The 111,177-nt window shown below is 60.4% G+C and carries 115 protein-coding genes, 4 tRNA genes, 1 rRNA gene, 1 pseudogene and 2 riboswitches (1 of these 123 only partly in view); of the genes and pseudogenes, 84 read left to right on the forward strand and 37 right to left on the reverse strand.

Translation table 11 applies throughout. The annotated features are described in order from the left end of the window. From rrf to bfr, 50 genes are all read left to right on the forward strand, one after another. A 5S ribosomal RNA gene (gene rrf / locus AACY25_RS21025) occupies nt 1-76 on the forward strand; the annotation flags it as partial. Nucleotides 77-219: 143 nt separating this feature from the next. Continuing rightward, nucleotides 220-1,185 (forward strand): bifunctional biotin--[acetyl-CoA-carboxylase] ligase/biotin operon repressor BirA, encoded by a 966-nt coding sequence (birA, locus tag AACY25_RS15405; RefSeq protein ID WP_339525722.1) that lies wholly within the window; start codon nt 220-222, stop codon nt 1,183-1,185. Beyond that, on the forward strand, nt 1,175-1,921 hold the full coding sequence (locus AACY25_RS15410; protein ID WP_339525724.1) for a pantothenate kinase: 747 nt from the start codon (nt 1,175-1,177) through the stop codon (nt 1,919-1,921). Before birA ends, AACY25_RS15410 begins: the two co-directional genes overlap by 11 nt. 8 nt (nt 1,922-1,929) lie before the next feature. Next, the gene (locus AACY25_RS15415; RefSeq protein WP_339525725.1) at nt 1,930-2,601 is read left to right on the forward strand and encodes an SPOR domain-containing protein; all 672 of its coding nucleotides are present in this window, start codon (nt 1,930-1,932) and stop codon (nt 2,599-2,601) included. 141 nt (nt 2,602-2,742) lie between these two features. Then, nucleotides 2,743-2,827, forward strand: a tRNA-Tyr gene (locus tag AACY25_RS15420). A 24-nt stretch (nt 2,828-2,851) separates the two neighbouring features. Further along, nucleotides 2,852-2,925 (forward strand) — tRNA-Gly (locus tag AACY25_RS15425). Between the two features lie 26 nt (nt 2,926-2,951). Further along, nucleotides 2,952-3,027, forward strand: a tRNA-Thr gene (locus AACY25_RS15430). Nucleotides 3,028-3,110: 83 nt separating this feature from the next. Further along, nucleotides 3,111-4,304, forward strand: coding sequence for an elongation factor Tu (tuf, locus tag AACY25_RS15435; RefSeq protein WP_160089368.1), 1,194 nt, complete (start codon nt 3,111-3,113; stop codon nt 4,302-4,304). Between the two features lie 54 nt (nt 4,305-4,358). Beyond that, a tRNA-Trp gene (locus AACY25_RS15440) sits at nt 4,359-4,434 on the forward strand. Nucleotides 4,435-4,477: 43 nt separating this feature from the next. Next, entirely contained in the window at nt 4,478-4,846 is a 369-nt protein-coding gene (gene secE / locus AACY25_RS15445; RefSeq protein ID WP_090256277.1) for a preprotein translocase subunit SecE, read from the forward strand. 9 nt (nt 4,847-4,855) lie between these two features. Further along, complete coding sequence (gene nusG / locus AACY25_RS15450) at nt 4,856-5,389, forward strand: transcription termination/antitermination protein NusG (protein WP_090256278.1); 534 nt, start codon at nt 4,856-4,858, stop codon at nt 5,387-5,389. A 116-nt stretch (nt 5,390-5,505) separates the two neighbouring features. Then, nucleotides 5,506-5,937, forward strand: coding sequence for a 50S ribosomal protein L11 (rplK, locus tag AACY25_RS15455; RefSeq protein WP_069522401.1), 432 nt, complete (start codon nt 5,506-5,508; stop codon nt 5,935-5,937). Further along, complete coding sequence (gene rplA / locus AACY25_RS15460; RefSeq protein WP_274087698.1) at nt 5,937-6,632, forward strand: 50S ribosomal protein L1; 696 nt, start codon at nt 5,937-5,939, stop codon at nt 6,630-6,632. Before rplK ends, rplA begins: the two co-directional genes overlap by 1 nt. Before the next feature lie 200 nt (nt 6,633-6,832). Further along, complete coding sequence (rplJ, locus tag AACY25_RS15465; RefSeq protein WP_339414504.1) at nt 6,833-7,333, forward strand: 50S ribosomal protein L10; 501 nt, start codon at nt 6,833-6,835, stop codon at nt 7,331-7,333. A 79-nt stretch (nt 7,334-7,412) separates the two neighbouring features. Continuing rightward, entirely contained in the window at nt 7,413-7,778 is a 366-nt protein-coding gene (gene rplL / locus AACY25_RS15470) for a 50S ribosomal protein L7/L12 (RefSeq protein ID WP_018925654.1), read from the forward strand. Nucleotides 7,779-7,997: 219 nt separating this feature from the next. Further along, nucleotides 7,998-12,071 carry a DNA-directed RNA polymerase subunit beta gene (gene rpoB / locus AACY25_RS15475; protein ID WP_339525728.1) on the forward strand — a complete coding sequence of 1,358 codons (4,074 nt, stop codon included), beginning with the start codon at nt 7,998-8,000 and terminating at the stop codon, nt 12,069-12,071. Between the two features lie 64 nt (nt 12,072-12,135). After that, complete coding sequence (rpoC, locus tag AACY25_RS15480) at nt 12,136-16,335, forward strand: DNA-directed RNA polymerase subunit beta' (RefSeq protein ID WP_339525730.1); 4,200 nt, start codon at nt 12,136-12,138, stop codon at nt 16,333-16,335. Between the two features lie 151 nt (nt 16,336-16,486). After that, complete coding sequence (gene rpsL / locus AACY25_RS15485) at nt 16,487-16,858, forward strand: 30S ribosomal protein S12 (protein WP_003463319.1); 372 nt, start codon at nt 16,487-16,489, stop codon at nt 16,856-16,858. A 133-nt stretch (nt 16,859-16,991) separates the two neighbouring features. Then, nucleotides 16,992-17,462, forward strand: coding sequence for a 30S ribosomal protein S7 (gene rpsG, locus AACY25_RS15490; RefSeq protein WP_010490886.1), 471 nt, complete (start codon nt 16,992-16,994; stop codon nt 17,460-17,462). Nucleotides 17,463-17,492: 30 nt separating this feature from the next. After that, nucleotides 17,493-19,598, forward strand: a complete 2,106-nt coding sequence (fusA, locus tag AACY25_RS15495; protein WP_339525733.1) for an elongation factor G — start codon at nt 17,493-17,495, stop codon at nt 19,596-19,598. A gap of 31 nt (nt 19,599-19,629) precedes the next feature. Further along, the gene (tuf, locus tag AACY25_RS15500) at nt 19,630-20,823 is read left to right on the forward strand and encodes an elongation factor Tu (RefSeq protein WP_160089368.1); all 1,194 of its coding nucleotides are present in this window, start codon (nt 19,630-19,632) and stop codon (nt 20,821-20,823) included. A 141-nt stretch (nt 20,824-20,964) separates the two neighbouring features. Then, a complete protein-coding gene (rpsJ, locus tag AACY25_RS15505; protein ID WP_010486970.1) occupies nt 20,965-21,276 on the forward strand; it encodes a 30S ribosomal protein S10 in 312 nt (103 codons plus the stop codon). An 84-nt stretch (nt 21,277-21,360) separates the two neighbouring features. After that, nucleotides 21,361-21,996: a 50S ribosomal protein L3 gene (rplC, locus tag AACY25_RS15510; RefSeq protein WP_090255807.1), complete on the forward strand. Its 636-nt coding sequence runs from the start codon at nt 21,361-21,363 to the stop codon at nt 21,994-21,996. 12 nt (nt 21,997-22,008) lie between these two features. Beyond that, nucleotides 22,009-22,611, forward strand: coding sequence for a 50S ribosomal protein L4 (rplD, locus tag AACY25_RS15515; protein ID WP_090255805.1), 603 nt, complete (start codon nt 22,009-22,011; stop codon nt 22,609-22,611). Beyond that, nucleotides 22,608-22,907 (forward strand): 50S ribosomal protein L23, encoded by a 300-nt coding sequence (gene rplW / locus AACY25_RS15520; protein ID WP_160089364.1) that lies wholly within the window; start codon nt 22,608-22,610, stop codon nt 22,905-22,907. The genes rplD and rplW overlap by 4 nt, the downstream gene beginning before the upstream one ends. 14 nt (nt 22,908-22,921) lie before the next feature. Further along, nucleotides 22,922-23,746 carry a 50S ribosomal protein L2 gene (rplB, locus tag AACY25_RS15525; RefSeq protein ID WP_090255801.1) on the forward strand — a complete coding sequence of 275 codons (825 nt, stop codon included), beginning with the start codon at nt 22,922-22,924 and terminating at the stop codon, nt 23,744-23,746. Nucleotides 23,747-23,762: 16 nt separating this feature from the next. Further along, nucleotides 23,763-24,038, forward strand: coding sequence for a 30S ribosomal protein S19 (gene rpsS, locus AACY25_RS15530; protein WP_010486981.1), 276 nt, complete (start codon nt 23,763-23,765; stop codon nt 24,036-24,038). A gap of 11 nt (nt 24,039-24,049) precedes the next feature. Beyond that, nucleotides 24,050-24,382 carry a 50S ribosomal protein L22 gene (rplV, locus tag AACY25_RS15535; RefSeq protein WP_003210077.1) on the forward strand — a complete coding sequence of 111 codons (333 nt, stop codon included), beginning with the start codon at nt 24,050-24,052 and terminating at the stop codon, nt 24,380-24,382. Between the two features lie 13 nt (nt 24,383-24,395). Next, nucleotides 24,396-25,082 (forward strand): 30S ribosomal protein S3, encoded by a 687-nt coding sequence (gene rpsC / locus AACY25_RS15540; RefSeq protein WP_069519907.1) that lies wholly within the window; start codon nt 24,396-24,398, stop codon nt 25,080-25,082. Between the two features lie 12 nt (nt 25,083-25,094). After that, nucleotides 25,095-25,508 (forward strand): 50S ribosomal protein L16, encoded by a 414-nt coding sequence (rplP, locus tag AACY25_RS15545; protein ID WP_090255798.1) that lies wholly within the window; start codon nt 25,095-25,097, stop codon nt 25,506-25,508. Then, nucleotides 25,508-25,699, forward strand: a complete 192-nt coding sequence (rpmC, locus tag AACY25_RS15550; protein WP_002555481.1) for a 50S ribosomal protein L29 — start codon at nt 25,508-25,510, stop codon at nt 25,697-25,699. Before rplP ends, rpmC begins: the two co-directional genes overlap by 1 nt. Nucleotides 25,700-25,701: 2 nt before the next feature. Beyond that, the gene (gene rpsQ, locus AACY25_RS15555) at nt 25,702-25,968 is read left to right on the forward strand and encodes a 30S ribosomal protein S17 (protein ID WP_090255823.1); all 267 of its coding nucleotides are present in this window, start codon (nt 25,702-25,704) and stop codon (nt 25,966-25,968) included. Between the two features lie 23 nt (nt 25,969-25,991). Then, a complete protein-coding gene (gene rplN, locus AACY25_RS15560) occupies nt 25,992-26,360 on the forward strand; it encodes a 50S ribosomal protein L14 (RefSeq protein ID WP_003281831.1) in 369 nt (122 codons plus the stop codon). A gap of 11 nt (nt 26,361-26,371) precedes the next feature. Then, on the forward strand, nt 26,372-26,686 hold the full coding sequence (gene rplX / locus AACY25_RS15565; protein ID WP_167147115.1) for a 50S ribosomal protein L24: 315 nt from the start codon (nt 26,372-26,374) through the stop codon (nt 26,684-26,686). 20 nt (nt 26,687-26,706) lie between these two features. Next, nucleotides 26,707-27,246, forward strand: coding sequence for a 50S ribosomal protein L5 (gene rplE / locus AACY25_RS15570; protein ID WP_090255796.1), 540 nt, complete (start codon nt 26,707-26,709; stop codon nt 27,244-27,246). A gap of 13 nt (nt 27,247-27,259) precedes the next feature. Further along, nucleotides 27,260-27,565, forward strand: coding sequence for a 30S ribosomal protein S14 (rpsN, locus tag AACY25_RS15575; RefSeq protein ID WP_090255793.1), 306 nt, complete (start codon nt 27,260-27,262; stop codon nt 27,563-27,565). A 182-nt stretch (nt 27,566-27,747) separates the two neighbouring features. Continuing rightward, nucleotides 27,748-28,140, forward strand: coding sequence for a 30S ribosomal protein S8 (gene rpsH / locus AACY25_RS15580; RefSeq protein ID WP_069519903.1), 393 nt, complete (start codon nt 27,748-27,750; stop codon nt 28,138-28,140). A gap of 12 nt (nt 28,141-28,152) precedes the next feature. Beyond that, nucleotides 28,153-28,686 (forward strand): 50S ribosomal protein L6, encoded by a 534-nt coding sequence (gene rplF, locus AACY25_RS15585; RefSeq protein WP_339525739.1) that lies wholly within the window; start codon nt 28,153-28,155, stop codon nt 28,684-28,686. A 10-nt stretch (nt 28,687-28,696) separates the two neighbouring features. Continuing rightward, complete coding sequence (gene rplR, locus AACY25_RS15590; protein WP_003293038.1) at nt 28,697-29,047, forward strand: 50S ribosomal protein L18; 351 nt, start codon at nt 28,697-28,699, stop codon at nt 29,045-29,047. Between the two features lie 3 nt (nt 29,048-29,050). Beyond that, the gene (gene rpsE / locus AACY25_RS15595) at nt 29,051-29,551 is read left to right on the forward strand and encodes a 30S ribosomal protein S5 (protein ID WP_090255789.1); all 501 of its coding nucleotides are present in this window, start codon (nt 29,051-29,053) and stop codon (nt 29,549-29,551) included. Nucleotides 29,552-29,553: 2 nt separating this feature from the next. Further along, nucleotides 29,554-29,733: a 50S ribosomal protein L30 gene (gene rpmD / locus AACY25_RS15600; protein WP_079204534.1), complete on the forward strand. Its 180-nt coding sequence runs from the start codon at nt 29,554-29,556 to the stop codon at nt 29,731-29,733. Nucleotides 29,734-29,736: 3 nt separating this feature from the next. Next, a complete protein-coding gene (gene rplO / locus AACY25_RS15605) occupies nt 29,737-30,171 on the forward strand; it encodes a 50S ribosomal protein L15 (RefSeq protein WP_339525740.1) in 435 nt (144 codons plus the stop codon). Further along, a complete protein-coding gene (gene secY / locus AACY25_RS15610) occupies nt 30,172-31,500 on the forward strand; it encodes a preprotein translocase subunit SecY (protein ID WP_275962038.1) in 1,329 nt (442 codons plus the stop codon). Between the two features lie 26 nt (nt 31,501-31,526). Further along, the gene (gene rpmJ, locus AACY25_RS15615) at nt 31,527-31,643 is read left to right on the forward strand and encodes a 50S ribosomal protein L36 (protein ID WP_002555468.1); all 117 of its coding nucleotides are present in this window, start codon (nt 31,527-31,529) and stop codon (nt 31,641-31,643) included. 131 nt (nt 31,644-31,774) lie between these two features. After that, nucleotides 31,775-32,131 (forward strand): 30S ribosomal protein S13, encoded by a 357-nt coding sequence (gene rpsM, locus AACY25_RS15620; RefSeq protein ID WP_090255786.1) that lies wholly within the window; start codon nt 31,775-31,777, stop codon nt 32,129-32,131. 30 nt (nt 32,132-32,161) lie between these two features. Then, complete coding sequence (gene rpsK, locus AACY25_RS15625; protein WP_013789773.1) at nt 32,162-32,551, forward strand: 30S ribosomal protein S11; 390 nt, start codon at nt 32,162-32,164, stop codon at nt 32,549-32,551. 17 nt (nt 32,552-32,568) lie between these two features. After that, nucleotides 32,569-33,189 carry a 30S ribosomal protein S4 gene (gene rpsD, locus AACY25_RS15630; RefSeq protein ID WP_339525741.1) on the forward strand — a complete coding sequence of 207 codons (621 nt, stop codon included), beginning with the start codon at nt 32,569-32,571 and terminating at the stop codon, nt 33,187-33,189. A gap of 22 nt (nt 33,190-33,211) precedes the next feature. Next, a complete protein-coding gene (locus AACY25_RS15635) occupies nt 33,212-34,213 on the forward strand; it encodes a DNA-directed RNA polymerase subunit alpha (protein ID WP_090255780.1) in 1,002 nt (333 codons plus the stop codon). Between the two features lie 42 nt (nt 34,214-34,255). After that, the gene (rplQ, locus tag AACY25_RS15640) at nt 34,256-34,642 is read left to right on the forward strand and encodes a 50S ribosomal protein L17 (RefSeq protein ID WP_069519894.1); all 387 of its coding nucleotides are present in this window, start codon (nt 34,256-34,258) and stop codon (nt 34,640-34,642) included. A gap of 157 nt (nt 34,643-34,799) precedes the next feature. After that, a complete protein-coding gene (gene bfr, locus AACY25_RS15645; RefSeq protein WP_339525743.1) occupies nt 34,800-35,264 on the forward strand; it encodes a bacterioferritin in 465 nt (154 codons plus the stop codon). A gap of 56 nt (nt 35,265-35,320) precedes the next feature. Here the strand turns inward: bfr and uvrA are convergent, their stop codons facing one another. Beyond that, a complete protein-coding gene (uvrA, locus tag AACY25_RS15650) occupies nt 35,321-38,155 on the reverse strand; it encodes an excinuclease ABC subunit UvrA (RefSeq protein ID WP_339525745.1) in 2,835 nt (944 codons plus the stop codon). A gap of 135 nt (nt 38,156-38,290) precedes the next feature. Between uvrA and AACY25_RS15655 the strand changes: the two genes are divergently transcribed. From AACY25_RS15655 to AACY25_RS15670, 4 genes are read left to right on the forward strand one after another with little or no spacing between them, the layout of a single operon-like run. Then, nucleotides 38,291-39,679: an MFS transporter gene (locus AACY25_RS15655; protein WP_339525747.1), complete on the forward strand. Its 1,389-nt coding sequence runs from the start codon at nt 38,291-38,293 to the stop codon at nt 39,677-39,679. 17 nt (nt 39,680-39,696) lie between these two features. Next, nucleotides 39,697-40,191: a single-stranded DNA-binding protein gene (locus AACY25_RS15660; protein ID WP_275962031.1), complete on the forward strand. Its 495-nt coding sequence runs from the start codon at nt 39,697-39,699 to the stop codon at nt 40,189-40,191. Nucleotides 40,192-40,213: 22 nt separating this feature from the next. Next, nucleotides 40,214-41,098 (forward strand): sugar nucleotide-binding protein, encoded by an 885-nt coding sequence (locus tag AACY25_RS15665; protein ID WP_339525748.1) that lies wholly within the window; start codon nt 40,214-40,216, stop codon nt 41,096-41,098. After that, nucleotides 41,091-42,026 (forward strand): NAD-dependent epimerase/dehydratase family protein, encoded by a 936-nt coding sequence (locus AACY25_RS15670; RefSeq protein ID WP_339525751.1) that lies wholly within the window; start codon nt 41,091-41,093, stop codon nt 42,024-42,026. The genes AACY25_RS15665 and AACY25_RS15670 overlap by 8 nt, the downstream gene beginning before the upstream one ends. Nucleotides 42,027-42,083: 57 nt before the next feature. On the opposite strand, the gene AACY25_RS15675 is transcribed toward AACY25_RS15670, so the two are convergent. Then, on the reverse strand, nt 42,084-42,770 hold the full coding sequence (locus AACY25_RS15675; RefSeq protein ID WP_339525753.1) for an OmpW/AlkL family protein: 687 nt from the start codon (nt 42,768-42,770) through the stop codon (nt 42,084-42,086). A gap of 241 nt (nt 42,771-43,011) precedes the next feature. Between AACY25_RS15675 and AACY25_RS15680 the strand changes: the two genes are divergently transcribed. Genes AACY25_RS15680 through AACY25_RS15705 form a run of 6 tightly spaced genes read left to right on the forward strand, consistent with a single transcriptional unit; the run spans nt 43,012 to nt 47,869 of the window. After that, nucleotides 43,012-43,782: a DUF3450 domain-containing protein gene (locus tag AACY25_RS15680; protein ID WP_339525754.1), complete on the forward strand. Its 771-nt coding sequence runs from the start codon at nt 43,012-43,014 to the stop codon at nt 43,780-43,782. Continuing rightward, nucleotides 43,779-45,125, forward strand: coding sequence for a MotA/TolQ/ExbB proton channel family protein (locus AACY25_RS15685; protein WP_339525755.1), 1,347 nt, complete (start codon nt 43,779-43,781; stop codon nt 45,123-45,125). The genes AACY25_RS15680 and AACY25_RS15685 overlap by 4 nt, the downstream gene beginning before the upstream one ends. Further along, nucleotides 45,118-45,666, forward strand: a complete 549-nt coding sequence (locus AACY25_RS15690; RefSeq protein WP_090377279.1) for a MotA/TolQ/ExbB proton channel family protein — start codon at nt 45,118-45,120, stop codon at nt 45,664-45,666. Before AACY25_RS15685 ends, AACY25_RS15690 begins: the two co-directional genes overlap by 8 nt. A 10-nt stretch (nt 45,667-45,676) precedes the next feature. Further along, a complete protein-coding gene (locus AACY25_RS15695; RefSeq protein WP_090255761.1) occupies nt 45,677-46,087 on the forward strand; it encodes an ExbD/TolR family protein in 411 nt (136 codons plus the stop codon). Further along, nucleotides 46,087-46,770 (forward strand): energy transducer TonB, encoded by a 684-nt coding sequence (locus AACY25_RS15700; RefSeq protein WP_339525756.1) that lies wholly within the window; start codon nt 46,087-46,089, stop codon nt 46,768-46,770. Before AACY25_RS15695 ends, AACY25_RS15700 begins: the two co-directional genes overlap by 1 nt. Before the next feature lies 1 nt (nt 46,771). Further along, entirely contained in the window at nt 46,772-47,869 is a 1,098-nt protein-coding gene (locus AACY25_RS15705; protein ID WP_339413125.1) for a tetratricopeptide repeat protein, read from the forward strand. A gap of 213 nt (nt 47,870-48,082) precedes the next feature. Here the strand turns inward: AACY25_RS15705 and AACY25_RS15710 are convergent, their stop codons facing one another. The 4 genes from AACY25_RS15710 to AACY25_RS15725 all read right to left on the reverse strand — a co-directional run bounded on the left by AACY25_RS15710 (nt 48,083) and on the right by AACY25_RS15725 (nt 51,336). Continuing rightward, a complete protein-coding gene (locus AACY25_RS15710) occupies nt 48,083-48,616 on the reverse strand; it encodes a DUF3299 domain-containing protein (protein ID WP_339413126.1) in 534 nt (177 codons plus the stop codon). A 10-nt stretch (nt 48,617-48,626) separates the two neighbouring features. Then, complete coding sequence (locus AACY25_RS15715) at nt 48,627-49,892, reverse strand: ABC transporter permease (protein WP_339525757.1); 1,266 nt, start codon at nt 49,890-49,892, stop codon at nt 48,627-48,629. A 2-nt stretch (nt 49,893-49,894) separates the two neighbouring features. Then, entirely contained in the window at nt 49,895-50,605 is a 711-nt protein-coding gene (locus tag AACY25_RS15720) for an ABC transporter ATP-binding protein (protein WP_339525759.1), read from the reverse strand. A 134-nt stretch (nt 50,606-50,739) separates the two neighbouring features. Beyond that, complete coding sequence (locus AACY25_RS15725; protein WP_339525761.1) at nt 50,740-51,336, reverse strand: DUF2796 domain-containing protein; 597 nt, start codon at nt 51,334-51,336, stop codon at nt 50,740-50,742. 126 nt (nt 51,337-51,462) lie between these two features. Here AACY25_RS15725 and AACY25_RS15730 point away from each other — a divergent pair, with 126 nt between their 5' ends. Beyond that, nucleotides 51,463-51,801, forward strand: coding sequence for a hypothetical protein (locus tag AACY25_RS15730; protein ID WP_339526276.1), 339 nt, complete (start codon nt 51,463-51,465; stop codon nt 51,799-51,801). Between the two features lie 39 nt (nt 51,802-51,840). On the opposite strand, the gene trxA is transcribed toward AACY25_RS15730, so the two are convergent. The 3 genes from trxA to AACY25_RS15745 form a co-directional block, all read right to left on the reverse strand. After that, a complete protein-coding gene (trxA, locus tag AACY25_RS15735; RefSeq protein WP_339525762.1) occupies nt 51,841-52,713 on the reverse strand; it encodes a thioredoxin in 873 nt (290 codons plus the stop codon). Between the two features lie 71 nt (nt 52,714-52,784). Beyond that, nucleotides 52,785-53,441 carry a class I SAM-dependent methyltransferase gene (locus tag AACY25_RS15740; RefSeq protein ID WP_339413132.1) on the reverse strand — a complete coding sequence of 219 codons (657 nt, stop codon included), beginning with the start codon at nt 53,439-53,441 and terminating at the stop codon, nt 52,785-52,787. Further along, a complete protein-coding gene (locus AACY25_RS15745) occupies nt 53,438-53,881 on the reverse strand; it encodes a YbaY family lipoprotein (protein ID WP_339413320.1) in 444 nt (147 codons plus the stop codon). The genes AACY25_RS15740 and AACY25_RS15745 overlap by 4 nt, the downstream gene beginning before the upstream one ends. A 128-nt stretch (nt 53,882-54,009) precedes the next feature. Here AACY25_RS15745 and nrdR point away from each other — a divergent pair, with 128 nt between their 5' ends. The 13 genes from nrdR to AACY25_RS15810 all read left to right on the forward strand — a co-directional run bounded on the left by nrdR (nt 54,010) and on the right by AACY25_RS15810 (nt 63,836). Further along, on the forward strand, nt 54,010-54,474 hold the full coding sequence (nrdR, locus tag AACY25_RS15750) for a transcriptional regulator NrdR (RefSeq protein WP_339525764.1): 465 nt from the start codon (nt 54,010-54,012) through the stop codon (nt 54,472-54,474). Between the two features lie 2 nt (nt 54,475-54,476). Beyond that, nucleotides 54,477-55,592, forward strand: coding sequence for a bifunctional diaminohydroxyphosphoribosylaminopyrimidine deaminase/5-amino-6-(5-phosphoribosylamino)uracil reductase RibD (gene ribD / locus AACY25_RS15755; RefSeq protein WP_339525765.1), 1,116 nt, complete (start codon nt 54,477-54,479; stop codon nt 55,590-55,592). Nucleotides 55,593-55,675: 83 nt separating this feature from the next. After that, a riboswitch (FMN riboswitch) is annotated at nt 55,676-55,834 on the forward strand. 168 nt (nt 55,835-56,002) lie between these two features. Further along, on the forward strand, nt 56,003-56,665 hold the full coding sequence (locus AACY25_RS15760; protein WP_304868113.1) for a riboflavin synthase: 663 nt from the start codon (nt 56,003-56,005) through the stop codon (nt 56,663-56,665). 12 nt (nt 56,666-56,677) lie between these two features. Beyond that, entirely contained in the window at nt 56,678-57,757 is a 1,080-nt protein-coding gene (ribBA, locus tag AACY25_RS15765) for a bifunctional 3,4-dihydroxy-2-butanone-4-phosphate synthase/GTP cyclohydrolase II (protein WP_339525766.1), read from the forward strand. Between the two features lie 51 nt (nt 57,758-57,808). Next, nucleotides 57,809-58,285, forward strand: coding sequence for a 6,7-dimethyl-8-ribityllumazine synthase (gene ribH, locus AACY25_RS15770; protein ID WP_087515564.1), 477 nt, complete (start codon nt 57,809-57,811; stop codon nt 58,283-58,285). Next, nucleotides 58,282-58,773: a transcription antitermination factor NusB gene (nusB, locus tag AACY25_RS15775; protein WP_339525767.1), complete on the forward strand. Its 492-nt coding sequence runs from the start codon at nt 58,282-58,284 to the stop codon at nt 58,771-58,773. The genes ribH and nusB overlap by 4 nt, the downstream gene beginning before the upstream one ends. Nucleotides 58,774-58,780: 7 nt before the next feature. Next, nucleotides 58,781-59,749 (forward strand): thiamine-phosphate kinase, encoded by a 969-nt coding sequence (thiL, locus tag AACY25_RS15780; protein WP_339526278.1) that lies wholly within the window; start codon nt 58,781-58,783, stop codon nt 59,747-59,749. After that, nucleotides 59,742-60,272, forward strand: coding sequence for a phosphatidylglycerophosphatase A family protein (locus AACY25_RS15785; protein ID WP_339525768.1), 531 nt, complete (start codon nt 59,742-59,744; stop codon nt 60,270-60,272). The genes thiL and AACY25_RS15785 overlap by 8 nt, the downstream gene beginning before the upstream one ends. Before the next feature lie 16 nt (nt 60,273-60,288). Next, nucleotides 60,289-61,017, forward strand: coding sequence for a substrate-binding periplasmic protein (locus AACY25_RS15790; RefSeq protein ID WP_339525769.1), 729 nt, complete (start codon nt 60,289-60,291; stop codon nt 61,015-61,017). Between the two features lie 17 nt (nt 61,018-61,034). Beyond that, nucleotides 61,035-61,682 carry a retropepsin-like aspartic protease family protein gene (locus tag AACY25_RS15795; RefSeq protein WP_339525770.1) on the forward strand — a complete coding sequence of 216 codons (648 nt, stop codon included), beginning with the start codon at nt 61,035-61,037 and terminating at the stop codon, nt 61,680-61,682. A 123-nt stretch (nt 61,683-61,805) separates the two neighbouring features. Beyond that, nucleotides 61,806-62,426 (forward strand): GTP cyclohydrolase II, encoded by a 621-nt coding sequence (ribA, locus tag AACY25_RS15800; RefSeq protein WP_339525771.1) that lies wholly within the window; start codon nt 61,806-61,808, stop codon nt 62,424-62,426. Continuing rightward, entirely contained in the window at nt 62,423-62,839 is a 417-nt protein-coding gene (locus AACY25_RS15805; protein ID WP_339525773.1) for an MFS transporter, read from the forward strand. The genes ribA and AACY25_RS15805 overlap by 4 nt, the downstream gene beginning before the upstream one ends. A 199-nt stretch (nt 62,840-63,038) precedes the next feature. Next, the gene (locus AACY25_RS15810) at nt 63,039-63,836 is read left to right on the forward strand and encodes a cobalamin-binding protein (RefSeq protein ID WP_339525775.1); all 798 of its coding nucleotides are present in this window, start codon (nt 63,039-63,041) and stop codon (nt 63,834-63,836) included. 35 nt (nt 63,837-63,871) lie between these two features. On the opposite strand, the gene AACY25_RS15815 is transcribed toward AACY25_RS15810, so the two are convergent. The 8 genes from AACY25_RS15815 to AACY25_RS15850 all read right to left on the reverse strand — a co-directional run bounded on the left by AACY25_RS15815 (nt 63,872) and on the right by AACY25_RS15850 (nt 75,806). Continuing rightward, the gene (locus tag AACY25_RS15815; RefSeq protein ID WP_339525776.1) at nt 63,872-65,779 is read right to left on the reverse strand and encodes a TonB-dependent receptor family protein; all 1,908 of its coding nucleotides are present in this window, start codon (nt 65,777-65,779) and stop codon (nt 63,872-63,874) included. A 102-nt stretch (nt 65,780-65,881) separates the two neighbouring features. After that, nucleotides 65,882-66,096: riboswitch (cobalamin riboswitch) on the reverse strand. Nucleotides 66,097-66,161: 65 nt separating this feature from the next. Continuing rightward, nucleotides 66,162-68,060: a 1-deoxy-D-xylulose-5-phosphate synthase gene (gene dxs, locus AACY25_RS15820; protein ID WP_339525778.1), complete on the reverse strand. Its 1,899-nt coding sequence runs from the start codon at nt 68,058-68,060 to the stop codon at nt 66,162-66,164. Nucleotides 68,061-68,160: 100 nt separating this feature from the next. Further along, complete coding sequence (locus AACY25_RS15825; protein ID WP_339525779.1) at nt 68,161-71,448, reverse strand: carboxyl transferase domain-containing protein; 3,288 nt, start codon at nt 71,446-71,448, stop codon at nt 68,161-68,163. Nucleotides 71,449-71,639: 191 nt separating this feature from the next. After that, nucleotides 71,640-72,527: a (2E,6E)-farnesyl diphosphate synthase gene (gene ispA, locus AACY25_RS15830; RefSeq protein ID WP_339525780.1), complete on the reverse strand. Its 888-nt coding sequence runs from the start codon at nt 72,525-72,527 to the stop codon at nt 71,640-71,642. Next, nucleotides 72,524-72,769 carry an exodeoxyribonuclease VII small subunit gene (locus AACY25_RS15835; RefSeq protein WP_339525782.1) on the reverse strand — a complete coding sequence of 82 codons (246 nt, stop codon included), beginning with the start codon at nt 72,767-72,769 and terminating at the stop codon, nt 72,524-72,526. The genes ispA and AACY25_RS15835 overlap by 4 nt, the downstream gene beginning before the upstream one ends. Before the next feature lie 168 nt (nt 72,770-72,937). Then, complete coding sequence (locus tag AACY25_RS15840) at nt 72,938-73,393, reverse strand: DUF2214 family protein (protein ID WP_339525783.1); 456 nt, start codon at nt 73,391-73,393, stop codon at nt 72,938-72,940. 27 nt (nt 73,394-73,420) lie between these two features. Then, on the reverse strand, nt 73,421-74,449 hold the full coding sequence (locus AACY25_RS15845) for a sensor domain-containing diguanylate cyclase (RefSeq protein WP_339525785.1): 1,029 nt from the start codon (nt 74,447-74,449) through the stop codon (nt 73,421-73,423). Then, nucleotides 74,436-75,806 carry an MATE family efflux transporter gene (locus tag AACY25_RS15850; RefSeq protein WP_339526280.1) on the reverse strand — a complete coding sequence of 457 codons (1,371 nt, stop codon included), beginning with the start codon at nt 75,804-75,806 and terminating at the stop codon, nt 74,436-74,438. Before AACY25_RS15850 ends, AACY25_RS15845 begins: the two co-directional genes overlap by 14 nt. 187 nt (nt 75,807-75,993) lie before the next feature. Here AACY25_RS15850 and AACY25_RS15855 point away from each other — a divergent pair, with 187 nt between their 5' ends. Next, nucleotides 75,994-80,916, forward strand: a complete 4,923-nt coding sequence (locus AACY25_RS15855) for an alpha-2-macroglobulin family protein (protein ID WP_339525787.1) — start codon at nt 75,994-75,996, stop codon at nt 80,914-80,916. Between the two features lie 51 nt (nt 80,917-80,967). Here AACY25_RS15855 and AACY25_RS15860 read toward each other — a convergent pair whose 3' ends face one another. After that, complete coding sequence (locus AACY25_RS15860) at nt 80,968-81,261, reverse strand: hypothetical protein (RefSeq protein ID WP_339525789.1); 294 nt, start codon at nt 81,259-81,261, stop codon at nt 80,968-80,970. A 138-nt stretch (nt 81,262-81,399) separates the two neighbouring features. On the opposite strand from AACY25_RS15860, the gene pbpC reads away from it, so the two are divergent. From pbpC to AACY25_RS21035, 4 genes and pseudogenes are all read left to right on the forward strand, one after another. Next, nucleotides 81,400-83,781 (forward strand): peptidoglycan glycosyltransferase PbpC, encoded by a 2,382-nt coding sequence (gene pbpC / locus AACY25_RS15865; protein WP_339525791.1) that lies wholly within the window; start codon nt 81,400-81,402, stop codon nt 83,779-83,781. Between the two features lie 207 nt (nt 83,782-83,988). Beyond that, complete coding sequence (locus tag AACY25_RS15870) at nt 83,989-84,903, forward strand: substrate-binding domain-containing protein (RefSeq protein ID WP_339525793.1); 915 nt, start codon at nt 83,989-83,991, stop codon at nt 84,901-84,903. A gap of 177 nt (nt 84,904-85,080) precedes the next feature. Further along, nucleotides 85,081-86,097: pseudogene (locus AACY25_RS21030) on the forward strand (HAMP domain-containing protein); the annotation flags it as partial. A 141-nt stretch (nt 86,098-86,238) separates the two neighbouring features. Beyond that, nucleotides 86,239-86,967, forward strand: a complete 729-nt coding sequence (locus tag AACY25_RS21035) for a methyl-accepting chemotaxis protein (protein WP_445262163.1) — start codon at nt 86,239-86,241, stop codon at nt 86,965-86,967. A gap of 35 nt (nt 86,968-87,002) precedes the next feature. Here the strand turns inward: AACY25_RS21035 and AACY25_RS15880 are convergent, their stop codons facing one another. The 5 genes from AACY25_RS15880 to AACY25_RS15900 form a co-directional block, all read right to left on the reverse strand. Continuing rightward, on the reverse strand, nt 87,003-88,124 hold the full coding sequence (locus AACY25_RS15880; protein WP_339525797.1) for a GGDEF domain-containing protein: 1,122 nt from the start codon (nt 88,122-88,124) through the stop codon (nt 87,003-87,005). 209 nt (nt 88,125-88,333) lie between these two features. After that, complete coding sequence (locus tag AACY25_RS15885) at nt 88,334-89,185, reverse strand: universal stress protein (RefSeq protein ID WP_339525798.1); 852 nt, start codon at nt 89,183-89,185, stop codon at nt 88,334-88,336. Between the two features lie 13 nt (nt 89,186-89,198). Continuing rightward, nucleotides 89,199-90,686 carry a SulP family inorganic anion transporter gene (locus AACY25_RS15890; RefSeq protein WP_339525800.1) on the reverse strand — a complete coding sequence of 496 codons (1,488 nt, stop codon included), beginning with the start codon at nt 90,684-90,686 and terminating at the stop codon, nt 89,199-89,201. A gap of 173 nt (nt 90,687-90,859) precedes the next feature. Further along, nucleotides 90,860-91,309 carry a DMT family transporter gene (locus tag AACY25_RS15895; protein WP_339525801.1) on the reverse strand — a complete coding sequence of 150 codons (450 nt, stop codon included), beginning with the start codon at nt 91,307-91,309 and terminating at the stop codon, nt 90,860-90,862. A gap of 157 nt (nt 91,310-91,466) precedes the next feature. After that, entirely contained in the window at nt 91,467-92,339 is an 873-nt protein-coding gene (locus tag AACY25_RS15900; protein WP_339525802.1) for an MBL fold metallo-hydrolase, read from the reverse strand. Nucleotides 92,340-92,438: 99 nt separating this feature from the next. Here AACY25_RS15900 and AACY25_RS15905 point away from each other — a divergent pair, with 99 nt between their 5' ends. After that, on the forward strand, nt 92,439-93,338 hold the full coding sequence (locus tag AACY25_RS15905) for a LysR family transcriptional regulator (protein WP_339525804.1): 900 nt from the start codon (nt 92,439-92,441) through the stop codon (nt 93,336-93,338). Nucleotides 93,339-93,345: 7 nt separating this feature from the next. Here AACY25_RS15905 and AACY25_RS15910 read toward each other — a convergent pair whose 3' ends face one another. From AACY25_RS15910 to AACY25_RS15935, 6 genes are all read right to left on the reverse strand, one after another. Continuing rightward, on the reverse strand, nt 93,346-93,834 hold the full coding sequence (locus AACY25_RS15910; protein WP_339525807.1) for a GNAT family N-acetyltransferase: 489 nt from the start codon (nt 93,832-93,834) through the stop codon (nt 93,346-93,348). Between the two features lie 31 nt (nt 93,835-93,865). Further along, nucleotides 93,866-94,429 (reverse strand): DUF4136 domain-containing protein, encoded by a 564-nt coding sequence (locus AACY25_RS15915; protein ID WP_339525809.1) that lies wholly within the window; start codon nt 94,427-94,429, stop codon nt 93,866-93,868. Nucleotides 94,430-94,453: 24 nt separating this feature from the next. Continuing rightward, entirely contained in the window at nt 94,454-95,047 is a 594-nt protein-coding gene (locus AACY25_RS15920) for a DUF4136 domain-containing protein (RefSeq protein WP_339525812.1), read from the reverse strand. 29 nt (nt 95,048-95,076) lie between these two features. Further along, nucleotides 95,077-95,826: a methyltransferase gene (locus AACY25_RS15925; RefSeq protein ID WP_339525813.1), complete on the reverse strand. Its 750-nt coding sequence runs from the start codon at nt 95,824-95,826 to the stop codon at nt 95,077-95,079. After that, nucleotides 95,823-96,137, reverse strand: coding sequence for a nucleotide pyrophosphohydrolase (locus AACY25_RS15930; RefSeq protein WP_339525814.1), 315 nt, complete (start codon nt 96,135-96,137; stop codon nt 95,823-95,825). Before AACY25_RS15930 ends, AACY25_RS15925 begins: the two co-directional genes overlap by 4 nt. 105 nt (nt 96,138-96,242) lie before the next feature. Then, on the reverse strand, nt 96,243-97,097 hold the full coding sequence (locus tag AACY25_RS15935; protein ID WP_339525815.1) for a MaoC/PaaZ C-terminal domain-containing protein: 855 nt from the start codon (nt 97,095-97,097) through the stop codon (nt 96,243-96,245). Between the two features lie 179 nt (nt 97,098-97,276). Between AACY25_RS15935 and AACY25_RS15940 the strand changes: the two genes are divergently transcribed. After that, nucleotides 97,277-98,269, forward strand: a complete 993-nt coding sequence (locus AACY25_RS15940; protein ID WP_339525817.1) for an AraC family transcriptional regulator — start codon at nt 97,277-97,279, stop codon at nt 98,267-98,269. A gap of 3 nt (nt 98,270-98,272) precedes the next feature. On the opposite strand, the gene AACY25_RS15945 is transcribed toward AACY25_RS15940, so the two are convergent. The 3 genes from AACY25_RS15945 to AACY25_RS15955 form a co-directional block, all read right to left on the reverse strand. Next, on the reverse strand, nt 98,273-99,043 hold the full coding sequence (locus AACY25_RS15945) for a sulfite exporter TauE/SafE family protein (RefSeq protein WP_339525819.1): 771 nt from the start codon (nt 99,041-99,043) through the stop codon (nt 98,273-98,275). Between the two features lie 216 nt (nt 99,044-99,259). Continuing rightward, nucleotides 99,260-99,787, reverse strand: coding sequence for an inorganic diphosphatase (gene ppa, locus AACY25_RS15950; RefSeq protein ID WP_305592579.1), 528 nt, complete (start codon nt 99,785-99,787; stop codon nt 99,260-99,262). A 78-nt stretch (nt 99,788-99,865) separates the two neighbouring features. After that, nucleotides 99,866-100,705 (reverse strand): M90 family metallopeptidase, encoded by an 840-nt coding sequence (locus AACY25_RS15955; RefSeq protein ID WP_339525820.1) that lies wholly within the window; start codon nt 100,703-100,705, stop codon nt 99,866-99,868. A 111-nt stretch (nt 100,706-100,816) separates the two neighbouring features. Here AACY25_RS15955 and AACY25_RS15960 point away from each other — a divergent pair, with 111 nt between their 5' ends. Beyond that, nucleotides 100,817-102,415: a SpoIIE family protein phosphatase gene (locus tag AACY25_RS15960; protein WP_339525821.1), complete on the forward strand. Its 1,599-nt coding sequence runs from the start codon at nt 100,817-100,819 to the stop codon at nt 102,413-102,415. A 37-nt stretch (nt 102,416-102,452) separates the two neighbouring features. Here AACY25_RS15960 and AACY25_RS15965 read toward each other — a convergent pair whose 3' ends face one another. From AACY25_RS15965 to exaC, 5 genes are all read right to left on the reverse strand, one after another. Continuing rightward, nucleotides 102,453-102,920 carry a GNAT family N-acetyltransferase gene (locus AACY25_RS15965; RefSeq protein ID WP_090255651.1) on the reverse strand — a complete coding sequence of 156 codons (468 nt, stop codon included), beginning with the start codon at nt 102,918-102,920 and terminating at the stop codon, nt 102,453-102,455. A gap of 133 nt (nt 102,921-103,053) precedes the next feature. After that, nucleotides 103,054-103,866: an ethanolamine ammonia-lyase subunit EutC gene (gene eutC / locus AACY25_RS15970; protein WP_339525823.1), complete on the reverse strand. Its 813-nt coding sequence runs from the start codon at nt 103,864-103,866 to the stop codon at nt 103,054-103,056. A 99-nt stretch (nt 103,867-103,965) separates the two neighbouring features. After that, nucleotides 103,966-105,360, reverse strand: coding sequence for an ethanolamine ammonia-lyase subunit EutB (locus AACY25_RS15975; protein ID WP_339525824.1), 1,395 nt, complete (start codon nt 105,358-105,360; stop codon nt 103,966-103,968). Between the two features lie 58 nt (nt 105,361-105,418). Further along, nucleotides 105,419-106,867 (reverse strand): ethanolamine permease, encoded by a 1,449-nt coding sequence (eat, locus tag AACY25_RS15980; protein WP_339525825.1) that lies wholly within the window; start codon nt 106,865-106,867, stop codon nt 105,419-105,421. 187 nt (nt 106,868-107,054) lie between these two features. Next, nucleotides 107,055-108,575 (reverse strand): acetaldehyde dehydrogenase ExaC, encoded by a 1,521-nt coding sequence (exaC, locus tag AACY25_RS15985; protein ID WP_339525826.1) that lies wholly within the window; start codon nt 108,573-108,575, stop codon nt 107,055-107,057. Between the two features lie 303 nt (nt 108,576-108,878). On the opposite strand from exaC, the gene AACY25_RS15990 reads away from it, so the two are divergent. After that, complete coding sequence (locus tag AACY25_RS15990) at nt 108,879-110,780, forward strand: sigma-54-dependent Fis family transcriptional regulator (RefSeq protein ID WP_339525828.1); 1,902 nt, start codon at nt 108,879-108,881, stop codon at nt 110,778-110,780. Nucleotides 110,781-110,894: 114 nt separating this feature from the next. Continuing rightward, a protein-coding gene (gene mpl / locus AACY25_RS15995; protein WP_339525830.1) for a UDP-N-acetylmuramate:L-alanyl-gamma-D-glutamyl-meso-diaminopimelate ligase crosses the window boundary here: on the forward strand, nt 110,895-111,177 show its 5' portion. It continues 1,067 nt past the right edge of the window; 283 of the gene's 1,350 nt are visible here — the first part of the coding sequence; it begins with the start codon at nt 110,895-110,897; the stop codon falls past the right edge of the window.

Consider the following 111,177-nt stretch of genomic DNA (forward strand, 5'->3'; position numbering starts at 1 on the left):
CGAACTCAGTAGTGAAACGATGCATCGCCGATGGTAGTGTGGGGTTTCCCCATGTGAGAGTAGGTCATCGTCAAGCACCTATACCAAAACCCCCGATCGTGAAAACGGTCGGGGGTTTTACTTTGCGTCGCGAAAACAAACTGAGCGTAGGGCAGCCTTTGATAGGCAACTAAACAGGGCATCGTTATCATGCGTGCCTTATTGCGTGGCGGGACTCATATGCTTGCACTGTTAAAGCTTCTGCAGGACGGACGATTTCATTCGGGCGAGGCTCTCGGCGCTGCGCTAGGTGTAAGTCGTTCGGCGGTATGGAAGCAGCTCCAGGCTTTACAGGCGGAACTGTCACTACCTCTGCACAAAGTGCGCGGGCGCGGCTACCGTCTGGAGGCGCCGTTGCAACTGCTGGATGCGGATTGGCTAAATACTCAAGTGAATGCGCCGCAGTGGCAGGCTTGCGTTCTGCCAAGTGTTGATTCAACCAATGCTGAGGCGTTGCGGCTATTACCGGCAGCGCAATCGCTACCGTACTACGTGCTTGCTGAGCGCCAAACCAGCGGTCGGGGGCGGCGAGGGCGCAGTTGGGTAAGCCCCTTCGGCGAGAATCTGTATTACAGCCTGGTTGTGCGCGTCGAAGGCGGGATGCGTCAGCTTGAAGGGATGAGCCTGGCTGTCGGTCTGGCGCTGCTGCAGGTTATTCGCGCTTTGGGCGTGACTGAGGCTGGATTGAAGTGGCCCAATGATGTGCTGGTAGGGGATCGCAAGTTGGCGGGCATTCTATTAGAGCTCTCTGGTGATCCGGCGGATGTCTGCCATGTCGTTATCGGTATTGGCTTGAATGTGAACATGCTAGCGGCGGACTCCGGAGCAATTGGCCAGCCCTGGACTTCGGTGCGCGCTGAGTTGGGTCGTACGTTGAACCGTAATGAGCTTGTTGCTGAGTTAAACCGACAATTGTCGCGCTATCTAGATATACAGCTGCGTGAGGGATTCGCCGCTTTGCAGGACGAGTGGCAGGCTTGTCACCTTTGGCAGGGCCGACGCGTTGCGTTAACTGCTGGTGGTGAGCCTATCGAGGGTGAGGTTTTAGGGGTGGATCGTTCTGGCGCCATTCGTCTTCGTATTAATGGGGTTGAGCGAAGCTTTAGTGGTGGTGAGCTGAGCCTGAGGTTGCGTCATGATTCTTGAGCTCGACTGCGGTAATACCTTTATCAAATGGCGTTTGCTTAGTGATGATCAGTCCACTTCGAGTGCGGGTGGTGTTGTCGACTCGGATCAGGCGCTTATAGATGTTGTCCGCGAGCAGGTGGTGCGCCTGCGTGCCTGCCGGCTGGTAAGCGTGCGTAGCGATGAAGAGACTGCGCAGCTGATCTCGCAGCTTGAGCAGGCTTTTGCTGTGGTGTGTCGCTCGGCTCGTTCTGCTGTTGCCTTGTCGGGTGTGCGTAACGGATATGAAGAGTTTGGACGCCTAGGTCTTGATCGCTGGCTCGCGGTAGTTGGGGCTTATCAGCTATCGCGCAAGGCTGCGCTGGTCATTGATCTTGGCACTGCGGTGACTTCGGACTTTGTGGCTGCAGATGGCGAGCATTTGGGTGGTTTTATCTGTCCAGGAGTGCCGCTGATGCGCACGCAGTTACGAACCCATACCCGGCGAACACGCTATGACCGTGATGAGGCGGCAAGGGCATTTGAGAGTTTGGCGCCGGGGCGTGCTACTGCCGAGGCGGTTGAGCGCGGGTGTTTGTTGATGCTGCGCGGGTTCGTCAGTAGCCAGGCGTCGATGGCGGCTGAACTGCTGGGCAGTGACATTGAAGTTTTTCTCACTGGAGGGGATGCTCCGCTGGTGATGGATGTGATTCCAGGGGTGCGGGTTGTGCCGGATCTGGTGTTTATCGGCTTGGCGATCGCTTGCCCTATAAATTGAGGTCATGCATGCGCTGGATGTTTTTGTGGTTGGTTGCGTTGAATCTGTTCTATTACGTCTGGCATCAGCAGCAGGCACCGCTACGGGTTACTGAAATTGCACCGCTGAATATGGCACAAGACAGTAAGCGCGATATCCGTCTGCTCAGTGAGTCGAGCGCGCCGCCGCGGCGAGAGGTTGCTGTGGCGCAGCCTGCTGAGGCGGTGTGCTTGTTTCTCGGTAGTTTTGAAGTGATGGCGGATGCGTCTGCGGTCGAGCAGCGGTTGTTGAGTCTGGATATTCAGTCGCGCGTGCAAAGTATGGATGCGGCGGCGGGGGTCGATTACTGGGTGTATCTACCGCCGCTTGCTTCGCGGCAGGCGTCTCTGCGCCAGTTGCGCGAGCTACAGGCGCGCAAAATTGATAGCTACATCATTACCCAGGGGGATTTGGCCAATGGCATTTCCTTAGGGATCTTTCCGCGCAGCGATTCCGCGCAGAGTGTCATGCAGCGCTTGCGCGATGCTGGGTACGAGCCGTCTCTGCGTGAGCTAACGCGCGCTCACCGCAGTTTCTGGGTGCGTATTTCGCCGCAAAGTAGACGTCTGGCGGATGATTCCTTGCTGCAGCGTTTGGCTTTTGACTTCAAAGGCTTAGAGCAGCAATTAATGCCTTGCGAAGGGGTTGCAAGCCCTCAATAGAATGCATAGAATGGCGCCCGCTTCGCAGGGTGGCGCTAACAAGTGTTCTGCGAAGTTGCTGTCAAAGTAGCTAACCTCAGGTTTTTTAATGAGAAATTGCTTGACAGTAGGTCGGCATCGAATGAGAATGCCGCCCCGTTTGGAGGGATTCCCGAGTGGCCAAAGGGATCAGACTGTAAATCTGACGTCATCGACTTCGAAGGTTCGAATCCTTCTCCCTCCACCAGATTTAGCGAGAGCTGCAGGCTCCGCGGGTATAGTTCAGTGGTAGAACCTCAGCCTTCCAAGCTGATGATGCGGGTTCGATTCCCGCTACCCGCTCCAGCATTGTTGTTTTTGCATTGTGTTTTGCTCATGTAGCTCAGTTGGTAGAGCACACCCTTGGTAAGGGTGAGGTCAGCGGTTCGAGTCCGCTCATGAGCTCCATCTAATAAAGGCAGATATGCAAGTATCTGCCTTTGTTTTATGGCGGTGATACTGGGTCAATTCTTCTCTGGGAGGCAGTCAAAATGGCTAAAGAAAAGTTTGAGCGTAACAAGCCGCACGTCAACGTTGGCACTATCGGTCACGTTGACCACGGTAAAACCACTCTGACCGCTGCTCTGACCCGCGTCTGCTCCGAAGTATTCGGTTCGGCCAAGGTTGACTTCGACAAGATCGACAGCGCCCCAGAAGAAAAAGCTCGTGGTATCACCATCAACACCGCTCACGTTGAATACGATTCGTCCGTGCGTCACTACGCACACGTTGACTGCCCAGGTCACGCCGACTACGTAAAAAACATGATCACCGGTGCTGCGCAGATGGACGGCGCTATCCTGGTTTGCTCGGCCGCTGATGGTCCGATGCCGCAAACCCGTGAGCACATCCTGCTGTCCCGCCAGGTAGGCGTTCCGTACATCGTAGTCTTCCTGAACAAGGCTGACATGGTTGACGACGCTGAGCTGCTGGAGCTGGTTGAGATGGAAGTGCGTGACTTGCTCAGCACTTACGATTTCCCAGGCGACGACACTCCGATCATCATCGGTTCCGCTCTGATGGCGCTGAACGGTCAAGACGACAACGAGATGGGCACCACTGCCGTCAAGAAGTTGGTTGAGACTCTGGATAGCTACATCCCTGAGCCGGTTCGTGCGATCGACAAGCCGTTCCTGATGCCAATCGAAGACGTATTCTCGATCTCCGGTCGTGGCACCGTGGTAACTGGCCGTATCGAGCGCGGTATCGTCAAGATCCAGGAAGAAATCGAGATCGTTGGTCTGCGTGATACCACCAAGACCACCTGTACCGGTGTTGAAATGTTCCGCAAGCTGCTCGACGAAGGTCGTGCTGGCGAGAACTGCGGCGTTCTGCTGCGCGGCACCAAGCGTGACGACGTAGAGCGTGGCCAGGTTCTGGTCAAGCCAGGTTCGGTTAAGCCGCACACCACCTTCACAGCAGAAGTGTATGTGTTGAGCAAAGAAGAAGGCGGTCGTCACACTCCGTTCTTCAAAGGCTACCGTCCTCAGTTCTACTTCCGTACTACTGACGTAACTGGTAACTGCGAACTGCCGGAAGGCGTTGAAATGGTAATGCCAGGTGACAACATCCAGATGACTGTCACTCTGATCAAGACCATCGCAATGGAAGAAGGTCTGCGTTTCGCCATTCGTGAAGGCGGTCGTACCGTCGGCGCTGGCGTCGTAGCCAAGATCATCGCTTAAGCGATTGATCTGTTTTGATCGGGCCGGCATAATGGTCGGCCTGATTCAGTTTTTAGGTCAGTAGCTCAATTGGCAGAGCGACGGTCTCCAAAACCGTAGGTTGGGGGTTCGATTCCCTCCTGACCTGCCATTTTCCCTAGAATTTGGCGCGTCTTTTTACAGGATACTAGTAGATGAATGTTAAGGCTGAAGCCAAAGACTCTCGCTTCGATCTGCTTAAGTGGCTCGTTGTTGCTGCTCTGGTAATCGCAGGCGTAGTTGGTAATCAGTATTTCTCTGCTGAGCCTATTCTGTATCGCGTTCTGGCATTGCTGGTTGTAGCGGCATTGGCTGGTGTGATTGCTTTGCAAACGTCGAAAGGTCAGGCCTTTTGGGTGTTGGCAAAAGAAGCTCGCGTTGAAATTCGTAAGGTCGTTTGGCCAACTCGCCAGGAAACCACGCAGACAACTTTGATCGTTGTGGCTGTTGTTTTGGTTATGGCGCTGTTGTTGTGGGGTTTAGATTCCCTGCTTGGTTGGCTTGTTTCGTTGATTGTCGGCTAAGGGTGTCCCGTGGCTAAGCGTTGGTACGTTGTGCATGCTTACTCGGGTTACGAGAAGCATGTTATGCGCTCGCTGGTAGAGCGTGTAAAGCTCGCTGGTATGGAAGATGTTTTCGGTGAGATTCTGGTCCCTACTGAAGAAGTGGTAGAGATGCGGAATGGCCAGAAGCGCAAGAGTGAGCGAAAGTTCTTCCCTGGCTATGTGCTGGTGCAGATGGAGATGAGCGAGGCTACTTGGCATTTGATCAAGAACACCCCTCGTGTCATGGGCTTTATTGGTGGTACTGCAGATAAGCCTGCGCCAATCACCGAGAAAGAAGCTGATGCCATTCTGCGTCGTGTTGCCGATAGCGGTGACAAGCCGAAGCCGAAAACGTTGTTCGAGCCGGGTGAAATGGTGCGCGTGACCGATGGTCCGTTTGCCGATTTCAGCGGTGTTGTTGAAGAAGTTAATTACGAAAAGAGCCGCATCCAGGTGGCAGTGACTATTTTTGGTCGCTCTACACCGGTCGAGCTGGAGTTCAGTCAGGTCGAAAAGGCATAACTGACATAAGCATCCCTGACCCCGCAGCCATAGGCTGCGGGGTTTTGTCGTCACTGGGATAAATAGGCAATAACTGGGGAGCCGAAAGGCGCTAGAACCCAAAACTGGAGTAGCTCATGGCTAAGAAAATTACGGCTTATATCAAGCTGCAAGTAAAGGCTGCACAAGCCAACCCGTCGCCACCCGTCGGCCCAGCTTTGGGTCAGCACGGCGTGAACATCATGGAATTCTGCAAGGCTTTCAACGCCCGTACCCAGGGTATGGAGCCTGGTCTGCCGACTCCAGTGATCATCACTGTTTATAGCGACCGTAGCTTCACCTTTGAAACCAAAAGCACCCCTGCTTCGGTTCTGCTGAAGAAGGCTGCTGGCCTGACCAGCGGTTCGGCTCGTCCGAACACCGTTAAGGTTGGCACCGTGACACGTGCTCAGCTGGAAGAGATCGCCAAGACCAAACAGGCTGATCTGACTGCCGCTGATATGGATGCAGCTGTGCGTACTATCGCCGGCTCCGCTCGTAGCATGGGCCTCAACGTGGAGGGTGTGTAATGGCTAAGTTGACCAAGCGTCAAAAGGCAATCGCTGAGAAAGTTGAAGCTGGTAAGGCTTACAACTTTGTTGAAGCGGCCGCTCTGCTGGCTGAACTGTCTGCAGTTAAGTTCTCTGAGTCGGTAGATATCGCCGTCAACCTCGGTGTTGACCCGCGTAAATCCGACCAGGTTGTACGTGGCGCCACCGTTCTGCCGAACGGTTCGGGCAAAAGCGTTCGCGTTGCCGTGTTCACCCAGGGCCCAGCTGCTGAAGCTGCTCTGGCTGCCGGCGCTGATCGCGTAGGTATGGACGATCTGGCTGCTGAAATGAAAGGCGGCGACCTGAACTATGACGTAGTAATTGCCTCCCCGGATGCAATGCGCGTTGTCGGTCAGCTGGGCCAAGTGCTCGGCCCACGTGGACTGATGCCTAACCCGAAAGTCGGTACCGTTACCCCTGACGTGGCTACCGCTGTGAAGAATGCCAAAGCTGGTCAAGTACGTTTCCGTACTGACAAGAACGGCATCATCCACGGTTCCGTCGGCAAGGTTGGCTTTGACGCGGAGAAGCTGAAGCAAAACGTTGAAGCGCTGATTTCTGACCTTAAGCGTCTGAAGCCATCGACTTCGAAAGGCATCTACGTCAAGCGCGTAACCCTGAGCACCACCATGGGTCCAGGTCTGATCATCGATCAAGGCTCGCTCGACGCGTAATACATAGAGGCAGCGCAAGCGATTGCGCTGCTTCGACACTTTGGGGTCCCTGCTTTGCGGGGGCTATCCAAGACCGTAGGTGGCGCAAGTCTTAAATTAACAGCCTACGCAGATGGTGCTCCCGGTTCCTTACCGAATCAGACACCAAAACGACATCCGGCTTCGGCCAGATGAAACGGTAACAAGCAGGAGTTTTACCCGTGGCAATTAAACTCGAAGACAAGAAGGCCATCGTCGCTGAAGTCAACGAGGCTGCCAAAGGTGCCCTGTCCGCTGTCGTGGCTGATGCCCGTGGTGTGACTGTAGGCGCTATGACCGGACTCCGTAAAGAGGCCCGCGAAGCTGGCGTATACGTACGTGTTGTACGTAATACCCTGCTCAAGCGCGCTGTTGAAGGCACTGATTATTCGGTCCTCAACGACGTGTTCAAAGGCCCGACCCTGATTGCATTCTCCAAGGAACATCCGGGCGCTGCTGCTCGTATTTTCAAAGAGTTCGCCAAGGGTCAGGACAAGTTCGAGATCAAGGCAGCTGCGTTTGAGGGCAAGTTCCTCGCAGCAAACGAGATCGACGTGTTGGCTTCGCTGCCAACTCGCGATGAAGCCATTGCGAAGCTGATGAGCGTGATCCAAGGCGCTACCAGCAAGCTGGCTCGTACTCTGGCGGCCATTCGCGACCAGAAAGAAGCTACCGCTGCTTAAGGCATCGCAAACTCTTTCAAAATCATATGTTTAATTTGATGGCTGCGTAGGCTGTCACCCCAATACAGGATTTAAAGTCATGTCTCTGACTAACGAGCAAATCATCGAAGCAATCGGCCAGAAAACCGTTCTGGAAGTTGTTGAGCTGATCAAAGCAATGGAAGAAACCTTCGGCGTTACCGCTGCTGTCGCTGCTGCTGGCCCAGCTGCTGCTGCCGCTGTTGTTGAAGAGCAAACTGAATTCAACGTCATGCTGACCGAAGCTGGCGAGAAGAAAGTTAATGTGATCAAGGCAGTTCGTGAACTGACCGGTCTGGGCCTGAAAGAAGCCAAGGCTGTTGTTGACGGCGCTCCTGCCATGGTTCTGGAAGCTGTTGCGAAAGACGCAGCTGACAAAGCCAAAGCTGCTTTGGAAGAAGCTGGCGCCAAAGTCGAGCTCAAGTAAGCGACGACCTTGCGTCTACAGCCCAAGCGTTAAGCGAAAGGCTGATGGCTGGTGGCTTTTGCCACCGGCCTTTTTCCGTTCTAGGTCGGCTATTCATTGGCTGGCCTGGGGCGCGAAATACCCGCCCGATGTGGCGGCGCAAACCTAGGGTTTGCAAGAGTTTCTGGCAACTCCCGTCGGAGGGGCCAAATAAGCAGGTGACCAAGCTGGGGAACGCTGATGGCTTACTCATATACTGAGAAAAAACGTATCCGCAAGGACTTTAGCAAGTTGCCGGATGTCATGGATGTGCCTTATCTCCTGGCCATCCAGCTGGATTCGTATCGCGAATTCCTGCAGGCAGGGGCGACCAAGGACCAGTTCCGCGACATTGGCCTGCATGCGGCCTTCAAGTCTGTTTTCCCGATTATCAGCTACTCCGGCAATGCTGCTCTGGAGTATGTCGGTTATCGCTTGGGCGAGCCGGCTTTTGATGTCAAGGAATGTACGCTGCGTGGCGTGACCTATGCCGTGCCGCTGCGGGTAAAAGTCCGGCTGATCATTTTCGACAAAGAATCGTCGAACAAAGCGATCAAGGACATCAAAGAGCAAGAAGTGTACATGGGCGAAATTCCGCTCATGACCGAGAACGGTACCTTCGTTATCAACGGTACCGAGCGCGTTATCGTCTCCCAGTTGCACCGCTCCCCAGGTGTGTTCTTCGACCACGACCGTGGCAAGACTCACAGCTCGGGCAAGCTGCTGTACTCGGCGCGCATCATTCCTTACCGCGGCTCCTGGCTGGACTTCGAGTTCGATCCGAAGGACGCCGTGTTCGTGCGTATCGACCGTCGTCGCAAGCTGCCGGCTTCCGTGCTGTTGCGCGCGCTGGGTTACAGCACTGAAGAAGTGCTGGACGCGTTCTATGCGACCAACGTTTTCCACGTTAAGGGCGAATCCCTCAACCTGGAACTGGTTCCGCAGCGTCTGCGTGGTGAAATTGCCGTCCTCGACATCAAGGACGACAAGGGCAAGGTCATCGTTGAGCAAGGCCGCCGGATTACCGCGCGCCATATCAATCAGCTGGACAAGGCCGGTATCAAAGAGCTGGAAGTGCCGATCGACTACCTGATCGGTCGCACCTCGGCCAAGGCCATCGTGCACCCGGCTACCGGCGAAATCATCGCCGAGTGCAACACCGAGCTGAACACCGAGATCCTGGCCAAAGTGGTCAAGGCTCAGGTCGTACGTATCGAGACGCTGTACACCAACGACATCGATTGCGGTCCGTTCATCTCCGATACCCTGAAGATCGACAGCACCACCAATCAGTTGGAAGCGCTGGTCGAGATCTACCGCATGATGCGTCCTGGCGAGCCGCCAACCAAGGATGCTGCCGAGACCCTGTTCAACAACCTGTTCTTCAGCGCCGAGCGTTACGACCTGTCGGCCGTAGGCCGCATGAAGTTCAACCGTCGTATCGGTCGCACCGAGATCGAAGGTTCGGGCGTGCTGAGCAAGGAAGATATCGTTGCGGTCCTCAAGACCCTGGTCGATATCCGTAACGGCAAAGGCATCGTCGACGACATCGACCACCTGGGTAACCGTCGTGTTCGCTGCGTAGGCGAAATGGCCGAGAACCAGTTCCGCGTTGGCCTGGTACGTGTTGAGCGTGCGGTCAAAGAGCGTCTGTCGATGGCCGAAAGCGAAGGCTTGATGCCGCAGGACCTGATCAACGCCAAGCCGGTTGCGGCGGCAGTGAAAGAGTTCTTCGGTTCCAGCCAGCTCTCGCAGTTTATGGACCAGAACAACCCGCTCTCCGAGATTACCCACAAGCGCCGTGTTTCGGCTCTTGGCCCGGGCGGTTTGACCCGTGAGCGTGCCGGCTTCGAAGTCCGTGACGTACACCCGACCCACTACGGCCGTGTGTGCCCGATCGAGACCCCTGAAGGTCCGAACATCGGTCTGATCAACTCGCTGGCAGCCTATGCTCGCACCAACCAGTACGGCTTCCTTGAGAGCCCGTACCGTGTGGTGAAAGACACCCTGGTTACCGACGAAATCGTGTTCCTGTCCGCCATTGAAGAGGCCGATCACGTGATCGCCCAGGCTTCGGCGACCATGAACAACAAAGGTCAGCTGGTTGATGAGTTGGTGGCCGTACGTCACCTCAACGAATTCACCGTTAAAGCGCCTGAAGACGTCACCCTGATGGACGTATCGCCTAAGCAGGTAGTTTCGGTTGCCGCTTCGCTGATCCCGTTCCTCGAGCACGACGACGCCAACCGTGCGTTGATGGGTTCGAACATGCAGCGTCAGGCTGTACCGACTCTGCGCGCTGACAAGCCGCTGGTAGGTACCGGCATGGAGCGCAACGTGGCGCGCGACTCCGGCGTTTGCGTCGTGGCTCGCCGTGGCGGTGTGATCGACTCCGTCGATGCCAGCCGTGTGGTAGTTCGCGTCAATGACGACGAAGTTGAAACTGGCGAAGCCGGTGTCGACATCTACAACCTGACCAAATACACCCGCTCCAACCAGAACACCTGCATCAACCAGCGTCCGCTGGTGAGCAAAGGTGACAAGGTTGAGCGCAGCGACATCCTGGCTGACGGCCCGTCCACCGATATGGGTGAGCTGGCTCTGGGTCAGAACATGCGCGTCGCGTTCATGCCGTGGAACGGTTACAACTTCGAAGACTCCATCTGCCTCTCCGAGCGCGTGGTGCAAGAAGATCGTTTCACCACCATCCACATTCAGGAACTGACCTGTGTGGCGCGTGACACCAAGCTCGGCTCGGAAGAAATCACTTCCGACATCCCGAACGTCGGTGAGTCTGCGCTGAACAAGCTGGACGAAGCAGGCATCGTGTATGTCGGCGCTGAAGTGGGTCCAGGTGACATTCTGGTCGGCAAGGTCACGCCAAAAGGCGAGACCCAACTGACTCCGGAAGAGAAGCTGCTACGTGCGATCTTCGGTGAGAAGGCGTCTGACGTTAAAGACACCTCCCTGCGCGTGCCGACTGGCACCAAAGGTACCGTTATCGACGTGCAGGTCTTCACCCGCGACGGCGTTGAGCGTGATGCTCGTGCTCTGTCGATCGAGAAGAGCCAGCTCGACGAGATCCGTAAGGATCTGAACGAAGAGTTCCGCATCGTTGAAGGCGCAACCTTCGAACGTCTGCGTTCCGCTCTGGTTGGCAAGAAAGCCGAAGGCGGCGCTGGCCTGAAGAAGGGTGCAGAAGTCACCGACGAGTTCCTCGACGGCCTCGAGCGCGGCCAGTGGTTCAAACTGCGCATGGCTGACGATGCCCTGAACGAGCAGTTGGAAAAGGCTCAGGCCTACATTTCCGATCGCCGTCAGCTGCTCGACGACAAGTTCGAAGACAAAAAACGCAAGCTGCAGCAAGGCGATGACCTGGCTCCAGGCGTGCTGAAGATCGTCAAGGTCTACCTGGCAATCCGTCGCCGCATCCAGCCGGGTGACAAGATGGCTGGTCGTCACGGTAACAAGGGTGTGGTCTCGGTGATCATGCCGGTTGAAGACATGCCGCACGACATCCACGGTACTCCGGTCGACATCGTACTGAACCCGCTGGGCGTACCGTCGCGTATGAACGTTGGGCAGATCCTCGAAACCCACCTGGGCCTCGCGGCTAAAGGTCTGGGCGAGAAGATCAACCGTATGCTCGAAGAGCAGCGCAAGGTCGCCGAACTGCGTAAGTTCATGCAGCAGATCTACAACGAGATTGGCGGTCGTCAGGAAAGCCTGGATGAACTGAGTGATCAGGAAATCCTGCGTTTGGCGCACAACCTCAAAGGCGGTGTGCCAATGGCCACCCCGGTGTTCGACGGTGCCAAGGAAAGCGAAATCAAGGCCATGCTCAAGCTGGCAGACCTGCCGGAAAGCGGCCAGATGCGCCTGATCGACGGCCGTACTGGTAACCAGTTCGAGCGTCCGACCACCGTTGGCTACATGTACATGCTGAAACTGAACCACCTGGTGGACGACAAGATGCACGCGCGTTCCACGGGTTCCTACAGCCTGGTTACTCAGCAGCCGCTGGGTGGTAAGGCGCAGTTCGGTGGTCAGCGCTTCGGTGAGATGGAGGTCTGGGCACTGGAAGCCTACGGCGCCGCCTACACCCTGCAAGAAATGCTGACCGTGAAGTCGGACGACGTGAACGGCCGTACCAAGATGTACAAAAACATCGTGGACGGTGATCACCGTATGGAGCCAGGCATGCCTGAGTCCTTCAACGTACTGATCAAAGAAATCCGTTCGCTGGGTATCGACATCGATCTGGAAACCGAATAACACGTGACGCGAATCGGCGCTGGAGCACTTTGCTCCAGCGCCAGCTCCGCCAGGAGGAAAGGCCTTGAAAGACCTACTGAATTTGCTGAAAAACCAGGGTCAAGTCGAAGAGTTCGATGCTATTCGCATCGGCCTTGCTTCGCCTGAGATGATCCGTTCGTGGTCGTTCGGTGAAGTTAAAAAGCCGGAAACCATCAATTACCGTACGTTCAAGCCTGAGCGTGACGGCCTGTTCTGCGCCAAGATCTTTGGCCCGGTAAAGGATTACGAGTGCCTGTGCGGTAAGTACAAGCGCTTGAAGCATCGCGGCGTGATCTGCGAGAAGTGCGGCGTTGAAGTTGCACTGGCCAAGGTTCGTCGTGAGCGCATGGCGCACATCGAACTGGCTTCGCCGGTTGCCCACATCTGGTTCCTGAAGTCGCTGCCGAGCCGTATCGGTTTGCTGATGGACATGACCCTGCGTGATATCGAACGCGTTCTCTACTTCGAGAGCTATGTCGTTATCGACCCGGGCATGACCACCCTGGAAAAAGGCCAGCTGCTGAACGACGAGCAGTACTTCGAAGCCCTCGAAGAGTTCGGTGATGACTTCGACGCCCGTATGGGTGCTGAAGCCGTTCGCGAACTGCTGCACGCGATCGACCTGGAGCACGAGATTGGCCGTCTGCGCGAAGAAATTCCGCAAACCAACTCGGAAACCAAGATCAAGAAGCTGTCCAAGCGTCTGAAGCTGATGGAAGCTTTCCTTGGCTCGGGCAACCTGCCTGAGTGGATGGTGTTGACCGTTCTGCCGGTTCTGCCGCCAGACCTGCGTCCGCTGGTTCCGCTCGATGGTGGCCGCTTCGCGACTTCGGATCTCAACGATCTGTATCGCCGCGTGATCAACCGTAACAACCGCCTCAAGCGCCTGCTCGATCTGTCCGCGCCGGACATCATCGTGCGCAACGAAAAGCGCATGCTGCAGGAAGCGGTCGACGCCCTGCTCGACAACGGCCGTCGCGGTCGCGCCATCACTGGCTCGAACAAGCGTCCGCTGAAGTCCTTGGCTGACATGATCAAGGGTAAGCAAGGTCGTTTCCGTCAGAACTTGCTCGGTAAGCGTGTGGACTACTCCGGTCGTTCGGTAATTACCGTGGGCCCGACTCTGCGTCTGCACCAGTGCGGTCTGCCGAAGAAGATGGCTCTCGAGCTGTTCAAACCGTTCATTTTCGGCAAGCTGGAAATGCGTGGTCTGGCGACTACCATCAAAGCCGCGAAGAAAATGGTCGAGCGCGAGCTGCCAGAGGTTTGGGACGTTCTTGCCGAAGTGATTCGCGAACACCCAGTGCTGCTCAACCGTGCACCAACCCTTCACCGTCTGGGCATCCAGGCGTTTGAACCGGTTCTGATCGAAGGTAAAGCGATTCAGCTGCACCCGCTGGTCTGCGCCGCGTACAACGCCGACTTCGACGGTGACCAGATGGCCGTGCACGTACCGCTGACGCTGGAAGCCCAGCTGGAAGCGCGCGCACTGATGATGTCGACCAACAACATCCTGTCGCCTGCCAACGGTGAGCCAATCATCGTTCCTTCGCAGGACGTGGTACTGGGTCTGTATTACATGACCCGCGAAGCGATCAACGCCAAGGGCGAAGGCCGTGTATTCGCGGACCTGCAGGAAGTTGACCGGGTTTTCCGTGGTGGCGAAGCCTCGCTGCATGCTCGCGTAAAAGTGCGCATCAACGAAGTGATCAAGGACCGCGACGGCACCATCACCAAGAACACCCGTATCGTCGACACCACTGTCGGCCGTGCGCTGCTGTTCCAGATCGTGCCGGACGGCCTGTCGTATGACGTGGTCAACCAGTCGATGAAGAAGAAGGCGATCTCCAAGCTGATCAACCAGTGCTACCGCACCGTTGGCTTGAAAGACACCGTGATCTTCGCTGACCAGCTGATGTACACCGGTTTCGCTTACTCGACCATCTCTGGTGTGTCGATTGGCGTGAACGACTTCGTTATCCCGGATGAGAAGGCGCGCATCATTGACGCCGCCACCGAGGAAGTTAAAGAGATCGAATCGCAGTATGCCTCCGGCCTGGTAACCCAGGGCGAGAAGTACAACAAGGTGATCGACCTCTGGTCCAAGGCCAACGACGAAGTGTCGAAGGCTATGATGGCCAACCTGTCGAAAGAATCTGTCGTCGATCGTGATGGCAAGACCGTCGAGCAGGAGTCGTTCAACTCCATGTACATGATGGCCGACTCCGGTGCGCGGGGTTCTGCTGCGCAGATCCGTCAGCTCGCTGGTATGCGTGGTCTGATGGCCAAGCCAGACGGCTCGATCATCGAAACGCCGATCACCGCGAACTTCCGTGAAGGTCTGTCGGTTCTGCAGTACTTCATCTCGACGCACGGTGCTCGTAAGGGTCTTGCGGATACCGCGTTGAAAACTGCTAACTCCGGTTACCTGACTCGTCGTCTGGTAGACGTGGCGCAGGATCTGGTCGTTACCGCAATCGATTGCGGCACCGAGCACGGCCTGCTGATGACGCCGCACATTGAAGGCGGTGACGTAGTTGAGCCGCTGGGTGAGCGTGTACTGGGTCGTGTAATCGCCCGTGACGTGTTCAAGCCAGGCACCGAAGAAGTCATCGTGCCTGCTGGCACCTTGGTCGACGAGCAGTGGGTTGAATTCATCGAGCTGAACAGCATCGACGAAGTGATCGTGCGTTCGCCGATCAGCTGTGAAACCCGCTACGGCATTTGCGCCAAGTGCTACGGTCGCGACCTGGCTCGTGGTCACCAGATCAACATCGGTGAAGCAGTCGGTGTTATCGCTGCTCAGTCGATCGGTGAGCCGGGTACCCAGCTGACCATGCGTACGTTCCACATCGGTGGTGCGGCTAGCCGGACCTCGGCTGCTGACAGCGTACAAGTGAAGAACGGTGGCGCGATTCGTCTGCACAACCTGAAGCACGTTGAGCGTCTCGACGGCAATCTGGTTGCGGTTTCCCGCTCCGGCGAGCTGGCGATTGCTGACGAGTTCGGTCGTGAGCGCGAGCGTTACAAGCTGCCGTACGGTGCCGTGATTTCCGTGAAGGAAGGCGACAAGGTCGACGCTGGCGCCATCGTCGCCAAGTGGGATCCGCACACCCACCCGATCGTTACCGAAATGAAAGGTACCGTGACCTACGTGGGCATGGAAGAAGGCATCACCATCAAGCGTCAGACTGACGAATTGACTGGTTTGACCAACATTGAAGTCCTCGATCCGAAGGATCGTCCGGCTGCCGGTAAGGACATCCGTCCTGCCGTGAAGATGGTTGGCGAAGATGGCAAGGATCTGCTGCTGCCAGGTACCGACGTACCGGCCCAGTACTTCCTGCCGGCTAACGCCCTGGTAGGTGTGGCGAACGGTGCTCAAGTGGGTGTGGGTGATGTTATCGCTCGTATCCCGCAAGAGACTTCCAAGACCCGTGACATCACCGGTGGTCTGCCGCGCGTTGCTGACTTGTTCGAAGCGCGTCGCCCGAAAGAAGCGTCGATCCTCGCAGAAATCAGCGGCACCATTTCGTTCGGCAAGGAAACCAAAGGCAAGCGCCGCTTGGTAATCACGCCGACCGATGGCAGCGATCCGTACGAAGAGCTGATTCCGAAGTGGCGTCACCTGAACGTGTTCGAAGGTGAGCAGGTCAACAAGGGTGAAGTCATCTCCGACGGTCCGAGTGATCCGCACGATATCCTGCGTTTGCTGGGTGTCAGCGCACTGGCCAAGTACATCGTCAACGAGATCCAGGACGTGTACCGCCTGCAGGGCGTGAAGATCAACGACAAGCACATCGAAACCATCCTGCGCCAGATGCTGCGCAAGGTTGAAGTGGCTGAGTCGGGTGATTCCAGCTTCATCAAGGGCGACCAGATGGAGTTGACCGCAGTGCTGGGTGAGAACGAGCGTCTGGCAGCAGACGACAAGTTCGTTGCCAAGTACACCCGCGTTCTGTTGGGTATCACCAAGGCGTCGTTGTCCACCGAGTCGTTTATCTCGGCGGCCTCCTTCCAGGAAACCACCCGCGTTCTCACCGAAGCGGCAGTTACTGGCAAGCGCGACTACCTGCGTGGCCTGAAAGAAAACGTGGTTGTGGGTCGTCTGATCCCAGCCGGTACCGGTCTGGCCTATCACAGCGAGCGCAAGCGCAAGCGTGAAGCGGCTCAGCCAGTACGTGTCAGTGCCAGTGAAGTGGAAGCCGCACTGACCGAAGCGCTGAACTCCAGCAGTAATTAAGTGCAAAGCCCCGCTAGTTCACTAGCGGGGCTTTGTCTTGACTGGGGCAGTGAGTCTCTTTAGACTCATGCACCCCTAAATTTGGCAGGGCACGTGCTCTGCCATTTTGTTTGTAGGGCAATAGCGTCGCAAGACAACAGTGGAGCTTAAGATGGCAACTATCAACCAGCTGGTACGTCAGCCGCGTAAGCGTATCGTCGAGAAATCCGACGTGCCTGCGCTGCAGAACTGCCCGCAGCGTCGTGGTGTGTGCACTCGCGTGTATACCACTACGCCGAAAAAACCTAACTCGGCACTGCGTAAAGTATGCCGTGTGCGACTGACCAACGGTTTCGAGGTTTCCTCGTACATCGGCGGTGAAGGCCACAACCTGCAAGAGCACAGCGTCGTACTGATTCGCGGCGGCCGTGTAAAAGACTTGCCAGGTGTGCGCTACCACACCGTGCGCGGTTCGCTGGATACCTCCGGCGTTAAAGACCGTAAGCAGGGTCGTTCGAAGTACGGTACCAAGCGTCCGAAGTAATAGGCGTCTGAAGTGCCCGGTGCGTGCACCGAATTGCAGTTTTTTATTTATCTGAGTCGATAAGAGTAAGGTCGGGCAATCATCTAGCGATGCAGTCCCGGGCTAACCTGAAGACCGTTTGAGGGCTTATCAAATGCCAAGACGTCGTGTAGCAGCCAAGCGCGAAGTGCTTGACGATCCAAAATACGGAAGCCAAATCCTGGCCAAGTTCATGAACCACGTGATGGAAAGCGGTAAGAAAGCCGTTGCCGAGCGTATCGTTTATGGCGCCCTGGACAAGGTTAAAGAGCGTAAGAACAGCGATCCCCTGGAAATCTTCGAGAAAGCTCTCGACGCCATCGCTCCGCTGGTCGAAGTGAAGTCGCGCCGTGTAGGCGGTGCTACTTACCAGGTTCCGGTCGAAGTTCGTCCGTCCCGCCGTAACGCTCTTGCCATGCGCTGGCTGGTAGATTTCGCCCGTAAGCGTGGCGAGAAGTCTATGGCTCTGCGTTTGGCTGGCGAATTGCTGGATGCCGCTGAAGGCAAAGGTGCTGCAGTTAAGAAGCGTGAAGACGTGCACCGTATGGCTGAAGCCAACAAGGCTTTCTCGCACTACCGCTTCTAATTATCGCGCTTCTAAATTTGCGAGGGCTTTATGGCTCGTACTACACCGATTAACCGTTACCGTAACATCGGTATCGTGGCTCACGTGGACGCGGGTAAAACCACGACCACCGAGCGTGTGCTTTTCTATACCGGCAAAAGCCACAAGATGGGCGAGGTGCATGACGGCGCCGCGACCACAGACTGGATGGTGCAGGAGCAGGAGCGTGGTATTACCATTACTTCTGCCGCTATTACCGCCTTCTGGAAAGGTTCCGAGAAGCAGTACAAGGATGAGCATCGCTTCAACGTCATCGATACCCCCGGCCACGTTGACTTCACCATTGAAGTAGAGCGCTCGCTGCGCGTACTCGATGGCGCGGTCGTTGTGTTCTGCGGTACCTCGGGTGTTGAACCGCAGTCGGAAACCGTATGGCGTCAGGCCAACAAGTACGGCGTTCCGCGTCTTGTTTACGTCAACAAGATGGACCGTGCCGGTGCTGACTTCCTGCGCGTGATCGGTCAGATCAAACAGCGTCTGGGTCACACTCCGGTACCGATCCAGCTGGCTATCGGCTCGGAAGACAATTTCCAGGGCCAGATCGATCTGATCAGCATGCAAGCCGTGTACTGGAACGACTCCGACAAGGGTATGGTTCCAGTTCGCAAGGAAATTCCTGCCGAGCTGATGGCTGATGCCGAAAAATGGCGCGGCAACATGGTCGAGGCTGCGGCCGAGGCCAACGAAGAGCTGATGAACAAGTACCTCGAAGGTGAAGAGCTCACCAACGAGGAGATCAAGGCTGCTCTGCGCCAGCGTACCATCGCCGGTGAAATCGTCTTGGCTGTTTGCGGTTCCTCCTTCAAGAACAAGGGTGTTCCCTTGGTTCTCGACGCCGTTATCGACTACCTGCCTGCTCCAACCGATATTCCTGCTATCAAGGGTACCAACCCGGATAACGAGGAAGAGGAAATGGAGCGTCATGCGGACGACAGCGAGCCGTTCTCGGCTCTGGCGTTCAAGATCGCTACCGACCCATTCGTGGGTACCTTGACCTTCGTTCGCGTTTACTCGGGCGTGTTGGCCTCTGGTGATGGCGTGATCAACTCGGTTAAAGGCAAAAAAGAGCGCGTGGGTCGTATGGTGCAAATGCACGCAAACGCCCGCGAAGAAATCAAGGAAGTGCGCGCTGGTGACATCGCGGCCTTGATCGGCATGAAGGACGTCACCACTGGTGAGACTCTGTGCAACGCTGACAAGCCAATCATCCTGGTTCGCATGGACTTCCCGGAGCCGGTTATTTCGGTTGCCGTAGAGCCTAAGACCAAGGACGACCAGGAAAAAATGGGTATCGCTCTGGGCAAGCTTGCTCAGGAAGATCCATCTTTCCGCGTTAAAACTGATGAAGAGACTGGTCAGACGATCATCTCCGGTATGGGCGAGTTGCACCTGGACATCCTGGTCGACCGCATGCGCCGCGAGTTCAACGTTGAAGCCAACATCGGCAAGCCTCAGGTTTCCTATCGTGAGCGCATCACGAAGAACTGCGAAATCGAAGGCAAGTTCGTGCGTCAGTCCGGTGGTCGTGGTCAGTTCGGTCACTGCTGGGTTCGCTTTGCGCCTGCTGACGAAGGTCAGGAGGGTCTGCAGTTTGTGAACGAAGTGGTGGGCGGTGTGATTCCGAAGGAATACATCCCGGCTATCCAGAAGGGTATCGAAGAGCAGATGAAGAACGGCGTTGTTGCCGGTTATCCGCTGATCGGCCTGAAAGCTACCGTGTTCGATGGTTCCTACCACGACGTCGACTCTAACGAGATGGCGTTCAAGGTGGCTGCTTCCATGGCGACCAAGCAACTGGCCCAGAAGGGCGGTGGTGAGTTGCTCGAGCCGATCATGGCGGTAGAGGTTGTTACCCCAGAAGACTACATGGGTGATGTGATGGGCGACCTTAACCGTCGTCGTGGCATGATCCTGGGTATGGAAGACACGATTTCCGGCAAGGTGATTCGTGCTGAAGTTCCGCTGGGTGAGATGTTCGGTTATGCGACCGACGTCCGTTCCATGTCTCAGGGTCGCGCAAGCTACTCCATGGAATTCAAAAAATATAATACGGCTCCGTCGCACATCGTCGAGTCGGTAACCAAAAAACAAGGCTGATTCAGCCCCTTTAAGCTAGGAGTTAATTGTCGTGGCTAAAGAAAAATTTGAACGTAACAAACCGCACGTCAACGTTGGCACTATCGGTCACGTTGACCACGGTAAAACCACTCTGACCGCTGCTCTGACCCGCGTCTGCTCCGAAGTATTCGGTTCGGCCAAGGTTGACTTCGACAAGATCGACAGCGCCCCAGAAGAAAAAGCTCGTGGTATCACCATCAACACCGCTCACGTTGAATACGATTCGTCCGTGCGTCACTACGCACACGTTGACTGCCCAGGTCACGCCGACTACGTAAAAAACATGATCACCGGTGCTGCGCAGATGGACGGCGCTATCCTGGTTTGCTCGGCCGCTGATGGTCCGATGCCGCAAACCCGTGAGCACATCCTGCTGTCCCGCCAGGTAGGCGTTCCGTACATCGTAGTCTTCCTGAACAAGGCTGACATGGTTGACGACGCTGAGCTGCTGGAGCTGGTTGAGATGGAAGTGCGTGACTTGCTCAGCACTTACGATTTCCCAGGCGACGACACTCCGATCATCATCGGTTCCGCTCTGATGGCGCTGAACGGTCAAGACGACAACGAGATGGGCACCACTGCCGTCAAGAAGTTGGTTGAGACTCTGGATAGCTACATCCCTGAGCCGGTTCGTGCGATCGACAAGCCGTTCCTGATGCCAATCGAAGACGTATTCTCGATCTCCGGTCGTGGCACCGTGGTAACTGGCCGTATCGAGCGCGGTATCGTCAAGATCCAGGAAGAAATCGAGATCGTTGGTCTGCGTGATACCACCAAGACCACCTGTACCGGTGTTGAAATGTTCCGCAAGCTGCTCGACGAAGGTCGTGCTGGCGAGAACTGCGGCGTTCTGCTGCGCGGCACCAAGCGTGACGACGTAGAGCGTGGCCAGGTTCTGGTCAAGCCAGGTTCGGTTAAGCCGCACACCACCTTCACAGCAGAAGTGTATGTGTTGAGCAAAGAAGAAGGCGGTCGTCACACTCCGTTCTTCAAAGGCTACCGTCCTCAGTTCTACTTCCGTACTACTGACGTAACTGGTAACTGCGAACTGCCGGAAGGCGTTGAAATGGTAATGCCAGGTGACAACATCCAGATGACTGTCACTCTGATCAAGACCATCGCAATGGAAGAAGGTCTGCGTTTCGCTATTCGTGAAGGCGGTCGTACCGTCGGCGCTGGCGTCGTAGCCAAAATCATCGCGTAAGTGATGGTTTAAGAAAAAGCCCCCGCTTGCGGGGGCTTTTTTATTGGGTTGACACCTGCTAGGGGCGTCTATAGAATCACGCCTCCTTTTAACGGGCGTATTGCGTCCGTTGGGAATAGCAGCTTGGAATCTGAGGTCAAAATGCAAAACCAACAAATCCGTATTCGGTTGAAGGCTTTTGACCATCGCCTGATCGATCAATCAACCCAGGAAATCGTGGAAACCGCGAAACGTACTGGTGCTCAGGTGCGTGGTCCTATTCCTCTGCCTACCCGCAAAGAGCGGTTCACCGTACTGACCTCGCCACACGTCAACAAAGACGCGCGTGATCAGTTCGAGATCCGTACTCATAAGCGTGTTCTGGACATCGTCCAGCCAACGGATAAAACCGTTGACGCGCTGATGAAGCTTGATCTTGCGGCTGGTGTGGAAGTGCAGATCAGCCTCGGCTAAGACCGCTTTAGGTTTTAGTCGTGTAACGCTCTGAAATGGGCGGCCATAGCGGGTGAAAGCCCCGTACACTCATGAGGTTACAACATGACTATTGGTGTAGTCGGTCGAAAGGCGGGTATGACCCGCATTTTCACCGAAGAAGGTGTCTCCATTCCGGTTACGGTCATTGAGATCGAGCCGAATCGCGTCACTCAATTCAAAACTGAAGAGTCCGATGGCTATCGTGCAGTGCAAGTCACTGTCGGCGAGCGTCGTGCTTCACGTGTCAGCAAGGCGCAAGCCGGTCACTTCGCTAAGGCGAATGTCGCGGCAGGTCGTACTGTTATGGAATTCCGTCTTGAAGAAGGCGAGTACCAGGCAGGTGATCTGATCAACGCTGAAATATTCCAAGCTGGTCAACTGGTGGATGTCACCGGTCAGTCCAAAGGTAAAGGCTTTGCCGGTACCATCAAGCGTTGGAACTTCCGCGGCCAAGACAATACTCACGGTAACTCCGTGTCCCACCGTGTTCCGGGTTCGATTGGCCAGTGCCAGACTCCGGGTCGCGTATTCAAGGGCAAAAAAATGTCCGGTCATATGGGCGCTGAGCGCGTGACCGTGCAGTCCCTGGAAGTAGTGCGGGTTGACGCTGAACGCAATCTGTTGCTGGTCAAGGGTGCTGTTCCTGGCGCTACTGGCGGCAACCTGGTTGTACGTCCAGCGGCCAAGGCTCGCGGTTAAGGGGAAGCTGACATGCAATTAAATGTAAATGGCGCTCAAGCAATCGAAGTATCCGAAGCCACTTTTGGCGGCGCATACAACGAGACCCTGGTTCACCAAGCAGTTGTGGCCTACATGGCCGGCGGCCGTCAGGGCAGCAAGCAGCAGAAGACTCGTTCCGACGTGTCCGGTGGCGGTAAGCGCCCGTGGCGTCAGAAGGGTACCGGTCGTGCTCGTGCAGGTACCACTCGTGGTCCGATCTGGCGTGGCGGTGGTGTGACCTTCGCGGCTCGTCCGCAGAATCACGATCAAAAGCTGAACAAGAAAATGTATCGCGCTGCATTGCGTTCGATTCTTGCTGAGCTGGTTCGTACTGATCGTTTGATCGTCGTCGAAGACTTCAGCGTTGAAGCTCCGAAGACCAAAGAACTGTTGGGCAAGTTGAATGGCATGGGTCTGACCGATGTGCTGATCGTGTCCGATGCTATTGATGAGAATCTGTACCTGGCTGCTCGCAACCTGCCGCACGTTGATGTTCGTGACGTGCAAGGTTCCGATCCAGTTAGTCTGATCGCGTATGAAAAGGTGCTGGTCACCGTTTCTGCCGTGAAGAAATTCGAGGAGCTGCTGGGATGAACCAGGAACGCGTATTTAAAGTGCTGCTTGGCCCGCACATCTCCGAGAAGGCCACGGTTCTCGCTGACAAGAAAAGTCAGTTCGTTTTCAAGGTTGCAACTGATGCAACCAAGCTGGAAATCAAGAAGGCCGTCGAAAGCCTGTTCAGCGTGAATGTTGCTGCTGTTAATACCGTGAATGTTCTCGGTAAGACCAAGCGCAACGCTCGCGGCCTGGGCAAGCGTAACGACTGGAAGAAAGCGATCATCTCGCTTCAGCCAGGCCAAGATCTCGATTTCGCCAGCAGTGCTGAGTAAGGAAGGGGTGCATCATGGCAATCGTTAAATGCAAACCGACTTCCCCTGGCCGCCGTTTTGTGGTCAAGGTGGTCAATCAGGAGCTGCATAAAGGCGCTCCTTACGCTCCGCTGCTTGAGAAGAAGTCGAAGACTGGCGGTCGTAACAATAATGGTCGTATCACCACCCGTCATATCGGTGGTGGCCACAAGCAGCATTACCGTCTGGTCGATTTCCGTCGCAACGACAAAGATGGCATTCCAGCCACTGTCGAGCGTATTGAATACGATCCGAACCGTACCGCACACATCGCTCTGCTGATGTATGCAGACGGCGAGCGTCGCTACATCATCGCCCCTAAAGGCGTGAGTGCTGGCGATCAGCTGGTAGCTGGCATCATGGCTCCGATCAAGCCGGGCAACAGTCTGCAGCTGCGCAACATTCCAGTTGGTAGCACTGTTCACGGTATCGAACTGAAGCCGGGTAAAGGTGCTCAGATCGCTCGTTCCGCTGGTGCTTCGGCTCAGCTGATTGCGCGTGAAGGTGTCTACGTGACCCTGCGTCTGCGTTCCGGTGAGATGCGTAAAGTACTGGCTGAATGCCGTGCGACCCTGGGCGAAGTCTCGAACTCCGAGCACAGCCTGCGTTCGCTGGGTAAAGCTGGTGCCAAGCGCTGGCGTGGCGTTCGCCCAACCGTTCGTGGTGTTGCCATGAACCCGGTTGACCACCCACATGGTGGTGGTGAAGGTCGTACCTCTGGTGGTCGTCATCCGGTGTCTCCATGGGGCTTCCCGACGAAGGGCGCGAAGACTCGTGGTAACAAACGCACCGACAACATGATCGTCCGTCGTCGCAAGTAAATAGAGGGATACGACAGTGCCACGTTCTCTGAAAAAAGGTCCTTTTATTGATCTTCACCTACTGAAGAAGATCGAAGTGGCGGTGGAAAAGAACGATCGCAAGCCGGTGAAAACCTGGTCGCGCCGTTCGATGATCCTGCCACAAATGGTCGGTCTGACCATCGCTGTACATAACGGTCGTCAACATGTCCCAGTTCTCGTGAACGAAGACATGGTCGGTCACAAACTGGGCGAATTTGCCGGCACTCGTACCTATCGTGGGCACGTGGCTGACAAGAAAGCCAAGCGTTAAGGGGTTAGGAAATGGAAGTAGCCGCTAAGTTGTCGGGCGCTCGCATCTCCGCCCAAAAAGCCCGCTTGGTCGCCGACCAGATTCGTGGGAAGAAGGTGGGCGAAGCGCTCAACCTCCTGGCTTTCAGCAGTAAGAAAGCCGCCGAGATCATTAAGAAAGTGCTGGAGTCGGCTGTAGCCAACGCCGAGCACAACGAAGGCGCAGACGTTGATGACTTGAAGGTCAGCACCGTTTTCGTCAACGAAGGGCGTTCGCTGAAGCGCATCATGCCGCGTGCCAAAGGCCGCGCTGATCGCATCGTCAAGCGGTCTTGCCATATCACTGTCAAGGTTGCGGACAAGTAACGGAGTCGATCAGATGGGTCAGAAAGTACATCCCATTGGCATTCGCCTGGGAATCGTCAAGGAGCACACCTCCGTCTGGTACGCCAGCGGTCGGACTTATGCGGACTATTTGTTCGCTGATCTGAAGGTGCGTGAGTATCTCCAAGACAAACTAAAAAGCGCGTCCGTAAGCCGTATCGACATTGCTCGCCCGGCTCAAACCGCACGTATCACCATCCACACCGCTCGTCCCGGTATCGTTATCGGTAAGAAAGGTGAAGATGTTGAGAAGCTGCGTCAGGACCTGACCAAGCAAATGGGTGTGCCTGTGCACATCAATATCGAAGAGATCCGCAAGCCGGAGCTCGACGGTATGCTGGTTGCGCAGAGCGTAGCTCAGCAGCTGGAGCGTCGTGTGATGTTCCGTCGCGCTATGAAACGCGCTGTACAGAACGCCATGCGCATTGGTGCCAAGGGCATCAAAATCCAAGTGAGCGGTCGTCTCGGCGGTGCTGAAATTGCACGTACCGAATGGTATCGCGAAGGTCGTGTGCCGTTGCACACCCTGCGTGCCGATATCGACTATGCCACGTACGAAGCGCACACCACTTACGGTGTGATCGGTGTCAAGGTTTGGATCTTCAAAGGCGAAGTGATTGGTGGCCTTAAAGAAGAACTGAAACCCCAAGCGCCTGCGCCTCGTAAAAAAGCTGCTAAGTAAGGAGTACGCAAAATGTTGCAACCAAAGCGTACGAAGTTCCGTAAGCAGATGACCGGCCACAACCGTGGTCTGGCTCAGCGCGGTAGCAAAGTCAGCTTCGGCGAGTTTGCTCTGAAGTCTGTTGCCCGCGGTCGTCTCACCGCCCGTCAGATTGAGTCCGCTCGTCGTGCTCTGACTCGTCACGTTAAGCGTGGCGGGAAAATCTGGATTCGCGTCTTCCCGGACAAGCCGATCTCCAAGAAGCCTCTTGAAGTGCGGATGGGTAAAGGGAAGGGTAGCGTTGAATATTGGGTAGCCCAGATCCAGCCAGGCAAAGTCCTGTATGAGATCGAAGGCGTTTCCGAAGAGTTGGCGCGTGAGGCTTTTGCCCTGGCTGCTGCAAAGCTGCCGCTCGCCACCACTTTTGTTAAGCGGACGGTGATGTGATGAAGGCGAATGAACTTCGTGAAAAATCAGCACAGCAGCTGAACGAGCAACTGCTCGGCCTGCTGCGCGACCAGTTCAATCTGCGTATGCAGAAAGCAACTGGCCAGTTGGGGCAGTCTCACCTGCTCTCGCAAGTTAAGCGCGACATCGCTCGTGTGAAAACTGTGCTCAACCAGCAGGCAGGTAAGTGATCATGGCTGAAGCCGAAAAAACAGTCCGTACGCTGACCGGCCGTGTCGTCAGCGACAAGATGGACAAGACCATCACCGTATTGATCGAGCGTCGCGTTAAGCACCCTATCTACGGCAAATATGTCAAGCGTTCGACCAAGCTGCACGCACACGACGAAACCAACCAGAGCAAGATCGGTGACAAAGTTTCCATTCGCGAAACTCGTCCCGTTGCCAAGACTAAGTCTTGGGCGCTGGTTGAGATCCTCGAACGCGCAGTGGACGTCTAAGGGCTAAGGGTCGGAGAAATTATATGATTCAGACTCAATCCATGCTCGACGTCGCTGACAACAGCGGTGCTCGTCGCGTTATGTGTATCAAGGTGCTGGGCGGTTCGCACCGCCGTTATGCTGGCATCGGCGACATCATCAAAGTCACCGTTAAGGAAGCAATTCCGCGCGGTAAAGTGAAAAAAGGCCAAGTGATGACTGCTGTTGTAGTCCGCACTCGTCACGGCGTTCGTCGCCCTGATGGCTCGATCATTCGCTTTGATGGCAACGCTGCTGTTCTGCTGAACAACAAGCAAGAGCCAATTGGCACTCGTATTTTTGGGCCAGTGACTCGTGAACTTCGTACTGAGAAGTTCATGAAGATCGTCTCGCTCGCCCCTGAAGTGCTCTAAGGAGATCCGACATGCAAAAGATTCGTCGTGACGACGAGATCATCGTGATCGCCGGTAAAGACAAAGGTAAGCGTGGCAAGGTGCTCAAGGTTCTCGCTGACGACCGTTTGGTCGTTGGTGGGATCAACCTGGTGAAGCGCCATACCAAGCCGAACCCGATGTCGGGCGTTCAGGGCGGTATCGTCGAGAAAGAAGCGCCAATGCACGCTTCTAACGTGGCCATCTTCAATGGCGAAACCAACAAGGCTGATCGCGTTGGTTTCAAAGTAGAAGAAGGTAAAAAAATTCGTGTCTTCAAGTCGACCCAAAAAGCGGTTGATGCTTGAACACTGCTAGGTAGAAGACCATGGCACGACTAAAAGAGATTTATCGGAAAGAAATCGCTCCCAAGCTTAAGGAAGAACTTAAGCTTGCCAACGTGATGGAAGTTCCGCGCATCACCAAGATCACCCTTAACATGGGCCTGGGCGAAGCAATCGGTGACAAGAAAATCATCGAGCACGCTGTTGCCGACCTGGAAAAGATTACCGGTCAGAAAGTCGTTGTGACTCATGCCCGTAAGTCGATTGCAGGCTTCAAGGTTCGTGAGGGCTGGCCGATCGGCGTTAAAGTTACTCTGCGCCGTGAGCGTATGTACGAGTTCCTGGATCGTCTGCTGTCCATCTCCCTGCCGCGCGTGCGTGACTTCCGCGGCCTGAATGCCAAGTCCTTTGATGGTCGCGGCAACTACAGCATGGGCGTGAAAGAGCAGATCATCTTCCCGGAAATCGACTACGACAAAATCGATGCTCTGCGTGGTCTGGACATTACCCTGACCACCACTGCCCGTACGGATGATGAAGGTCGCGCCTTGCTGCGTGCTTTCAAATTCCCGTTCCGCAACTGATTGGAGTTGGATCATGGCCAAAACCAGCATGAAAAACCGCGAGCTGAAGCGTCAGCAAACGGTAGCCAAGTACGCTAAGAAGCGTGCCGAGCTGAAAGCTACCATCGCCGATCTGAACGCCAGTCCAGAAGCGCGTTGGGCAGCACAAGTAGCGCTGCAGAAGCAGCCGCGTGACGCCAGCGCCTCGCGCCTGCGTAATCGCTGCCGCATTACCGGTCGTCCGCACGGCGTTTATCGCAAGTTCGGTCTGTCGCGTATCAAGCTGCGTGAAGCTGCAATGCGTGGTGATGTACCAGGTCTGGTTAAAGCCAGCTGGTAAAAACAAAGCCGGCCTAGTGCCGGCTTTGTCTTATCTGTGAATCAGGCCCCTTTGGGGCTTGATTCATTTTTGATCAGTCTCTAGAATGCTCGGCTCGCCTGAGCCTGGGTTCAATTTTTCTCAGAATTCTCAGCGACTGTAGCCGCAAGGCTAATTCTTTTTGTATCAGGAGCGTCTAGCCCATGAGTATGCAGGACCCGTTAGCGGACATGCTAACTCGTATCCGTAATGCCCAGATGGCTGAAAAGTCCGTCGTAAGCATGCCGTCTTCCACGTTGAAGGTGGCTGTAGCCAAAGTTTTGAAAGACGAAGGTTATATTGCGGGTTATCAGATTAGCGGTGAAGTTAAGCCGCAGCTGTCCATCGAGCTGAAATACTTCGAAGGCCGTCCGGTTATCGAAGAAGTTAAGCGCGTGAGCCGTCCAGGCCTTCGCCAATACAAATCCGTCGATGACCTGCCGAAAGTTCGTGGCGGTCTCGGTGTTTCCATCGTCTCCACCAACAAGGGTGTGATGACGGACCGCGCTGCGCGCGCTGCCGGTGTCGGCGGCGAAGTGCTTTGCACAGTGTTCTAAGGGGGGATAAGCATGTCTCGCGTTGCTAAGAACCCCGTTGTGTTGCCAGCTGGTGTTGAGGTCAAACTCGCCGGTCAGCAACTCTCGGTAAAGGGTGCCAAGGGTACTCTAGAACTGAACGTTCACTCGTCCGTTGAAGTTCTGCAAGAAGCTGGTGAGCTGCGTTTCGCTGCTCGCAATGGCGATCAGCAGACTCGTGCAATGGCCGGTACCACTCGCGCCCTGGTCAACAATATGGTGATCGGTGTTAGCACTGGCTTCGAGCGTAAGCTGCAGCTGGTTGGTGTTGGTTACAAAGCGCAAGCCAAAGGTCAGGTGCTGAACCTCGCTCTCGGCTTCTCCCATCCGATCGACTATGAGTTGCCGGACGGTGTAGTTGCTGAAACCCCGAACCAGACCGAGATCCTGATCAAGGGTGTCGACAAACAACTGGTTGGTCAGGTCGCTGCGGAGATTCGTGACTTCCGTCGTCCTGAACCTTACAAGGGCAAAGGTGTTCGTTACGCTGACGAAGTCGTCCGCCGTAAAGAAGCCAAGAAGAAGTAGGGCATAGCAAATGACCGACAAAAAAGTTACTCGACTGCGTCGCGCTCGCAAAGCACGCCTGAAAATGCACGAGCTCGAAGCCGTGCGTCTCTGCGTGTATCGCTCTTCGCAGCACATCTATGCCCAGGTCATTTCGGCCGACGGCAGCAAGGTTCTGGCCAGCGCCTCTACCTTGGACAAAGCACTGCGTGACGGCGCCACTGGCAACGTCGACGCGGCCAAGAAAGTTGGTGAGCTGGTTGCCGAGCGTGCGAAAGCCGCTGGTGTAACTCAGGTTGCATTCGACCGTTCTGGCTTCAAGTACCACGGCCGCGTCAAGGCGCTGGCTGATGCTGCTCGTGAAGGCGGGCTGGAGTTTTAAGTTATGGCAAATAACGACCAAAAGCGCGACGAAGGCTATATCGAGAAGCTGGTACAGGTTAACCGCGTTGCCAAGACCGTTAAGGGTGGCCGTATCTTCACTTTCACCGCGTTGACCGTGGTTGGTGATGGTAAGGGTCGCGTCGGTTTCGGCCGTGGCAAGTCCCGTGAAGTGCCTGCTGCCATCCAAAAGGCGATGGAAGCTGCTCGTCGCAACATGATCCAAGTTGATCTGAATGGCACCACTCTGCAGTACGCAATGAAGTCTGCTCATGGCGCCTCTAAGGTGTACATGCAGCCTGCTTCTGAAGGTACCGGCATCATCGCCGGCGGCGCTATGCGTGCCGTTCTGGAAGTAGCTGGCGTGCAGAACGTTCTGGCTAAGTGCTACGGCTCGACTAACCCAGTGAACGTGGTGTACGCCACTTTCAAAGGTTTGAAAGCTATGCAATCGCCAGGTTCTGTTGCGGCTAAGCGTGGCAAGAGCGTCGAGGAGATTCTCTAATCATGGCTAATACCGTAAAAGTCACGCTGATCAAAAGCATGACCGGCCGTATCCCCAACCATAAGCTCTGCGTTAAGGGTTTGGGTCTGCGTCGCATCGGTCACACCGTAGAAGTGCTGGATACTCCCGAGAATCGCGGGATGATCAACAAGGCTTACTACATGCTGCGAGTCGAGGGTTAATTCATGTACCTGAACGATTTGAGTCCTGCGCCGGGTTCCCGTCGCGAGAAGCACCGTCCGGGCCGTGGTATCGGTAGCGGTTTGGGTAAGACTGGTGGCCGCGGCCACAAAGGTCAGACCTCCCGCTCCGGTGGCACCATTGCTCCGGGTTTCGAAGGCGGCCAGCAGCCTCTGCACCGCCGTCTGCCTAAGTTCGGTTTCGTTTCTTTGAAGGCTATGGATCGCGCACAAGTGCGTACTTCCGAGCTGAATAAAATCGAAGGCGGCATTGTTACTCTGCAGTCGCTGAAGGATGCCAACCTGATCAACCAAAACGTACAGCGTGTGAAAGTCATGCTGTCCGGTGAAGTTACTCAGGCAGTCACCCTTAAAGGTATCGCCGCCACCAAAGGTGCGCGCGCGGCTATCGAAGCAGCTGGCGGTAAGTTCGAGGAATAAATGGCTAAGCAAGGTGCTCTCTCAGCGCTCAGCAATGGCGGGTTATCCGAGCTCTGGGCTCGTTTGCGCTTTCTGTTCATGGCGATCATCGTCTATCGGATAGGTGCACACATCCCGGTTCCTGGTATCAACCCTGATCGGCTGGCGGACCTGTTTCGACAGAATGAGGGGACCATTCTTAGCTTGTTCAACATGTTTTCCGGCGGCGCGCTGGAGCGTATGAGCATTTTTGCACTGGGGATCATGCCGTACATTTCGGCGTCGATCATCATGCAGCTCATGACCGCTGTCAGTCCGCAGCTGGAGCAGTTGAAGAAGGAAGGTGAAGCTGGCCGTCGCAAGATTAGCCAGTACACCCGCTACGGCACCCTCGTCCTGGCATTCGTCCAAGCCATCGGTATGTCCGTTGGTCTGGCTAGTCAGGGCGTAGCGTTTACAGTTGATTTCGGCTTCCACTTTGTTGCGGTCACCACGTTTGTGGCGGGTGCAATGTTCATGATGTGGCTGGGCGAGCAAATCACTGAGCGTGGTGTTGGCAACGGTATTTCGATGCTGATCTTTGCAGGCATCGTAGCCGGTCTGCCGTCGGCGATTGGGCAGTCTTTCGAGTCTGCTCGCCAGGGTGATATCAATATCTTTGCCCTGATCGCCATCGGTTTGCTGGCAGTAGCGATTATCGGTTTCGTGGTGTTCATTGAACGTGGTCAGCGTCGCATTGCGGTGCACTACGCCAAGCGTCAGCAGGGTCGTAAGGTCTTCGCTGCGCAGACTAGCCACTTGCCGTTGAAGGTGAACATGGCGGGGGTTATCCCGGCTATTTTCGCCAGCAGCCTTCTGTTATTCCCGGCTTCGCTGGGTGCCTGGTTTGGTCAGTCTGAAGGTATGGGCTGGCTGCAGGATATTTCACAGGCTATCGCTCCTGGTCAGCCGTTGAACATTTTGCTGTTTAGTGCAGGGATCGTTTTCTTCTGCTTCTTCTATACAGCGCTGATGTTCAACCCGAAAGACGTAGCGGAGAACCTGAAGAAGTCCGGTGCCTTTATTCCGGGTATCCGTCCCGGTGAGCAATCGGCGCGCTATATCGATGGCGTGTTGACTCGCTTGACCATGTTCGGTGCTCTGTACATGACGGCCGTGTGCCTGTTGCCCCAGTTCCTGGTGGTGGCTGCCAACGTACCGTTCTATCTTGGCGGGACCTCGTTGCTGATCGTGGTAGTGGTTGTGATGGACTTTATGTCGCAAGTACAATCGCACCTCGTTTCGCACCAGTACGAATCCCTGATGAAGAAAGCCAACCTGAAGGGCTACGGCAGCGGCATGCTGCGCTGAAGTCCATAAGGTTCGAGGAGTTGGTGATGAAAGTTCGTGCATCGGTGAAAAAGCTGTGCCGTAACTGCAAGATTATCCGTCGCGAAGGTGTTGTTCGCGTCATTTGCAGCGCGGAGCCGCGTCACAAACAGCGCCAAGGCTGAGTGTGAGTGAAGTGACAAGCCCGGCAGCTAGTGCGCTGCCGGGTTGATTATTTGTTTTTACAGCGTTAATATCTCGCGCCCTATTTCTTGGCTTCCGGGGCGTAGGTAGCTGTCAATTGGAGTTCCACTGAATGGCCCGTATTGCAGGCGTTAACATTCCGGATAACAAGCACACTGTTATCTCGTTGACCTACATCTATGGTGTTGGTCGTACAACTGCACAGAAAGTCTGTGCTGCCGCCGGCGTTAATCCGGCTGCAAAGATCAAAGATCTCTCTGACGAGCAGATCGAGCAGCTGCGTGGCGAAGTTGCCAAGGTAAATACCGAAGGTGACCTGCGTCGTGAAGTGAACATGAAAATCAAGCGCTTGATGGACCTGGGTTGCTACCGCGGCCTGCGTCATCGTCGTGGTCTGCCGGCTCGCGGTCAGCGTACCAAGACCAACGCGCGTACCCGTAAGGGCCCGCGTAAGCCGATCCGCAAGTAATCGCATTCGCGCATCGACAGGAATCTAGTCATGGCAAAACCTGCTGCTCGTACTCGTAAGAAAGTCAAAAAGACGGTGGTTGATGGCATCGCCCACATCCACGCTTCTTTCAACAACACAATCGTGACCATTACTGACCGTCAGGGCAACGCCCTGTCCTGGGCTACCTCTGGTGGTTCGGGTTTCCGCGGCTCGCGTAAAAGCACCCCGTTCGCCGCCCAGGTGGCTGCAGAACGTGCTGGTCAAGCTGCGCTGGAATACGGTCTGAAGAACCTCGACGTTAACGTCAAGGGGCCAGGTCCGGGTCGTGAGTCCGCTGTCCGTGCATTGAACGGCTGTGGCTATAAGATCGCCAGCATCACCGATGTGACGCCAATCCCGCATAACGGGTGCCGTCCTTCGAAGAAGCGTCGCGTGTAATCAGGAGACAGTGAGAAATGGCTCGTTACATTGGTCCCAAATGCAAACTGTCTCGTCGTGAAGGCACTGATCTTTTCCTGAAAAGCGGCGTTCGCGCCCTGGAATCGAAGTGCAACATCGAAGCAGCCCCAGGTATTCACGGTCAGCGCCGTGGCCGTCAGTCTGACTACGGCACCCAGCTGCGTGAGAAGCAAAAAGTTCGTCGTATCTATGGCGTACTTGAGCGTCAATTCAGCGGTTATTACAAAGAAGCAGCCGGCAAGAAAGGTGCTACTGGTGAGAACCTGCTGCAATTGCTTGAGTGCCGTCTGGATAACGTGGTTTATCGCATGGGCTACGGCGCTACCCGCGCTGAATCCCGTCAGCTGGTATCGCACAAGGCGATCAGCGTAAACGGTAAAACTGTCAACGTACCGTCCTACCAGGTTCGTGCTGGTGACGTGGTTGCAGTCCGCGAGAAGTCGAAGAATCAGCTGCGCATTGTTCAAGCTCTCGAGCTGTGTGCCCAGCGTGGCCGCGTTGAATGGGTAGAAGTAGACACTGAGAAGAAGTCTGGCGTGTTCAAAAACGTCCCGGCTCGCAGTGACCTCTCCGCCGACATCAACGAAAGCCTGATTGTCGAGCTCTACTCCAAGTAAGGGCTAGAAAATAGGTGCATCCATGCAGATTTCGGTAAATGAGTTCCTGACCCCCCGTCACATTGATGTGCAGGTGGTCAGTTCGACCCGCGCCAAGATCACTCTCGAGCCTCTCGAGCGTGGCTTTGGCCATACCCTGGGCAACGCGCTGCGCCGCATCCTGTTGTCCTCCATGCCTGGCTGTGCAGTAGTCGAGGCCGAGATTGATGGCGTACTCCATGAGTACAGCGCCATCGAAGGTGTTCAGGAAGACGTCATTGAAATCCTGCTCAACCTGAAAGGTCTGGCTGTCAAGCTGCACGGTCGTGACGAAGTGACACTGACTCTGGCGAAGAAGGGCTCGGGTGTAGTTACCGCTGCCGATATTCAGCTGGATCACGATGTCGAAATCGTCAATGGCGACCACGTAATCGCCAACCTGGCTTCCACTGGCGCGCTGAACATGAAGCTCACCATAGCTCGTGGTCGCGGCTATGAGCCGGCTGACGCGCGTCAGAGCGATGAAGATGAAAGCCGCAGCATTGGTCGCTTGCAGCTGGATGCTTCGTTCAGCCCAGTACGTCGTGTGTCGTACGTGGTGGAAAACGCTCGTGTTGAGCAGCGTACTAACCTGGACAAACTGGTTATTGACCTGGAGACCAACGGTACTCTGGACCCTGAAGAGGCTATCCGCCGCGCTGCAACCATTCTGCAACAGCAGTTGGCTGCGTTCGTCGACCTCAAAGGTGACAGCGAGCCTGTTGTTATCGAACAGGAAGATGAGATCGATCCGATCCTTCTCCGTCCGGTTGATGACCTGGAACTGACTGTACGTTCGGCTAACTGCCTCAAGGCAGAGAACATTTACTACATCGGCGATCTGATTCAGCGCACCGAAGTAGAACTGTTGAAAACGCCGAACCTGGGCAAGAAATCCCTGACTGAAATCAAGGATGTTCTGGCTTCTCGCGGTCTGTCCCTCGGTATGCGCCTCGACAACTGGCCGCCGGCAAGTCTGAAGAAAGACGATAAGGCGACTGCCTGATCGTCATCATCACCGAACGTGAGTTTGGTAAGGAATTGAACCATGCGTCATCGTAAAAGTGGCCGTCACCTCAGCCGCACCAGCGCACACCGCAAGGCCATGTTCCAGAACATGGCGGTATCGCTGTTCGAGCATGAGCTGATCAAAACTACTCTGCCGAAAGCCAAAGAGCTGCGTCGCGTTGCCGAGCCGCTGATTACTCTGGCTAAAGAAGACAGCGTTGCTAACCGTCGTCTGGCCTTCGATCGTACTCGTTCGAAAGCCATCGTCGGCAAGCTGTTCAACGACCTGGGCAAGCGCTACGCCACCCGTCAGGGCGGTTACCTGCGCATCCTCAAGTGCGGCTTCCGCACTGGCGACAATGCTCCAATGGCTTATGTTGAGCTGGTTGACCGTCCGGTCGCTGGTGCAGCTGTAGACGCTGAGTAAGTCGTAGGTTGTATAAGAAACCGGGCCTTGGCCCGGTTTTTTTATGGCTGGAATAAGCCCTGCAATGACGTTTGTCATACGTCGCTATGTGCGGTGTGCTTGACCCGCCGCCTGTGGGCGGCCAGCATTAGCCCATCCGCGTGCTAGGAAAATATCCATGAAAGGCCATATAGAAGTCATCGATTACCTGAAGGTGCTGCTCAAGGGCGAGCTGGCAGCTCGTGATCAGTACTTTGTGCATTCGCGGCTGTATGAGGATTGGGGTTTCAGCAAGCTGTACGAGCGGATCAACCATGAAATGGAAGAGGAGACTCAGCACGCTGATGCCATCCTCAAGCGCATTCTATTTTTGGAAGGCACGCCGGATATGGTTCCCGACAGCTTCCGCTTTGGTCAGACGGTGCCGGAGATGCTCAAGCTCGACCTGGCGCTGGAATATCACGTGCGCGGGGCCTTGAGCAAAGGCATCGCCCTGTGCGAGCAGCATCAGGATTACCAGACTCGCGACATTCTGCTGGTGCAACTCAAGGACACCGAAGAGGATCACGCCTATTGGCTGGAAGTTCAGCTGGGTCTGATCGACCGAATTGGTTTGCAGAACTACCTGCAGACGCAGATGTAAGATTCTGCAGCCAAGAAAAAGCCCCGCATGTGCGGGGCTTTTTCTTGGGCGCGAGCTTAGTCGCGATCACGTTCCAGCAGCGGCTTGAGGAAGTAGCCGGTATGCGACTGCGGCATCTCGGCGACTTCTTCGGGCGTGCCGACGGCAATGATCTGGCCACCCTTGGAGCCGCCTTCCGGGCCGAGATCCACCAGCCAGTCGGCGGTCTTGATTACGTCCAGATTGTGCTCGATCACCACCACAGTGTTGCCGTGGTCGCGTAGGCGGTGCAATACATCAAGCAGTTGCTGAATATCGGCGAAGTGCAGGCCGGTGGTCGGCTCATCAAGGATATACAGAGTTTTGCCTGTGTCGCGTTTGCTCAGCTCGCGCGACAGTTTGACTCGCTGAGCCTCACCGCCGGACAGGGTGGTCGCGCTCTGGCCCAGTTTGATATAGGACAGGCCAACGTCCATCAGCGTCTGTAGCTTGCGCGCCAGCGCCGGCACGGCATCGAAGAATACCCGCGCCTCCTCGATGGTCATGTCGAGCACTTCGGTAATGCTCTTGCCCTTGTATTTGATCTCCAGGGTCTCACGGTTGTACCGCTTGCTCTTGCATACGTCGCAGGGCACGTAGATGTCGGGCAGAAAGTGCATTTCCACCTTGATCAGACCGTCGCCCTGGCAGGCTTCGCAGCGTCCGCCCTTGACGTTGAAGCTAAAGCGCCCCGGGCCGTAGCCGCGTGAGCGCGATTCCGGAACGCCGGCGAACAGCTCACGGATCGGGGTGAACAGCCCGGTGTAGGTCGCTGGATTGGAGCGAGGCGTGCGACCAATCGGGCTCTGGTCGATATCCACCACCTTATCCAGATGCTGCAGCCCGTCGATGCTGTCGTGGGCGGCGGCCTCCAGGGTTGTGGCGCCGTTCAGCGCAGTGGCGCTGAGTGGGAATAGGGTGTTGTTGATCAGCGTCGATTTGCCAGAGCCAGACACCCCGGTGACGCAGGTGAGCAGGCCAATCGGGATTTCTAGGTCGACATTGCGCAGGTTGTTGCCGCGCGCGCCTTTGATCTTCAGCGAAAGCTTCTTATCTCGTGGCGTACGCTTGGCCGGTACTTTGATCTTCACGCGACCAGAGAGGTATTTGCCAGTCAGTGAGTCTGGGTGAGCCATGACTTCGGCGGCGGTGCCCTGGGCGACGATCTGCCCGCCGTGCACACCTGCACCCGGGCCGATATCGACCACGTAGTCGGCCATGCGGATGGCGTCTTCGTCGTGCTCGACCACGATCACCGTGTTGCCGATATCACGCAGGTGGCGCAGGGTGCCGAGCAGGCGCTCGTTGTCACGCTGGTGCAGGCCGATAGAGGGTTCGTCGAGGATATACATCACGCCCACCAGGCCGGCACCGATCTGGCTGGCCAGACGAATACGTTGCGCCTCACCGCCGGACAGGGTGTCGGCGCTGCGGTCGAGGGTCAGGTAGTCGAGGCCGACGTTGACCAGAAACTGCAGGCGCTCGCGGATCTCTTTGAGGATCTTCTCGGCGATTTCGCCGCGCCGACCGGGCAGGGCCAGGCTGCCGAAATACTCGGTGGCGTCGCCAATTGGCATGCCGCTGACCGCTGGCAGGGTTTTCTCGCCGACCCATACGTGCCGTGCCTCACGGCGCAGGCGGGTGCCGCGGCAATCCTGGCAAGCCTGGGTGCTGAGGAACTTGGCCAGTTCCTCGCGCACGCTGGCGGATTCGGTCTCGCGGTAACGTCGCTCGAGGTTAGGCACTATGCCTTCGAAGGGGTGCGAGCGCTTGACGATGTCGCCACGGTCATTCAGATACTTGAAGTCGACGTTCTGTGTGCCGCTACCGAACAGAATGCATTTCTGGTGTTCGGCGCTGAGGTCATCGAACGGCACCTCCAGGCTGAAACCGTAATGCGCGGCGAGGGAGCCGAGCATCTGGAAGTAATAGACGTTGCGCCTATCCCAGCCGCGGATTGCGCCTTCTGCCAGGGTCAGCTCGCCATTGACCAGACGCTTGGTGTCGAAGAACTGTTTTACGCCCAGGCCGTCGCAGGTGGGGCAGGCGCCGGCCGGGTTGTTGAAGGAGAACAGCTTGGGCTCAAGCTCGCTGATCGAGTGGCCGCACACCGGGCAGGCGAAGCGCGCGGAGAAGATAATTTCTTCGCCTTCTTCACCCTCCATCGGTGCGATCAGGGCCAGACCGTCGGCCAGCTTCAGTGCGGTTTCGAACGATTCGGCCAGGCGCTGCTGGAGATCGCCGCGTGCCTTGAAACGGTCGACTACGGCATCAATGCTGTGCTTCTTCTGCTTATCCAGCTTGGGCAGTTCGTCCAGCTCGTAAATCTTGCCATTGACCCGCACACGCACAAAGCCCTGGGCGCGCAGCTCATCGAAGATCGCCAGGTGCTCGCCTTTGCGTTCGCGAATTACCGGGGCCAGCAGCATCAGCTTGCTGCCTTCGGGCAGGGCCAGCACCTGGTCAACCATCTGGCTGACGGTCTGCGCCTCCAACGGTAGGTCGTGGTCCGGGCAGCGCGGAATACCGGCGCGGGCGTAGAGCAGGCGCAGGTAGTCATAGATCTCGGTGATGGTGCCGACGGTGGAGCGCGGGTTGTGCGACGTGGATTTCTGCTCGATGGAGATCGCCGGCGACAGGCCTTCGATGGTGTCGACATCGGGCTTTTCCATCATCGACAGAAACTGCCGGGCGTAGGCCGACAGCGACTCGACATAGCGGCGCTGCCCCTCGGCATAGAGGGTGTCGAAGGCCAGTGACGACTTGCCGGAACCGGACAGGCCGGTGATCACGATCAGCTTGTCGCGTGGCAGGGTCAGGTCGATGTTTTTCAAGTTATGGGTGCGTGCACCCCGGATTAGAATCTTGTCCACAAACAACGGCCTCGCATGGCGGGCGGAAAACCACCGAGTATACGGCTCGGGAGGTAGGCGCGGCAAAGCGTCACTGCTGTGCCGCATGGTTTGAGTGCTGCTAGAATCGCGGCCTATTTTCCCAGAGCGTTATCCATGCACGATCCACACAACGAGCGCATGAGCGGCAGTGAAACCCGCGCGGCCGGTGGTCTGGCGCTGGTGTTCGCGTTCCGTATGCTCGGCATGTTTATGGTGCTGCCGGTTTTGGCTACCTATGGCATGGAGTTGCAGGGCAGCACGCCGGCACTGATCGGTCTGGCGATAGGCGCCTACGGTTTGACCCAGGCGTTTCTGCAAATTCCCTTTGGCATGCTCAGTGATCGCATCGGCCGACGACCGGTGATCTATGTCGGTCTGCTGGTTTTTGCCGCCGGTAGCCTGCTGGCAGCCAATGCCGATTCGATTTATGGGGTGATTGCCGGACGCATTCTGCAAGGCGCGGGGGCAATTTCGGCAGCGGTGATGGCGCTGCTATCCGATTTGACTCGTGAGCAGCACCGCACCAAGGCCATGGCCATGATCGGCATGAGCATCGGCCTGTCGTTTGCCGTGGCAATGGTGGTTGGTCCGTTGTTGACCCGTGCCTTTGGCCTGTCCGGTCTGTTTCTCGCCACTGCGGCCATGGCGCTGCTCGGCATCGTTATCGTCGCTGGTCTGGTGCCGAGTTCTGCCGGGCCGTTGCAGCACCGCGAGTCCGGAGTGAACAAGCAGGCGTTGCTGCCGACGCTCAAGCATGCCGACTTGCTGCGTCTGGATTTTGGCATTTTGGTGCTGCACGCAATTCTTATGGCCAGCTTTATCGCGTTGCCGTTGGCGCTGGTGGAGCAGGGTGACCTGGCCAAGGAAGAGCACTGGTGGGTCTATCTGACTGCGCTGCTGGTGGGCTTCTTCGGCATGGTGCCGTTCATTATTTACGGCGAGAAGAAACGCCGGATGAAGCATGTGCTGCTCGGCGCGGTGACGGTGCTGCTGCTGTGTGAGCTGTTCTTCTGGTGGTTCGGCACCAGCCTGCGCGCGCTGGTGCTCGGTACGGTGGTGTTCTTCACCGCATTCAACCTGCTGGAAGCGTCTTTGCCGTCGCTGATCAGTAAGGTCGCGCCAGCCGGCGGCAAAGGCACGGCGATGGGGGTGTATTCCACCAGCCAGTTCCTCGGCGCGGCCATCGGCGGCATTCTCGGGGGCTGGCTTTATCAGCACTACAGCCTGTCGGGCGTGTTTGCCGGCTGCGCAGTGCTGGCTCTTTTTTGGCTGGCCTTTGCTGTTACTATGCGCGAACCGCCGTATGTCACCAGCCTGCGTCTGCCGCTTTCAGCAGCGGCCTTGCAAGAGGTGGGACTGGTTGAGCGCTTGCAGGCTGTGCCCGGAGTGGCGGATGCCGTAGTGGTGCGCGATGAAGCGGCCATCTATATCAAAGTGGATACCCAACAATTGGACCGCACGTCCCTTGAGCGCCTCATAGAGCCGGCGCCGGTGGCGTGCTGAAAGCCTAGGAGAACGTTATGGCCCGTGGGGTTAACAAAGTCATTCTGGTCGGTACCTGCGGACAGGACCCGGAAACCCGCTACCTGCCGAGCGGCAACGCGGTCACCAACCTGAGCCTGGCGACCAGCGAGCAGTGGACCGACAAGCAGACCGGTCAGAAGGTCGAGAAAACCGAGTGGCACCGTGTGTCGCTGTTCGGCAAGGTTGCCGAGATTGCCGGCGAGTACCTGCGCAAAGGTTCGCAGGTGTATATCGAAGGCAAGCTGCAAACCCGCGAGTGGGAAAAAGACGGCGTCAAGCGCTACACCACCGAAATCATCGTCGACATGCAGGGCACGATGCAGTTGCTGGGCGGTCGTCCGGACAACGCCGGTGGCGGTGACTCCGCGCCACGTCAGCAGCGCCCTGCGCCGCAGCGTGAACCACAACAGTCGGCACCACGTCCGGCTCCGCAGCAGGCGCCTCAGCCAGCCGCGGATTTCGACAGTTTTGATGACGATATCCCGTTCTGATCAGCTGAGTTAGCGCTCGATCATGCGTATGCGGCTGATGCTGCTGGGCGGCGGTAATGCGCTGGGGCAGGCTCTGATCCGTCTCGGCGCCGAGGAAGACATTGGTTTTCTCGCACCAAGGCCGCCGGAATCAGGCTGGGATCCTGCCAGCCTGACCCAGTTGCTCGACGACACCCGTCCCGATGCCCTGATCAACCTTGCTTACTACTTCGACTGGTTCCAGGCCGAAGTGGTCAGCGAGGCGCATTTTGCTGCTCAGGAACGCTCCGTCGAACGCCTGGCCGAACTCTGCCAGCATCACCAAATTCGCTTGTTGCAACCCTCCAGTTATCGAGTCTTTGATGGCTCGCGGGTGACCGCCTACAGCGAGAAGGAAGAGCCAGTGCCGCTGGGTGTGCGTGGCCAGGCGCTGTGGCGCTTCGAACAGCGTGTGCGCTCGATCTGCCCGCGGCATGTGTTGCTGCGTTTCGGCTGGTTGCTGGACGACAGCGCCAATGGCTTGCTCGGGCGCTTTCTGGTCCGCGCCTCGCATGATGAACCGCTGCTGCTGGCCGATGACCGGCGTGGCAATCCGACTCCGGTCGATGATGCCGCACGGGTAATTCTCGCCGTGCTCAAACAGCTGGATTGCCAGACGCCACTGTGGGGTACCTATCACTACGGCGGGCATGAGGCGACCACCTCGCTGGCGCTGGGGCAGGCGGTGCTCAGTGAAGCGCGCAATTTCCGTAGCAACCTGGTTGATGAGGTCAGTCCGCAGGCGCACAGTGCGCGCCCGGATGCTGCCGAAGAGCCGCAGCATGCGGTGCTCTCCTGCAAGAAAATTCTTCACACTTTCGGCATCAAGCCGCGTGCCTGGCGCTCGGGCCTGCCTAGCCTTTTGGATCGTTATTACCGCCATGTCTGATTCGCGTCCCGTACTGATTACCGGCGGTGCAGGCTTTATCGGCTCGCACCTGGTTGATGCGCTGCTGGCGCAGGGTTACCCCGTGCGGGTGCTGGACAACCTGTCGATGGGCAAGCTGAGCAATCTGCCGTTGGATAACCCGCGGTTGCAGTTTATTCAGGGCGATGTTGCCGATGCTGTCGTGGTGGCGCAGGCAGTTGCCGGCTGTGTGGCCGTGGCGCACCTGGCTGCGGTGGCCTCGGTACAGGCCTCTGTGGATGATCCGGTGGCCACTCACCAAAGCAATTTTGTCGGCACCCTGAATGTCTGTGAGGCCATGCGCCTGCATGGCGTCAAGCGCGTGCTGTTCGCCTCCAGTGCGGCGGTGTATGGCAACAATGGCGAAGGTCTGGCGATTGATGAAGCCACGCCCAAGGCGCCGCTGACGCCCTATGCCGCAGACAAGCTAGCCAGTGAGCACTATCTGGATTTCTATCGTCGGCAACATGGTCTGGAGCCGGCGATCTTTCGTTTCTTCAATATCTTCGGTCCGCGGCAGGACCCGTCCTCGCCGTACTCCGGTGTTATTAGCATCTTCACTCAGCGTACTCAGCAGGGTTTGCCGATCAGCGTGTTCGGTGATGGTGAGCAGACTCGTGACTTCTTTTATATCGAGGACTTGCTGGCACTGCTGACCCAGGCGTTGACTGCACCGCAGGTGGTGGAAGGTGCGGTAAATGTGGGCTGGAGTCAGGCGGTCAGCCTGAATCAGTTGCTGGCGCAGATCGGCGAGCTCTGCGGCGGCTTGCCTGCGGTGAATTACCAGGCTGCGCGGGCCGGAGATATTCGTCATTCGCGGGCGGATAACCAGCGCTTGCAGGCGCATTATCAGCTGCCGGCGGCAACGCCGATGCGCGAAGGCTTGCGGCGCTTGCTGGCGCAGTCTTGAATTTTCTCCAGACGACAAAAAACCGGCCATTTAGGCCGGTTTTTTATTGCTGGGCTCTTAGAACTTGTAGCCCAGACCGACCATGTAAACAAACGGATCTACGTCAACATCAACCTTGACCTTTTCGCCGCCAAAAGAGGTGGTGCCGGTGGTGTCGATATCGATATAGCGCACCTGGGCGTTGAGCATGATGTTGTCAGTCAGCATGTAGTCCATGCCTACCTGCGCCGCTAGGCCCCAGGAGTCCTTCATGTCCAAGCCGCTGAAGCCTTTGTCTTCCGCTGCACTGCTCAGCTTGGTATCGAAGAACCACGTGTAGTTGATACCTGCCCCCACATAGGGCTGGAAAGCCGAGTTGGAATCCATTGGGTAGTACACCACGCTCAGGGTTGGCGGCAGGTGCTTGAGTTCGCCGAGTTTGCCGTTCAGGCCGGCAAAGCCGCCGGGCATGCCTTTAACGCCGACGTTATGGCTGAACGGCGTGGCCGCCAGCAGCTCGATGCCGATGTTGTTGGTCAGCATATAAGCGAAGTTCAGGCCCAGCTGCGTATCGCTGTCCAAAGTCGCCTGGGTGCCGGCCACGTCAGTGCCCAGGGCACCAACCCAGATGTCACTGCTGCTTTCCTGTGGGTCAACGGTGATAGCACCGGCGCGCACGATGATGTCGCCAGCCTGGTGCGCGTGCGCCAGGGGGGCGGCAATGGCCAGGGCCAGCAGTGAGGCGGTAAACAGTGAAGTACGCATGATGTGCTCCCATAAAGCATCGGTTCGTATTGGCTGAGTACGATGTTAAGGGCGCGAAATAAGTGGCTGTTGATCCAGCTCAATAAAGTAGCTAGCTATCTAAATTTTCTTTATTGGACCATGAGGCTCGACGCTTGCGGCGTTCTGAGGACCACTGTTGACGTAAGGTGGGTTGCTTGAGATGCGTAAGGCAGTTGATAATAGTTCTCTTTATGCACGTTCTGTTAACAAGGAATGCCCCATGATCCCTCTGCCGAAGCGCCTGCTGGCAGTCGCTCTGGTTCTGGCCAGTGCGCCGCTCGCGGCAACCCCACTGGATGCCGCGCTGGATGAAAGCCAGCAACTGGCCGCTGATGCCAAGGCCTCCCAGGCACGCATCGAGCAGCTTGATAACGCCAGCCGGGAGATGCTCACCGAGTATCGCAATGCCTTGCAGCAGGCTGAAGCTTTGCAAGGTTATAACACTCAGTTGCGCGAGCTGGTTGCGGCGCAACGCAAGGAGCTGGCCGGCTATCAGGAGCAGCTCGACGGTATCGAGCGCACCCAGGAAGCGGTGACGCCGCAGATGCGCCGCATGGTCGAAGTGCTTGGTGAATTCATCGCCGCCGACCTGCCGTTCCTGCCCGATGAGCGCAGCGACCGCCTGGCCCAGTTGCAGGATTTGCTACCGCGCGCGGATGTCAGTCTGGCGGAAAAATACCGGCGCATCCTTGAGGCCTATCAGGTGGAGAGCGACTACGGCCGCACCCTGGAAGCCTGGCGCGGTGAGCTGCCGAATGAAGGCACCTCGCGCAGTGTTGAATTTCTCCGCCTGGGCCGCGTAATGCTGTATTTCCAGACCCTCGATGGCCATGAAAGTGGCTGGTGGAACCCGCAAACCCGCAGCTGGCAGGTTCTCGACGGCAGTGCCCGTCGTCCGTTGCGCCAGGCGATTGCGATTGCCCGCCAGGAGCAGGCCCCGGCCGTGCTTGACCTGCCCGTTAAGACCCTGGCGCTGGAGGCCAAGCCATGAATCGTCGTGTTCTCGCTTTTACCCTGGCCCTGCTGCCCGCCCTGGCTGGCGCGGCCGAACCGCTGAGCCCGGATCAACTGCTGCAGCGTATACGCAGTGAGCGTGCGGCTGAAGTCAGCGCCATGCAAGGTCGCGAGCAGGCCTTTATTGCCGAGCGCGGCGAGCGGGCCCAACTGCTGGCCACTGCGCGCAGCGCCCTGGCCACGCAGAAAGCCGAGGCCGAACGGCTGAAGGCCGAATTCGACCGTCAGGAAACCGAGTTGGCCGAACAGGAAAAACTCCTTAGCCAGCGCGCCGGTCACCTCGGCGAGTTGTTCGGTGTAGTCCGGCAGAGCGCCGGTGATATTGCCGGCCAGTGGCAGGACAGCCTGCTCAATGCCCAATACCCCGAGCGCCTGGCGCGCCTTAAGGCGCTAGCCGAAAGCCGTACGCTGCCCTCGGCCGCCGACCTCGATGGCTACTGGATGTTGCTGCTTGAAGACCTCACCGCCAGTGGCCGGGTTGAGCAGCTGCAATTGCCAGTGGTCGCCGCTGACGGCACGCGTGAGTCGCAGAATGTGCTGCGTGTCGGTGCGTTCTCCGCCTATGACGCGGATGCATTCCTGCGTTACGACGCCGATGCAGGCGAGCTGCTGGCGCCGCCGCGTCAGCCATCCGGTCTGGGCCAGGTTGCGGATTATTTGGACAGCAGTGACGCCGTCGCCAGCCTGCCGGTGGACCCAAGCCGCGGCACCTTGCTGGCCCAGTTGCAGCGCGAACCTGGTCTGTGGGATCGCGTACAACAGGGTGGATTGGTCGGCTGGGTGATTCTGGTTCTCGGTGCATTCGGTCTGCTGCTGGCGATCTGGCGCATGGTCTACCTGACTCGTGTGGGCCGTGGCGTCAGTGCGCAGATGCATGATCTCAGTGCGCCGCGTGCGGACAATCCACTGGGTCGAATCATTGGCGTACTGGGGCCTAAACCGCAGTTGTCCGATCTGGAAACCCTGGAGCTCAAGCTCGACGAGGCGATCCTGCAGGAAACCCCACCGCTGGAAAAAGGCCAGGGCCTGCTCAAGCTGCTCAGCGCCGTGGCGCCGCTGCTCGGTCTGCTCGGCACCGTGACCGGCATGATCGTCACCTTCCAGGCGATTACCCAGGGCGGTGGCGGTGATTCGCGACTGATGGCTGACGGCATCTCGCAAGCGCTGGTGACCACCGTGTTGGGTCTGGTGGTGGCGATTCCGCTGCTGTTTCTGCACACCCTGCTGGCGAGCCGCAGCAAGGGCCTGATCCAGCTGCTTGAGCAGCAGAGCGCCGGGCTGATTGCCCTGCACCTGTCCGGGGCGCCGCGTCGTGACTGATTGGCTGGCGCTGTGGTTGCGCCTGGTGGATAGCGGCCATGCCTTGCTCGACTTCATGAGCGCCGGTGGCGTGGTGATGTGGGCGTTGGCCGGGCTGTGTGTGGTGTTCTGGACCCTGGTGTTCGAACGCTTCTGGTACATGCGCCGGGTGTTCCCGGAGTGGGTCAGCGAACGCCGCCAGGCCTGGCAGCAGGTGCTGAGCGACGACACTGGCAACTGGCAGCGCGCGGTGCGCAGTGCCTGGTTGGCCCAGGCGCAGCAACACCTGCTCGGGCCGTTGCGCCTGAGCAAGACCCTGGTGGCGATGTACCCGCTGCTGGGCTTGCTCGGCACGGTCAGTGGCATGGTCGCGGTGTTTGACGTATTGGCCATCAACGGCACCGGTAACCCGCGCGGAATGGCCGCTGGGGTCTGGCAGGCGACTCTGCCGACCATGGCCGGCATGGTATTGGCGATTAGTGGATTGTTCAGCCTGGCGCGCCTCGAACGCGACGCCCGCCGGGCCCTAGAGCGGCTGGCTGACCAGCTGCGTCACGACTGAGACTCAACACATGAGAATGCGCCGTCACCACCAGCAAGACGAAGACACCGGCATCGACCTCACGCCGATGCTCGACGTGGTCTTTATCATGCTGATCTTCTTTATCGTCACCAGCTCCTTTATCAAGGAAGCCGGCGTCGAAGTGCAGCGGCCCCAGGCGGAAACCGCCAGCCCGCAGGACAAAGGCAATATCCTTATCGCTATCACTGCCGATGGGCAGGTGTGGATGGACAAGAAAGTCGTCGACGTGCGCAGCGTGCGTGCCCATGTCGAGCGCATGCGCGTCGACCAGCCGGACGGCGCCGTGGTGGTTCAGGCGGATCAGGACGCGCGTACCGGCCTGGTGGTGCAGGTGATGGATCAGGCGCGCCTGGCCGGTGTGCATGACGTGGCTCTGGCCGCTACGGCGGGAGCGCTTTGATGCGTTTGCCACTGTCCTTTGTCGCGGCCTGTGTGATGGCGCTGGCGCTGTTCGGCCTGATGCTTTACATGGTCGCGCCGCCCAGCAGCAAACCGAGTGAGGAACCGCTGACGGTGGCCAATTTCGTCCGTCTCGACGGCGACTCCAGCGACACCGCGACGCGCACCCGCCAGCAGGCACCGCAACCTCCGCAAGCACAAACGCCGCAAACCCCGACACCTCCGACGCCGATGACGGCCACCCCGAGCGCCAACCTGCCGGCCCTGGACCTGCCGGTGCCGAGCCTGAGCACGGGGATTGCCGTGAATAGCGCGCCGACGCCGAGTTTGACTGGTCTGGCTGCGGGCGCTTCGGCGCCAAGCGCACCGGCCCCGAGCGATGCCGGTGGTCAGCCCGGCGGCCCGGAAAGTGAAGTGATGCCGCTCAACGATGTCAGCCCGGACTACCCGCGCTACGCCTTGCAGCGCGGCATCGAGGGCCACGTGAAACTTGCATTCACCATCAACCGCGCAGGTGCCGTAGAAAACCTGCGCGTTATCGAGGCCAGCCCGCAGAACGTATTTGAACGCGAAGCCCGCCGCGCTGCAGTGCGCTGGCGTTTTGCGCCGCGCACCGAGGGCGGTCTGGCGGTCGCCCGCGAAGCGGTGAAAACCCTGTACTTCCGTCTGGAAGGAGGTCGTTGATATGTATCGTCTACTGTTGCTGATCGCGCTGTGTAGCGCTGGTGCCGCGCAGGCGGCTGGGCAGAGTGTTGATCCGGGCGTGTTTCGCGCGCTGGATACGGCGCAGACCGCACAGAAGAAAGGCGACTACGCGGCCGCGCGCCGCGCTCTGGATGCCGCCAGCGGTGCTCCTGGCAGCCTGGAAGAAGTGCTGCTGTGGCGCAGTCGGGGTTATCTGGCCTGGGCCGAAGGGCAGAATGCCCAGGCTATCGAACTGCTGGAAAAGGTACTGAAAAGCGGCAAGCTGGATGCCGAGCTGCAAGCCGCCGAAGAGCTGAACCTGGCCCGCCTGAACCTGGTCGAGCGCCGCTACGCCAGCGTCGTGACCCTGCTCGCGCCAGATCAGGCCAGCGCCAATGAAGAAGTACTGCAGATGCTGGTGCAGGCCTATCAGGGCCTCGGTCAGCCGGCCAAGGCGCTGCCGTTGGCCGAGCGTTATGTGCAGGCCAATCCGCAGGCCGCCGATAGCTGGCTGCAGTTTCTCGTGGCAATAAATGCGGACGCTAAACGCTACCCAGCTGCCGAGCGCTGGCAGCGGCAACTGCTGGCGCGCCAGCCGAATAACACCCAAGGCTGGCGTCAGCTGGCAGCCCTGCAGCAGTTGAGCGGCAATCACGACAAGTCGCTGGCGACCTTGCGCGCGGCGTACCAGAAGGGTCTGCGCTTCAATGAAAGCGAACTGGACAACCTGGTGCTGCTGGCCGGGGCTGCCGATCAACCTTGGCAGGGCGCCAAGCTGCTCGCCGGGATGCTCGATCAGGGCCTCTTGTCGCGCACCACGGCCCGTGAGGAGCGTCTGGGGCTGCTCTGGTGGCAGGCGCGTGAACGCAGCAAGTCGGCGCAGATCTTTCGCGAACTGGCGCAGCGCTCGGGCAGTGCCAAGCACTGGCTGCACCTGGCCCAGCTGGAGCTGGAACAGGCGCGCTGGCAGGCCGGGCTCGACGCCCTGGCCAACGCCGAACGTGCCGGTGCCGAGCGCAGCAAAGTGCGCGCCTGGCGCCAGTGGGCGGAAAGCGAGTTGAGCTACCAGCGGGAAAAACACGTGGCCAGCGCCGGCTAGTCGATGGCTGGTTTGTAGCGCCCAATAAAAAAGCCAGACCTCGGTCTGGCTTTTTTGTCTCCGGGGCTGCCTAGAATCTGTCCACGATCTCGCGAGCTAGAGCCATGCAAGGCAAAAACAGGTGAGGAAGCGGAGTGTACGAGTTGTACATGAGCATTCCGAACCTGTTTTTAACGCAGCAGGGCCGACGCGCAGCAGGTCGTGGATAGGTTCTTAGCTATCTGGCAGCTCATAGGCATAGATCTTTTCCGCCTCCATCTGATAACCGGCTTCGGCAAGCTCGCTGCTGGTCTGTTCGACCTTGAGCGGGCCCTCAATCCAGAACGGCTGATACAGCGCATCCAGCAGCACACCCAGCTCGCTGGTGACGTGGACGATCTGATTCGACGGCGGTGGCGGCACGTGGATGCACGCGCCGAAGTACGGCACTAACAGGAATTCAGTCACCCGGCCTTCATCGGTGACATCCAGCGGCACGATATAGCCCGGCAGTTTTACCGCTTGGCCATCCAGTGCCTGCACCACTGGGGCGGCCGGCGATTGCTGCATGGCCGCTGGGCCTGCTTCATCCTGTGAGCCGGCCAGGGCGTCTGCCAGCTGCGACAGGTCATGGATTGGCGCAGGTTCAGTGACTTGCGGCGGTGCATCAGCGGGGACCATTTCCGACCAAGTCAGCTCGCGCACCTCGGCAGCCGCCAGCGGCAGGGCCAGGGTGAACAGCAGAGTGGCGAGCAGGGAGCGGTGCATGCAGAAAGCCTCATAAGCGGATCGATAAGCCATCGGCCAGGGATTGGCGATACGCACGCCAGGCCGGTACACAGCCCATCAACAGGGCGGCGCTCAGGATAGCGCCGAGCAGCGTCCACTCATAGCGGGTCGGCAGATTCAGTGGCAGGTACAGGCCGTAATTCGCCTGCACATAGCCCTGCGCCCCGGCGATGCCCAGGTACAGCAACAGCAGGCCGAGCAGCACGCCGGCCAAGGCCAGGGCAAAGGCCTCGACGATCAGCAGGCTGGCGATATGCCAAGGCCGGGCGCCGACCGAACGCAGAATCGCCATCTCCCGGCGGCGCTCGTTGAGGCTGGTGAGAATCGCCGTAAGCATACCGATAAGCCCGGTCAGCACGACGAACAGTGAGACCACGAAAAGCGCTTTCTCGGCGGTGCCCATCAGGCTCCACAGCTCCTGCAAGGCCACACCGGGCAGGATCGCCAGCAGCGGCTCGCCGCGAAACTCGTTAATCTCGCGTTGCAAGCTGAAAGTGGCGATCTTGCTTTTCAAACCGAGCAAGACGGCCGTGATCTGCTTGGGCTGTAGGTCCATGGCCCGCGCTTGTTCGGCGCTGACCTTAGCCGCGCCGCGTGCCGGCATGCCGTTTTGCCAGTCAACATGCAGGGCTTCCATGCCGGCAAGCGAGATATGCAGGGTGCGGTCCACCGGGGTGCCGGTACGGGCGAGGATGCCGACTACTTTAAATGGCTTGTCATCATGTTTGACCAGGCTGATGGTGGCCACGCCATGGGCTAGTACCAGTTCCTGGTCGAGCTGGTAATTGAGCGCTTGAGCCACTTCGGCGCCGAGCACCACCTCGAACGGGTCATCGGTAAAGGCGCGGCCGCTGCTCAGCTGCAGTTGTTGAGTGCGCGCATAGCGGTAGTGCTCGAAATATGCAGGACTAGTGCCCATTACCCGGTAGCCGCGGTGTGAGTCGCCGAGGGAGATCGGGATGGCCCACTTGACCTGACGGTGGTCGGCGAAGTGCTCGAAGCTTTCCCAGCGGATATTGTTGGTCGCGTTACCGATGCGAAACACCGAATACAGCAGCAGGTTTACGCTGCCCGAGCGTGCGCCAACAATCAGGTCGGTGCCGCTGATGGTGTTGGCAAAGCTGGCGCGAGCTTCGGTGCGCACCCGCTCGACCGCAAGCAACAAGCACACAGAGAGTGCGATGGCGAATACGGTGAGCAGAGCGGTAAAGCGGCGGTTGCCCAGGCTGGCCAGGGCGAGACGCAGTAGATACATCGTTAAATCTCCGCGAGGCGAGTAGCTTTGTTCAGCTCGGCGAGCGACAGGCTGCGGTCGAATAAGCGCGCCAGGCTCTGGTCGTGGCTGACAAATAGCAGGCTGGAACCGGCCTCGCGGCATTCGGCGAACAGCAGTTCGAGGAAGGCTTCGCGGGCGTCGGCATCCAGTGCCGAGGTGGGCTCGTCGGCGATTACCAGCTCCGGCTGGCCGATCAGTGCGCGGGCGGCGGCGACGCGTTGTTGCTGGCCGATCGACAAGTCTCCGGCGCGGCGCTCAAGCAGGCTGGCCTCATTCAGTCCCAGGTGGGCGAGTAGGGCGGCGGCGGCGTTATCCACGCTGCCATGGCGCTGTACCGCGCGGCTGGCGCGCAGTTTGGAGAAGTGGCAGGGCAGTTCGACGTTCTCGCGCACCGAGAGAAAAGGCAGCAGGTTGAACTGCTGGAAGATATAGCCGGTGTGATCGACGCGGAAGCGGTCGCGGGCGCCGGCCGACAGCGAGCTCAAGTCCTGCTCAAGCAGGCGAATCGTCCCTCGATTGGGCTTATGTACGCCGCCGAGCAGGCCCAGCAGGGTGGTCTTGCCGCTGCCGCTGGGGCCTTTGAGAAATAGGCTTTCGCCGCGCTGCAGGGTGAAACTATCGATATCCAGCAGCTCGGGTTGGCCGGGCCAGGCAAAGCCGAGGTTGGACAGGTGGATCAGGGCTGGACTCATGGGAGAACTCGTTTGGCGCGTAGGATGGATCGGGGCGCGTAGCTGACGCTCTTTTCATCCCCCACAAAATTGCAATGGTGGATGGGTGAAGCGTCGGCTGCGCGCCCCGATCCACACTACGTTAAATCGGTAAATCAGAAACTCAGGGTCGACTGCGCGGGCGTCAGTTCCAGGCCCTGCTGGCCGTTCGGGCCGATCAGTTGTACCTGAATTTTCTCGGCGGCGGGGAAGCGCTTGAACAGTTCGCCCAGATCAAGCTGTTTCAAGTCTTCAGGCTTCTGACAGTCGAGGCTGTAGTGCGCATGGACATCGCTGTGCTCGCTGTCTTTGGCGTGCTCGTGGTGTTCTTCATGTTCATGCTCTTCGTGCTTATGCTCAGCGAATAGCGGGCTTTCCAGCTCCTGCTTGCTGATCTGGCAATCGCCCGCGCTCAGGCCGAACAGCGCCTGCGGTTGTTCCAGCTGGCTGCGTGCAGCAGCAACCTTGGCCTTGTCGGCGGCGCTCTTGGCGGCATGTTCGAAGCCCACTATGTTCATCGCCGGGCTGTCCAGTTGCAGCTCCAGCATCTTGCCGTCGAGCACCACATTGAGCTGCGCCGCGCCATGCTCGTGGGCATCCAGGCTGCCGTGCTCGGCGTGATCATGCTCGTGGTCGTGTTCATGGCTGTGTTCAGCAGCAATGGCAGCAAAGGGCAATAGGGCGAAAGGTAGGGCAAGTAGCAGGCGGCGCATGGCGGTCTCCGGTCGGAAATAATTACTTGTTACGTTATAACAACTTTATGGTGTGCATGACCAGCCTTCCTTGGCGACCTGCTGCGGACGTGGGAGCATGACGGCTGATTAGCTGAGGGCAGAATGATGGTGCGAATTCGTGGGCAGATCGGCGCCTGGCCGGTGGATCTGACGGTTGAGCTGGATGCGCAGGATTGGGCGCAGCTGGCCCAGCACATTCCCCTTGAGGCGGCGCCTGCGCCGGCAGCAGCTGCCGCGCCTGTGGCCAACGATGCCTTGTGGCAGACCACGCTGGAACTGTTGCGCCAGGCCGGGCAAATCGAAGGGCCGCAATTACTCGGGCAACTGGCCGGGCTGGCGGGCGGGGAGGCGGCGGGCAAGCGCCTGCTGGTACGCCTGCGCCATTGCGCGCAGGTACGAATGGAAACCGGCGTCGATGCGCCGATCTATCACTGGATTGGCTAAACCGCGTCGATGGGGATTACCCATCGACGGTTGTGGCAATCAGTAAATCGCTTGGTACAGCTTGCGCCGGTAGGCGGTGACCAGCGGGTGATCATTGCCCAGCAGGTCGAAGACTTGCAGCAGGGTCTTGTGCGGCAGGCCGTCGGCATAGCTACGGTTGCGGATAAACAGCTTGAGCAGGGCATCCAGCGCCGGCTCGTAGTGCTGGCGCGCCAGTTGCTGGATGGCCAGCTGGTAGCTCGCTTCATCGTCGTCGGCGTTCTGCGCCAGGCGGGTCTTCAGGCTGGCAACATCTGGCAGTTCGGCTGCCTGGCGTAGAAAGGTTAGCTGCGCGCGGGCACCCGCCAGGGCCTGTTTATGTTCATCGCCTTTTACCGCGCCCAGCACTGCTTCGGCTTCGCCCAGCTCGCCACGTTCGGCCAGGCAGCGCGCATAGAGAATCAGCGCGGCAGCGTGTTCATTGTTTTCTGTCAGCAGCACCTTGAGCACGGCTTCAGCATCGGCAAAGCGGCCTTCACTGAATAGTGCCTGCGCCGCTTCCATTGGGTCGGCGGCTGCCGGTGCCGGCTCGGCCACATGCGGCTTGAGCATTTCGCGAATCGCCGACTCGGGCTGCGCACCGGCAAAACCGTCGACTGGCTGGCCATTCTTGAACAGCACCACGGTGGGCAGGCTGCGGATGCCGAAGCGCGCAACGATGTCCTGCTCGATATCGCAATTGACCTTGGCTAGCAGCAGCTCGCCGTTGTATTCCTCGGTGATCTTCGCCAGCAGCGGCATCAGCGCCTTGCACGGTGCGCACCACTCGGCCCAGAAATCCACCAGCACCGGCTTCTGGAAAGAATTCTCGATCACCAGCTGTTCGAAGCTGGCGCTGCCTGCGATATCAAAGATGTAAGGGGAGTCGCTCATGGTCGGTCTCGGCGGTGCGAAAAATGGGATGGACTATAAATGCGGCCTTGGTCTGGCGGATACAAGGGCGGCTAACTGCGTTCGGCGTGGTACAGGCTGACATGGCGAAACTCCGCCGGCTCAGCCAGATCCGGCCAGGTACAGGCTTCCAGTACACCTAGCCGCTGATACAGCGGATGCTGAAAGTCGCGCACCCGCGAATCTGCCACCAGCGCTTCACGTCCGCGGCTGAGGAATTGGTCAAGCAGTGGCAGATTGGCGCGGTCGTAGAGCACGTCGGCGACGATGATCAGGTCGAAGCGATCCGTCTCGGCGAAAAAGTCTGTGGAATAACTCAGCTCTATATCGTTTAACTCGGCGTTGGCCTGGCAGGAGGCTATCGCCAATGGATCAAGATCGCAGGCCACCACTTCTAGCGCGCCGGCTTTGGCTGCAGCAATCGCTGCGACGCCGGAGCCCGCACCGAAGTCCAGCACGCGCTTGCCGCGCACCCACTCGGGGTGCTCGGCCAGCCAGCGCGCCAGCACCAGGCCGCTGGCCCAGCAGAAGCTCCAATAGGGAGGATCTTCAAGGATCAGGCGGGTTTCTTCCGGGCTGAAGCAGCGGTCCATGTTGGCTGGGTCGATCAGCCATAGCTTGATCGCGGTGCCGGGCAGGGTCTGCGCGCTGAGCTGGGCGTCACCCAGCAGCTCGCTGAGCGCGGCCTGCAGCTCAGCCGGAGCTGTCATGGCGCCGGCACCAGACGCAGCTCGCCGAGAGCCTGGGTTTCGCCGCGGGCAATCGGTTGCTCGGGCAGGCGCAGAATCAGCCGGCCGGCTTGGTTGGCACGGCCATGCAGTTCGATGCGCAAATGCTTGTTGAAGGTTTCCGGGTTGAATGGCAGGCGAAACGCCAGCGGGTTGCCGGTGCCGCGCAGCTGGATATTGCCCAGCAGCGCCTGCGGCCGGCCGCGCTCGTCGACCGCCAGCAGGGCCAGCTCGACATCCGCCTCATTGGGCACATTCAACAGGCTGCCGCTCAGCTCACGCTGATAGGCCGGCAGTGGCGCTGCTTCGGCTGGGGCTTGAATCGATGCGGGCGGAATGGGTTTGGCGAGCGGCGGGCTGTCGCTGGCGCAGGCGGTCAGCAGAGCGATCAGGCTCAGTAAAATCAGCGGTTGTAACGGCATAGTGGCTTTCATCGTGGGTATCAGCTCCGCTGGTTTGCATGGGCGCCTGTATACCGCAAACTCATCGGCTTGTCTTGCCTGCGGGATGCGCTACCATGGCGGCTTCGCGTCTAAGGCTAGACCCATTTATGCACTGTCCTTTCTGCGCCGCCAATGACACCAAAGTGATCGACTCGCGCCTGGTTGCCGAGGGTGAGCAGGTGCGTCGTCGGCGTGAATGCCTGGCCTGTGAAGAGCGCTTTACCACCTTCGAGACCGCCGAGCTGGTGATGCCGCGCCTGATCAAGCAGGACGGCAGCCGCCAGCCTTTCGATGAAGACAAGCTGCGCGCCGGTATGCAGCGTGCGCTGGAGAAGCGTCCGGTGAGCATCGAGCGGCTGGAAGCGGCCATCGCCCATATCAAACACAAGCTGCGCGCCGCTGGCGAGCGCGAGATCAAATCGCTGGTGTTGGGCGAACTGGTGATGGCTGAGCTGCAGAAGCTCGATGAGGTGGCCTATATCCGCTTTGCCTCGGTGTACAAACGCTTTCAAGACCTCAACGAGTTCCGCGAGGAAATCGACCGCCTGTCCCGCGAACCTGTCAAAGGTTGACGATGAATTCCGATCACGCCTTTATGGCTCGCGCGCTGGAGCTGGCCCGTAAAGGCCTGTACTCCACCCATCCCAATCCGCGCGTTGGCTGCGTGATCGTTCGTGATGGGCGAATTGTCGGCGAAGGCTGGCATGCCCGCGCCGGTGAACCGCATGCCGAAGTGCATGCGCTGCGCCAGGCAGGCGAGCAGGCCCGTGGCGGCACCGCCTACGTCACCCTTGAGCCTTGCAGCCATCATGGGCGCACGCCGCCCTGTGCCGATGCGCTGATCAACGCTGGCGTCGCCCGCGTGGTGGCGGCTATGCAGGATCCCAATCCGCAGGTCGGCGGTGATGGCCTGTTGCGTTTGATGCACGCCGGTATCGCGGTGCAGAGCGGCGTGCTCGAGGCTGAGGCGCGTGCGTTGAATGCCGGCTTTATCAAACGTATGGAAAAGGGCGTGCCGTTTGTGCGGGTCAAGCTGGCGATGAGCCTAGATGGGCGTACCGCCATGGCTAGCGGCGAAAGCCAGTGGATTACCGGGCCGGCCGCGCGCGCCGCAGTGCAGCGGTTGCGTGCGCGCTCCAGCGTGGTATTGACCGGTGCCGATACGGTGCTGGCCGATGATGCGCGTTTGACCGTGCGCCCTGATGAGTTGGGCCTGGGAGCGGAACTGAGTGCCTTGGCCCAAGCACGGCCACCATTGCGTGTGTTGGTTGATGGACGTTTGCGCGTGCCGCTTAGCGTACCGTTCTTCCAGGCCGGTGCTGCCATGGTGGCGACCTGCGCCGCCGCTTCGGCGCGTGATCGCTATCTGGACGATGGACACGAACTATTGGCCGTGCCTGGCAGCAACGGGCATGTTGACCTGCGCCGGTTGCTGGTCGAGCTGGCCAGCCGTGGTGCTAACGAAGTGCTGGTGGAGGCCGGTCCGCGTCTGGCCGGGGCGTTCGCTCGCCTTGGTCTGGTGGATGAGTATCAGCTGTTTGTGGCGCCCAAGCTGCTGGGTTCCAGCGCGCGGCCGCTGCTCGACCTGCCGTTGGCGCGGATGGCCGATGCGCCCGCGCTGAAAATTGTCGAGATGCGCGCAGTCGGTGATGACTGGCGGATTATCGCAGTGCCACAGCCGGCTGTTTGATCGGTCGCTATTCACGTGGTCGCTTGGCCATGCAGAGCGCGGGCGATTTGTGGTAAAACGCGTCTCGGCTGCGCAAGTAGCCGTAACGTTCTCAGGGCGGGGTGTAATTCCCCACCGGCGGTAATGGCTGCAAAGCCTAGCCCGCGAGCGCTTGCCAGGTGGTGTAAACCGCCGAGCGAGGTCAGCAGACCCGGTGTGATTCCGGGGCCGACGGTTAGAGTCCGGATAAAGAGAGAGCGGGATTGCCTCAACCAGGCGCGTTCAGGCGTGCCTCGAAATCCCTATCGATCAAACATGCCCTGTTTTTTTATAAAACAGGAGTTGGTCTAGATGTCTGATTTTTATTCCGTGCCCCAGGCTTCTGGCGTTGTTCGCCAGTGCTTTGCTGTGGGCGAAATGAAGGGGGTGGCATGTTTACCGGCATAATCGAAGCCATTGGCAGCATCCGCGCGCTGACGCCCAAGGGCGGCGATGTGCGGGTGTATGTGGCGACCGGCAAGCTCGACCTCGCCGACGTCAAGCTCGGCGACAGCATTGCGGTCAACGGCGTGTGCCTAACGGCCGTGGAGCTGCCGGGCGATGGTTTCTGGGCCGATGTCAGCCGCGAAACCCTGGCGCATACCGCCTTTATCAGCTTAAAAGCCGGCAGCAAGGTCAACCTGGAAAAAGCTCTGACGCCCACCAGCCGCCTCGGTGGCCATCTGGTCAGCGGACACGTCGATGGCGTTGGTGAAGTCATCGCCCGTGCCGATAACGCCCGCGCCGTGCAGTTCACCATTCGCGCGCCGCGCGAGTTGGCCAAGTACATTGCCCACAAGGGCTCGATCACCGTCGATGGCACCAGCCTGACCGTCAACGCGGTCAACGGCGCCGAATTCGAGCTGACCATCGTGCCGCATACCCTGGCCGAGACCATCATGGTCGACTATCGCCCTGGCAGTCAGATCAACCTCGAAGTGGACCTGCTGGCCCGTTACCTGGAGCGCTTGCTGCTCGGTGACAAGGCCGCCGAGCCGAAAGCCTCGGGCATGACCGCAAGTTTTCTCGCCGAACACGGCTACCTGAACAAATAAGGAATCGCCAGCATGGCTCTTAACAGTATCGAAGAACTGGTCGAAGACATCCGCGCCGGCAAGATGGTCATCCTGATGGATGACGAAGACCGCGAGAACGAAGGCGATCTGATCATCGCTTCCGAGTGTGTAACCGCCGAGCACATCAATTTCATGGCGCGCTTCGCCCGTGGCCTGATCTGCATGCCGATGACCCGCGAGCGCTGCGAAGTCCTCAAGCTGCCGTTGATGGCGCCGCGTAACGGTTCCGGTTTCGGCACCAAGTTCACCGTTTCGATCGAGGCCGCTGAAGGCGTGACCACCGGTATCTCAGCCGCCGACCGCGCGCGCACCGTGCAGGCCGCTGCGGCCAAGCACGCGAAGGCCGATGATATCGTCAGCCCCGGGCATATCTTTCCGTTGATGGCTCAGCCTGGCGGCGTTTTGGCACGGGCCGGCCACACCGAAGCGGCCTGCGACCTGGCGCGCATGGGCGGTTTTGAGCCGAGCGGGGTGATCTGCGAAATCATGAACGACGACGGCACCATGGCGCGTCGCCCCGAGCTGGAAGTGTTCGCCGCCGAGCACGGCATCAAGATCGGCACCATCGCTGACCTTATTCATTACCGCTTGATGCATGAACGCACGGTTGAGCGTGTCAGCGAACAGGTGCTCGACACCGAGTTGGGCCAGTTCAACTTGGTGACCTATCGCGATGGCGTCGAGGATACGGCGCATATGGCCCTGACCTTAGGCGCTGTGTGCGCTGAAGAGCCGACCCTGGTGCGGGTGCACAACATGGATCCGCTGCGCGATTTGTTTCTGGTCAATCAGCCGGGCCGTTGGAGCCTGCGTGCGGCCATGGCCGAAGTGGCCAAGGATGGCAGCGGCGTGGTGCTGCTGCTAGGCAATCCGCTGACCGGGCCTGAGCTGCTGGCTCTGTTGGACCGTCAACAACCGGCCAGCCCGACCACCTACAGCACCGTCGGTGCCGGCTCGCAGATTCTCCGCGACCTTGGCGTGCGCAAGATGCGCCTGATGAGTTCGCCGATGAAGTTCAATGCGATATCCGGTTTTGACCTGGAAGTTGTAGAATACCTGCCCTCCAAATAATCCCAAGGGTCGCCACTGGCGGCCCGGCTCTTTAAATAGACGAGACGCGTTATGACCCTGAAGACCATCGAAGGTACTTTTATCGCCCCCAAGGGCCGCTTTGCACTGGTCGTCGGCCGCTTTAACAGCTTCGTTGTCGAAAGCCTGGTAAGCGGCGCAGTTGACGCCCTGGTTCGCCATGGCGTGAGTGAAAGCGACATCACCATCATCCGCGCGCCGGGTGCCTTCGAAATCCCGCTGGTTGCGCAGAAAGTCGCCCAGCGTGGTGATTTCGACGCCATCATCGCCCTCGGTGCGGTGATTCGTGGTGGTACTCCGCACTTCGAATACGTAGCTGGCGAATGCACCAAGGGCCTGGCCCAGGTGTCCATGGAGTTCGGCGTGCCGGTTGCTTTCGGCGTGTTGACTGTCGACTCCATTGAGCAAGCCATCGAGCGTTCCGGCACCAAGGCCGGCAACAAAGGCGCGGAAGCTGCACTGTCCGCCCTGGAAATGGTCAGCCTGCTGGCGCAGTTGGAGGCCAAGTGAGCCAGAACGACGGTACCGGGCAGCAGCCACAAGCGCCGAAAAAAGGCCCCAGCAGCAAGACCCTCGCGCGCCGTCAGGCGCGTACCTTGGCCATGCAGGCCTTGTACTCCTGGCACATGGCCGGGCAGTCGCTGAACGAGATTGAAGCGCAATTTCGCGTTGACAACGACTTCGCTGCGGTTGACGGTGCTTACTTTCACGAGATTCTGCACGGTGTGCCGAGGCAGAAAACCGAGATCGATGGTGCGTTCGAGTCGCTGCTCGACCGTCCGCTGGACGAGATCGACCCAGTTGAATTGTCGATCCTGCGTCTGTCGACCTACGAGCTGAAAAACCGCGTCGATATCCCCTATCGCGTGGTGATCAACGAAGGCATCGAGCTGGCCAAGGTGTTTGGCGCCACCGACGGACACAAGTTCGTCAACGGCGTGCTGGACAAGCTGGCTCCGCGTCTGCGCGCGGATGAAGTTCGCGCTAATAAGCGTTAAGCCTGTTTTGGGTGAGTTCGAGCTGATAAGTCACTACTTTGCCGCTGCGTCCTGTGCGCAGGCGGGCGAAGGAGTGGCATTGGGTATCGGCGATGACTGCGCCCTGCTGCAAGCGCCCGCTGGCGAACAGCTGGCAATTTCTACCGACACCCTGGTTAGCGGGGTGCATTTTCCCGAATCGCCTGATCCGTTTCTGCTGGCGCAACGTGCGCTGGGTGTCTCGGTCAGCGACCTGGCCGCCATGGGCGCGGTGCCTATCGGTTTTACCCTCGCCTTGACCCTGCCCAGTGCCGAGCCGGATTGGTTGCAGGAATTTGCCCGTGGCCTGGATCAGATGGCGCAGCACTGCGCGATTCGCCTGATCGGCGGCGATACCACCCGTGGTGCTCTGAGCCTCACCCTGACTGTGTTCGGCCGCGTGCCGATTGGTCTGGCGCTGACCCGCACGGGCGCGCAGGTCGGAGATCTGCTCTGTGTCGGCGGTGAGTTGGGCGATGCCGCCGGCGCTTTGCCGTTGGTGCTGGGGCAACGCCAAGCCGACCCGGCAGTGGCCGAGCCTTTGCTGGCGCGCTACTGGTCGCCCATTCCGCAGCTTGATCTGGGCCTGACGCTACGGGGTAAGGCCACGGCCGCGCTGGATATCTCCGATGGTTTGCTGGCTGATTGCGGGCATATTGCTGCGGCATCCGGCGTTGAACTGTTGATTGAGCAGGCGCAGGTGCCGATATCCTCGGCTTTGCTGGCGTTTGTCGGTGAGTCGGCGGCGCATCAATGCGCATTAAGTGGTGGCGACGATTACCGCCTGGCCTTTACCCTGCCTGCACTGTATCTGGCTGATTTGCGGCTGGCGGGCTGGCCCATACGGGTTATTGGCCGTGTCGTGGCGGGTCAAGGGGTTACTCTGTTGGACTCGCAAGGCCAGCCCGTACAACTGCCACGCAGCGGCTATCAACATTTTGGAAGCGCCAGTGACTGATCATCCCAAGCAAGTCCCCGCCGAGTTCGTGCCGCCTTCTGTCTGGCGCAATCCTTGGCATTTCTTGGCCTTTGGCTTTGGCTCCGGCACGTTACCGAAGGCCCCGGGTACCTGGGGTTCGCTGGTGGCGCTGCCGTTTATTCCGTTGTTTCAGATGCTGCCGGATTGGGGCTACTGGCTGATGCTCGGCATCACCATGCTGTTTGGCTTCTGGCTGTGTGGCAAGGTGGCTGATGACCTGCGGGTGCATGACCATGAAGGCATCGTCTGGGACGAAATGGTCGGCATGTGGATGACCCTCTGGCTGGTGCCAGACGGCTGGGGCTGGCTGCTGCTAGGCTTTCTATTGTTCCGCCTGTTCGACATCCTCAAGCCCTGGCCGATTCGCTGGATTGATCGGCACGTGCACGGCGGTGTTGGCATCATGCTTGATGATGTGCTTGCCGGCGTGTTCGCCTGGATGGCCCTGCAGCTGATTGTCTGGGGCTGGGCCAACGGGCTCGCCACGGCGCTGGGTTGGTAATCAAAAGGGATCGCGAATGGGCCGCTGCTGTCGGTGGTTGCTGTGGCTGGTGATAAGCGTTGTCAGCGGGCCGCTGTGCGCCGCCGAGCCTATTCAGATCCGTATTGCTAGCGAAACCTGGGAAGGGCACACCCATGCCGATGGCACGGGCATGGCGTGGGAGATTTTCCGCACGGTATTCGAGCCCGCTGGCGTGCAGCTGGAAATCCAAAGCGTGCCTTACACCCGCTCTATCGGCTTGGTGCAGCGCGGTGCTGCAGATGCCTGGGCCGGCTCTTACCTGAATGAAGTCGAGAAGGGCGTGTTCTATCCACGCTGGAACTACGACGCCGACCAGATTGCCGCGCTGGGCCTGCGGGATAAACCCGCCCCCACCCAAGAGTCACTTGGCGAGTACCGCTTGGCCTGGATGCGCGGTTATGAATACCAGCGATATCTGCCAAATTTGCGCCAGTACCGCGAAGTACTGCGCCGTAACGGTATCCTCGGCATGTTGGACATGGGTCATGTGGATTTCTACCTTGATGCCCTGACTGAGGTCGAGGACGTCCTGAGCACGGCCAGTCAGCCCGAGCGCTACCGTGTTACCCAGCTGACCAGGCTGCCGATCTACCTGGGCTTCGCCGATACACCGCGCGGCCGCACCCTGGCTGAACTGTTCGATAAGCGCATGGATAACCTGATAGCCGACGGTAGCCTGCGGCCGATATTCCAGCGTTGGCAGCAACCTTATCCATTTGACTAACCTGTGCGAGACGCTCCATGTACGCTTTGAAAGTACTGTTATTGAGCCTGCCATTGCTGCTAAGCAGTGGCCTGATGGCGGCCACCCAGGTGCGCGTTGTCGGCCTGTTTCCGGGCGCCGCGGTATTGAATGTGGAGGGTCAGCGCAAGTTGGTCAAAGTCGGCCAGGTTGGCCCCGGTGGTGTGGTAGTGGTTAGTGCCGACAGCCGTGGCGCGGTGTTGCGTGTCGACGGTGTCGAGCGCAGCTACAGCCTGAGCCGCGAGTACAGCGACGGCTTTGCCGAAGCACAGAAGAAACAGCTCAGTGTGGCTAAGGGCATCGGTGGCCATTACTGGGTAGCGGGCTCGGTCAATGGTCAGTCCATCCAGTTTCTGGTGGATACTGGCGCGACTTCGGTGGCCCTGAATGACGAGCATGCGCGCCGCCTGGGGATCGACTACCGGGTCATCGGTGCACCTCTACAAGTCAGCACAGCCAGCGGAACCGCACGCGGTTGGCGCGTGACGCTGGATCGGGTAAAGGTCGGTGAACTGGAAGTGCTGGGCGTCGAGGCTGTAGTGCTGGAAGGTGGCTCGCCTACCGAGGCCTTGCTTGGCATGAGCTTCCTTAGTCGCGTTGGCTGGAAGGTCGAGCAGGACGTGTTAGTGCTGGAGTCCAAGTACTAGCCGCTTCGGCAAACTTGCGTTGGTTCGATCCTTATCATCAGTAATTCAGGCTAAGCGGCTGCCAGGGCCTGCTGTTACAATGCCGGCCTGCTTTTCCCTGCCCATTTTCTTTAGGAGCATCCGGTGTCCGTCGTGTTTGTCGCCGCCTCCCAGCTGCCTACGCCCTTCGGCGTATTCACCATGCATGGCTTCCTTGAAGAGGCCACTGGCAAGGAACATGTAGCCCTGACTTTTGGTGACGTGGCCGATGGCGCGCCCGTGCTGGGCCGTTTGCATTCTGAATGCCTGACCGGCGATGCGCTGTTTAGCCTGCGCTGCGATTGTGGTTTCCAGCTTGAAGCGGCGCTGCGTGCGATTGCCAGTGAAGGCCGTGGCGTCCTGCTCTACCTGCGCCAGGAAGGCCGTGGCATTGGTCTGCTGAACAAGATCCGCGCCTACGAGCTGCAGGATGGCGGCGCCGACACCGTTGAGGCCAATGAACGCCTGGGCTTTGGCGCTGATCAACGTGACTACGCGATCTGCCTGCCGATGCTCGATCACCTGGGCATCACCCAGCTCAAACTGATGACCAACAATCCGCGCAAGGTCAAGGCGCTGGGCGATATGGGCATCAATGTGGCAACCCGTGTGCCATTGCAAATCGATCACAACCCGCACAACAAAAAATACCTCGCGACCAAGGCCGGCAAGCTCGGGCATATGCTCGGCAGCCTGCACCAGGGCGAGGTTGAGGAAAGCCTGTGACGCGGGGCGAAGTGCGCCGGCGGCTGGCGCTGGAATGGTGGCGGCAGCTTGCCGTGACTCTGGTGCCGCTGTTTTTGCTCAATCTGCTGTTTGCTGCCGGACAACAACCAGGCCTGTTGGCCATGCCACTGTTTATCGCCGGCCTGGCGTCAATGTTTGTCAGCCTGCCGCTATTCAGTGCCTACAAGCGCGCGTTAGTGGCCACGGAAAAAGCCCTCGACACCCCAGATGAACACGATGCCTGGCTGGAATTGGCGCGTGTACGCCGCCTGGCTTTTCTCGGTGCGGCGCTGCCGGCCTGGATTGCCGCTATCGCCGTATTCGCTGGCCTGGAAGCGATTCCGCTGATCCTCCTGGCAATTTCCAGCATCGTGCTGCTGTATCTCTATCGCATTCCTCGCCAACTCGGCTAACAGGCTGCTGAAGAACTACCTTCGTAGCCGATGCTGCGTTGAAAACGGTCTCGAAATGCTCATTTACAGCAGTAAACTCCGCTTAACTCGCTGTGCTCGCCCTTTGGGCCAGCCGTTGGCTGTTACTTCGCTGCGCTCGTGTCTCGACCGTTTTCGCCTTGCCTCGGCGTCCTCGGTAACGTTCTTAAGTGACCTGCTGATGCGCGCCATCACTCTCTGTTCGCTGCTGTTGCTGGCATTACCCACAGCAGCAGTCGAGCGGGTGGTGACCCTGGCCCCCTCGCTGACTGAAATCATGCTGGAGCTGGATGCAGGCGATCTGCTGGTCGGCCTGCTCGATGGCGGTGAGCGCCCGGCAGCGGTGGCGCAATTACCTTCGGTGGGCCGCTATGGCCAGCTTGAATTGGAAAGCCTGCTCGAACTGCAGCCCGATCTGGTGCTGCTGTGGCCCGATAGCATCAGCAGTGGGCAGCGCCAACAGCTGCAGCGTATGGGGATTCCCTTGCTGATCGTCGAGCCGCGCAAGCTGGCTGACCTGGCAGTGAACTTTGTCGAAATCGGCACGCGTATCGGTCGCGCCGAGCAGGGCCGGCAACTGCAGCAGCAATTTAATAACGGCCTGGCTGCGTTGCGTCAGCGCTATCAGCGTAAGCAGCCGTTGCGCCTGTTCTACCAAGTCTGGGATACGCCGCTGTACACCATAGGCGGCCAGCAGATTATCAGCGACGCCCTTGGTATCTGTGGGGCCGAGAATATCTTTGCCGAGCTCACCTTGCCCGCACCGCAGGTCAGCGTTGAGGCGGTGCTGCAGCGCAATCCCGAGGTGATTTTGGCTGGTGTGCAAGGGCAGCTGGATGCCTGGCGCATCTGGCCAGGCGTGGCGGCGGTTGAGCGTAAGCAACTGTGGCTGGTGCCAGACAGCGGCCTGGAGCGGCCGAGCTTTCAGATGCTGGGGGCGGTGGAACAGCTGTGTGAACGCTTGAGCGAGGCGCGCTGAGAAGGCCCTGGGTTAAAGACCCCAGGGCTGGGTTTTCAGAACCGGTAACCGACGCTGAGCTGTACCTGCTCTTCGGCCGCAGGGTAACTGCTGGTTGCGCTGGCAAGCGCGTCATAACGTTTGCCTGTGAGGTTGTTGAGGCGCAACTTGCTGCTGAACTGCTGGTAGTCATAGCTCAGCGCAGCGTTAAACAGGGTGTAGGCGCCAGCCTTGTGCTGGCTGTTGGCATCGTCTCCCGAGTAATAGCGGCTGCCGGTGTGTACGGCTTCCAGATAGCCGCGTAGCCCCGGTACGATCAGGTAACTGAGGTTTGCACTGGCGGTGTTGCGCGCTACCCACGGTACTTTGTTGCCTTGGAAGGAGCCCGCGCGAAACTCGGCATCGGTATAGCTGTATTGCCCGCCGATGCTCAAGCGCTCGCTCAATTGGCGCTCTGCCTCCAGCAGCAGGCCGTCGCGGCGGGTTTTGTCCAGATTGATATTCGCTCCTCGACCATTCCAGCTGTTGGGGTTGGCAATCAGGGCGTCATAAAGCAGTTCGTCCTGCAAATCCAGTCGATACAGTGTCGCTTGATATCGCTGCACGCCGTCTTGCCACTCGATACCGCTTTCCCAGGACACGCCGGTCTGCGGTTTGAGGAACTCGACCCCTGGCAGGACAAAAGCATTGTCGTCTACGTTGGCCCAGCGCAGCACATCCTCGCGCTTGATAAATAGGCGAGTCTCTTGGTGGGCTTGCCAGCTCAGGCCGATGCTGGTGCTGTCTTCGCGATCCTTATGGTGTTTGCGGATCGCCTTGTTGTGGTCGTCAGCTTCGCTGCTGCGGTAGCCGACAGTAACCGTCACGTCACGCCCCAGTCCCTGGCTTAGCTGGCTATACCAGTCGCGCTGGGTCTGCTGGAAGTCGGTGCCCCAGGATGATTGCGCATCGCTGCTTATGTGGTCATGGCCGAGTAGCCACTCTCCATCCCCTAGGGTGTTGTCGTAGCGCGCGCTCAGTCTGGGGCTGATGCTTTCAGTGCGGGTGTCCTGGGTGAATCGATCCGGTGCGGCAAAGCTGCCGACACTGTCCTGATCGCTATGGCTGTAGTCGAGGTTGGCAGTCCAGATGTCATTCAGTTGCTGCTCCAGGGCAAAGCGATGCACCTGCGTCTTGCTGTCGTTCCAGGCTGTTGAGTCGCTTTGCTTGCGATCTGTACGACGTTGCGCCCTGGTAAGGGCATTGGGGTAGAGCAGTTCATCGTCGACCGTCTGGTACTCATACAGCGCATGGCCACTTTCATGATCATAGCGCAGGCGGGCGAAGGCATTGCTGTAGCTGGCGTTGTTGTGGTCGCGGTAGTTGTCAGACGTACGCGACTCGCCGCTCAGGTAGGTCGAAAAGCCACCGCCGAGTTGCTGGTAGATATGCCCGCGAAAGGCCTCCAGATCATGGCTGCCGCGGCTGCCCTCAAGGTAGCCCTCATTGCTGCTTGGGGTGCGGGTGACGATATTGATAACGCCGCCCACCGCCTGGTCGCCATAGAGGACGGTGCCGGCGCCGCGGATGATCTCGATGCGGTCGATATTACCCAGTGGCACGCTGTTGAGGTCGGCCCCGGCCTGGCTGGGTTGGTTGAGGCGGCGACCATCGACCAAGATCAAGGTGTTGTTTACCGCGTTCTCGCCAAATCCACGCAGACTGAAGGTGGCGCGGCTGCCATCGCCAATGGTGTCGCGTACCTGCACGCCGGCCTGGCTACGCAGTACATCGAGGAGTGTTGAGGCTGCAGTTGCTTCAATCTGCTGGCGGTCGATTACTTTAACGCTGGCTGGTGCCGGTGCTTTGAGCGGCGTAGCGCGAGTAATCACCAGCGGTGGCAGTTCGTGGCTGCTGGTATCGCTGGCAGCAAGGCTGATGCTCGGAGCAAGCGCCACAGCCAGGGCAAGACGGGACAATTTCACGTAGAGAATCCTCAAAAGGCAAAAAACTTTCGAGGAGGGCAGGGACAAGCACCGGGCAAGGAGGCGATAGCCAGCGCTTGACGGTGATGCCCTCCGCAACACCAGTCACTTCACGCCGAGGCAGGTCTCCGGGCTGCCGACTGCCTCTCTCACCTTCCCAGGCGCACCCAGTGGTCTTTGAGAAAGGCTGCGCTTGCGCGCTGTCGGTTACCGTTGCGGGGGCAGCGCAGGTCTTGCCGCTGTCGAATCGACAGCGGCGCACCTGCTTCCCTTTTCACGCTGCTGGTTTGGCAGCGACCTCGGACAGATAAAACGTCGCGCACCTTAAGGTGCGGCAGAGTGAATTACAAGCAAGCCTGGCTCAGCTCTGGATGAGCGGTGCTCATGCAGAAAGTGTGGCGAGGCGCGCGCGGATGGCCGCTTCGATACCCGCAGCATCCAACCCGCATTCGGCGAGCATCTGCGCCGGCTTGGCGTGCTCGACGTAGTAGTCCGGCAGGCCCAGATGCAGCATCGGCTTGAGGATACCGGCGTGGGCGAGGAACTCGCTGACCGCGCTGCCAGCTCCGCCCATTACGCTGTTCTCTTCAACCGTGACCAGCAGCTCGTGGCTGGCGGCCAGTTGGCGTACCAGGGCTTCGTCAAGGGGTTTAACGAAACGCATATCGACTACGCTGGCATCGAGTGCGTCGCCGGCCTTGAGCGCTTCACTCAGCTGTACGCCAAATACCAGCAGGACTACCTTGCTGCCCTGGCGACGGACGATGCCTTTGCCGATTTCCAGTGGCTCCAGGCCCGGCTCGATGGTGGCATTCGGGCCGCTGCCGCGTGGGTAGCGTACCGCCGCCGGGCCGTTGAATAGGTGGCCAGTGGTGAGCATGCGGCGCAGTTCGTTTTCATCGCTCGGGGTCATCACCAGCATGCCGGGGATGCAGCGTAGGTAGGAGACATCGAAGCTGCCGGCGTGGGTTGGACCGTCTTCGCCGACCAGGCCTGCGCGGTCGATGGCGAACAGCACATCAAGGTGCTGCACGGCGACATCGTGGATCAGCTGGTCATAGGCGCGCTGCAAAAAGGTCGAATAGATCGCCACTACGGGTTTGGCGCCGTCGCAGGCCATGCCGGCGGCCAGGGTTACCGCATGCTGTTCGGCGATGGCTACATCGAAATAGCGCTCGGGATAACGTTCGCTAAAGGCCACCAGGTCCGAGCCTTCCTTCATCGCCGGGGTGATGCCGACCAGGCGTGGGTCTGTCGCGGCCATATCGCATAGCCATTGACCGAACACGCTGGAGTATTTCGGCCCGCTGGCTTGCTTAGGTTGTGCTGCTGGCGCGTTGATCGGCTCCAGCTTGGTGATCGCGTGGTAGCCAATCGGGTCGACCTCGGCCGGGGCGAAGCCTTTGCCCTTCTTGGTCACCACATGCAGAAACTGCGGGCCGTCGAGGTCGCGCATATTGCGCAGGGTGGCGAGCAGGGTCGGCAGATCGTGGCCGTCGATCGGGCCGATATAGTTCCAGCCCAACTCCTCGAAGAGGGTGCCGGGCACGAGCATGCCCTTGGCGTGCTCTTCGGTCTTACGGGCGATCTCCCAGGCACCCGGCAGGCGCGAGAGGATTTTCTTGCTGCCCTCGCGCATGCTGGCGTAGGTGCGGCTGGAGAGGATCTTGGCCAGGTAGTTGGACAGGCCGCCGACATTCTTGGAGATCGACATGTCGTTGTCGTTGAGGATCACCAGCATATTGGCGCTGACGTCGCTGGCGTGGTTCAGGGCCTCGAAGGCCATGCCGGCGGTCAGGGCGCCGTCGCCGATCACCGCTACGGCTTTGCGTTTGCTGCCTTGGATGCGCGCGGCGATGGCCATGCCCAGGGCTGCGCTGATGCTGGTGCTGGAGTGGCCGACGCCGAAGGTGTCGTACTCGCTCTCACTGCGGCGCGGGAAGGCGGCGATGCCGTCCTTCTGCCGTAGGCTGCCCATCTGCTCGCGGCGGCCGGTAAGAATCTTGTGCGGGTAGGCCTGATGGCCGACATCCCACACCAGCCGATCATCCGGGGTGTCGAAGACGTAATGCAACGCCACGGTTAGCTCGATCACGCCAAGGCCCGCGCCGAAGTGCCCGCCGGTCTGCCCGACCGTATACAACAAGTACTGGCGTAGCTCATCGGCCAGGACTTCCAGCTCGGCTTCGCCCAGACGGCGTAGCTCGTCCGGCGTGTTGGCGCGGTCTAGAAGGGGCGTCAGCGGGCGCTCACGGGGAATCTCGTGGAAGGTCGTCGGCATCAGGCAGATCGTTATAGGTGCAAAAGATGCGGCAGTTTACCCGAAGCGCCGGAAACTGCCCAAACAAGCTGTCGCAAGATGCCCGCCCTGGGCTGAACGCTTACCAGCTATCGACGCTGCGCTTCTTGCCTTCACGCGGTGCAGGCTTGGGCGTGGCGTTGAGGCCGCGCAGCAGCCAGGCGCGGGTTTCCGCGGGGTCGATCACCGCATCGATCTCGAGGAAGCTGGCCATATTGATGCCCTTGCCGTTCTGGTAGGCCTTGGCCACCAGCTTGTCGAACAGCTGTTGGCGCGCGGCGGGCTCTTCGATGGCCGCCAGTTCCTTGGCAAAACCTAGGCGCACCGCACCCTCCAGGCCCATAGCACCAAACTCGGCGCTGGGCCAGGCGATGGTAAACAGCGGCGAATGGAAGCTGCCGGCGGCCATGGCCTGGGCACCGAGGCCGTAGCCTTTGCGCAACACTACGGTAAAGAACGGCACCGTCAGGCTGGCGGCTGCAACAAACATGCGCGAGACATGGCGCACCGTGGCCTGCTTCTCTGCCTGCGGGCCGACCATAAATCCAGGTGTGTCGCACAGCGACAGCAATGGGATATCGAAGGCGTCGCACAGCTGCATAAAGCGCGCGGCCTTGTCGCCAGCGACCGCGTCGATGGCGCCGCCCAGGTGCGCGGGGTTATTCGCCAGCAGGCCGAATGGCTTACCTTCAATGCGGATAAATGCGGTGATTAGTCCCGGCGCAAACTGGCGGCGCAGTTCCAGCACCGAGTCGCGGTCGGCCAGGGTGGCGATGACCTGGCGGATGTCATACACGCGCAGGCGGTTTTGCGGAATCAAGTGGCGCAGTTCGCGTTGATCGGCGCAGTCCCAGTCTTTTAGTGCGCCCTGGAAGTAGCTCAGGTACTGCTTGGCCACCCGCACCGCCTCGGCTTCGTCGGCCACGCGCACGTCGATGACCCCGTTGGGGCCTTGCACGCTGACCGGGCCGACTTCTTCCGGTTTGAAGCTGCCCAGACCGCCGCCTTCGATCATCGCCGGGCCGGCCATGCCGATGGTGGCGTTGTCGGTGGCGATAATCACATCGCAGCACCCTAGCAGGGCGGCGTTACCGGCAAAGCAGCGGCCAGACACCACGCCCACCAGCGGCACCAGCCCGGAGAGCTTGGCCATGGCGACAAAGGTATGGCAGTCCAGCCCGGCCACGCCGACAAAATCGGTATCGCCCGGTCGGCCGCCGCCGCCCTCGGCAAACAGCACCAGGGGCAAGCGCCACTGCGCCGCGAGGCCGAGCATACGGTCGGTCTTCTTGTGATTCATCACGCCCTGGGTGCCGGCGAACACCGTGTAGTCGTAGGCGATGGCCATGCAGCGCGCCGCCTGGTTGCCGAACGCCTCGGCGTTGACCGTTCCGGTACCGGCCACCAAGCCATCGGCCGGACTCTGCTCGATCAGCTCTTCCAGCGAACGTCGGCGGCGTTGCGCGGCAATCGCCAGGGCGCCGTATTCGTTAAAGCTGCCGTCATCCAGCAAGTCCGCAAGGTTTTCGCGCACCGTGCGTTGGCCAGTTTTGCGCCGTTTTGCCACGGCTAGCGGGCGGCGCTCGTCGCGGGTCACCGCATGGCGCTCAAGCACTTCAGCCAGGTCCGCACGGATATGCTCAAGGTTCAGGCTTTGTTCGCTCTGGCTGGCGGCGGCGTCGACCTCGGCGGGTTCGATAAACAGCAGCGGCTGGCCTTCATTGAGTGCGCTACCGACCTGCGCGGCCAGTTGGCGGACGATGCCGCTGTGGCTGGCGGTGACGACAAACTCCATCTTCATCGCCTCCAGCACGGCAATGCTCTGGCCGACGGCCACCGCATCGCCTTCGGCCACGTCCAGGCTGACCACCACGCCGGTGCTGTGGGTTAGCAGCGGCAGGCAGCCGGGTGGTGCGTCTACTACCGGTTTGGTGGTTTGGTCCGTGGGCTGTATGGCTGCAAAGAAGTGGTGCCGATGAGCCTGGGTCTGCGCGGCCAGCAACTCGCCCAGGTGGTTTTCGACAAAGCGTGTGGTCAGCTGATAGCTCGCCACCTGCGGCAGGCGCAGGAGGTTTTGCAACAGATGCAGATTGCTCGCCACGCCTTCCAGGCGGAATTCGCACAGCGCGCGATAGGCGCGGCGCAGGGCGCTGGGGTAGTCCGACGCATGGGCGATCAGCTTGGCCAGCAGCGAGTCGTAGCTGGGGCTGACCGGGTAGCCGGCGTAACCGTAGCCATCCACGCGCAGGCCGGGGCCGCTGGGCGGCTGGTAGGCGGTTAGAGTGCCAGCGGCCGGGCGGGTGCTGCCATCGCTGCCCATGCTTTCCATATTGATCCTTAGCTGCACGGCGCAGCCATTCAGCGGCGGCGGTTGCAATAGGCCGAGCTCAGTCAGGGTCTGGCCGGCGGCCAGCTTGAGCTGGGTGTGCAGCAGATCGACGCCGGTGACCTGCTCGGTCACGGTGTGCTCGACCTGGATTCGCGGGTTGGCCTCCATAAAATAGAAGCGCTCGGGCAGCTCGGCATCCAGCAGAAATTCGAAGGTGCCCAGGCCCTGGTAGCGGGCGCCGCGCGCAAGTTGTAGTGCGGCTTCGATTATTCGTTCGCGAGTGGCAGGGGGCAGGTCCGGGCTGGGGGCGATTTCCACCAGCTTCTGCTGGCGGCGTTGCAGGCTGCAATCACGCTCCCACAGATGGCTCACCGCGCCTGTACTGTCGCCCAGCACCTGAATCTCGATATGCCGAGCACTACGCACCAGTTGCTCGATATACAGCGCGTCATTACCGAACGCGGCGCGGGCTTCGGACTGGCAGCGGGCAAAGGCTTCGTCCAGTTCGGCGGCGCTAAATACCGGGCGCATGCCACGGCCACCGCCACCGGCCAAGGCCTTAAGCATGACCGCGCCATGTTCGGCGAGAAAGCCATGGGCTTCATCCAGGCTGATCGGTCGATTGATCCCCGCCACCAGTGGCACCGCGCAGCGTTCGGCTAATGCCCGTGCTGCGGCCTTATCGCCAAACAGCTTTAGCACCTCGCTGCTGGGGCCGACAAAGCACAGCCCTGCGGCCTGACAGCTGCGGGCGAATTCGGCGTTTTCCGCGAGAAAGCCATAGCCGGGATGCACGGCATCGCAGCCCTGAGCCTGGGCGATGGCGATTATCTGATCCATATCCAGATAGGCCGCGACGCCACGTCCCTTGAGGGCTACAGCGCTATCGGCCTGGCGTACATGCAGGGAGGCGGTATCGTCCTCGGCGTAGATGGCAACCGAGCGGATGCCCAGTTCACTGGCGGCGCGGGCGATACGGATGGCGATTTCGCCACGGTTGGCAATCAGCAGGGCGGCGAAGGGCGCGGCGGTATCGGGCATGGTGGCTCCAGATTTTTATTCTGCAGCCATCTTAGGCTCTCTGCGGGCGAGGTAAACCAAGCCTTAGCGGGTATGGGTTGGGCTATTGATATGGGTGATAAGGGGCGGAGTGATCGTGGGCATGGCCCGTTCCTACGGAATGCGGTGATTCATGTAGAGGCGGGCTTGCCCTCAATGGTCATTGCGCTGCGTTAGCTGCGCCGTTCGACGATATAGCGCGCCAGCTCACGCAGCGGCTCGGCGGCCTGGTCGAATGGGCGCAGGGCGTGCAGGGCCTGGTCGCGCAGTTCCAGGGCATAGGCCTTGGCGGCGTCGAGGCCGAGCAGGGCCGGGTAGGTGGGTTTGTCGTGGGCCTGGTCCTTGCCCTGAGTCTTGCCCAGGGTGGCTGTGTCGCTTTCCACGTCGAGGATGTCGTCTTGTACCTGGAACGCCAGGCCGACAGCCCGCGCATAGGTGTGCAGGGCTTTTAGTGCGTGGTCATCGGCCTTGCCACTGGCCAATGCGCCGAGCTGCACACTGGCTTCGATCAATGCGCCGGTCTTGTGTCGATGCATGATTTCCAAGGCGTTCTGGTCGAGAGTCTGACCGACTGAGCCGAGGTCGATGGCCTGTCCGCCGACCATGCCGGCCGGGCCAGCAGCGCGCGCCAGGGTGCTGAGCATGGCCAGACGCAACTCGGCGTCATGCGGGTTGTGTGTGGCATCGCTGAGCACTTCAAACGCCAGGCTCTGCAGGCCGTCACCGGCGAGAATCGCACAGGCTTCATCGAAGGCTATGTGGGTAGTCGGCTGGCCGCGGCGCAGGTCGTCATCGTCCATTGCCGGCAGGTCATCATGCACCAGGGAATAGGCGTGGATCAGTTCCACTGCGCAGGCCGCGGCGTTGGCCCGCTCAGGTTCGCCGCCGAGGGCTTCGCAGGCTGCGTAGGCGAGCAGCGGGCGCACCCGTTTGCCGCCATTGAACAGGCTGTAGCGCATGGCGGCGTAAAGACGTTCCAGTTCCGGACGTGGGCTGCTCAGGAGGTTTTCCAGGGCGGCATCGACGCGGCGTTGGCAGCTGCTCTGGTAGGCCGCAATCATGCCTGCTGGTCCGCGTCGAAGGGGGCTTCCTCCAGCTCGCCGTCGCGCTCCATGAGGATCTGCACTTTCTGCTCGGCCTGAGCCAGGGCAGTCTGGCAATCGCGGGTCAGGCGCACGCCCTGTTCGAAGGCGGTCAGCGAGTCTTCCAGCGACAGCTCGCCGTTTTCCAGACGCTCGACCAGCTTCTGCAGATCGGTCAGGGATTGCTCGAAGTCGAGCGCGGCTTTTTTGCGGGCGGCCATGGCGGATATCTCGGGGTAGATCGGGGAATTGGAACCGGCGCGACACTAGCAGAGCCATGCCGTGCGGGCAAATCAGCAGGCGCTTTCTGGGCTTGTGGGAGGGGCTTTAGCCGCGACATCCGTTCGCCGCTAAAGCGCCTCCCACAGGCTTGCTGGTCTGTTCAGGCGTCAGCCGATCACGCCATAGCCGCGCGCCATCAGCACCGCTAGTAATGGGATGACCAGTAGCAGCAACAGTTCCAGGCGAATCACCATGATCACCAGGCGCGCCTTGGCTGGGCTGACCTGCGGCACTTCGCCGGTCTTGAGGCTGTTGCGCCAGTTGAGGAAGACAAAGGTCGGCACCACGGAAATCAGCCCGACCAGGATAAAGAGGCCGACTTTGGCGTGAAACAGGCTGTTGCCTAGGTAGTAGTCGAGGCCCTTGCCGTACCAGAGTACGCGCGCCAGGCCGGTGAACAGCACCACGCCGGCGCAGATGCCGTAGGCGATGTCGGTGATGATCAGGCTGCGCGCGCGGCGCAGGTCCAGCGGCAGTTTGAATTGCACATGCTCGATGCTAAGCAGGGCGAACAGCAGGAAGATCGACAGGTAATGCAGGTAGGCGGCAATGGCTTGGCCCATAGGGTTTCCCTTGTCTGGTATGGATGGTCAGTTAGCGAGCTCAACCCGGTTACGGCCATTGCCCTTGGCCTGATACAGCGCCTGGTCGGCGCGGTTCATGGTGGTTGCCGGTGGTTCCCCTGGGTTGTGCAGGGCTGCGCCGATGCTAATGGTCAGGTTGAGATGCAGCTCGTCGATAGTTACCGGATCTTTGTTCAGGGCGGTACGAATGCGTTCGGCGATTTGCAGCAGCTCATGCTGGTCATGTACCTGCAGCAACACCACGAATTCCTCGCCGCCGCTGCGTGTCACCACATCCTGCGGGCGCACGGCGGCGCTGATGCGTCGCGCCGTTTCCCACAACACCTGATCGCCAGCGGCGTGGCCGTGGCTGTCGTTGACCTTCTTGAAGTAATCCAGGTCGCAGAACAGCACGCCGAGCTGCAGGCCCAGATCATCGGCTTGTGCCTGTTGCCTCGGTAGAAAGTGGTTGAGGCCGGCGCGGTTCCATAACTGGGTCAGCGGGTCGAGCATGGTCTTGCGTTGTTCACGGCTCAGCGCCGCGCGCAGCTGCGCGGTCTGCTCGCTGACGTGGCGCAGCTTCAGGTAGCCCTCGACCAAGGTCGCCATGTCGATAAACAGGCGCACCTGCTGCTCGCTTAGATGGCAGGGGCGTGGGTCAATCAGGCACAGGGTACCCAGCGGCTGACCTTCCTGGGAAAACAGCGGTTGCCCGGCATAGAAGCGGATCTGGGGGTTGTTGGTTACCACTGGGTTGTCGTGAAAACGCAGGTCTTTATGGGTGTCGTCGACGATCAAGGGGCGGGTGCCGAGAATCGCGTGGGCGCAGAAGGAAATGGTCCGTGGGGTTTCGGTGATCTCCAGGCCGATGCGTGACTTGAACCACTGGCGATCATGGTCGATCAGGCTGATCAATACGGTCTTGACCGCAAAGACCTCACGAACCACCCGCACCAGGGTATCCAAATAAGGATCGGCGGGCGTGTCGAGCAGCTCGTTGTCATCAAGAATCTGCTGGCGTAGCACTTCATCGCAGGGTGTTTCAGGGCTGAGCATGGTGTGCACCTGGTGATTTGGGGGCGAACCATTGATCGGTACGGGTCAGGTGGTAAGCATAGCCACCCAGGCACAGGCTGCGCAGGCCCATAAAGCTCAAGAATGCCAGCCATAAGCCCTGGTTGCCCAACGGTTGTAGGGCCCAGGCCGGCGGCAGGCAGAGCAGCAGTGCCAGCAGCATGGCGTCGCGCATCTCGCGGGCGCGGGTGGCGCCGATAAACAGGCCGTCGAGCAGGTAGCTCCAGACTGCGATCAGCGGCAGCAGGGCCAGGTAGGGCAGATAAGCGAATGCTGCCTCGCGTACCACCGCGATATTGGTTTGCAGGCTGATAAACCAGTGCCCAGCCAGCAGAAAGAACAGCGCAAAGCCCAGGCTGGCGAGCAGTGACCAGCCGCCGGCGACGATTAGCGTACGCTTTAGCGCACTGCGATCTCGCGCGCCCAACGCATGCCCGCACAGCGCTTCCAGCGCATGGGCCAGCCCGTCGAGGGCATGGGCGGCCAGCAGCAGACCATTGAGCAGCAGGGCGTTGGCCGCCACGGTGGCATCGCCCAGGCGTGTGCCCTGCACGGTGATCAGGAAGAACACCGCCTGCAGTGCGAGGGTGCGGATAAAAATGTCGCGGTTGACCGCCAGCAGCGGTCGCCAGTTCAGCCAGCGGCGCAGCGCTGCCCAGTCCAGCGTGCCGGCATAGGCGCGTAGGGCGCGTCGGGCCAGGTACAGACCGAGCAGGGCGCCGCTCCACTCGGCAATCACCGAGGCCCAGGCCGCGCCGGCCACGCCCCAGTGCAGGCCGAGGACAAACAGCAGATCGAGGGCGACATTCAACAGGTTGGTGGTCAGCAGAATGGCCAGCGGCCCGCGGGCGTTCTGCGTGCCCAGCAGCCAGCCAACCAGGGCATAGGTGGCCAGCGCCGCGGGCAGACCGAACAGGCGGATATACAGATAGCTGCGTGCCAACTCATCGAGCTGCGCCGAGGGCTGCATCAAGCTCAGTGCGGCGCTGCTCAAGGGGATGGCCAGGCTGATCAGCACCACCGCCAGCAGCACACCGAGTAGCAAACCCTGCAGCAACACCTGACGCAGCGCGCCGCCATCATCACGCCCTGCCGCCTGAGCGCTGAAACCGGTGGTGCCCATGCGCAGAAAACCCACCGCCCAGGTCAGCAAGGTGTACAGGCTGCCACCGACGGCCACTGCAGCCAATTGGTGGGCGTGCGGTAGATGGCCGATCACCGTGCTGTCGACCAGCGCCACCAGCGGCACCGAGAGGTTACAGAGGATCATCGGCGCAGCCAGCGCCCAGACCCGTTGATGGGTCGGCCTGTGTTGCCAGGCATCGCGTACGGCGTTTATCAAATGCGCTCTCAACTTGATTGGCGGAGGCTGCAACGAAATGCGCGGGCGCGTGTCACAGGCGGGCTATTAAACACTGATCGACTGGCGTGCGCTGCTGAGCAATTTTGTGCATGTCCCTTAGTTGTATATAGACGGCTCGACTATAGTGTCAGGCCTCTGCACCTACCCTTGTTGGAGCCCCGCAATGCCGAAGAATGGACTGCTTCTGGCACTTGTCCTGAGCCTGCTCAGCGCCTGTGATTCATCCACCTCTGGGCCCGCCGAAGTAACGGCGACCCAAGCCACCCCTGTCAGCAGCGAGGCTGCCAAGCCGGCGGTCGACCGCAAGGCGCTGGCCGAGCGTTATGCCGGCCGCGAACTGACCGTGGTGGATGTGTCGGAAGTGCAGCTGGAAGGTGCCAGCACACTGTCGGTCAGCTTCTCGGTGCCGCTTGACCCTGAGCAGAAACTCGCCGAGCGCCTGCACCTGGTCGATAGCAAAGATGGCAAGGTCGATGGCGCCTGGGAGCTGAGCGACAACCTGATGGAGGTACGCCTGCGCCATCTGGAGCCGCAGCGCAAACTGGTACTGACTGTGGATGCCGGTCTGCTTGGGCTGAATGGCAAGAGCCTCGCCGCCGAGCAGGTCACCCGCCTGGAAACCCGCGACCTGCAAGCCAGTGTCGGCTTCGCCAGTCGTGGCTCCTTGCTGCCCACGCGCCTTGCCGAAGGCCTGCCGGTGATCGCGCTGAACGTCGACAAGATCAATGTCGAGTTCTTCCGCATCAAACCTGAATCTCTGCCGGCCTTCCTTAACCGCTGGGGCCGTTCGAGCAATCTGGATAACTGGGAAGCCCGCAGTCTGCTGCCGATGGCCGATCTGGTCTACGGCGGCCGCTTCGACCTGAACCCCGCGCGTAATACCCGCGAAACCCTGCTGCTGCCGATTGCCGGCCTGGAGCCATTCAAACAACCTGGCGTGTACCTGGCGGTGATGCGTGAAGCCGGCAGCTACAACTACTCGCAGCCAGCCACGCTGTTCACCCTGAGTGATATCGGCCTGTCCGCGCGGCGCTACCAGAACCGTATCGATGTGTTCACCCAGGCCCTGGCCGGCGGTGATGCCCTGGGCGATGTACGCCTGGAAATCCTTGATGCCGAAGGCCAGGTGCTGGCCGAAGGCAAGACCGATGGCGCCGGCCATGGCGAACTGCCGTTGCCGCCCAAAGCCGAAGTGCTGCTGGCCCACCAGGGTGAGCAGACCAGCCTGCTGCGCCTGAACACCGCCGCGCTTGACCTGGCCGAGTTCGATATCGCAGGTCCCGTCGCCCACCCGTTGCAGTTCTTCGTATTTGGCCCGCGTGATCTTTATCGTCCCGGCGAAACTGTGCTGCTCAACGGCCTGCTGCGCGATGCCGATGGCCGCGCGGTAAAAGCCCAGCCAGTCAATGTGGAAGTACGCCGGCCGGATGAACAGGTCAGCCGCAAATTTGTCTGGCAGGCCGATGACGCCGGTTTGTATCAGTACCAGCTGCAACTGGCCGATGAAGCGCCGACCGGGCGCTGGCAGCTGCTGTTCGACCTTGGCGATGGTCGCCAGCAGCTGTATGAATTCTCCGTGGAAGACTTCCTGCCGGAACGTATGGCGCTGGAACTCAAGGGCAGCGAAGTACCCTACAGCCCGGCAGAAAATGCCCAGTTCGACGTGACGGGGCGCTATCTGTATGGCGCGCCGGCGGCGGGCAATCGCCTCAGCGGGCAACTCTATGTACGTCCGCTGCGTGAGGCGGTGGCCAGCCTGCCGGGTTATCAGTTCGGTTCGGTCACCGAAGAAGAGCTGAGCGAGGACATCGAGCTGGATGAAACCAGCCTGGACGAGCAGGGCAAGGCCAGCCTGGATATCGAAAGCCGCTGGGCCGATGCCAAATCGCCGCTGCGGCTGATTCTGCAAGCCAGTCTGCAGGAATCCGGCGGCCGGGCGATTACCCGGCGGGTTATCCAGCCGGTCTGGCCAGCCGAGCGTCTGCCCGGTGTGCGCGGGTTGTTTGACGGTGAAGAAGTGGACGCCGACAGCCTGGCCGAGTTCGAAGTGCTGGTGGCCGATGCCGAGGGCAACAAGCTGGCGGCCGATCAGCTTAGCGTGCGCCTGATTCGTGAACGCCGTGACTACTTCTGGAACTTCTCCGAGAGCGATGGCTGGAGCCATAACTACACCGAGAAATTCCTTACCCTCAACGAGGAAACCCTCAAGGTCGCGGCCGGCGGGACTGCCAAGATCAGCTTCCCGGTGGAGTGGGGCCCATACCGCGTTGAAGTTATCGATGCGCAGACCGGCATGCTCAGCAGCATGCGCTTCTGGGCCGGCTACCGCTGGCAGGACAACGCCGATGGCGGCGCGGTGCGCCCGGATCAAGTCAAGCTGGCGCTGGATAAACCGGCGTACGTCGATGGCGACACCGCCCAGGTCACCGTCACCCCGCCTTCTGCGGGCAAGGGTTATCTGATGGTGGAATCCAGCGAAGGGCCGCTGTGGTGGGAAGAGATCGACGTGCCGGCCGAAGGCAAGACCTTCGATATCCCGATTGCCAAGGAGTGGGCGCGGCATGACCTGTATGTCAGCGCCCTGGTGATCCGTCCGGGCGAACGCAAGAGCAATGCCACGCCTAAGCGCGCGGTCGGCCTGCTGCATCTGCCGCTGGAACGTGCGCCGCGCAAACTGGCGTTGACCCTTACCGCTGCGGAAAAGATGCGTCCTAACCAGCCGCTGAAGGTCAAGGTGCAGGCGCGCAATGCTGACGGCAGTATCCCGAAACAGGCGCAGGTGCTGGTGGCGGCAGTGGATGTCGGCATCCTCAATATCACCGAGTACGCCACGCCCGATCCATTCGCCGACTTCTTCGGCCGCAAGGCCTATGGCGCGGATCAACTGGATATCTACGGGCAACTGATCGAAGCCGGCCAGGGCCGGGTGGCCAAGCTGGCCTTCGGTGGTGACGCGGCGCTGGCCGGTGGCGGCAAACGCCCGGATACCAGCGTGCTGATCGTCGCACTGCAGAGCCAACCGCTGGCGCTGAATGAGCAGGGTGAAGGTGAAGTCAGCCTGAATATCCCCGACTTCAACGGCGAGCTGCGGCTGATGGCGCAAGCCTGGACCGATGAGCATTACGGCATGGGCGAAGGCAAGACAGTGGTCGCTGCCCCGCTGATTGCCGAGCTGTCCGCGCCGCGCTTCCTCGCCGGGGGCGATGAAACCACCCTGGCCCTGGACCTGAGCAACCTGTCCGGGCGCGAGCAGAAACTCGATGTGCAACTGAGCGCCGAAGGTCAGCTGCGTCTGGCGCAGAACCCGGGTGCGGCGGTGGCGCCGATCACCCTGGCGGATGGTCAGCGCACCATTCTGCGCATCCCGGTCACCGCGCTGGGCGGTTACGGGCAAGGGCGCTTCAAGGTCAGCGTCAATGGCCTGGCCCTGCCCGGTGAGGACCTGCCGCCGTTCAGCCGTGAGTGGACCCTGGGCATTCGCCCGGCCTACCCGGCGCAACTGCAGCACTTCCGCGCGGTGCTGAAAGACGAAGCCTGGCTGCTGCCTGCCGATGCCTTGAGTGCTTTTGAAACTGCTGGTCTGGAAGCGCGGCTGGCGATTTCCAGCCGGCCGCCGCTCAACCTGGGTGAGCAGATTCGCGCACTGAAAGCCTATCCGTACGGCTGCCTGGAGCAGACCACCAGCGGCCTGTATCCGTCGCTGTATGCCGATGCCGCCACGCTGAAACGTCTGGGCGTGGAAGCCGAGCCGGATGAGCAGCGCAAGCGCTCCATCGAGTTGGGTATCGAGCGTCTGCTGAGCATGCAGCGCTACAACGGCAGTTTCGGTCTGTGGGGCGCGGACAGCGATGAGGAGTACTGGCTGACCGCTTACGTCAGCGACTTCCTTTTGCGTGCCCGCGAGCAGGGCTTCGGCGTGCCGGAAGAGGCGCTGAAAAAGGCCAACGAACGCTTGCTGCGCTACCTGCAGGAACGTCATCTGATCGAGGTCAACTACAGCGACAACGCCAACCACAGCCGCTTTGCCGTGCAGGCCTACGCCGGTTACGTGCTGGCGCGCAGCCAACAGGCGCCGCTGGGTGCCTTGCGCAGCCTGTATGAGCGGCGCAGCGATGCACTGTCCGGCTTGCCGCTGGTGCACCTGGCCGTGGCCCTGCAGAAAATGGGCGACCAGCCGCGTGCCGACGAACTGCTGACCGCAGGCCTGGCCCGTGGTCGTGAGAGCAATACCTGGCTGGCCGACTACGGCAGCCCGCTGCGCGACCAGGCGCTGATTCTGGCGCTGCTGGAAGAGCATGATCTGGCGAAAAATCGCCGTGAAGAGCGGCTGTTCAACCTGGCCGATGAAGTAGCCGGGCAGCAGTGGCTGTCGACTCAGGAGCGCAACTCGCTGTACCTGGCCGGGCGCAACCTGCTGAGCAAACCGGAGCCGAGCTGGAGCGCAGCCCTGCAAAGCGGCAGCCTGGCCTTCGAGCTGAGCAATGCCCAGCCGGGCCTCAAGCTCGATGGCAGTGATCTGGCAGCGCCGCTGACTATCCGCAATGCAGTGAGCAAGCCGGGCGACACGCCGCTGTATCAACAACTGACGCTGTCCGGCTACCCACGTCAGGCCCCAGCGGCCGGTGGCGAGAACCTCAGTATCTACCGCGAGTATCTAGGCATGGATGGCCAGGCGCTGGATCTGAACAACCTGCAGAGTGGCGAGCTGGTGCTGGTGCACCTGGCCGTATCCGCCAAGCAGCGGGTGCCGGATGCTTTGGTGGTTGACCTGCTGCCGGCGGGCCTGGAGCTGGAAAACCAGAACCTGGCGCAAAGCTCGGCCAGCCTGGATGACGCCAGCAGTGCAGTGAAAGAGTGGCGTGAGTCGATGCAGAACGCGGCGATCAAACACCAAGAGTTCCGTGGTGATCGCTACGTCGCAGCGCTGGATGTCAACGGCTACGACACCACCCACCTGCTGTACCTGGCCCGCGCCGTCACCCCCGGCAGCTACCGCGTGCCGCCACCGCAAGTGGAGTCGATGTACCGGCCGAACTGGCAGGCGCTGGGCACCACGCCGGGGCGCTTGATCGTTAAAGAGCGCTAGAACGAACAAGGCCCGCCAAATTGGCGGGCCTTGTTGTTTAGCCAGTGTGCCTTAGCTGATCAGACCGCTCAGCAACCACAACCCCAGCACCAGCCAGATTACCCCGGCAATAATCGAGCGCCGGATAAAGGCGCGTACCGCCAGGTACAGCAGCCACAGACCTGCCACTAGAACCACGATGCTGAGTAATGATGGCGTTACCCCCAAGGCCTTGGACATGCCCGTGATAAAGCTGCTGACCGCACCACCGAGCATGCCGAAAAATCCGCTCAAGCCCTCGACGATAAAGCGGATCACCGAGCCGACCGCCTCGCCAAGGGATTCAAAAAAACCTTCTACACCCATAGTTCTCGTTCCACTCGACCCTGCGTTGATTGCTACTGCGCGCCAGTGTGCCAGTCATTTGGCAGAATGGCAGCGCTGTTGGCCGGTTGGGCCGTTAATTGTGGTTACAGCTCCGGGATGCAAGGAATGGATCAACGCATGACCCGCGTTAAACAGTTGTATTGGTTGGCTCTGCGCGTGTGGCGTAATCGCCTGTGGCCGTTGCTACGGCGTCCTTGGTTGGGTTTTCCGCTGTGTCTGCTGTTGATTCTGCTCGTGGCTGACCGTCTGTTTCCGCTGCCCTTGCCAGGCGATGACCTGGCCCGCGTGGTGCTGGCCGAAGACGGCGCGCCGCTATGGCGATTCGCCGACCACGACGGTGTATGGCGTTATCCGGTCAGCCCCAGTGAGGTTTCGCCCTATTACCTGGAAGCGTTACTGACCTACGAGGACCGCTGGTTTTACCAACATCCCGGGGTCAACCCGCTGGCGCTGGGCCGCGCGGCCTGGCAGAACCTCAGCGGCGGGCGGGTGCTCTCGGGTGGCAGCACCCTGTCGATGCAGGTGGCGCGGTTGCTGGATCCGCATGCGCGCAGCTATAGCGGCAAACTCAAGCAGCTGTGGCGCACGCTGCAGCTGGAGTGGCATCTGTCCAAGGATGAAATCCTCACCCTCTACCTCAACCGCGCACCGTTTGGCGGCACCTTGCAGGGCGTGGCTGCCGCCAGCTGGGCCTATCTGGGCAAGTCACCGAGCCAGCTGACCCGCGCCGAAGCCGCATTGCTGGCGGTGCTGCCACAAGCGCCCAGCCGTTTGCGCCCCGATCGTCACCCTGAGCGTGCCCAGGCAGCGCGCGACAAAGTGCTCAACCGCCTGGATAGTTTTGGAGTGTGGCCGCAGTCGGCGATCAACGATGCTTTGGAAGAGCCGGTGCTGCTGGCTCCGCGTCAGGAGCCTCGCCTGGCGCCGCTGCTGGCGCGGCGGCTGAACACGCGCGGCAGCCCACCGCTGATTCGCACCACCATTGATGCAGCGTTGCAGCGTCGTCTGGAAGACCTGCTGCTGGGTTGGCGTGCGCGCCTACCTGAGCGCACCTCTGCAGCCATTCTTGTGGTCGAACAACCGAGCATGGCGGTGCGCGCCTACCTGGGCTCGGTGGATATCGGCGATGCCAAGCGCTTCGGCCATGTCGACATGATCAACGCCGTGCGCTCGCCAGGCTCGACCCTGAAACCCTTTCTCTACGGCATGGCCCTGGATGAAGGGCTGATCCATTCCGAATCGCTGCTGCAGGATGTACCGCGACGTTATGGCGACTACCGCCCGGGCAACTTTGCTGCCGGCTTCAGCGGAGCGGTGTCCGCCAGCGAGGCGCTCGCCACCTCACTCAATCTACCCGCCGTACAGCTGCTGGAAACCTACGGGCCGAAGCGCTTTGCCGGCGAGTTGCGCAGTGCTGGGGTGCCCTTGCTGCTGCCACCACTGGCCGAACCCAATCTGGCGCTGATTCTCGGCGGCGCCGGCAGCCGACTGGAGGAACTGGTCAGCGGTTACAGTGCCTTTGCCCGTGGTGGCATGGCCGCGCGCCTGCGTTTTCAGCCGCAGGATGGGTTGTATGAGCGGCGCCTGCTGTCACCCGGCTCAGCCTGGATTGTGCGGCGCATTCTCAGTGGTCAGGCGCGGCCGGACCGTGACCCGCGTGCGCAGCTGGTGCAACGCCCGAGCCTGGCCTGGAAGACCGGCACCAGTTATGGCTTTCGCGATGCCTGGGCGATAGGCGTGGCGCCGCGCTATTTGATTGGTATTTGGATCGGTCGCCCCGATGGCACTCCGGTGTCCGGGCAATTCGGCCTGGCCTCGGCAGCGCCGTTGCTGCTGCAGGTGCATGATTTGCTGGTCAACCGCGACAGTCAGCGCGGCATTGCCCAGCCGATTGACCCGCAGCCGGCCTCGGTCGGTGTAGCGGCGATCTGTTGGCCGTTGGGCCAGCCGCTGGACAGTCGCGATCCCAACTGCCGGCGCCAGCGCTTTGCATGGACCCTGGATGGCACCACGCCGCCGACCTTGCCGGCGCAGGATCAGCCGCTGGGCTTGGGGCTGCAGGAAAGCCTCTGGGTCAATGCCGCCGGGATGCGCGTGGATGCCAGTTGCCCCGGCGCGACGGCGCAGCGTGTGGCGTTGTGGCCGGCGCCACTGGAACCCTGGCTGCCACGCCGCGAGCGACGCAGTGCACGCCTGCCGGCGGTTGATCCGCAGTGCCCGCCACGGCATGTACCCGTCGCCGCGCCGCTGTCGATTGTCGGCGTGCGTGAGGGAGATCATTTGCGACGCCCGGCTGGCAGTAGCGAAGCGCTGCGTTTGCGCCTGTCCGCACTGGGCGGCAGTGGCCGGCGCTGGTGGTTTGTCGACGGCCAGCCGATTGCCGAAACCGGTTCCGATGCGCTGTTCAATCACGTTTTTGCGCGCAACGGGCGGTATCAGCTCAGCGTGCTGGATGAAAGCGGACAGACCGCACGAGTGGAGTTCAGCCTGTCGGACTAAGGAACTTGGTCGAAAGCATCCCTGTCCATGAGTGACTACGCTGTGAAGTGAAGGTCGGTGTGTCGTCTGCCGATCAGAACGCAGGGATATGCGATGTCAAGAGCTTGCTACGTAACCGCCGTTTGCCTATGTGCGCTGCTATTCAGCGCGCTCCTTGCAGCGGAACAGTGGACTGGGCCGAAGCAGTCGCCGCCCGCTCGTAGTGGCATGCAGGTGAGCTTTATCGCGGCGGATTTTCGCAACGGCGGAGTGGTCGGGGTGTACCGCAGTTTTGAGCGCGCCGCCAAACTGCTGGGCTGGCGGGTGCATGCTGTGGACGGCCGCGGCGATCCCGCTGAGATCAAGCGCCTGGCGGCGCAGGTGCTGGAACGTAACCCAGACGGCGTAGTACTCGGCGGCTTCGGAGCGGATTATCTGGGCGCGCTGCATGATGTTTTTCAGGCGCGCGAGATTGCCCTGGTCGGCTGGCACGCGGGAGATCGACCCGGTCCGACGGACAAGCTATTCAGCAATGTCACCAGCGACCCGATGCAGGTGGCCGACCTGGCTGTTGAATACGCTATGCGTGACGGCAAAATCGGCGTGGTGCTGTTTACCGATAGCCAGTTTGCCATTGCCACCGCCAAGACCCAGCGCATGGCGCAGCGCCTGGAAGAATGCGCGCAGTGCAAAGTGCTGAGCATCGAGGACCTGCCAATTGCCAGTGCCGGCAAGCGCATGGATGAACGCGTGCGCTCATTGCAGCGGCGCTTTGGCGCCGAGTGGACTCATACCCTGGCGATCAACGACGTGTATTTCGACCATATCAACGTGCCACTCAGTGCTCTCGAACGTAGGGACATTCGTAATATTTCCGCTGGCGATGGCTCGGCCAAGGCGCTGGGGCGTATCCATTCGGGATTGTCCCAGCAGGTCGCCACGGTCGCCGAGCCGCTTGGCATGCAGGGTTGGCAGTTGGTGGATGAATTGAACCGCGCCTTTGCCGGCCAGCCGCCGAGCCTGTTTGTTACACCACCGCTGCTGATTACCACGCAGGTATTGCAGGGCACGGACGAACTCAGCATCGAACTGGATTTCAGTCATGAGGATGCTTATCTGCGGCTGTGGCGACAGACGGAATGAGTCATGGCGGTCGAGCCGTTAAAGTCGGCCGCCTAGGCGGCCGATAGTTGTTAAGCGTCGGTAGGCAATTGAGTTTGTATACAAAATTGTATTCAATTGCTGTCTTCAAATAATAATTAGAAGGTAACTTCCATGGGCTTGTGGAAACGCAGCATTCAGTGGCAGCTGATTCTCAGCATGGGCGCCGCCCTGCTCGCCAGTATTCTGATCGTGGTGGGCGTTTACTCGGCGGTGGTCAATCGCCTGACTGAGCGCTTCTTGGTCGAAGAGGCGTTGCCGGCCAGGGCGCTGGCAATTAGCAACGATCTGGAGCGGGTGCTGACCGCGCCGATCACCGCTAACGCCGGGATTGCCGGCAATACCTTTATTCAGGACTGGCTGGCCGCTGGTGAAGAGGAAGGCCAGCGCGACGCCGTGGCGCGTTACCTGGAGGGCGTGCGTGCACAACAGAACGCTATGACCACCTCGATTGCCGTACTGGAAAGTGGCAACTATTTCACCGGCGATGGCCTAGCCCGAGTGATCAGCCGTGATCAGCCGGAAAACCAGTGGTTCTACAAACTGGTCGACAGCAGCCGTGATCAGGTGCTGGAAATCGATATCGACAAGGGCACGCGCCTGCCCACTTTGTTTATCAACCAGCGGATCAAGCAGGGTGGCAAAACCCTCGGCGTTTCCGGCCTGGGCTTCAGCCTGAAAGCCATGTCGGAGATGATCCGCGATTTTCGTTTTGGCGAACGCGGCCAGGTGTTTCTGATTGATGCCCAGGGCGATATCAAGGTGCATCCGCAAGCTGAATTGAGTGGCAGTGGCCGTCTTGCCGAGCAGTTTGGCAAGGCTCCGGCTGATGAGTTGCTCAGCAGCGGTGGCAAAGCGGTGCGTTTCGAGCGTGACGGTGAAACCTTCCTGGCGGTGGCACAGAAGCTTTCCAGCCTGGACTGGCTGCTGGTCAGCGAAGTGCCAGAGGCGGAAATCTATGCCGAAGCGCGCCAAGCGTTGCTGATGACCAGCGCCATCGGCGTTGGCGTCGCCTTGTTGTTCCTCTGCCTGGTGGTGCTGCTGGCGCGTGGCCTGGTACGGCCAATCCGTCAGGTGACCGCTGCACTGGTAGAAATCGGTGGTGGCGGTGGTGATTTGACCCGTCGTCTGGATGAATCCCGTGAGGATGAGTTGGGCGATCTGGCCCGCGGCTTCAACCGCTTTATTGGTGGTCAGCGCAACCTGATCAGTGACGTACTGGCGACCAGCGAACGCTTGCGTGCCTCAGTCAGCCAGGTGGCGCAGGTGGTCGACAATACCGCCGGGCGCTCTAGCCAGCAGCAGGATATGACCGATATGGTCGCCACTGCGGTGCACGAGATGGGCCTGACCGTGCAGGAAATCGCGCGTAACGCCAGCAGCGCCGCGCAATCATCGCAAAGTGCACGAGACGAGGCGCAAGGCGCGCGCAATGAGGTGCGCCAATCCATCGGGCATATCGAGAGCATGTCCACTGACATTGGTAATGCCGCCACAGCAGTCAGTGAGCTGGCCGAGCAGGTGGCATCGATCGATCAGGTGCTGGCGGTGATCCGCGGCATATCCGAGCAGACCAACCTGCTGGCGCTGAACGCGGCCATCGAAGCGGCGCGCGCTGGCGAGATGGGCCGTGGCTTTGCCGTGGTGGCCGACGAAGTGCGTACCCTGGCCAGTCGCACGCAAAGCTCGACCGATGAAATCCAGCAGATGATTCAGCGCCTCAAGCAGGGCGCGGAAACTGCTGTGAGCTCCATGCATGCCGGGCAACGTGCCACGGGTACTGGCGTCGAGGCCAGTCAGCGTACGGGGCAGTCGCTTAGCGCGATTACCGAGCAGATTGAACGCATCAGCGACATGAATACCCAGGTGGCCACCGCCACAGAGGAGCAGTCCTCGGTGACCGAGGAGATCAACCGCAATGTGCAAGGCATTGCCGACCTGGCCCATGCCACCGCCGGTGAGGTACAGGTGTGTAAAGAGGACTGCCAGACCCTACGCGGCCTGGCCGATGATCTGGCTAAACAGATGGGCAACTTCCGCTTGTAAGCCCAGCCGGGCGGCAGCTCCTGCTGTCGCCTGCGTCAGGCCAGTTCGATGCGATTACGCCCGGCGCTTTTGGCCTGGTAGAGGGCATTGTCAACCCGCTTGAAAAACGCTTCGGCGCTACCGTCGCGTAGCATGTCGTAACAGCCTACGCCCAGGCTTGCGGTCAGTGGCAAGGTAGCCCCAGGCACTTGGAAACCCTCACGCTCCAACTCCAGGCGAAACTGCTCGGCTAGCAGGCGCGCCTGATCCAGCGGGGTATTGGGCATTAGAACGCCAAACTCCTCGCCACCCAGGCGCAGTAGCGCGTCGCTGTCGCGGCGGAAGTTCTGCCGCATGCGTTCAGCAAAATCGCTCAGGCAATGATCTCCGCAGCTATGCCCATATTGGTCATTGATCCGCTTGAAAAAATCGATGTCCAGCAGCACCAGAGATAGGGGTTGGCTCTGTCGCTGGGCGTTGGCCACCATCACCGGGAACAGGCTGTTGAACTGATAGCGGTTGCCCAGTTGGGTCAGGCTATCGGTGCGGCTGAGGTGTTCGAGGCGCTCCTGCTGATCGAGCAATTGCAGCTCGAGTGTCAGGGTGTTGTGGTACTCGCGGTGGCTGCGATTGAGCGCCAGCAGGAGGTAGCTCAGGTAGAAGCTCAAGGTGATCAGGATGGCGTACTGCTCGCGCCAGTCCATGGCGAGGCTGATCAATCCTGGCAGGTAAATCAGCAACAGGGCGAGGATTGCCCGCTTCTTGCGCATGGCGAAATTGAAGGCCAGGGCGGTGCTGAAGGCAATGGTACTGAGTGTGGCAATAATCGCCGAACTGCTGAACAGCGGACTCTTTTGTGCCAGAGCATGGGCCAAACCCCAGCTCAGCGCAGTCAGCAGAATCAGGCCCCAGTGCAGGTTTAACCAGCGGTTCAGCGATGCACTGGTCTGCTCTTGCGGCAGATGGTGCAGCACGCGCAAGGCCAGCAGCAGGGTAAATATGCCAATACCGAGCACACCCGGCAGCACCAGTGCGCCGGGGGCATTGCTGAATATCCAGGTGAGTAGCCAAGCCAGCAGGTAATAAATACCACCCAGCGGGGAGCGGATTCGAGTGTCCTGCGCTTCGCGCCAGAGGGCGAAGGCGTGTGGCTGGCGGGGTACGTGGGCTTCAGTCATAGCCTGTGATCACAAATAATGACTTTTTTGCAGCATAACCCTTTGCTTTTGAAAAAGCTGTCAGATTGCTATCGCGTGCTGGCCCAGGCGTTGTACTGCCGAGGCATGGAAAGCCTGGGCAGCTTTCAGTACGTTGGCCAGCCGGTGCCGCTGAAACAGTTGTTTGCGGCGCAGCCGGCTAAAGCAAGTTAGGTGATGATGGTTAGCCCTTAGCGCAGAATCAGCAATGCGCTGTTGCTGGTGCGCAGCAGGGTGCTGGTGGTGCTGCCGACCAGGAACTGACGAATCCGCGAATGGCCGTAGGCGCCCATGGCCAGTAGGTCGATGCCCTGTTCGAGCTGGTAGGCGTGAAGGGTCGGCTCCACTTCACCGGCGCGGATTGCCAGGTGAACTTCGCTGGCCGAGTCCTGTATCAGGCGTTCAGCGCTCTTGAGCTGTTCCCAGGCATCACTGCTTTCCGCGCCGATCATCACCAGGTGGCACGGCAGGCCGGTGAGCAGTGGGCTGGCGGCGATCATTTGCAGGCTCTTGCGCGCCGTGGCGCTGCCGTCATAGGCCAGCATGTAGCTTTGCGGGGCCTTGAACTCGCCGCAGCTGACCAGAATCGGCCGGTGCAGAGTACGGATGACATTTTCCAGATGGCTGCCCACCAGTTGGCTAAGGCTGTCGCTGGTCTTGCCCTGGCGGCCGATCACCAGCAGGCGGATATCGGTCTCCAACTCATGTAGGCAATCGACCAGATCACCATGGCGCTGGCGCAGCTGCGCCGGCTCGACGCCATCGGCCTTTACCCGCTCGCGCGCGGCTTCAAGCATCAGGCGGCCTTGCTCCATGGCCAGCGTGTGGCGCTGCTGATCCAGGTTGGCCAGCTCTTCGAGCAGATGTTCGCGACTGCCCAGACCGATAGCGCCGGACAGGTTGGCCTGGACAGGGTACTGAACCTCATCCAGTACGTGCAGCAGGGTCAGTTGCGCACTCAAGCGCTGGCTGGCCCATGCCGCGTAATCGCACACGGCGCGGGTGGATTGCGAACCGTCGATACATGCCATTACTTGGGTCATGGCGCTTTCCTTATTAGTGGCCGGACAGCAGGTCGGTGGCGTTCTCTTTGTCATGCACACCGAAGCGGTCGACGATGGTGGCGCTGGCCTGGTTCAGGCCCAGCACTTCGACTTCAGTGCCCTCGCGGCGCAGTTTGATCACCACCTTGTCCAGCGCGGCGACGGCGGTGATATCCCAGAAGTGCGCGCGCGACAGGTCGATGGTGACCTTGCTCACGGCTTCCTTGAAATCGAAGGCGGCGATGAACTTATCGGCGGAGCTGAAGAACACCTGGCCAATCACCGTATAGGTGCGCTGCTTGCCCTCGCTGTCCGCTTCGGAGTTGATATAGAGGAAGTGGCCGATCTTGTTGGCAAAAAACATCGCCGCCAGCAGCACGCCGACAAACACGCCGTACGCCAGGTTATGGGTATAGACGGTGACCGCCACGGTGGAGAGCATGACGATATTGGTGGAGAGCGGGTATTTCTTCAGATTGCGCAGCGAATCCCAGCTGAAGGTGCCGATCGACACCATGATCATCACCGCCACCAGCGCGGCCATGGGAATCTGACTGACCCAGTCGCTGAGGAACACCACCATCAGCAGCAACACCACGCCGGCCACCAGGCACGACAGGCGACCACGACCGCCGGATTTCACGTTGATCACCGACTGGCCGATCATCGCGCAGCCGGCCATGCCGCCAAGCAGGCCGGAAGCGATATTGGCCACGCCCTGTCCTTTGCATTCGCGGTTTTTGTCGCTGTTGGTATCGGTCAGATCATCGATGATGGTCGCGGTCATCATCGATTCCAGCAGGCCAACCACGGCCAGCGCGGCGGCGTAGGGGAAGATGATGCCCAGGGTTTCCAGGTTCAGCGGCACATCCGGCCAGAGGAAGATCGGCAGGGTGTCCGGCAGCTCGCCCATATCACCGACGGTGCGGATATCCAGGCCGAAATACATGGCCACAGCGGTCATCGACAGGATGCACACCAGCGGCGAGGGGATCACCTTGCCCAGCTTCGGCACATAGGGGAACAGGTAGATGATACCCAGGCCCGCCGCGCACATGGCGTAGACGTGCCAGGTGACGTTGGTCAGCTCTGGCAGTTGCGCCATAAAGATCAGGATCGCCAGGGCGTTGACGAAGCCGGTAACCACCGAGCGTGAAACAAAGCGCATCAGCGAGCCGAGCTTGAGGTAGCCCGCGCCGATCTGCAGCACACCGGTCAACAGCGTCGCTGCCAGCAGGTATTCCAGGCCGTGGTTTTTCACCAAAGTCACCATGACCAGAGCCATGGCGCCGGTGGCCGCGCTGATCATGCCCGGCCTGCCGCCGACAAAGGCGATCACCACGGCGATACAGAAGGAGGCATACAGGCCGACTTTGGGATCCACCCCGGCGATGATCGAGAAGGCAATGGCTTCCGGGATCAGCGCTAGTGCTACCACCAGGCCGGCGAGCACATCGCCACGGATGTTAAAGAACCAGGTGTTTTTCAGGCTTTGCAGCATGGTCAATTCCAAAATCTGGGGCGCAGCGGCAGGCCAATAGGCTTAGCAGCGCCGGACGGTTAGTCAGGCACAAGGCTGGTTGGCTATAAGCAGGGCGGACAAGGTGCGGGGTGTAAAAACGACGTGCACTTTAGCACGGCAGGCCAGAGCCGACGACGCGGGGCGCCAGGAGGCTAGCCGCGCCGGATCAGCCAAATGCCGGCGACGATCAGCAGCAGCCCGCCGACTTTGCCCGCCGTGATCGGCGCTTCACGAAAGCCGGCCCAGCCGAAGTGGTCGAGGGTCAGGGCCATGCTTAACTGTCCGGCGATCACCAGGGCCATAAACAGCACGGCGCCGACCTTGGGGCCGGTAAAAGCGGCGGTGGCGATAAACATCACCCCGAGCAGGCCGCCGCTCCAGTGCCACCAGGTCAGGCCTTTTAACGCGCCGAGGCTAGGGAACTCGCGCTGGGCCAGGACCAGAATCAGCAGCGCCAGGGTGCCGACAGCGAAGGACACCAGAGCGGCGGCCATCACGCTGGAAACCTGTTTGGCCAATTGACCGTTGATTCCCGCCTGCAGCGGTAGGCAGGCGCCCGCGACAAAGGGCAGGGCGAGTAACCACCAGATCGGGGCAGGCATGGGCATCTCCACAGCGGGCAGGGCGCAGAAGTATGCCGTAAAAGCTGTCCGCCTCGTCAGCCTTGGCGAGGTCAGATTGCCGATGAGCGCATGCAAAAAGGCCTGGCGTTGAGCCAGGCCTTTTGCGGCTGCAGTGCGGTGAGTCAGGCGCTACGGCTTACGGCCACTGCATTTCACCCTTGAGCACCTTGGCGCTCAGTTCCAGGCTGCTGGCATCGAGCAGGTCCGGGTACTTGGCCATCATCGCTTCGATCAGCGCCTGGCTGTTCTTGGCTTTGGGCAGTGCGGCTTCCAGGTCATTGAGGTAGTTGCGGGTAAAGCGTAGGTCATCCAGGTTCAGCTTGGGCTGGCCCATAAAGTGACCCGGCACTAGGGTTTTCGGCTGCAGCGCTTCCAGCTCAGACAGCGACTTCAGCCAGGTCTGACGCGCTTGCGGCGTTTGTGCGTCGGCAATCCAAGGGTGGATGTTGGCGTAGGTTAGTACGCCGCCGACCACGGCTTTAATGCTCGGAATCCACAGACTGGTGTGCTTGGGGTCATGGCCTATCAACTCGATGCGTTGGCCTTCCAGGCTCAGATGGTCGCCTTGCAAGGCTTGCGGCACCAGGGTACGGGCCGGCGCAGTGTTTTTGAGGATCGGGCCCCAGTAGGCCAGCTTCGGTTCGCGGCTTTTCTCGATATAGGCGATGGTCTGTGGTGTGGCCAGGATCTTGGCCTTGGGGTAGGCGCGAGTCAGGGTGTCCAGGCCGAAGTAGAAATCCGGGTCGCCGTGGCTGATAAAGATGGTGGTGAGGTTCTTGCCGCTGGCCTGGATACGCTCGACCAGCTCCTGGGCTTCGCGAGTGGAGAACTGCGCATCGACCAGAATGGCATCGCGCTCGCCGCTGATCAGCGTCGAGGTCACCGGGAAAATCGCCTTATCGCCTGGGTTGTAGACATCCAGGGTTAGCGGCTGGGCAATCGCTGTAGTGGCAAGGGTGAGCAGGCTGGCGCTGGTGAGCAGGCCGCGTAAGTGGTTGAGGATCGACATGCTGATCTCCTGTTGAGTAAGTGAGGCGATCTTAGTTGCTTTAAATAGATCAAAAAGCCCCTTAATCTGCGCATCTTTGTTGCGCTAAATGGGCTAATCATGGATCGGCTAACGGCAACCCGGGTATTTGTCGAAGTGGTGGAGCGGGGCAGCCAGACCGCTGCGGCCGATTCGCTGGCCATGTCGCGGGCGATGGTCTCGCGCTACCTCGGCGAGCTGGAGGCCTGGGTGGGTGCGCGCCTGCTGCACCGCACCACGCGCAAGCTCAGCCTGACCGGAGCAGGTGAGCAGCTTTTGGGGCAGTGCCGCGAAATGCTGGCCATGGCCGAGGCCATGCAGAGCGTCAGCCGCACCGATGAGGCCGCGCCGCGCGGCACCCTGCGCATCGCTTGCAGCCAGTCGCTGGCCCAGGCCTGGCTGGTGCATGCGCTGGATGACTTTATTCGCCTGTATCCGCAGGTCAGCGTCGATCTGCTGGTGGGCAGCCAGGCGGTCAATCTGGTGGAAGCGCGTATTGACCTGGCCCTGCGCATCACCAATCAGCTCGACCCCAACCTGATCGCACGCCAATTGGCGGTGTGCCGTTCGGTGGTGTGCGCCACTCCGGCGTATCTGGCCAAGCACGGCACACCACTGCGGCCCGAGGACCTGGCGCAGCACAATTGCCTGAGTTACGCCTATTTTGGCCGCAGCATCTGGGAGTTCACTCGCGCCGGTGAGCCACATGCCGTGGCGGTCAGTGGCAACCTCAGCGCCAATGAATCGATGGTGCTGCTGGAGGCTGTGCTGGCCGATATCGGCATCAGTCTGCAGCCGCGATATTCGGTCAGCGCGCACCTGCGCTCCGGGGCGCTGGTGCAGCTGTTACCGGACTACGAACCGCAGCAGTTGGGCATCCATGCCCTGTACGGCACGCGCCGGCAGATGCCGCCAGCGCTGCGGGCGTTGCTGGATTTTTTGATCGAGCGGCTGGCGGATGCGCCGGATTGGGATATGTAGCTGGGGTTCAGAGCGTTTTGCTGAACTGGATCAATGCCACGCGCTGGCCCTGTGGATCACGCCGTTCGACCACATCGCTCAGGGCATAACCGAGCTTCGGATAGAGCAGCAGGCCGGCGCTATTGGCGTTAAAGCACGACACCTGCATGCGTTTGGCGTCGTAATGCTCGCGAGCCAGTTGCTCCATCACGGCCACCAGATAGTGCGCCACGCCATGGCCCCTGGCCCAGGGGGCGACCATCAGGTTGCCGAGGGCGCAGTGGTCGTCGTAGTGCCATTGGTAGAAGTTGGCAAAGCCGGCCACCCGGCCATCGAGCAGCACCACGGTGCTATCGCGGCGCTCGGCCATGGCGGCGGCCAGTTGGCCGATGCTCAGCGGCCAGTCAGCCTTGGGGTAACAGAAAAACAGCTCATCGGCATTTTGTGGGAAACCGACGATCTCGGCCAGATCAGCCGCCGCAGCGGGGCGATGACTGAGGTGTGGGGTTGAGGTCATGCAACATCCTTGTTGAGTGAGGCGTGCGTGCTCAGCGCGGTGGGTATTGGCTTAGCACTTCGGCGACAGTACTGCGAATCGAGGCTTCGCGCTCAGCGGGACTGGGTTGGCGGCTGCGCAGCACCTGTTCGGCACTGCCGCGCCAGACCAGTTTGCCGTCCTTGCCGTCGAGCATATCGATCTGCAGAGTGCCGACCTGATAGTCCAGGGTGCGGGTTTCCACATAACTCGGGCCGCCCCAGAAGCCGCCGCGCCACGGGTCGCCCCAGGCTCCGCCAAAGTGCGTACTGACCTGCTGCTGGCGGTTGTCGACAATCATCCACACCTGCACCTTGAGATCGCCCGGTGTATTTGCCGCCGCCGCGCGCAGGCCACGTTGGTCGAGCTGTTCGCTGACGGCGCTGCGAATGCGCTGGCCGGTGAGGTCGCTGTTGATGCGCGGGTCATCGGGTTTGTACTGCACGGCGGGTTCCTGCCAGCTCCAGCTGCGGTAGGCGGCAAAATCGCGGTTGGGATCGAAGTCGCGTTCCAGCTGCGGTGTTTGGCAGGCGCTGAGGACCAGTAACAGGGGCAATAGCAGCAGTGATGCACGCATGGGTGCTCTCCTCGGGTTCAGCAATCAGCTTGGCGGATATTCCGCCAGGGCCTGTTGTACTGCATTACGCAGCGCGGCGGCGCGTTCGCTTTGGCTGCCGCTGCTAAGGGTTTCGGCGCTGGCGCTCCAGATCGGCTGACCATCCTGGCCATCGAACAGTTCGATGCGCACCACCATGACTTCTTCGGTATAGCTGCGTACCAGTGGCGCGCTGCCCCACATGCCGTAGTTATCGCCATAACGACTATGACCGTAATGGCTGCCGTAGCGTTCGGTGACTTGGCGCAGGCGTTGCTCCAGGCGCAACTCGGCGCTGACTTTGAGGTCGCTGGTTTTGCCGGCGCGATGTGGGCGCAGGCCGCGTTGGTCGAGGGCATTGCTCAGGGCTTCCTGCACCTGCTCGGAGCTGGCCCAGGCTGTGCCGGTCGGTAGCTGCTGCCAGCTCCAGGTGCGGTAGCGGCCATAGTCGCGCGGTGCTGCGGGGTACGCGCTGCGATCCAGTTGCTGGGGCGAGTGAGCGGGGGCCGGCGGCAGCGGTTTGCTGTCGGCGATATAGGGGTTCTGGCTCTGACAGGCCGCGAGGGTGGCCAGTAGCAGTAAGGCGCCAAGTCGTTTCATCGCGTTGCATGCCTCCAGTGCGATGGCTGTCAGCGGGGCCGGCAGATCCAGTGCAGATAACGGCCCAGGCCGGCAAAGCTGGGATGGCGGCGGTAAGCCAGCTCCATTTCCAGCAGGTCGAGCAGCTCGGCCTTGGCCTGGAAGGGTTGCGGCATATAGTCGTGAAACACCCGCACGCCACTCTGGCTTTCGACCTGCCAATTAGCCTCAAGTTGCGCCGCCAGCTCGCGCGGATCAAGCGGCATCTGCGGCGTCAGGCTCTGTTTCTCACCGGCGAACTCGGCCTTGCGCAGTTTGCGGAAGTGGCCCTTGAGCAGGTTGCGATAGATCAGCGCGTCCTTGTTGTAGAACGCCAGCGACAGCCAGCCGCCGGGCGCGCACAGCTGGTGCAGCACCGGCAGGATGCTGTGCGGTTCGGCCAGCCATTCCAGCACTGCGTGGCAGATCACCAGGTCATAGGGTTGCTTCAGCTGGCCGAGCAGGTCCTGCCAGGGCGCCTGGATAAAGGTGGCCTGCTGTCCTGCGGCAGCAAAGCGCTCGCGGGCGCCATTGAGCATCGGTTCAGCGGGTTCGGTCAGGGTCACCTGATGGCCGCGTTCAGCCAGCCACAGCGACATATGGCCAAGCCCCGCGCCAATATCCAGCACCCGCAGTGGGCGCTCGGGCAGGGCTTCGGCCAGATCGGCCTGGAGTACGGCCAGGCGAATCGCGCCCTTGGCGCCGCCGTAGATCTTCTCGGCAAAACGTGTGGCCAGCTCGTCGAAGTGCCGATCCGTCATGGCGCCTCTCCGAGAAAGCGCCGTTCGTTGTCGGCTAGCTTGGCGCGCACCACCTGTTCCATATCCAGGCCCAGCTCGCCACACAGCAGCACCAGATAGAGGACGATATCGCCGATTTCCTGGCCTGCATGGGTGAGTTGTTCGGCAGATAGCTCGCGTGACTGCGCCTCGCTCAGCCACTGGAAGATTTCCACCAGCTCGGCCATTTCCACGCTGGCGGCCATGGCCAGGTTCTTCGGGCTGTGGAATTGCCGCCAGTCGTTGCGATCACGAATGGCGTGCATGCGGGTGGTCAATTCGGCGAGGTTCATCAGGCGCTCCAGCAAAGAGGAGCATAGCTTCGGGGGTTCATCTGCACTGTGCAAGCGGCTGCCGGGCAGTTACCGGCAGCCGTCTGCTTTATTTCAGGCGAGATTTCACTCGAGTGGCCGCCAGCTGCCGCTCATATGCACCAGCTCATTCTGGCCGAGCAGGCTGAACTGGCCACTGCTGGCCGGCTCACTGGCCAGTAGGCGCACTTCGGCCGGCAGCAGCACGGGTTTCTGAAAACGCACACTTACTTCATAACCCGCAGCGGGCAGGCGTGCGCCCAACTCGGCCAGGGCGCGGCCCTTATTCCACAGGCCGTGGGCGATGGCGCGGGGGAAGCCGAATAGCTTGGCGGTGGCGGCAAACATATGGATCGGGTTGTAGTCGCCAGCGATGCGCGCGTAGCTCCGGCCGATATCCGCTGGCGCGCGCCAGTGGGCCAGGGTGGTTTGTTCTAACGCGGTTTCGGCTGCGCGTTCGGCCGGCTTGCCGTCCAGGCGCAGAGCGCGGCAGAGAATGCGGCTATCGCCTTCCCAGAGCAGGCCAAGCTGGTCATGCAGCTGGGTGATCAGGCTGAAGGTCGCGCCCTTGTCGTGGGGCTGCAGGTCCTGCACCTGCACGCTGACGGTAAACGGCCCGAGGCCGCCGAGTGGGCGCAGCACGCGAATATGGTTTTCCAGGTGCACCAGGCCGAGCAGCGGGAAGGGGAAACGCTTGTCGGTGAGCAGCTGCATCTGCAGGGCAAATGCCAGGATATGCGGGTAGGGTGCGGGCAGCAGGTGATCATCGCTAAATCCGCAGATCTGCCGATAGCGCGCCAGGTGCTTGGGGTCGACCGTGACCTGACAGCGCACGCCCAGCTCGGGCAGGCTGCGGCCGGTGACGCGGCGGCGCAGGGCTGCGCGCAGAAACAGGGCGGGTAGGGCAGGTGGTGCGGGCAGTTCGAGCCAGTCGATGGCCATGGGCAAACTCCTCAGAACGGTGGCAGCAGCTTAGTCGGCCAGCGCCGCCGTGCATTGGCCGTATCGCCTGGCGCTGCGGCAGGCCAGTCAATCGTTTAACAGCATAATTCACGCCTTGAGCGCATGACCTAAAGCTGCCTAAGATGGCCGCGCCTCGCAAACAATAAGAACTCTTTAATATGCGTGACCTGACTGACGACGTGGCGCTGATGCGCCCGGTGATCGACGCCTTGCGTGCCAGCGGTACCGACCCCGATCGCGTGCTGGCTCGTGTTGGCCTTCCTCCGGGTGGTTTGCCTGCCGGACGTTTCCCCCATGCCGCCCAAGCCTTGTTCTGGAAAGCCGCCATCGATGAATGCGGCGAAGAGCATGTCGGCCTCTACCTGGCTCAGCACCTGCCGGCATTCCACGGCCTGCTGCTGGAATACCTGTTTCTCTCCAGTGAAACCTTCGGCGAAGGTCTGCGCCATGCCCTGCGCTATGTGCGTCTGCTGTCCGATACCCTGAATGCCAAGCTGGAAGTGCAAGGCGAGCGCGCGGTGCTGGTGCTGGGGCTGATTCCTGGTACGCCACGGCACTTCCCGGAAATGCTCGCCGGTGCGGTGATCCGCCTGTTCGATGCGTTGACCGAAGGCGATTTCACCCCCTATGAAGTGCAGTTTATGCATGCCGAGGGTGCGCCGGCCGAGCGCTATCAGCAGATCTACGGCTGCCCGGCGCAACTGGGCGGCGAGCGCTACGCGCTGGTGTTCAATGCCTCGGTGCTGGACAAGACCTCACGGCATGCCGCGCCAGAACTGCTGCGCATGCATGAATCGCTGGCGCGCCGCCAGTTGGCTGAAGTCGAACGTCTGGATCTGGTGCGCAAGGTGCGCGAATTGATCGGCGAGTTGCTGGTCGACAGCGGCGCCACCCTGGAGCAGGTCGCTGCGAGGCTGAATATGCCGGCGCGGCGGTTGCGCGAGCGTCTGGCCATGGCGGGGGTGCGCTTCAACGACCTGGTCACCGACTACCGCTGCCGCCTGGCCAAGGACCTGTTGCTCAACACCGACGAGCGTATCGAAGTGATAGTCGAGCGCACCGGCTTCTCCGAGCCGAGCACCTTCTATCGCGCCTTCAAACGCTGGGTCGGCGAAACTCCAGTTGAGTTTCGCAAACGCGGCAAACAGTGATGACTACTGGGCGAAATAGGTCGCCCAGAAATAATAGAGCGTCATCCCGCTGCCCACGCTGATCACCAGCATGCGCAGGAATTTGGCTGGCAAACGCTGACCCAGTGCGCCGCCGACATAGCCGCCCAGGGTGGCACCCACCAGCAGAATCGCCAGCTCATACCAACTGACTCGGCCTGCGATGATAAATGTCGCGGTGGCGACGCTATAGATCACTGCGGAAATCAGGTTCTTCAGGGCGTTGGCGCGGGCCAGCGGGTGGCCTTCGATGGAAAACGCCGCCAGTTGCAGAATGCCCATGCCGGCGCCGAAGTAACCGCCATAGATCGATACGCCGACATGCGCTGCTAGTGACAGTGGGCCATGCGGCGGTTTTGCCGCTTCTGCACGGCGCGCGGCCAGCCAGCGGCTGAGCCATGGGCTGGCTGCAAACAAGGCGGTGGCTGCTAGCAGCAGCCAGGGAATCAGCTTGGCGAATACAGCATCGCCGCCCACCAGTAGTAACAAGCCGCCGAGCAGTCCACCGGCCAGTCCGGCGGCCAGTAACGGCAGCAGATAACGCCCCAACGGCCGCAGCGAATCCCGTGCCGCCCAGGCTCCGGCCAGGCTGGCCGGCCACAACGCCACGGCATTGGTGGCATTGGCTGTCACTGGTGGAAGACCCGCAGCGAGCAACGCCGGAAAGGAGAAAAACGTGCCGCCGCCGGCCAGGGCATTCATCCCGCCAGCGGCAAAACCGGCAAGTACCAGCAGCAGAATCTCGGACACAGGCATGGCAAAGGCTCAGGCAAAAGGTCAGCAGCTTAACCAGCGTGCGTGGTTGGGCCAAGTCGACCAAGGTCGTTGGCGCATGGGTTGGCCAAATTGCGGGCATAAAAAACGGTCTGGAGCAGTTTTAACGTCGCATAGCGACGGCCCGAGGGGTGGCTGCCATGGATGGCAGGCATAAAAAAACCGGCTTGTGGCCGGTTTTTAGGGGGTGGGCACTACTTATTTTTGGTAAGCAGCGACCGCCTTGATAATCAGGTTGCGGGCCTCGTCGGCGCCAGCCCAACCTTCAACCTTGACCCATTTGCCTTTCTCGAGATCTTTGTAGTTCTCGAAGAAGTGCTTGATCTGCTCGATCAGCAGTGGGGGCAGGTCGGTGTATTCCTGTACGTCTTTGTACAGCACGCTCAATTTGTCGTGCGGTACGGCAACCAGCTTGGCATCGCCGCCGGCTTCATCGCTCATGAGCAGTACGCCAACTGGACGGGCGCGGATAACCGAGCCTGGTGCCACTGGGTACGGGGTCACGACCAGCACGTCGAGGGGGTCACCGTCGTCGGCCAGGGTGTGCGGGATAAAACCGTAGTTGGCCGGGTAGAACATCGGAGTGGCCATGAAGCGGTCGACCATCAGGCAATCGGTGTCGTGGTCGATTTCGTATTTGATCGGCGCGTGGTTGGCCGGGATCTCGATGGCGACGTAGATGTCGTTTGGCAGGTCTTTACCAGCTGGGATCTTGCTGTAGCTCATGGGGCGACTCCCGAGGGGTGGGCCAAAAAAGTGGCGCGATTATAGGCATATTCCCCTGGTGTTGCTACGCCGGGATGCCTAGCCATTGGTCGCGAACCCGCAGTTATCGGCTCTGACCTGGTAGTCGGGGTTGCTGGCCTGCAACCGTTGCAAGCGGGCCAGTGGGTCTTGGCGGTAGAACAGTGCCAGTTGCGCGTACACCGCCGGGAAGACGCCGGCGAGCAGGTCTGGGGCGCTGAAAAAGTATTCGCTGGTCACGGCGAAGAACTCCGCCGGGTTTTCCGCTGCATAGGGATCGATGGCGGTTTCGGCCTCGGGGTCGGCATCCAGCTTGGCGTTCAGCTGATCGAAGGCGCTCTGCATGGCCTTCGCCCACGCCTGCACGGCCATATTGCGGTGCAGCGGCGGCAGGCCGTTGGCGTCTCCGTTAAGCATGTCCAGCTTGTGCGCCAGTTCGTGGATCACCAGGTTGTAGCCGTCCCATTGGCCGCTGGCCTGCACGCCGGGCCAGGCGAGGATTACTGGGCCTTGCTGCCAGGCTTCGCCGCTGTGTTCGGCGTCCCATTCGTGGACCACACCGCTGGAATCGCGGTGGCGTTGCGGGCTGACGAAATCATCCGGGTAGAGGACGATTTCATGGAAGCCCTGGTACCAGTTGAGGTCGGCCAGGTGCAGCAGCGGCAGTTCGGCCTGCACCGCCAGCAACAGGCGTGCGTGGCCGTCCAGTTCGACACCGGGCAGGGCACTGAGGTGTTTGTGATGCAGAAACAGCACGGCGCGTTCGCGCAGGCGCTGCTGCTCGGCGTCATCCAGGCCATCGAGGATCGGCAGTTGTTGCAGCACGGCCTGCCATTGCGCGCTGCTGATGGGGTGACGGGCAAGGATGCGCTGGCGACGCCAGGCACGGAGCGACCACATGGACTCTGCTCGGACGGTGGAAAGCGCCCACCATAAGCCGGGTGTCAGTGCCGGGCAAGTCGGCACAAAGGCTGCAAAGGCATGCTTATCCGCGACCTGGGAGGGCTGCCAATGTCGATCGAGCGTCTGCATCATCCCACCATAAAACTGCTCTGTGGCCAGGGGCTCGACCTGCCCTGCCAGGCCGCACGGGCCCGCGCAACCTGGCTGCCGGGGCGCGAGGGACGGCCGCCGGTGTTATTGGTGGCTCTGCTCTGGGCCCGTGACTGCACTGATGTAGTGCGCACACTGGAGGCGTACCAGGACGGCCTGCTGGCCGATTGCTGTTGCACCCCCGGCGGCTGGAGCGAAGCCCAGGCGGCGCGGCAGGTGCTGGCGGCGCTTAATCAGCAGCTGTTTCATCAGCGCCAGGCCGGGCGCCGCATTGCTCAGCTGAGTGCCGGGTTGTTACTGCTGCAGAACGGCGAGGCGCAGTTTCTCCAGGCTGGCGCCATTGGTTTGCGGCGTTATCAAGGCAACACAGCAGCCAGCCTGGCTGGCCGTGAGGGCCTGCTGCTGGGTGCGCAGGCTGAGCTGGCGCTGGTTCAACATCGCCTGACCCTGAGCCCTGGCGAGCTATTGCTGCTGGCGCCGCAGCCGCTGCTGGATGTGGCGGACCTCCGAGGGTTTTCTGGCGCAGGCGGTACCCTGCAGGATGACCCGCTGCCGGAGCTGCTTGCGCCATTGCTGCGGGCACCTGGGGCAGCGGTTCTATTGCTGCCGCGCGAGGCTGATAGCGCGCCTGAGCTGGCCCCGCGCAAGCCCTGGCGGATGGTCGTCGATGCACAGCCGGGTTTGCAGTTGGATGGCTGGGTGCTGCTCTCGTCCTGTCCTTTTGGCCCGCCTGGGCGGGTGTTCCGCGCCACCGATCCACGGGGTCGCGAGGCCATGCTGTGGCTGGCTGAGGAGGATGCGGGAGAAGCCTTCTGGCAGCGCGAGTGGGCGTTGCGGCGCAGTCCGGTGGCCAGTCTGGCGCAGGTGATGTCTTCGCATCAGCCGCGCGAGCATGCCTTCTGGTTGTTCGAGCCAGCGGGCAAGGGTATGCGCAGCCTGAACGACTGGGTGGCGGCTCATGGCCCGGTAGACGCTTTGACGGTGTTGACCGTGCTTGAGCAATTGATCGCCGCCGTGCGTGGCTTGCAGCGGCGTGGCATTCAGGGGCTGTGGCTGGCCCCGCGCAATATCCTGCTGGATGACGGCGCCCGGCTACTGTTGCTGCCCGAATATGCCGCGCTGCTGCCTGGCGTGCCACAGCAGACATTGCCTGAACAGGCGGTGCCGCTAGCGCCCGAGGTGCGCGCCGGGCGTACGCTGGATGGCCGCGCCGACCAGTTTGCCCTGGCGGCGCTGGCTTACTGGCTGTTCTGCGGGCGCTGGCCTGAGGTGGCGCAGGCAGATGCCGACGGCAATAGCCGTTATATGCCGCTGGCGCAGTTCAGTGTGCAGGTGCCATTGGGCTGGGACGGTGTGCTGGCGAGGGCTTTGGCGCCCAGGCCGGAGGCGCGCTTTGAGGCGCTGTCGGAGTTTCAGCATGCCTTGCAGCAGCCGTTACTGCATCAGCCGGCACCGGCGCGCCGCACACGGGACTATCGGCAGAGTTGGCACGTAGCGGCGCTGGCTCTGTTGATGCTGCAACTGGGCGTGGGGTTGTGGCTTAGCCTGAAGGGTTGAGAGAACTGAGCCAGCGCGCGCTGGCTCAGTCAAAGACTTACGGCGCGGTGAAGTCTTCGGTGATCGGCAGGACAAAGCTCTTGAACTCGGTGTCTTCCTTGAAACCGATGGATTCGTAGAGCTTGTGGGCGACTTCGTTGTCGACGCTGGAGGCCACGCGCAGACGCACCGCGTTGGTCTCTTTGGCCATCTGTTTGGCTGTCTGGATCAAGCGGTCGGCCACCAGCTGGCGGCGCGCGTCCTGGCAGACGTAGATGTCGTTGAGAATCCACACGCGCTTGAGCGACAGCGAGGAGAAGCTCGAATAGAGCTGGCAGAAGCCGAGAATCTTCTCTTCATCGTCGGCCATGGCCAGGTAGATCACCGATTCCTTGCGGCTGATGCGCTTTTCCAGAAATTTGCGCGAGGAGTCGGGGTAGGGCAGCTGGCCGAAGTGTTCGCGGTAATTGACGAACAATGGCGTAAGTTGATCCAGATGCTCCAGGGTCGCTTGGACAATGCGCATGGTGAGCCTCTACTTCAGTCATGTGGATGGCTTTGGCAACACGGCAGCGCTGCCTGCGAACGACCCCGATGCTGCCTAAAGCTTTTGGAAAGTGCAATCCAAACAAGCGTTTGCCTGTAATGCCGCGCAGCGCTTAGCCCAACAAGAAGTTTTCGCGCATGCTTGAGCCCGCGAGCAGCGGCACTTCAGCCTCATCCTTGAGGTTGACCCCCGACAGCTGGCGGCGGCAGGCCTCGCGCATCAGGTACAGCAGGCGATGGCTGGCCATGGCGTAGCTCAGGCCTTCCTGACGCACATTGGAGATGCAGTTGCGGTAGGCGTCGGTCAGGCCGACCTTGGGCGCGTAAGTGAAGTACAGCCCCAGGCTGTCCGGTGAACTCAGGCCTGGACGTTCGCCGATCAGGATCACCACCATGCGCGCGCCGAGCAGTTCGGCCACTTCATCGGCAACGGCCACACGGCCTTGGCTGACCAGTGCGACGGGGGCCACGCGCCAGCCTTCGGCAGCGGCCTGTTCTTCGATATGCGCCACCATCGGCAGGGCGTTACGGTGTACGGCCAAGGCAGACAGGCCGTCGGCGATAACGATGGCCAGATCGTAGCCATCCGGGTTGTTTTCGCGGTGCTGGCCCAGCAGCTCGGCGGATTCGTGACTTAGGCGCCGGCCGAGGTCCGGGCGTTGCAAGTAGGTGTCGCGGTCCTTGGCGGCGCTGTGCAGCTGCAGGCTTTGCCGATGCTGGTGGGCCAGGCCGGCGGCCAATGCGGCGTGATCGAACGGCAGGTGCACGGCATCGCGGGCCTGGGCGTGGGCGAATTGGAAATCCAGCTGGGCGCGGGTCGGCATGCTGGTGCCGGCGCGGCCGAGGGCGATACGCGCCGGGGTGAGGTTGCGCAGTTGCTGCCAGGGATTCTCGCTGGCGCCGCTGAGTGGGCTGTCATCGTACATAAGCAATCTCCGCGAAGGTTTTGTAGGAGCGGGCCATGCCCGCGAAGCCGCTATCGCGGGCATGGGTTAGGCACCCCCGCCGCTCCTACGGATTCGATATCAGCTCAGCTGCGCCAACGCCTGACGAAACGCTGGCGGCAGGCTGTTGCCCATACGCGGGCGGCCATCGGCCTGGGTGAAGATACCCATGCGCTGCAGCCAGGCTTCGAACTCGGGGGCCGGTTTCAGCCCCAGGCTCTGCCGGGCATACAGCGCGTCGTGGAAGGAGGTGGTCTGGTAGTTGAGCATCACGTCGTCGGAGCCGGGGATGCCCATGATGAAGTTGATCCCGGCCACACCGAGCAGGGTCAGCAGTACGTCCATGTCGTCCTGATCGGCTTCGGCGTGGTTGGTGTAGCAGATGTCGCAGCCCATCGGCAGGCCCAGCAGCTTGCCGCAGAAGTGGTCTTCCAGGCCGGCGCGAATGATCTGTTTGCCGTTATACAGGTACTCCGGGCCGATAAAGCCGACCACGGTATTCACCAGAAATGGCTTGAAATGCCGCGCCACCGCATAGGCGCGGGTCTCGCAGGTCTGTTGGTCGAGGCCATGGTGAGCACCGGCGGACAGCGCGCTGCCCTGACCGGTTTCGAAATACATCAGGTTGTCGCCGAGGGTGCCGCGCTTGAGGCTCAGGCCGGCGTCGTAGCCTTCCTGGAGAATCTGCAGGCTGACGCCAAAGCTGGCGTTGGCCGCCTCGGTGCCGGCAATCGACTGGAACACCAGGTCCAGCGGCACGCCACGGTTGATCGCCTCGATTGAGGTGGTGACGTGGGTCAGCACGCAGGCCTGGGTGGGGATTTCATAGCGCTGGATGATGCCGTCGAGCATCTTCAGCATCTCGCAGATCGAACTGATGCTGTCGGTGGCCGGATTGATGCCGATCATGGCGTCGCCGTTGCCGTACAGCAGGCCATCGAGAATGCTCGCGGCGATGCCGGCCGGCTCATCGGTCGGGTGATTGGGCTGCAGGCGGGTGGACATGCGCCCGCGCAGGCCGACGGTGTTGCGAAAACGGCTGACCACACGGATTTTCTGCGCCACCAGCACCAGATCCTGCACGCGCATGATCTTCGATACCGCCGCCGCCATTTCTGGCGTCAGGCCGGGCGCAAGGGCGCGCAGGCTGGCTTCGTCGGCGCTGTCGCCGAGCAGCCAGTCGCGAAAGCCGCCGACGGTGAGGTGGCTGACCGGGGCGAAGGCCGCCGGATCATGGCTATCGATGATCAGCCGGGTGACCTCATCAGCCTCGTAGGGAATCAGTGCCTCGGTAAGGAAATGCTTGAGCGGAATATCGGCCAGGGCCATCTGCGCCGCGACCCGTTCGCCGGCATTGCTCGCCGCCACACCGGCGAGAAAGTCGCCGGAGCGCGCCGGGCTGGCTTTGGCCATCACCTCGGCAAGGCTATCGAAACGGTAGGTTTCACCGCCTACCGTATGCTGAAAACTGGACATCGCGTGTCTCCAAAACGCCGCGCTGGCGCAGCTGCACCAGCGTGGCGGTGTTACTTGGCTACTTGAGCGCGGCCTCGGCTTTACCGATGGCGACGAATTCTTCTTCCGGCGTACCGGCCACCAGATGATGGCGGCTGTACAGGGCGAAGTAGGCTATCAGCACGGCGTAGATAACCGCAGCGCCAATCACCACCCGTGGGTCGACCAGGAAGCCTGCAACCACGGCCACGCAGGCCAGCACCAGGGCGATGCCCGAGGTGACGATACCGCCTGGGGTGCGATACGGGCGATGCATCTCCGGGCGACGCACGCGCAGGGTGATGTGTGCGGCCATCATCAGCACGTAGGAGATGGTGGCGCCGAACACTGCCACCAGAATCAGCAGGTCACCCTGGCCAGTCAGCGACAGGGCAAAGCCGATCAGGCCAGGCACGATCAGCGCCAGCACCGGGGCCTTGTTCTTGTTGGTCAGCGACAGCGAACGCGGCAGGTAGCCAGCGCGCGACAGGGCGAAGATCTGCCGGGAGTAGGCGTAGATGATCGAGAAGAAGCTGGCAATCAGACCGGCCAGGCCGATCAGGTTGACGAAGCTGCTCATCCAGGTGGATTCGCCGTAGGCAATGGTCAGGGCTTCCACCAGCGGGTTGCCGGAGGCCATCAGCGCGTTGGCGCCGGCGCCGCCTGGGCCCACCACCAGAATCAGCAAAGCAAAGGCCAGCAGCACCAGCATGGCGCCGATCAGCCCGCGCGGCATATCGCGCTGCGGGTTGCGGGTTTCTTCAGCGGCCAGCGGCACGCCTTCGACCGCGAGGAAGAACCAGATCGCATAGGGGATCGCCGCCCACACGCCGACATAGCCGAACGGCAGGAAGCTGCTGGCGCCGGTTGCTTCGCTCACCGGAATATCGAGCAGATTGGCCACCGAGAAGTGCGGCACCATCGCAACGATAAACACGCCGAGGGCAATCGCTGCCACGGCGGTGATGATAAACATCAGCTTCAGCGCCTCACCGACGCCGAAGATATGGATGCCGATAAACAGCACATAGAAGGCCAGGTAGATCGCCCAGCCGCCAATGCCGAACAGCGACTCGCAGTAGGCGCCGATAAACACCGCAATCGCGGCCGGGGCAATGGCGTACTCGATGAGGATTGCCGTGCCGGTGAGAAAACCGCCCAAGGGGCCGAAGGCGCTGCGGGCAAAGCCATAGCCACCACCAGCGGTGGGGATCATCGAGGACAGTTCAGCCAGGGAGAAGCACATGCACAGGTACATCAGCGCCATCAGCAGGGTGGCGAGAAACATACCGCCCCAGCCGCCCTGGGCTAGACCGAAGTTCCAGCCGGCATAATCGCCGGAAATCACGTAGGCAACGCCCAGGCCGACCAGCAATACCCAGCCTGCTGCGCCCTTCTTCAATTGCCTGCTTTGGAAGTAATCGGCATCGACCTGCTCTAAATCGGGGCCTTGCGGTAGACCTACCGCACTGATTTGTTCTGCTGCCATGGGAGTTCCTTATCAACAAGCTGGCCGAGGCGCAGGCCCGGCCAGGCGTGTAGCTATTTGAGGGAAGAGTGTTACCCAGTGGATCAGCAACCGCTGTGCCAACTACGCCCCTGGTCTAGACCTGAGGCGCGAGCGGGCAAACCGATGTCGTTTCCGGCATCGGCATCGGCTGCGGTTGCGCAGGGGCTTAGAAAAAGCCGAGTGGGTTGATGTCGTAACTGACCAGCAGGTTCTTGGTCTGCTGGTAGTGGTCGAGCATCATCTTGTGGGTTTCGCGGCCGACGCCGGACTTCTTATAGCCACCGAAGGCGGCATGCGCCGGGTAGAGGTGGTAGCAGTTGGTCCACACGCGCCCGGCTTTGATCGCCCGGCCCATGCGGTAGGCGCGGTTGATATCGCGGGTCCACAGGCCGGCGCCGAGGCCGAACTCGGTGTCGTTGGCAATCGCCAGGGCTTCGGCTTCGTCCTTGAAGGTGGTGACGCTGACCACCGGGCCGAAGATTTCCTCCTGGAACACGCGCATCTTGTTGTGGCCCTTGAGCAGGGTCGGCTGGATGTAGTAACCGCCGTCCAGGGTGCCGCTGAGCTTTTCCACCGCGCCACCGGTGAGCAGTTCGGCGCCTTCTTGCTTGGCGATTTCCAGGTAACTCAAGATCTTGTCGAACTGCTGCTCGGAGGCTTGCGCGCCGACCATGGTGTCGGTGTCCAGCGGGTCGCCGCGTTTGATCTGCTCGACCTTCTTCATCACCTCTTTCATAAAGGCCGGGTAGATCGATTCCTGCACCAGCGCTCGCGATGGGCAGGTGCACACCTCGCCTTGGTTGAAGAACGCCAGCACCAGACCTTCAGCGGCTTTCTCGATAAAGCTTGGCTCGGCCTGCATGATGTCTTCGAAGAAGATGTTCGGCGACTTGCCACCCAGCTCCACGGTGCTCGGGATGATGTTCTCGGCGGCGCATTTCATGATATGTGCCCCAACCGGGGTCGAGCCGGTAAAGGCGATCTTGGCGATGCGCTTGCTGGTAGCCAGGGCTTCGCCTGCTTCCTTGCCAAAACCTTGCACCACGTTGAGCACGCCCGGCGGCAGCAGGTCGCCGATCAGCTCCATCAGCACGCTGATGCCCAGCGGCGTTTGCTCCGCCGGTTTGAGCACCACGCAGTTGCCGGCGGCCAGGGCCGGGGCGAGTTTCCAGGCGGCCATCAACAGCGGGAAGTTCCACGGGATGATCTGCCCGACCACGCCCAGCGGCTCATGGATGTGATAGGCCACGGTGTTGCCGTCGATCTCGGCGGCGCTGCCTTCCTGGGCGCGTAGACAGCCGGCGAAGTAGCGGAAGTGGTCGGCAGCTAGGGGAATATCGGCGTTGAGGGTTTCGCGTACGGCCTTGCCGTTGTCCCAGGTTTCGGTGATCGCGAGCATTTCCAGGTTGGCTTCAATGCGGTCGGCGATCTTCAGCAGGGTCAGCGAGCGCTCCTGCACCGAAGTGCGGCCCCAGGCATCGGCAGCGGCATGGGCGGCGTCCAGCGCCTTGTCGATATCCTCGGCGCTGGAGCGTGGGAACTCGGCAATCGGCAGGCCATTCACCGGCGAGGTGTTGGTGAAGTACTGGCCTTTGATCGGCGCGACAAACTCGCCGCCGATGTAGTTACCGTAACGGGATTTGAAGGAAACGAGGGCACCTTCGGTACCGGGATGGGCGTAACGCATGCTGAATATCTCCTGGTTCTTATGCTTGTTCTGGTGATGCAGCGAAAGGCGCGCTGTGGCGCTTGTGCAGAGACAGAGCAAGGGCTGGGCCAGGCGTGCGTGATGCCCGTTTTAGAGCGGCTGTGTGGTTTTTGATGGGGCGCTGGAGCAGGGCGCCTGTATCGGCCCTGATACAGCCCGCGTGACACTCTGTACCAGGGCCGATACAGCGCGATGACTCACCGGTCAGCGCGTCTTGCAATGGCCGGAAAGCTGGTAGATGCTCGGCCATCACGTGCACCTCCAACGCGGAGAACAATAACAATGCACAACCCTGCAAGCCGCCACGCCCAGCAGGTGCTGACCGTGGCTCAAGGCCGCGGACAACTCGCCGGCCCGGCTGCCGATTCCTCGGTGGCGCGCTCCTGGCTGCGCTGCCTGCAGCAGCACCACCTCCACCCGGCGCAGAGCATCCCGCCGGCGGTGATTGAGCACGCGCATATGCTTGAGCGGCGCGAGCAGCTGCAGCAGGTGCTGGAGATATCCAGCCACGAGATGAACAGTTTGCACCGCCAGCTGGCCGGCAGCGGTCATGCTGTTTTGCTGACTGATGCGCGTGGGGTCATCCTCAACTGCGTCACCGAACAGGCGGAAAAGCGCACCTTCGAGCAGGCCGGGCTGTGGCTTGGTGCCGACTGGAGCGAGGCCTGCGAAGGCACCAACGGCATCGGCACCTGCCTGGTCGAGCGCCAGCCGCTGACCATCCACCAGAACGAACATTTCCGCAGCCGGCATACCGGGCTGACCTGCTCGGCCAGCCCGGTGTTCGACCCACATGGCGAGCTGTTGGCGGTGCTCGACGTGTCCTCGGCTCGGCACGACGTGTCGCGGCAGAGCCAGTTTCACACCATGGCCCTGGTCAACCTGTCGGCCAAGGCCATTGAGGGCTGCCACTTTCTACGCAGCTATGAAGGTGAGTGGCTGCTGCGCTTCCACGCCCAGGCCGAATATATCGGCCAGTTCAGCGAAGGCCTGCTGGCCTTCGACGGTGATGGGCGAGTGAGTGCGGTGAATCAGAGCGCGATCAACTTGCTGGGTCTGTCGCGTCGGCAACTGCTCGGGCGCACCTTGATCGAGGTGTTTGACTGCCGCCTGGATGACCTGCTCGGTCGTGCTTCGGCGCAGCCTAGCGCCAGTTGGCCGTTGTATACCCAGCGCGGCCAGCTGCTGTTTGCCATGCTGCGTGGCCAGCCTCGGCGCAGTACTCAGGCACTGGCGGCGGCCTTGGCAACGCCTGGGTTGTGTCTGGCTGACCCTGGTTTGCAGAGTGATTTCCGCCGTGCACTGCGGGTGTATGAGCGTGATGTGCCGCTGCTGATCGGCGGGGAAACCGGCACCGGCAAGGAGGCCTTTGCCAAGGCCCTGCATCAGGTCAGCTCGCGTGGCGGCAAGCCCTTTATCGCGCTGAACTGCGCAGCAATTCCCGAGAGCCTGATCGAGAGCGAACTGTTCGGCTATCGCGGCGGCAGCTTTACCGGCGCGCGCAAGGAAGGCATGCGTGGCAAGTTGCAACAGGCCGATGGCGGCACCCTGTTTCTCGATGAGATCGGCGATATGCCGCTGGCGCTGCAGACTCGTTTGCTGCGGGTATTGGAAGAGCGCCGGGTCGAGCCTATTGGTGGTGAATCGCAGGCCATCGATGTGCGGGTGATCAGCGCCAGCCACCGTGACCTCACTCAGCGGGTGGCCAGCGGTGAGTTTCGTCAGGACCTGTTCTATCGCCTCAATGGCCTGGTGATCGACCTACCGCCGCTGCGTGAGCGCAGCGACAAGCCGGCATTGCTGGATTTTCTCCTGGCCGAAGAGGCGCGCGGGCAATCGGCGCGGCTTGATGATGCGGCCCGCGAGGCGCTGCTCGCTTACCCCTGGCCAGGCAATGTGCGCCAGCTGCGCAATGTGCTGCGCACCCTCTGCGCGCTTTGCGAGCTCGGCGTAATCAGTCACGCCGAACTGCCCGCCGAAATTCGCCATGCACGCCCCGCACTTACCCTGTTACCCAACGCCAAGCCCGACCAGCTAGGCGACGCCGAACGCCAGGCGCTGCTCGCGGTCCTAGAGGCGCAGCACTGGCAGATGAGCCGCAGCGCCGAGCAGCTTGGCATCAGCCGCAACACCCTGTACCGCAAGCTGCGCAAGCACGGCATCAAGCTGCGTTCAACGCTATAAGCCGCGCCTGTTGGATCACGCCCCGCCTCTGCGGGGTGGCGGCGCTGTGTTAATCTGCGGCCAGTTTTTATCCCGCCTTATTCACCGGCTCTGACGACGCCTCCAAGGTAAATCATGCATATCCATATTCTCGGCATCTGCGGCACTTTTATGGGCTCGCTGGCCGTGCTGGCCAAGGAACTCGGCCACCGCGTGACCGGCTCTGACGCCAACGTTTATCCGCCTATGAGCACCCAGCTGGAGGCTCAGGGCATCGAACTGACCCAAGGCTATGACGCCGCCCAACTCGACCCGGCACCGGATCTGGTGGTGGTTGGCAATGCTCTGTCGCGCGGCAATCCGGCGGTGGAATATGTGCTGAACAAGGGCCTGCCCTACGTCAGCGGCCCGCAGTGGC

It is taken from the genome of Pseudomonas sp. EA_35y_Pfl2_R111 (genome assembly GCF_963970955.1).
Lineage (GTDB): Bacteria > Pseudomonadota > Gammaproteobacteria > Pseudomonadales > Pseudomonadaceae > Aquipseudomonas.

Excerpts from the sequence above, each read along its gene's own strand:
- AACY25_RS15855 (WP_339525787.1), top strand. The coding sequence starts at position 75,994 with ATGCCGAAGAATGGACTGCTTCTGGCACTTGTCCTGAGCCTGCTCAGC.
- rplC (WP_090255807.1), top strand. The coding sequence starts at position 21,361 with ATGACTATTGGTGTAGTCGGTCGAAAGGCGGGTATGACCCGCATTTTC.
- AACY25_RS15940 (WP_339525817.1), top strand. The coding sequence starts at position 97,277 with ATGCGTGACCTGACTGACGACGTGGCGCTGATGCGCCCGGTGATCGAC.
- secY (WP_275962038.1), top strand. The coding sequence starts at position 30,172 with ATGGCTAAGCAAGGTGCTCTCTCAGCGCTCAGCAATGGCGGGTTATCC.
- AACY25_RS15925 (WP_339525813.1), bottom strand. The coding sequence starts at position 95,826 with ATGACGGATCGGCACTTCGACGAGCTGGCCACACGTTTTGCCGAGAAG.
- AACY25_RS21035 (WP_445262163.1), top strand. The coding sequence starts at position 86,239 with ATGGTCGCCACTGCGGTGCACGAGATGGGCCTGACCGTGCAGGAAATC.
- rplA (WP_274087698.1), top strand. The coding sequence starts at position 5,937 with ATGGCTAAGTTGACCAAGCGTCAAAAGGCAATCGCTGAGAAAGTTGAA.
- AACY25_RS15635 (WP_090255780.1), top strand. The coding sequence starts at position 33,212 with ATGCAGATTTCGGTAAATGAGTTCCTGACCCCCCGTCACATTGATGTG.
- AACY25_RS15890 (WP_339525800.1), bottom strand. The coding sequence starts at position 90,686 with ATGCTGCAAAGCCTGAAAAACACCTGGTTCTTTAACATCCGTGGCGAT.
- AACY25_RS15720 (WP_339525759.1), bottom strand. The coding sequence starts at position 50,605 with ATGAGTCCAGCCCTGATCCACCTGTCCAACCTCGGCTTTGCCTGGCCC.
- rpmC (WP_002555481.1), top strand. The coding sequence starts at position 25,508 with ATGAAGGCGAATGAACTTCGTGAAAAATCAGCACAGCAGCTGAACGAG.
- eat (WP_339525825.1), bottom strand. The coding sequence starts at position 106,867 with ATGGCAGCAGAACAAATCAGTGCGGTAGGTCTACCGCAAGGCCCCGAT.
- AACY25_RS15840 (WP_339525783.1), bottom strand. The coding sequence starts at position 73,393 with ATGGGCCAAGCCATTGCCGCCTACCTGCATTACCTGTCGATCTTCCTG.
- rpoB (WP_339525728.1), top strand. The coding sequence starts at position 7,998 with ATGGCTTACTCATATACTGAGAAAAAACGTATCCGCAAGGACTTTAGC.
- AACY25_RS15930 (WP_339525814.1), bottom strand. The coding sequence starts at position 96,137 with ATGAACCTCGCCGAATTGACCACCCGCATGCACGCCATTCGTGATCGC.
- rplE (WP_090255796.1), top strand. The coding sequence starts at position 26,707 with ATGGCACGACTAAAAGAGATTTATCGGAAAGAAATCGCTCCCAAGCTT.
- rplV (WP_003210077.1), top strand. The coding sequence starts at position 24,050 with ATGGAAGTAGCCGCTAAGTTGTCGGGCGCTCGCATCTCCGCCCAAAAA.
- pbpC (WP_339525791.1), top strand. The coding sequence starts at position 81,400 with ATGACCCGCGTTAAACAGTTGTATTGGTTGGCTCTGCGCGTGTGGCGT.
- AACY25_RS15835 (WP_339525782.1), bottom strand. The coding sequence starts at position 72,769 with ATGGCCGCCCGCAAAAAAGCCGCGCTCGACTTCGAGCAATCCCTGACC.
- AACY25_RS15705 (WP_339413125.1), top strand. The coding sequence starts at position 46,772 with ATGTATCGTCTACTGTTGCTGATCGCGCTGTGTAGCGCTGGTGCCGCG.
- rpmJ (WP_002555468.1), top strand. The coding sequence starts at position 31,527 with ATGAAAGTTCGTGCATCGGTGAAAAAGCTGTGCCGTAACTGCAAGATT.
- AACY25_RS15680 (WP_339525754.1), top strand. The coding sequence starts at position 43,012 with ATGATCCCTCTGCCGAAGCGCCTGCTGGCAGTCGCTCTGGTTCTGGCC.
- AACY25_RS15990 (WP_339525828.1), top strand. The coding sequence starts at position 108,879 with ATGCACAACCCTGCAAGCCGCCACGCCCAGCAGGTGCTGACCGTGGCT.
- rpsK (WP_013789773.1), top strand. The coding sequence starts at position 32,162 with ATGGCAAAACCTGCTGCTCGTACTCGTAAGAAAGTCAAAAAGACGGTG.
- AACY25_RS15725 (WP_339525761.1), bottom strand. The coding sequence starts at position 51,336 with ATGCGCCGCCTGCTACTTGCCCTACCTTTCGCCCTATTGCCCTTTGCT.
- rpsD (WP_339525741.1), top strand. The coding sequence starts at position 32,569 with ATGGCTCGTTACATTGGTCCCAAATGCAAACTGTCTCGTCGTGAAGGC.
- AACY25_RS15700 (WP_339525756.1), top strand. The coding sequence starts at position 46,087 with ATGCGTTTGCCACTGTCCTTTGTCGCGGCCTGTGTGATGGCGCTGGCG.
- AACY25_RS15935 (WP_339525815.1), bottom strand. The coding sequence starts at position 97,097 with ATGGCCATCGACTGGCTCGAACTGCCCGCACCACCTGCCCTACCCGCC.
- dxs (WP_339525778.1), bottom strand. The coding sequence starts at position 68,060 with ATGCCGACGACCTTCCACGAGATTCCCCGTGAGCGCCCGCTGACGCCC.
- AACY25_RS15695 (WP_090255761.1), top strand. The coding sequence starts at position 45,677 with ATGAGAATGCGCCGTCACCACCAGCAAGACGAAGACACCGGCATCGAC.
- AACY25_RS15900 (WP_339525802.1), bottom strand. The coding sequence starts at position 92,339 with ATGTCGATCCTCAACCACTTACGCGGCCTGCTCACCAGCGCCAGCCTG.
- trxA (WP_339525762.1), bottom strand. The coding sequence starts at position 52,713 with ATGAGCGACTCCCCTTACATCTTTGATATCGCAGGCAGCGCCAGCTTC.
- AACY25_RS15885 (WP_339525798.1), bottom strand. The coding sequence starts at position 89,185 with ATGACCCAAGTAATGGCATGTATCGACGGTTCGCAATCCACCCGCGCC.
- tuf (WP_160089368.1), top strand. The coding sequence starts at position 3,111 with ATGGCTAAAGAAAAGTTTGAGCGTAACAAGCCGCACGTCAACGTTGGC.
- AACY25_RS15880 (WP_339525797.1), bottom strand. The coding sequence starts at position 88,124 with ATGACTGAAGCCCACGTACCCCGCCAGCCACACGCCTTCGCCCTCTGG.
- rplK (WP_069522401.1), top strand. The coding sequence starts at position 5,506 with ATGGCTAAGAAAATTACGGCTTATATCAAGCTGCAAGTAAAGGCTGCA.
- AACY25_RS15655 (WP_339525747.1), top strand. The coding sequence starts at position 38,291 with ATGCACGATCCACACAACGAGCGCATGAGCGGCAGTGAAACCCGCGCG.
- AACY25_RS15760 (WP_304868113.1), top strand. The coding sequence starts at position 56,003 with ATGTTTACCGGCATAATCGAAGCCATTGGCAGCATCCGCGCGCTGACG.
- AACY25_RS15790 (WP_339525769.1), top strand. The coding sequence starts at position 60,289 with ATGGGCCGCTGCTGTCGGTGGTTGCTGTGGCTGGTGATAAGCGTTGTC.
- ribD (WP_339525765.1), top strand. The coding sequence starts at position 54,477 with ATGAATTCCGATCACGCCTTTATGGCTCGCGCGCTGGAGCTGGCCCGT.
- AACY25_RS15825 (WP_339525779.1), bottom strand. The coding sequence starts at position 71,448 with ATGCCCGATACCGCCGCGCCCTTCGCCGCCCTGCTGATTGCCAACCGT.
- rplW (WP_160089364.1), top strand. The coding sequence starts at position 22,608 with ATGAACCAGGAACGCGTATTTAAAGTGCTGCTTGGCCCGCACATCTCC.
- AACY25_RS15710 (WP_339413126.1), bottom strand. The coding sequence starts at position 48,616 with ATGCACCGCTCCCTGCTCGCCACTCTGCTGTTCACCCTGGCCCTGCCG.
- AACY25_RS15910 (WP_339525807.1), bottom strand. The coding sequence starts at position 93,834 with ATGACCTCAACCCCACACCTCAGTCATCGCCCCGCTGCGGCGGCTGAT.
- rpmD (WP_079204534.1), top strand. The coding sequence starts at position 29,554 with ATGGCTAATACCGTAAAAGTCACGCTGATCAAAAGCATGACCGGCCGT.
- secE (WP_090256277.1), top strand. The coding sequence starts at position 4,478 with ATGAATGTTAAGGCTGAAGCCAAAGACTCTCGCTTCGATCTGCTTAAG.
- rplR (WP_003293038.1), top strand. The coding sequence starts at position 28,697 with ATGACCGACAAAAAAGTTACTCGACTGCGTCGCGCTCGCAAAGCACGC.
- AACY25_RS15920 (WP_339525812.1), bottom strand. The coding sequence starts at position 95,047 with ATGAAACGACTTGGCGCCTTACTGCTACTGGCCACCCTCGCGGCCTGT.
- ppa (WP_305592579.1), bottom strand. The coding sequence starts at position 99,787 with ATGAGCTACAGCAAGATCCCAGCTGGTAAAGACCTGCCAAACGACATC.
- AACY25_RS15660 (WP_275962031.1), top strand. The coding sequence starts at position 39,697 with ATGGCCCGTGGGGTTAACAAAGTCATTCTGGTCGGTACCTGCGGACAG.
- birA (WP_339525722.1), top strand. The coding sequence starts at position 220 with ATGCTTGCACTGTTAAAGCTTCTGCAGGACGGACGATTTCATTCGGGC.
- bfr (WP_339525743.1), top strand. The coding sequence starts at position 34,800 with ATGAAAGGCCATATAGAAGTCATCGATTACCTGAAGGTGCTGCTCAAG.
- AACY25_RS15845 (WP_339525785.1), bottom strand. The coding sequence starts at position 74,449 with ATGCTCAGCCCTGAAACACCCTGCGATGAAGTGCTACGCCAGCAGATT.
- AACY25_RS15415 (WP_339525725.1), top strand. The coding sequence starts at position 1,930 with ATGCGCTGGATGTTTTTGTGGTTGGTTGCGTTGAATCTGTTCTATTAC.
- rpsE (WP_090255789.1), top strand. The coding sequence starts at position 29,051 with ATGGCAAATAACGACCAAAAGCGCGACGAAGGCTATATCGAGAAGCTG.
- AACY25_RS15670 (WP_339525751.1), top strand. The coding sequence starts at position 41,091 with ATGTCTGATTCGCGTCCCGTACTGATTACCGGCGGTGCAGGCTTTATC.
- rpsG (WP_010490886.1), top strand. The coding sequence starts at position 16,992 with ATGCCAAGACGTCGTGTAGCAGCCAAGCGCGAAGTGCTTGACGATCCA.
- rpsL (WP_003463319.1), top strand. The coding sequence starts at position 16,487 with ATGGCAACTATCAACCAGCTGGTACGTCAGCCGCGTAAGCGTATCGTC.
- rplN (WP_003281831.1), top strand. The coding sequence starts at position 25,992 with ATGATTCAGACTCAATCCATGCTCGACGTCGCTGACAACAGCGGTGCT.
- rpsH (WP_069519903.1), top strand. The coding sequence starts at position 27,748 with ATGAGTATGCAGGACCCGTTAGCGGACATGCTAACTCGTATCCGTAAT.
- rpsC (WP_069519907.1), top strand. The coding sequence starts at position 24,396 with ATGGGTCAGAAAGTACATCCCATTGGCATTCGCCTGGGAATCGTCAAG.
- AACY25_RS15955 (WP_339525820.1), bottom strand. The coding sequence starts at position 100,705 with ATGTGGTCGCTCCGTGCCTGGCGTCGCCAGCGCATCCTTGCCCGTCAC.
- AACY25_RS15905 (WP_339525804.1), top strand. The coding sequence starts at position 92,439 with ATGGATCGGCTAACGGCAACCCGGGTATTTGTCGAAGTGGTGGAGCGG.
- rplL (WP_018925654.1), top strand. The coding sequence starts at position 7,413 with ATGTCTCTGACTAACGAGCAAATCATCGAAGCAATCGGCCAGAAAACC.
- rpsM (WP_090255786.1), top strand. The coding sequence starts at position 31,775 with ATGGCCCGTATTGCAGGCGTTAACATTCCGGATAACAAGCACACTGTT.
- AACY25_RS15665 (WP_339525748.1), top strand. The coding sequence starts at position 40,214 with ATGCGTATGCGGCTGATGCTGCTGGGCGGCGGTAATGCGCTGGGGCAG.
- AACY25_RS15685 (WP_339525755.1), top strand. The coding sequence starts at position 43,779 with ATGAATCGTCGTGTTCTCGCTTTTACCCTGGCCCTGCTGCCCGCCCTG.
- rplQ (WP_069519894.1), top strand. The coding sequence starts at position 34,256 with ATGCGTCATCGTAAAAGTGGCCGTCACCTCAGCCGCACCAGCGCACAC.
- rpsQ (WP_090255823.1), top strand. The coding sequence starts at position 25,702 with ATGGCTGAAGCCGAAAAAACAGTCCGTACGCTGACCGGCCGTGTCGTC.
- AACY25_RS15810 (WP_339525775.1), top strand. The coding sequence starts at position 63,039 with ATGCGCGCCATCACTCTCTGTTCGCTGCTGTTGCTGGCATTACCCACA.
- rplF (WP_339525739.1), top strand. The coding sequence starts at position 28,153 with ATGTCTCGCGTTGCTAAGAACCCCGTTGTGTTGCCAGCTGGTGTTGAG.
- fusA (WP_339525733.1), top strand. The coding sequence starts at position 17,493 with ATGGCTCGTACTACACCGATTAACCGTTACCGTAACATCGGTATCGTG.
- nrdR (WP_339525764.1), top strand. The coding sequence starts at position 54,010 with ATGCACTGTCCTTTCTGCGCCGCCAATGACACCAAAGTGATCGACTCG.
- ribH (WP_087515564.1), top strand. The coding sequence starts at position 57,809 with ATGACCCTGAAGACCATCGAAGGTACTTTTATCGCCCCCAAGGGCCGC.
- AACY25_RS15740 (WP_339413132.1), bottom strand. The coding sequence starts at position 53,441 with ATGACAGCTCCGGCTGAGCTGCAGGCCGCGCTCAGCGAGCTGCTGGGT.
- rplB (WP_090255801.1), top strand. The coding sequence starts at position 22,922 with ATGGCAATCGTTAAATGCAAACCGACTTCCCCTGGCCGCCGTTTTGTG.
- exaC (WP_339525826.1), bottom strand. The coding sequence starts at position 108,575 with ATGCGTTACGCCCATCCCGGTACCGAAGGTGCCCTCGTTTCCTTCAAA.
- rplD (WP_090255805.1), top strand. The coding sequence starts at position 22,009 with ATGCAATTAAATGTAAATGGCGCTCAAGCAATCGAAGTATCCGAAGCC.
- AACY25_RS15965 (WP_090255651.1), bottom strand. The coding sequence starts at position 102,920 with ATGCGCATTGTCCAAGCGACCCTGGAGCATCTGGATCAACTTACGCCA.
- rplO (WP_339525740.1), top strand. The coding sequence starts at position 29,737 with ATGTACCTGAACGATTTGAGTCCTGCGCCGGGTTCCCGTCGCGAGAAG.
- AACY25_RS15715 (WP_339525757.1), bottom strand. The coding sequence starts at position 49,892 with ATGTATCTACTGCGTCTCGCCCTGGCCAGCCTGGGCAACCGCCGCTTT.
- AACY25_RS15915 (WP_339525809.1), bottom strand. The coding sequence starts at position 94,429 with ATGCGTGCATCACTGCTGCTATTGCCCCTGTTACTGGTCCTCAGCGCC.
- AACY25_RS15745 (WP_339413320.1), bottom strand. The coding sequence starts at position 53,881 with ATGCCGTTACAACCGCTGATTTTACTGAGCCTGATCGCTCTGCTGACC.
- AACY25_RS15730 (WP_339526276.1), top strand. The coding sequence starts at position 51,463 with ATGGTGCGAATTCGTGGGCAGATCGGCGCCTGGCCGGTGGATCTGACG.
- AACY25_RS15795 (WP_339525770.1), top strand. The coding sequence starts at position 61,035 with ATGTACGCTTTGAAAGTACTGTTATTGAGCCTGCCATTGCTGCTAAGC.
- AACY25_RS15870 (WP_339525793.1), top strand. The coding sequence starts at position 83,989 with ATGCAGGTGAGCTTTATCGCGGCGGATTTTCGCAACGGCGGAGTGGTC.
- rplP (WP_090255798.1), top strand. The coding sequence starts at position 25,095 with ATGTTGCAACCAAAGCGTACGAAGTTCCGTAAGCAGATGACCGGCCAC.
- AACY25_RS15960 (WP_339525821.1), top strand. The coding sequence starts at position 100,817 with ATGTCGATCGAGCGTCTGCATCATCCCACCATAAAACTGCTCTGTGGC.
- ispA (WP_339525780.1), bottom strand. The coding sequence starts at position 72,527 with ATGATTGCGGCCTACCAGAGCAGCTGCCAACGCCGCGTCGATGCCGCC.
- AACY25_RS15410 (WP_339525724.1), top strand. The coding sequence starts at position 1,175 with ATGATTCTTGAGCTCGACTGCGGTAATACCTTTATCAAATGGCGTTTG.
- AACY25_RS15895 (WP_339525801.1), bottom strand. The coding sequence starts at position 91,309 with ATGCCTGCCCCGATCTGGTGGTTACTCGCCCTGCCCTTTGTCGCGGGC.
- AACY25_RS15945 (WP_339525819.1), bottom strand. The coding sequence starts at position 99,043 with ATGCCTGTGTCCGAGATTCTGCTGCTGGTACTTGCCGGTTTTGCCGCT.
- rpsN (WP_090255793.1), top strand. The coding sequence starts at position 27,260 with ATGGCCAAAACCAGCATGAAAAACCGCGAGCTGAAGCGTCAGCAAACG.
- AACY25_RS15675 (WP_339525753.1), bottom strand. The coding sequence starts at position 42,770 with ATGCGTACTTCACTGTTTACCGCCTCACTGCTGGCCCTGGCCATTGCC.
- rpsJ (WP_010486970.1), top strand. The coding sequence starts at position 20,965 with ATGCAAAACCAACAAATCCGTATTCGGTTGAAGGCTTTTGACCATCGC.
- AACY25_RS15860 (WP_339525789.1), bottom strand. The coding sequence starts at position 81,261 with ATGGGTGTAGAAGGTTTTTTTGAATCCCTTGGCGAGGCGGTCGGCTCG.
- eutC (WP_339525823.1), bottom strand. The coding sequence starts at position 103,866 with ATGTACGATGACAGCCCACTCAGCGGCGCCAGCGAGAATCCCTGGCAG.
- ribBA (WP_339525766.1), top strand. The coding sequence starts at position 56,678 with ATGGCTCTTAACAGTATCGAAGAACTGGTCGAAGACATCCGCGCCGGC.
- AACY25_RS15975 (WP_339525824.1), bottom strand. The coding sequence starts at position 105,360 with ATGTCCAGTTTTCAGCATACGGTAGGCGGTGAAACCTACCGTTTCGAT.
- rplX (WP_167147115.1), top strand. The coding sequence starts at position 26,372 with ATGCAAAAGATTCGTCGTGACGACGAGATCATCGTGATCGCCGGTAAA.